General features: G+C 44.6%; 110 protein-coding genes and 4 pseudogenes (1 of these 114 running past the window's edge). 100 read left to right on the top strand and 14 right to left on the bottom strand.

The window, feature by feature from the left end; translation table 11 throughout:
* The 3 genes in view from KUG63_RS08225 to KUG63_RS08215 are tightly spaced (at most 24 nt apart) and all read left to right on the top strand, a layout consistent with a single transcriptional unit that may run on beyond the window.
* Window positions 1-948: the end of a cytochrome c biogenesis protein ResB gene (locus tag KUG63_RS08225; RefSeq protein ID WP_026362539.1), read on the top strand. 1,041 nt of this gene lie to the left of the window's left edge; only the last 948 of its 1,989 coding nucleotides appear in the window; the start codon falls outside the window, past its left edge; the stop codon is at window positions 946-948.
* Window positions 949-957: 9 nt separating this feature from the next.
* Window positions 958-2,133 (top strand): c-type cytochrome biogenesis protein CcsB, encoded by a 1,176-nt coding sequence (ccsB, locus tag KUG63_RS08220; protein WP_015005016.1) that lies wholly within the window; start codon window positions 958-960, stop codon window positions 2,131-2,133.
* A gap of 24 nt (window positions 2,134-2,157) precedes the next feature.
* Window positions 2,158-2,787, top strand: coding sequence for a thiol:disulfide interchange protein DsbA/DsbL (locus tag KUG63_RS08215; protein ID WP_277642294.1), 630 nt, complete (start codon window positions 2,158-2,160; stop codon window positions 2,785-2,787).
* A 17-nt stretch (window positions 2,788-2,804) separates the two neighbouring features.
* On the opposite strand, the gene KUG63_RS08210 is transcribed toward KUG63_RS08215, so the two are convergent.
* Complete coding sequence (locus KUG63_RS08210) at window positions 2,805-3,254, bottom strand: DUF4124 domain-containing protein (RefSeq protein WP_020933203.1); 450 nt, start codon at window positions 3,252-3,254, stop codon at window positions 2,805-2,807.
* 178 nt (window positions 3,255-3,432) lie between these two features.
* On the opposite strand from KUG63_RS08210, the gene KUG63_RS08205 reads away from it, so the two are divergent.
* The 8 genes from KUG63_RS08205 (at window position 3,433) to KUG63_RS08170 (ending at window position 11,829) form a co-directional block, all read left to right on the top strand.
* A complete protein-coding gene (locus tag KUG63_RS08205) occupies window positions 3,433-5,163 on the top strand; it encodes an acetolactate synthase 3 large subunit (RefSeq protein ID WP_287554767.1) in 1,731 nt (576 codons plus the stop codon).
* Window positions 5,160-5,654, top strand: coding sequence for an acetolactate synthase small subunit (gene ilvN / locus KUG63_RS08200; RefSeq protein ID WP_016390397.1), 495 nt, complete (start codon window positions 5,160-5,162; stop codon window positions 5,652-5,654). The genes KUG63_RS08205 and ilvN overlap by 4 nt, the downstream gene beginning before the upstream one ends.
* 63 nt (window positions 5,655-5,717) lie before the next feature.
* Window positions 5,718-6,734 carry a ketol-acid reductoisomerase gene (gene ilvC, locus KUG63_RS08195; protein WP_016390398.1) on the top strand — a complete coding sequence of 339 codons (1,017 nt, stop codon included), beginning with the start codon at window positions 5,718-5,720 and terminating at the stop codon, window positions 6,732-6,734.
* A gap of 111 nt (window positions 6,735-6,845) precedes the next feature.
* Window positions 6,846-7,580 (top strand): CDP-diacylglycerol--serine O-phosphatidyltransferase, encoded by a 735-nt coding sequence (pssA, locus tag KUG63_RS08190; RefSeq protein ID WP_015005022.1) that lies wholly within the window; start codon window positions 6,846-6,848, stop codon window positions 7,578-7,580.
* On the top strand, window positions 7,577-8,245 hold the full coding sequence (locus KUG63_RS08185; RefSeq protein ID WP_287554765.1) for a uracil-DNA glycosylase: 669 nt from the start codon (window positions 7,577-7,579) through the stop codon (window positions 8,243-8,245). Before pssA ends, KUG63_RS08185 begins: the two co-directional genes overlap by 4 nt.
* On the top strand, window positions 8,245-8,745 hold the full coding sequence (rimI, locus tag KUG63_RS08180) for a ribosomal protein S18-alanine N-acetyltransferase (protein ID WP_051184146.1): 501 nt from the start codon (window positions 8,245-8,247) through the stop codon (window positions 8,743-8,745). The genes KUG63_RS08185 and rimI overlap by 1 nt, the downstream gene beginning before the upstream one ends.
* A 735-nt stretch (window positions 8,746-9,480) precedes the next feature.
* On the top strand, window positions 9,481-9,669 hold the full coding sequence (locus tag KUG63_RS08175) for a helix-turn-helix transcriptional regulator (protein ID WP_000127615.1): 189 nt from the start codon (window positions 9,481-9,483) through the stop codon (window positions 9,667-9,669).
* Between the two features lie 141 nt (window positions 9,670-9,810).
* On the top strand, window positions 9,811-11,829 hold the full coding sequence (locus tag KUG63_RS08170) for an ATP-binding protein (protein ID WP_138558354.1): 2,019 nt from the start codon (window positions 9,811-9,813) through the stop codon (window positions 11,827-11,829).
* Window positions 11,830-11,964: 135 nt separating this feature from the next.
* Here the strand turns inward: KUG63_RS08170 and KUG63_RS08165 are convergent, their stop codons facing one another.
* From KUG63_RS08165 to KUG63_RS08155, 3 genes are read right to left on the bottom strand one after another with little or no spacing between them, the layout of a single operon-like run.
* Window positions 11,965-13,206: a tyrosine-type recombinase/integrase gene (locus KUG63_RS08165; RefSeq protein WP_025441390.1), complete on the bottom strand. Its 1,242-nt coding sequence runs from the start codon at window positions 13,204-13,206 to the stop codon at window positions 11,965-11,967.
* 1 nt (window position 13,207) lies between these two features.
* Window positions 13,208-13,477, bottom strand: coding sequence for a hypothetical protein (locus tag KUG63_RS08160; protein WP_287554821.1), 270 nt, complete (start codon window positions 13,475-13,477; stop codon window positions 13,208-13,210).
* 2 nt (window positions 13,478-13,479) lie between these two features.
* Complete coding sequence (locus KUG63_RS08155) at window positions 13,480-14,454, bottom strand: ParM/StbA family protein (protein ID WP_022609788.1); 975 nt, start codon at window positions 14,452-14,454, stop codon at window positions 13,480-13,482.
* Between the two features lie 464 nt (window positions 14,455-14,918).
* Between KUG63_RS08155 and mobI the strand changes: the two genes are divergently transcribed.
* Window positions 14,919-15,362 (top strand): conjugative transfer protein MobI(A/C), encoded by a 444-nt coding sequence (gene mobI, locus KUG63_RS08150; RefSeq protein ID WP_287554745.1) that lies wholly within the window; start codon window positions 14,919-14,921, stop codon window positions 15,360-15,362.
* A 10-nt stretch (window positions 15,363-15,372) separates the two neighbouring features.
* Here mobI and umuC read toward each other — a convergent pair whose 3' ends face one another.
* Window positions 15,373-16,641 carry a translesion error-prone DNA polymerase V subunit UmuC gene (gene umuC / locus KUG63_RS08145; RefSeq protein ID WP_287554743.1) on the bottom strand — a complete coding sequence of 423 codons (1,269 nt, stop codon included), beginning with the start codon at window positions 16,639-16,641 and terminating at the stop codon, window positions 15,373-15,375.
* A 7-nt stretch (window positions 16,642-16,648) separates the two neighbouring features.
* Complete coding sequence (gene umuD, locus KUG63_RS08140) at window positions 16,649-17,098, bottom strand: translesion error-prone DNA polymerase V autoproteolytic subunit (RefSeq protein WP_011788455.1); 450 nt, start codon at window positions 17,096-17,098, stop codon at window positions 16,649-16,651.
* Here umuD and KUG63_RS08135 point away from each other — a divergent pair.
* The 42 genes and pseudogenes from KUG63_RS08135 to traN all read left to right on the top strand — a co-directional run bounded on the left by KUG63_RS08135 (window position 17,097) and on the right by traN (window position 65,051).
* Complete coding sequence (locus KUG63_RS08135; RefSeq protein ID WP_287554740.1) at window positions 17,097-17,354, top strand: hypothetical protein; 258 nt, start codon at window positions 17,097-17,099, stop codon at window positions 17,352-17,354. The genes umuD and KUG63_RS08135 overlap by 2 nt on opposite strands.
* 383 nt (window positions 17,355-17,737) lie before the next feature.
* Complete coding sequence (locus KUG63_RS08130) at window positions 17,738-18,643, top strand: 3'-5' exonuclease (protein WP_287554738.1); 906 nt, start codon at window positions 17,738-17,740, stop codon at window positions 18,641-18,643.
* A 213-nt stretch (window positions 18,644-18,856) separates the two neighbouring features.
* The gene (locus KUG63_RS08125; protein ID WP_287554736.1) at window positions 18,857-19,156 is read left to right on the top strand and encodes a hypothetical protein; all 300 of its coding nucleotides are present in this window, start codon (window positions 18,857-18,859) and stop codon (window positions 19,154-19,156) included.
* Between the two features lie 317 nt (window positions 19,157-19,473).
* Window positions 19,474-20,397, top strand: coding sequence for a WYL domain-containing protein (locus KUG63_RS08120; RefSeq protein ID WP_287554734.1), 924 nt, complete (start codon window positions 19,474-19,476; stop codon window positions 20,395-20,397).
* 113 nt (window positions 20,398-20,510) lie between these two features.
* Window positions 20,511-22,955, top strand: coding sequence for a type I restriction-modification system subunit M (locus KUG63_RS08115; protein WP_287554733.1), 2,445 nt, complete (start codon window positions 20,511-20,513; stop codon window positions 22,953-22,955).
* Window positions 22,955-24,253: a restriction endonuclease subunit S gene (locus tag KUG63_RS08110; RefSeq protein WP_287554731.1), complete on the top strand. Its 1,299-nt coding sequence runs from the start codon at window positions 22,955-22,957 to the stop codon at window positions 24,251-24,253. The genes KUG63_RS08115 and KUG63_RS08110 overlap by 1 nt, the downstream gene beginning before the upstream one ends.
* 9 nt (window positions 24,254-24,262) lie before the next feature.
* Window positions 24,263-24,505, top strand: a pseudogene (locus KUG63_RS08105) (hypothetical protein); the annotation flags it as partial.
* A 47-nt stretch (window positions 24,506-24,552) separates the two neighbouring features.
* Window positions 24,553-25,257: a DUF3800 domain-containing protein gene (locus KUG63_RS08100; RefSeq protein WP_272998045.1), complete on the top strand. Its 705-nt coding sequence runs from the start codon at window positions 24,553-24,555 to the stop codon at window positions 25,255-25,257.
* Window positions 25,258-25,800, top strand: coding sequence for a hypothetical protein (locus tag KUG63_RS08095; protein ID WP_272998044.1), 543 nt, complete (start codon window positions 25,258-25,260; stop codon window positions 25,798-25,800).
* Window positions 25,801-25,970: 170 nt separating this feature from the next.
* Entirely contained in the window at window positions 25,971-28,997 is a 3,027-nt protein-coding gene (locus KUG63_RS08090) for a type I restriction endonuclease subunit R (RefSeq protein WP_272998043.1), read from the top strand.
* 18 nt (window positions 28,998-29,015) lie between these two features.
* On the top strand, window positions 29,016-30,101 hold the full coding sequence (locus tag KUG63_RS08085) for an ATP-binding protein (protein ID WP_272998042.1): 1,086 nt from the start codon (window positions 29,016-29,018) through the stop codon (window positions 30,099-30,101).
* A 109-nt stretch (window positions 30,102-30,210) separates the two neighbouring features.
* Window positions 30,211-30,675 carry a MarR family transcriptional regulator gene (locus tag KUG63_RS08080; RefSeq protein ID WP_287554729.1) on the top strand — a complete coding sequence of 155 codons (465 nt, stop codon included), beginning with the start codon at window positions 30,211-30,213 and terminating at the stop codon, window positions 30,673-30,675.
* 129 nt (window positions 30,676-30,804) lie between these two features.
* Entirely contained in the window at window positions 30,805-30,978 is a 174-nt protein-coding gene (locus KUG63_RS08075; RefSeq protein ID WP_000224748.1) for a hypothetical protein, read from the top strand.
* Window position 30,979: 1 nt separating this feature from the next.
* A complete protein-coding gene (locus KUG63_RS08070; RefSeq protein ID WP_129980165.1) occupies window positions 30,980-31,348 on the top strand; it encodes a metal-dependent hydrolase in 369 nt (122 codons plus the stop codon).
* A gap of 9 nt (window positions 31,349-31,357) precedes the next feature.
* Window positions 31,358-32,512 carry an SAVED domain-containing protein gene (locus KUG63_RS08065; protein WP_272998040.1) on the top strand — a complete coding sequence of 385 codons (1,155 nt, stop codon included), beginning with the start codon at window positions 31,358-31,360 and terminating at the stop codon, window positions 32,510-32,512.
* Window positions 32,505-33,695, top strand: a complete 1,191-nt coding sequence (locus KUG63_RS08060) for a nucleotidyltransferase (RefSeq protein WP_272998039.1) — start codon at window positions 32,505-32,507, stop codon at window positions 33,693-33,695. The genes KUG63_RS08065 and KUG63_RS08060 overlap by 8 nt, the downstream gene beginning before the upstream one ends.
* Window positions 33,696-34,409: a hypothetical protein gene (locus tag KUG63_RS08055; RefSeq protein WP_287554724.1), complete on the top strand. Its 714-nt coding sequence runs from the start codon at window positions 33,696-33,698 to the stop codon at window positions 34,407-34,409. It abuts the gene before it with no gap.
* 116 nt (window positions 34,410-34,525) lie between these two features.
* Window positions 34,526-36,676 carry a MobH family relaxase gene (gene mobH, locus KUG63_RS08050; protein ID WP_287554722.1) on the top strand — a complete coding sequence of 717 codons (2,151 nt, stop codon included), beginning with the start codon at window positions 34,526-34,528 and terminating at the stop codon, window positions 36,674-36,676.
* Window positions 36,677-36,723: 47 nt separating this feature from the next.
* A complete protein-coding gene (traD, locus tag KUG63_RS08045) occupies window positions 36,724-38,544 on the top strand; it encodes a conjugative transfer system coupling protein TraD (protein WP_287554720.1) in 1,821 nt (606 codons plus the stop codon).
* A gap of 9 nt (window positions 38,545-38,553) precedes the next feature.
* Window positions 38,554-39,114, top strand: a complete 561-nt coding sequence (locus KUG63_RS08040) for a conjugative transfer protein (RefSeq protein WP_287554718.1) — start codon at window positions 38,554-38,556, stop codon at window positions 39,112-39,114.
* Window positions 39,101-39,736, top strand: a pseudogene (locus KUG63_RS08035) (DUF4400 domain-containing protein). Before KUG63_RS08040 ends, KUG63_RS08035 begins: the two are co-directional and overlap by 14 nt.
* Window positions 39,737-39,807: 71 nt before the next feature.
* Entirely contained in the window at window positions 39,808-40,446 is a 639-nt protein-coding gene (locus tag KUG63_RS08030; RefSeq protein WP_087741059.1) for a hypothetical protein, read from the top strand.
* On the top strand, window positions 40,439-41,545 hold the full coding sequence (locus KUG63_RS08025) for a helix-turn-helix domain-containing protein (protein ID WP_031500457.1): 1,107 nt from the start codon (window positions 40,439-40,441) through the stop codon (window positions 41,543-41,545). Before KUG63_RS08030 ends, KUG63_RS08025 begins: the two co-directional genes overlap by 8 nt.
* A gap of 136 nt (window positions 41,546-41,681) precedes the next feature.
* Window positions 41,682-41,963 carry a type IV conjugative transfer system protein TraL gene (gene traL, locus KUG63_RS08020; protein WP_000433891.1) on the top strand — a complete coding sequence of 94 codons (282 nt, stop codon included), beginning with the start codon at window positions 41,682-41,684 and terminating at the stop codon, window positions 41,961-41,963.
* Window positions 41,960-42,586 carry a TraE/TraK family type IV conjugative transfer system protein gene (locus KUG63_RS08015; protein ID WP_000667170.1) on the top strand — a complete coding sequence of 209 codons (627 nt, stop codon included), beginning with the start codon at window positions 41,960-41,962 and terminating at the stop codon, window positions 42,584-42,586. Before traL ends, KUG63_RS08015 begins: the two co-directional genes overlap by 4 nt.
* Entirely contained in the window at window positions 42,567-43,466 is a 900-nt protein-coding gene (locus KUG63_RS08010; protein WP_413464113.1) for a type-F conjugative transfer system secretin TraK, read from the top strand. The genes KUG63_RS08015 and KUG63_RS08010 overlap by 20 nt, the downstream gene beginning before the upstream one ends.
* Before the next feature lie 2 nt (window positions 43,467-43,468).
* Window positions 43,469-44,758: a TraB/VirB10 family protein gene (locus KUG63_RS08005; RefSeq protein ID WP_008305516.1), complete on the top strand. Its 1,290-nt coding sequence runs from the start codon at window positions 43,469-43,471 to the stop codon at window positions 44,756-44,758.
* Between the two features lie 74 nt (window positions 44,759-44,832).
* A complete protein-coding gene (gene traV, locus KUG63_RS08000; protein ID WP_156520091.1) occupies window positions 44,833-45,405 on the top strand; it encodes a type IV conjugative transfer system lipoprotein TraV in 573 nt (190 codons plus the stop codon).
* Complete coding sequence (traA, locus tag KUG63_RS07995; protein ID WP_000180225.1) at window positions 45,402-45,788, top strand: TraA family conjugative transfer protein; 387 nt, start codon at window positions 45,402-45,404, stop codon at window positions 45,786-45,788. The genes traV and traA overlap by 4 nt, the downstream gene beginning before the upstream one ends.
* Window positions 45,789-46,007: 219 nt before the next feature.
* Window positions 46,008-46,784: a type IV toxin-antitoxin system AbiEi family antitoxin gene (locus KUG63_RS07990; RefSeq protein WP_170355935.1), complete on the top strand. Its 777-nt coding sequence runs from the start codon at window positions 46,008-46,010 to the stop codon at window positions 46,782-46,784.
* A gap of 7 nt (window positions 46,785-46,791) precedes the next feature.
* Window positions 46,792-47,730, top strand: coding sequence for a nucleotidyl transferase AbiEii/AbiGii toxin family protein (locus tag KUG63_RS07985; protein WP_287554697.1), 939 nt, complete (start codon window positions 46,792-46,794; stop codon window positions 47,728-47,730).
* A gap of 578 nt (window positions 47,731-48,308) precedes the next feature.
* Window positions 48,309-51,038, top strand: a complete 2,730-nt coding sequence (locus KUG63_RS07980; protein ID WP_287554695.1) for a DEAD/DEAH box helicase family protein — start codon at window positions 48,309-48,311, stop codon at window positions 51,036-51,038.
* Window positions 51,035-52,144, top strand: a complete 1,110-nt coding sequence (locus tag KUG63_RS07975; protein WP_287554693.1) for a hypothetical protein — start codon at window positions 51,035-51,037, stop codon at window positions 52,142-52,144. Before KUG63_RS07980 ends, KUG63_RS07975 begins: the two co-directional genes overlap by 4 nt.
* 12 nt (window positions 52,145-52,156) lie before the next feature.
* Window positions 52,157-53,689, top strand: a complete 1,533-nt coding sequence (locus KUG63_RS07970) for a phospholipase D-like domain-containing protein (protein ID WP_287554691.1) — start codon at window positions 52,157-52,159, stop codon at window positions 53,687-53,689.
* Window positions 53,690-53,691: 2 nt separating this feature from the next.
* Window positions 53,692-55,137 carry a sigma-54-dependent transcriptional regulator gene (locus KUG63_RS07965; protein ID WP_071192417.1) on the top strand — a complete coding sequence of 482 codons (1,446 nt, stop codon included), beginning with the start codon at window positions 53,692-53,694 and terminating at the stop codon, window positions 55,135-55,137.
* A 144-nt stretch (window positions 55,138-55,281) separates the two neighbouring features.
* Window positions 55,282-55,974, top strand: a complete 693-nt coding sequence (locus KUG63_RS07960; RefSeq protein WP_001228924.1) for a DsbC family protein — start codon at window positions 55,282-55,284, stop codon at window positions 55,972-55,974.
* Window positions 55,974-58,373: a type IV secretion system protein TraC gene (traC, locus tag KUG63_RS07955; protein ID WP_287554690.1), complete on the top strand. Its 2,400-nt coding sequence runs from the start codon at window positions 55,974-55,976 to the stop codon at window positions 58,371-58,373. The genes KUG63_RS07960 and traC overlap by 1 nt, the downstream gene beginning before the upstream one ends.
* On the top strand, window positions 58,366-58,713 hold the full coding sequence (locus KUG63_RS07950) for a hypothetical protein (protein WP_007105003.1): 348 nt from the start codon (window positions 58,366-58,368) through the stop codon (window positions 58,711-58,713). The genes traC and KUG63_RS07950 overlap by 8 nt, the downstream gene beginning before the upstream one ends.
* Complete coding sequence (locus KUG63_RS07945; protein ID WP_015066570.1) at window positions 58,697-59,209, top strand: S26 family signal peptidase; 513 nt, start codon at window positions 58,697-58,699, stop codon at window positions 59,207-59,209. Before KUG63_RS07950 ends, KUG63_RS07945 begins: the two co-directional genes overlap by 17 nt.
* Before the next feature lie 226 nt (window positions 59,210-59,435).
* Entirely contained in the window at window positions 59,436-60,344 is a 909-nt protein-coding gene (locus tag KUG63_RS07940; protein WP_287554689.1) for a TrbC family F-type conjugative pilus assembly protein, read from the top strand.
* Window positions 60,328-61,356: a TraU family protein gene (locus tag KUG63_RS07935; RefSeq protein ID WP_040514474.1), complete on the top strand. Its 1,029-nt coding sequence runs from the start codon at window positions 60,328-60,330 to the stop codon at window positions 61,354-61,356. Before KUG63_RS07940 ends, KUG63_RS07935 begins: the two co-directional genes overlap by 17 nt.
* Window positions 61,357-61,358: 2 nt before the next feature.
* Window positions 61,359-65,051, top strand: coding sequence for a conjugal transfer protein TraN (gene traN / locus KUG63_RS07930; RefSeq protein ID WP_287554688.1), 3,693 nt, complete (start codon window positions 61,359-61,361; stop codon window positions 65,049-65,051).
* A gap of 215 nt (window positions 65,052-65,266) precedes the next feature.
* On the opposite strand, the gene arsJ is transcribed toward traN, so the two are convergent.
* From arsJ to KUG63_RS07890, 8 genes are all read right to left on the bottom strand, one after another.
* Complete coding sequence (gene arsJ, locus KUG63_RS07925) at window positions 65,267-66,490, bottom strand: organoarsenical effux MFS transporter ArsJ (RefSeq protein ID WP_287554687.1); 1,224 nt, start codon at window positions 66,488-66,490, stop codon at window positions 65,267-65,269.
* A gap of 9 nt (window positions 66,491-66,499) precedes the next feature.
* A complete protein-coding gene (locus tag KUG63_RS07920) occupies window positions 66,500-67,510 on the bottom strand; it encodes an ArsJ-associated glyceraldehyde-3-phosphate dehydrogenase (RefSeq protein ID WP_287554686.1) in 1,011 nt (336 codons plus the stop codon).
* A 2-nt stretch (window positions 67,511-67,512) separates the two neighbouring features.
* Complete coding sequence (locus tag KUG63_RS07915) at window positions 67,513-68,013, bottom strand: dual specificity protein phosphatase family protein (RefSeq protein ID WP_287554685.1); 501 nt, start codon at window positions 68,011-68,013, stop codon at window positions 67,513-67,515.
* Window positions 68,010-68,255, bottom strand: coding sequence for a thioredoxin family protein (locus KUG63_RS07910; protein ID WP_287554684.1), 246 nt, complete (start codon window positions 68,253-68,255; stop codon window positions 68,010-68,012). The genes KUG63_RS07915 and KUG63_RS07910 overlap by 4 nt, the downstream gene beginning before the upstream one ends.
* Window positions 68,256-68,263: 8 nt before the next feature.
* Entirely contained in the window at window positions 68,264-69,259 is a 996-nt protein-coding gene (locus KUG63_RS07905) for a permease (RefSeq protein ID WP_287554683.1), read from the bottom strand.
* The gene (arsB, locus tag KUG63_RS07900; protein WP_287554682.1) at window positions 69,259-70,284 is read right to left on the bottom strand and encodes an ACR3 family arsenite efflux transporter; all 1,026 of its coding nucleotides are present in this window, start codon (window positions 70,282-70,284) and stop codon (window positions 69,259-69,261) included. Before arsB (KUG63_RS07900) ends, KUG63_RS07905 begins: the two co-directional genes overlap by 1 nt.
* Before the next feature lie 11 nt (window positions 70,285-70,295).
* Window positions 70,296-71,057, bottom strand: coding sequence for a metalloregulator ArsR/SmtB family transcription factor (locus KUG63_RS07895; protein ID WP_287554681.1), 762 nt, complete (start codon window positions 71,055-71,057; stop codon window positions 70,296-70,298).
* A 140-nt stretch (window positions 71,058-71,197) separates the two neighbouring features.
* On the bottom strand, window positions 71,198-71,800 hold the full coding sequence (locus KUG63_RS07890) for a hypothetical protein (RefSeq protein WP_015066579.1): 603 nt from the start codon (window positions 71,798-71,800) through the stop codon (window positions 71,198-71,200).
* Window positions 71,801-72,167: 367 nt separating this feature from the next.
* Between KUG63_RS07890 and KUG63_RS07885 the strand changes: the two genes are divergently transcribed.
* From KUG63_RS07885 to KUG63_RS07660, 46 genes and pseudogenes are all read left to right on the top strand, one after another.
* Window positions 72,168-72,494, top strand: coding sequence for a hypothetical protein (locus KUG63_RS07885; protein WP_000455722.1), 327 nt, complete (start codon window positions 72,168-72,170; stop codon window positions 72,492-72,494).
* A gap of 15 nt (window positions 72,495-72,509) precedes the next feature.
* The gene (locus KUG63_RS07880) at window positions 72,510-72,929 is read left to right on the top strand and encodes a single-stranded DNA-binding protein (RefSeq protein WP_000795986.1); all 420 of its coding nucleotides are present in this window, start codon (window positions 72,510-72,512) and stop codon (window positions 72,927-72,929) included.
* Window positions 72,930-73,008: 79 nt separating this feature from the next.
* Window positions 73,009-73,827 (top strand): phage recombination protein Bet, encoded by an 819-nt coding sequence (gene bet, locus KUG63_RS07875; protein WP_000414662.1) that lies wholly within the window; start codon window positions 73,009-73,011, stop codon window positions 73,825-73,827.
* Window positions 73,828-73,907: 80 nt separating this feature from the next.
* Window positions 73,908-74,051 (top strand): hypothetical protein, encoded by a 144-nt coding sequence (locus KUG63_RS07870; RefSeq protein WP_015066581.1) that lies wholly within the window; start codon window positions 73,908-73,910, stop codon window positions 74,049-74,051.
* 61 nt (window positions 74,052-74,112) lie between these two features.
* Window positions 74,113-75,129: a YqaJ viral recombinase family protein gene (locus KUG63_RS07865; RefSeq protein WP_177340608.1), complete on the top strand. Its 1,017-nt coding sequence runs from the start codon at window positions 74,113-74,115 to the stop codon at window positions 75,127-75,129.
* Between the two features lie 209 nt (window positions 75,130-75,338).
* Window positions 75,339-76,298, top strand: coding sequence for an AAA family ATPase (locus KUG63_RS07860; RefSeq protein WP_015066583.1), 960 nt, complete (start codon window positions 75,339-75,341; stop codon window positions 76,296-76,298).
* Entirely contained in the window at window positions 76,298-77,065 is a 768-nt protein-coding gene (locus KUG63_RS07855; protein ID WP_287554676.1) for a hypothetical protein, read from the top strand. Before KUG63_RS07860 ends, KUG63_RS07855 begins: the two co-directional genes overlap by 1 nt.
* Before the next feature lie 98 nt (window positions 77,066-77,163).
* On the top strand, window positions 77,164-78,117 hold the full coding sequence (locus KUG63_RS07850) for a DUF3150 domain-containing protein (RefSeq protein ID WP_032475126.1): 954 nt from the start codon (window positions 77,164-77,166) through the stop codon (window positions 78,115-78,117).
* Between the two features lie 61 nt (window positions 78,118-78,178).
* Window positions 78,179-78,619 (top strand): hypothetical protein, encoded by a 441-nt coding sequence (locus KUG63_RS07845; RefSeq protein WP_015066586.1) that lies wholly within the window; start codon window positions 78,179-78,181, stop codon window positions 78,617-78,619.
* A gap of 69 nt (window positions 78,620-78,688) precedes the next feature.
* Window positions 78,689-80,344, top strand: coding sequence for a VWA domain-containing protein (locus KUG63_RS07840; protein WP_287554673.1), 1,656 nt, complete (start codon window positions 78,689-78,691; stop codon window positions 80,342-80,344).
* An 85-nt stretch (window positions 80,345-80,429) separates the two neighbouring features.
* The gene (gene radC / locus KUG63_RS07835) at window positions 80,430-80,927 is read left to right on the top strand and encodes a RadC family protein (protein ID WP_000791199.1); all 498 of its coding nucleotides are present in this window, start codon (window positions 80,430-80,432) and stop codon (window positions 80,925-80,927) included.
* Entirely contained in the window at window positions 80,927-81,268 is a 342-nt protein-coding gene (locus KUG63_RS07830) for a hypothetical protein (RefSeq protein ID WP_001014426.1), read from the top strand. Before radC ends, KUG63_RS07830 begins: the two co-directional genes overlap by 1 nt.
* Window positions 81,269-81,359: 91 nt before the next feature.
* The gene (locus KUG63_RS07825; RefSeq protein ID WP_287554672.1) at window positions 81,360-82,433 is read left to right on the top strand and encodes a primase-helicase zinc-binding domain-containing protein; all 1,074 of its coding nucleotides are present in this window, start codon (window positions 81,360-81,362) and stop codon (window positions 82,431-82,433) included.
* Between the two features lie 89 nt (window positions 82,434-82,522).
* Window positions 82,523-83,230, top strand: a complete 708-nt coding sequence (locus tag KUG63_RS07820; protein ID WP_287554671.1) for a hypothetical protein — start codon at window positions 82,523-82,525, stop codon at window positions 83,228-83,230.
* A 173-nt stretch (window positions 83,231-83,403) separates the two neighbouring features.
* Window positions 83,404-83,754 carry an ArsR/SmtB family transcription factor gene (locus tag KUG63_RS07815; RefSeq protein WP_287554670.1) on the top strand — a complete coding sequence of 117 codons (351 nt, stop codon included), beginning with the start codon at window positions 83,404-83,406 and terminating at the stop codon, window positions 83,752-83,754.
* 10 nt (window positions 83,755-83,764) lie between these two features.
* Window positions 83,765-84,169 carry an arsenate reductase ArsC gene (locus KUG63_RS07810; protein WP_287554669.1) on the top strand — a complete coding sequence of 135 codons (405 nt, stop codon included), beginning with the start codon at window positions 83,765-83,767 and terminating at the stop codon, window positions 84,167-84,169.
* A 41-nt stretch (window positions 84,170-84,210) separates the two neighbouring features.
* The gene (gene arsB / locus KUG63_RS07805) at window positions 84,211-85,215 is read left to right on the top strand and encodes an ACR3 family arsenite efflux transporter (RefSeq protein WP_287554667.1); all 1,005 of its coding nucleotides are present in this window, start codon (window positions 84,211-84,213) and stop codon (window positions 85,213-85,215) included.
* A gap of 26 nt (window positions 85,216-85,241) precedes the next feature.
* Entirely contained in the window at window positions 85,242-85,730 is a 489-nt protein-coding gene (locus KUG63_RS07800) for a dual specificity protein phosphatase family protein (protein ID WP_287554665.1), read from the top strand.
* A gap of 70 nt (window positions 85,731-85,800) precedes the next feature.
* Window positions 85,801-86,217, top strand: a complete 417-nt coding sequence (locus tag KUG63_RS07795) for a low molecular weight phosphatase family protein (protein ID WP_287554663.1) — start codon at window positions 85,801-85,803, stop codon at window positions 86,215-86,217.
* Window positions 86,218-86,349: 132 nt separating this feature from the next.
* On the top strand, window positions 86,350-86,952 hold the full coding sequence (locus tag KUG63_RS07790; RefSeq protein ID WP_287554661.1) for a tyrosine-type recombinase/integrase: 603 nt from the start codon (window positions 86,350-86,352) through the stop codon (window positions 86,950-86,952).
* A gap of 247 nt (window positions 86,953-87,199) precedes the next feature.
* Window positions 87,200-88,374: pseudogene (locus KUG63_RS07785) on the top strand (IS4 family transposase).
* A gap of 117 nt (window positions 88,375-88,491) precedes the next feature.
* The gene (locus KUG63_RS07780; RefSeq protein ID WP_287554658.1) at window positions 88,492-88,872 is read left to right on the top strand and encodes a hypothetical protein; all 381 of its coding nucleotides are present in this window, start codon (window positions 88,492-88,494) and stop codon (window positions 88,870-88,872) included.
* Window positions 88,873-88,980: 108 nt separating this feature from the next.
* Window positions 88,981-89,478 (top strand): DUF411 domain-containing protein, encoded by a 498-nt coding sequence (locus KUG63_RS07775; protein ID WP_004589252.1) that lies wholly within the window; start codon window positions 88,981-88,983, stop codon window positions 89,476-89,478.
* Entirely contained in the window at window positions 89,478-90,905 is a 1,428-nt protein-coding gene (locus KUG63_RS07770) for a TolC family protein (RefSeq protein WP_287554655.1), read from the top strand. Before KUG63_RS07775 ends, KUG63_RS07770 begins: the two co-directional genes overlap by 1 nt.
* Window positions 90,905-92,662 carry an efflux RND transporter periplasmic adaptor subunit gene (locus KUG63_RS07765; protein ID WP_287554653.1) on the top strand — a complete coding sequence of 586 codons (1,758 nt, stop codon included), beginning with the start codon at window positions 90,905-90,907 and terminating at the stop codon, window positions 92,660-92,662. Before KUG63_RS07770 ends, KUG63_RS07765 begins: the two co-directional genes overlap by 1 nt.
* Before the next feature lie 15 nt (window positions 92,663-92,677).
* Window positions 92,678-95,842 carry an efflux RND transporter permease subunit gene (locus tag KUG63_RS07760; protein ID WP_287554651.1) on the top strand — a complete coding sequence of 1,055 codons (3,165 nt, stop codon included), beginning with the start codon at window positions 92,678-92,680 and terminating at the stop codon, window positions 95,840-95,842.
* A 53-nt stretch (window positions 95,843-95,895) separates the two neighbouring features.
* Complete coding sequence (locus tag KUG63_RS07755) at window positions 95,896-96,243, top strand: copper resistance protein CopC (RefSeq protein WP_010558032.1); 348 nt, start codon at window positions 95,896-95,898, stop codon at window positions 96,241-96,243.
* A gap of 19 nt (window positions 96,244-96,262) precedes the next feature.
* The gene (locus KUG63_RS07750) at window positions 96,263-97,150 is read left to right on the top strand and encodes a copper resistance D family protein (protein WP_024596191.1); all 888 of its coding nucleotides are present in this window, start codon (window positions 96,263-96,265) and stop codon (window positions 97,148-97,150) included.
* Between the two features lie 21 nt (window positions 97,151-97,171).
* Window positions 97,172-97,636 (top strand): YybH family protein, encoded by a 465-nt coding sequence (locus KUG63_RS07745; protein WP_004589260.1) that lies wholly within the window; start codon window positions 97,172-97,174, stop codon window positions 97,634-97,636.
* A gap of 27 nt (window positions 97,637-97,663) precedes the next feature.
* Window positions 97,664-99,487, top strand: coding sequence for a copper resistance system multicopper oxidase (locus tag KUG63_RS07740; protein WP_287554649.1), 1,824 nt, complete (start codon window positions 97,664-97,666; stop codon window positions 99,485-99,487).
* A complete protein-coding gene (locus KUG63_RS07735; RefSeq protein WP_287554647.1) occupies window positions 99,484-100,350 on the top strand; it encodes a copper resistance protein B in 867 nt (288 codons plus the stop codon). The genes KUG63_RS07740 and KUG63_RS07735 overlap by 4 nt, the downstream gene beginning before the upstream one ends.
* A 644-nt stretch (window positions 100,351-100,994) precedes the next feature.
* The gene (locus KUG63_RS07730) at window positions 100,995-101,453 is read left to right on the top strand and encodes a hypothetical protein (RefSeq protein WP_287554645.1); all 459 of its coding nucleotides are present in this window, start codon (window positions 100,995-100,997) and stop codon (window positions 101,451-101,453) included.
* A 297-nt stretch (window positions 101,454-101,750) separates the two neighbouring features.
* On the top strand, window positions 101,751-102,164 hold the full coding sequence (locus KUG63_RS07725) for a MerR family transcriptional regulator (protein ID WP_008467855.1): 414 nt from the start codon (window positions 101,751-101,753) through the stop codon (window positions 102,162-102,164).
* Between the two features lie 29 nt (window positions 102,165-102,193).
* Entirely contained in the window at window positions 102,194-104,509 is a 2,316-nt protein-coding gene (locus KUG63_RS07720) for a heavy metal translocating P-type ATPase (RefSeq protein ID WP_413464115.1), read from the top strand.
* A gap of 24 nt (window positions 104,510-104,533) precedes the next feature.
* Window positions 104,534-104,887 carry a cupredoxin domain-containing protein gene (locus tag KUG63_RS07715; protein ID WP_287554640.1) on the top strand — a complete coding sequence of 118 codons (354 nt, stop codon included), beginning with the start codon at window positions 104,534-104,536 and terminating at the stop codon, window positions 104,885-104,887.
* A gap of 9 nt (window positions 104,888-104,896) precedes the next feature.
* Window positions 104,897-105,232 carry a DUF2933 domain-containing protein gene (locus tag KUG63_RS07710; protein ID WP_287554638.1) on the top strand — a complete coding sequence of 112 codons (336 nt, stop codon included), beginning with the start codon at window positions 104,897-104,899 and terminating at the stop codon, window positions 105,230-105,232.
* Window positions 105,225-105,890 (top strand): methyltransferase family protein, encoded by a 666-nt coding sequence (locus KUG63_RS07705; protein ID WP_184424896.1) that lies wholly within the window; start codon window positions 105,225-105,227, stop codon window positions 105,888-105,890. The genes KUG63_RS07710 and KUG63_RS07705 overlap by 8 nt, the downstream gene beginning before the upstream one ends.
* On the top strand, window positions 105,874-106,296 hold the full coding sequence (locus KUG63_RS07700; protein WP_184424898.1) for a hypothetical protein: 423 nt from the start codon (window positions 105,874-105,876) through the stop codon (window positions 106,294-106,296). The genes KUG63_RS07705 and KUG63_RS07700 overlap by 17 nt, the downstream gene beginning before the upstream one ends.
* A gap of 10 nt (window positions 106,297-106,306) precedes the next feature.
* Window positions 106,307-106,678, top strand: coding sequence for a cation transporter (locus tag KUG63_RS07695; RefSeq protein ID WP_287554634.1), 372 nt, complete (start codon window positions 106,307-106,309; stop codon window positions 106,676-106,678).
* A 50-nt stretch (window positions 106,679-106,728) separates the two neighbouring features.
* Complete coding sequence (locus KUG63_RS07690) at window positions 106,729-107,079, top strand: hypothetical protein (protein WP_004589646.1); 351 nt, start codon at window positions 106,729-106,731, stop codon at window positions 107,077-107,079.
* 273 nt (window positions 107,080-107,352) lie between these two features.
* A pseudogene (locus KUG63_RS07685) lies at window positions 107,353-108,393 on the top strand (IS630 family transposase).
* A 313-nt stretch (window positions 108,394-108,706) separates the two neighbouring features.
* On the top strand, window positions 108,707-109,651 hold the full coding sequence (locus KUG63_RS07680) for a thioredoxin family protein (RefSeq protein WP_287554631.1): 945 nt from the start codon (window positions 108,707-108,709) through the stop codon (window positions 109,649-109,651).
* A 2-nt stretch (window positions 109,652-109,653) separates the two neighbouring features.
* Window positions 109,654-111,042: a conjugal transfer protein TraH gene (locus KUG63_RS07675; RefSeq protein ID WP_108716805.1), complete on the top strand. Its 1,389-nt coding sequence runs from the start codon at window positions 109,654-109,656 to the stop codon at window positions 111,040-111,042.
* A gap of 3 nt (window positions 111,043-111,045) precedes the next feature.
* Window positions 111,046-114,615 (top strand): conjugal transfer protein TraG N-terminal domain-containing protein, encoded by a 3,570-nt coding sequence (locus KUG63_RS07670; RefSeq protein ID WP_287554627.1) that lies wholly within the window; start codon window positions 111,046-111,048, stop codon window positions 114,613-114,615.
* Window positions 114,616-114,712: 97 nt separating this feature from the next.
* Window positions 114,713-115,102 (top strand): Hg(II)-responsive transcriptional regulator, encoded by a 390-nt coding sequence (gene merR / locus KUG63_RS07665; RefSeq protein WP_028867973.1) that lies wholly within the window; start codon window positions 114,713-114,715, stop codon window positions 115,100-115,102.
* Between the two features lie 84 nt (window positions 115,103-115,186).
* Window positions 115,187-115,343, top strand: a 157-nt coding sequence (locus tag KUG63_RS07660; RefSeq protein WP_287554817.1) for a mercuric transporter MerT family protein, incomplete at its 3' end; no start/stop codon positions are given.

Here is a 115,343-nt window from a genome sequence, read left to right as displayed (position 1 = left end):
GCGGAAGTACCAATAAATTTATCTGGTGAGAGGTGGATTCTAGAACCATCTGATTTTCGATTATTTAATATCAATCCATCGGCTGAGGCGGATAAAAAGTTTGAAAATGCAGGCCCTAGCGTACAGTTTAAAATGCGTGACAAAACGGGCGAAGCGAAAGAGTATTTAAACTATATGGTGCCAGTAGAAAAAGAAGGTGCATATTATTATTTAAGTGGGGTGCGTAGTTCACCGGCTGAGGAGTTTAGGTATTTGTATATTCCCGCAGACGATAAAGGCAGTATAAAACGGTTTATGAATTATCTGCATGCGCTTGGTAATGAAGAGTTGTTGCGTAGAATAGTAACAGAGCAAAATTTTGCCGGTTCGACCTTACCGTCTACTGATGCTGCGCAATTAAACGAAGCGATGATTAAATTGGTAGGGCTATTTATTGAAAATGGAATGGATGGCGTGATCGATAATGTTGAGAAAAATGTACCAGCTGATAAACGTGAAGAAGTCACCAAACTTTACGTTAGGGTGCTTCAACAAATGTTGGGCGCAGTATATGTTGATGTATTGTTGAATGAAGGCGTAGATGTCAGCTTAGGTATAGATGAAAAAAAGGCTGAGTTTTTTGATGCTGCCTCGGCTGCAATGAGTGCAATTGGCCGTTATGGCTCACCAGTCTATTTTCAACTTGCTAGCTTTGTCCATTTGCAAGCGAGTGGCTTGCAAATTGCGAAGGCACCAGGGAAGAACTTAGTTTACCCGGGCTGTGCGATGCTGATATTAGGGGTGTTCTTAATGTTTTATGCCCCTCAGCAGCGGTTATGGGCACGACTGGAAGAAAAAGATGGCGGGCTAAGGTTTGTTTTGGCCGGTCATGCGATTAGAAATAAATTAGACTTTTCGAAACAATATAAACAGATCCAAGCACAGTTTGATCGTGTTTTAACAGGTTAAGGTAACGATATGAACAGTACACATGCAGCGTTGCAACAAGAATTAGATCAGCAATCTTTTTGGAAAGGGCTCGGTATAGTTGATTGGGTGTGGGCGATTATGGTGTTGCTTGGCAGCGGATATGCCTATGCGAGCTATGCCTCGTTAATGGATGTATATGAGCAGGTTATTTTATTTTCAACCGGTATCAGTTTAGTTGCCTTAGGTTGGCATTGGAAAGAAATTAGGGGGCTGTCACTGGCAGTTTTTTTACTCAGTATTTTTGGCATTAGTCGCTACACAAACGGGCTGACTGATGTGGAGACGGATTTCTTTTTGCGGTTTTTGGTATCAAGTCAATCAGCCATTATGTGGATGAGCGCACTGTATGTGCTTGCAACGGTTACGTACTTTATTGCGTTTTTTGCACGTTCAGACTTTATAGGGAAAGTTGCCAGCGCGATGACCTGGTCGGCAACAACAATGGGTTTGGTTGGGTTAATGGTTCGTTGGAGAGAGTCATACCTTATCGGCTTAGATGTTGGGCATATCCCAGTGAGCAATTTGTATGAAGTGTTTATTTTATTTTCAATTATTACGGCCTTGTTGTATTTGTTTTACGAGCGTCGTTATCAGACACGCATGTTAGGCGGGTTTGTACTGCTAATTATTAGTGCAGCGGTTGCCTTTTTGCTTTGGTATGCGTTTGATAGAGATGCCGCCGATATTCAACCATTAGTGCCGGCCTTACAGAGCTATTGGATGAAAATTCATGTGCCAGCCAACTTCGTTGGTTATGGTGCGTTTGCCTTAGCTGCTATGGTAGCAACTGCCTATTTAATTCGTGTCAGAGCGGAACGACTTAACTCGAATAGTATTGCAATGGCCTTGCCAGCGTTAGATATTCTTGATGACCTTATGTATAAATCCATCGCTCTAGGGTTTGCATTTTTTACCTTGGCGACCATTTTAGGCGCGTTATGGGCGGCTGAAGCATGGGGTGGTTATTGGTCTTGGGACCCTAAAGAAACTTGGGCCTTAATTGTTTGGTTGAATTATGCAGCTTGGTTACATATGAGGTTAACAAAAGGTTGGCGTGGAAAACCGATGGCTGCATGGGCCATTGTTGGTTTGTTTGTTACCTTGTTTGCCTTTTTGGGTGTCAATATGTTCTTGTCTGGTTTGCATTCATACGGCGAACTTTAGCGTTATCAATTTTAGGAGAGAATAATGAATAAACTATTGGTCTTATTGAGTATTTTTTTTATATCGGCAGGTTCTTCTTTTGCCGCAGACGTTGAGTTTAAAGAAGGTGTTGATTATCAGCTGATTAAACCTGCTCAACCCACAGATGATTCAAGCCGCCTCGAAGTATTGGAAATCTTTTGGTATGGCTGTCCGCATTGTTACCACTTTGAGCCTACATTAGATCCTTGGGTAGCAAGCCTTCCTGCCGACGTAAATTTTGCTCGCTTGCCTGCGGTTTTTAATGAACAGTGGGAGCGGCATGCACGAGCCTACTTCGCAGCCGATATCTTAGGCGTATTAGATGAGTCACATGGTGCGTTATTTCATGCTATGCATGCAGAAAAGGCAGTCATAAATACGGTCAATCAACTGGCTAACTTTTATACGAAGTATGGGGTAGATGAGGCGTTATTTAAAAAGACCTACCATTCCTTTATTGTAAATACAAAAGTAGCAAGAGCGAAGGATATGGTTGACCGTTATGGCGTAACAGGCGTACCCGCTATAGTGGTTGAAGGTAAATACCTTATCACAGGGTCAATGGCGAAGAGTTACCAGAACATGTTGAAGATTATGGATTACCTGTTGGCTAAGGAAAGAAAAACAAAATAAACTCACAGTGCGGTGACTTAGCGACAGTTCTTGTTGATAAAGTCGTTAAGTTGTTCGCGCTGGTTGTTTCTATCTTCGTCAGTTAAGCGAGAATAGTTCCCCTCAGCGTCTTTGTATAGACGATTACCGCCGTAATCTAGCTCAGCAAGTTTCTTTTTACTGGCATCGCAGTTTTCATTACGGCGCCTGTTTTCATCAGCCTGTTGCTGTAGTTTGTCGCGGGCCGCTTTACGTTCAGCATTAGATTCAGCTATTTTGTTAGCACTGTCTTGAATTGATTGTTGTTGCTGAGTAGGGTCAACAGAACTGTTTGTTGATACAGCGATTTTTTGCACATTAATGGACTTATCCAGCGGGGGTTGTTGCCCGTAGTGCGTTTGGCCTTGGTGGTCAACCCAATAATAAATTGCAGTGTGGGCAAATTGGGTAAAAAGCAAGCAAAAACAAAACATCAAAGCGCGATACATAGGTAAGTCCTTATGATTATGTAGGATTAGTGTCTTTTGGTTAAGTATATAGCACTGTGTGACTAATGAAAGAGCTTGACCAAATGCACAAAAGTTAGTATTTTGTCCAGTTCGATTTCATGTTGTAATCGAATTTATTTTAGATCGAATCAAATCAGTTGAATTTTGGAGAATCATTGTGGAGCTAAGTGGCGGTGAAATCGTCATCCAATCCTTAAAAGATGAGGGTGTGGAATACGTGTTTGGGTACCCTGGTGGGTGCGTATTACATATATATGATGCTATTTTTAAGCAAGAAGATGTGAAACACGTGTTGGTCCGTCATGAGCAAGGTGCTACTCATGCGGCCGATGGTTATGCGCGCTCGTCAGGTAAGCCTGGTGTGGTACTTGTTACCTCTGGCCCCGGTGCGACAAATGCAGTAACCGGCATTGCTACAGCCTATATGGACTCAATTCCTCTGGTGGTGATCACTGGGCAAGTGCCTCGAGCAGTTATTGGTACCGATGCTTTTCAAGAAGTTGATACAGTCGGTATTACTCGCCCGTGCGTAAAACATAATTTCTTGGTAAAGGATGTTGCCGATATTGCTGAAACGATGAAAAAGGCGTTTTATTTGGCTATGTCAGGTCGCCCAGGCCCTGTTGTGGTTGATATCCCTAAAGATATAACAGACCCTGATATTAAGGTGCCTTACCAATATCCTGAAGAAGTAGTCATGCGTTCTTATAAACCAATAATTAGTGGCAATATTGGTCAAACAAGAAAAGCAATTGAACTGATTAAAGCAGCTAAACGCCCTGTAATATACAGTGGTGGTGGCGTTATTTTAGGTGAAGCTAGCGAAGAATTTAGACGGCTTTGTAAAACGTTGAATTTCCCTGTTACTCAGACCTTAATGGGCTTAGGGGCTTTTCCAGGCACAGACCCGCAGTCTATAGGAATGCTGGGTATGCATGGTACTTACGAAGCGAATATGGCAATGCATGATAGTGATTTAATTATTGCTATCGGCGCTCGGTTTGACGATCGGGTAACAGGTAAAATTGCCGAGTTTTGCCCAAATGCCAAAATCATTCATATTGATGTGGATCCGGCCTCTATTTCTAAAACCATTACGGTTGATGTGCCTATTGTTGGACAGGTAAAACCTGTTGTATTAGACATGCTTGCACAAATAGAGAGTTTAGGTGAAACCTTTGATCGTGAGCGTATTGCTGATTGGTGGCGACAAATAGACGAATGGCGTGCAGTAGATTGCATGGCATACGATAAGAACAGCGGCACTATCAAACCACAATATGTTATCGAGCAACTGTACAAGGTAACGAACGGTGAAGCCTTTGTAACATCGGACGTGGGCCAGCACCAAATGTTTGCCGCACAATTTTACCCGTTTGATAAACCTCGTCGTTGGATCAATTCTGGTGGCTTAGGAACAATGGGTTTTGGTTTGCCGGCGGCGATGGGTGTAAAGTTTGCTAACCCAGAGGCTGATGTTGCTTGTGTAACCGGCGAAGGAAGCATACAAATGTGCCTGCAAGAGTTATCGACTATGTTGCAATACGATACCCCCGTGAAAGTGATTAACTTAAACAATGGTTATCTAGGCATGGTGCGTCAATGGCAAGAGTTCACTTATAAAAGTCGTTATTCGCATTCTTACCTTGAGGCATTACCAGACTTTAAAAAGTTAGCAGAAGCGTATGGTCATGTGGGTATTCAAGTGACTATAAAAGAAGATGTAGAGCCGGCGCTAAGGGAAGCCTTTGCGATGAAAGATCGTACGGTTTTTCTAGACTTTTTAACAGATACAGAAGAAAACGTATATCCAATGATTGAGGCAGGTAAAGCTCATAACGATATGGTAATGGCGCCAAACTCAAAGTATAAAAGGATATTGGCATGAGTCGTCAGCATATTATTTCAGTCTTATTGGAAAATGAAGCCGGTGCCTTGTCGCGTGTTTCAGGCTTGTTTTCTGCTAGAGCTTACAACATTGAGTCCTTAACGGTTGCACCGACTCAAGACCCTACCTTGTCTCGACTAACATTGGTAACCGTTGGCAATGATGAGACAATTGAGCAAATTAAAAAGCAACTGAATAAATTAATTGATGTGGTGAAGTTAATTGATTTATCAGAGTCCTTTTCATTAGAACGCGAGCTAGTTTTGCTGAAGGTGAAAAAGAATGATGCCATGTTGCAAAAAATTGACAGTTTAGGCACCGATTCATCAGCCCGTATTACCGATGAAACGGATGGCTATTTGATTGTTGAATTATCAGGCGAAAAAGCTTGGTTGGATGATTTCTTGTCTTCATTGGAAAATGAAGTTATTGATGTTGTTCGGACCGGTGTCATCGGTTTGTCTCGTGGTGAGAGATCGTTAACGCTGTAACAAGTTAAGTGCGGCGTCTTGCGCAGGCAGGACGGTTAAATTTTAATAAAATTAAGGAAAAAGATGAATATTTACTACGATAAAGACGCGGACCTTTCAATCATTAAAGGAATGACAGTAGCTGTTATTGGTTATGGTTCACAAGGCCATGCGCATGCAAATAACCTAAAAGATTCTGGCGTTAATGTTGTTGTTGGTTTAAGAGCTAGCTCAAGTTCAGTGGCTAAAGCACAAGAAGCTGGCTTAGCGGTTAAAGAAGTGGCTGAAGCGGTAGCATCTGCTGACTTAGTAATGATTTTGACTCCGGACGAATTTCAATCTCAGTTATATAAAGAAGAAATTGAGCCAAATATTAAGCAAGGTGCTGCATTAGCATTTGCACACGGTTTTGCTATTCATTATAACCAAGTGGTACCACGTGCTGACTTAGATGTGATTATGATTGCACCTAAAGCGCCTGGACATACCGTACGTAACGAATTTAAAAACGGTGGTGGTATTCCCGATTTGATTGCTGTTTTCCAAGATGCATCTGGCAAAGCTAAAAATATCGCCTTGTCATACGCATCAGCAATTGGCGGCGGTCGTACAGGTATTATCGAAACAACCTTTAAAGATGAAACAGAAACTGACCTATTCGGTGAGCAAGCTGTTTTATGTGGTGGTACGGTTGAACTTGTTAAAATGGGTTTTGAAACATTGGTTGAAGCCGGCTATGCACCAGAAATGGCGTACTTTGAATGTTTGCATGAGTTAAAACTTATTGTGGATTTAATGTACGAAGGTGGCATTGCAAACATGAACTACTCGATCTCAAACAATGCTGAGTATGGTGAGTATGTAACCGGTAAGAAAGTGATCAATGACGAATCTCGTGAAGCAATGCGTGAAACGTTAAGAAACATTCAAAATGGTGAGTATGCTAAACAGTTTATTGTTGAAGGGGCGACTAACTACCCATCAATGACAGCAAACCGCAGAAATAATGCGGCACACCAAATTGAGCAAGTTGGCGGAAAATTACGTGAAATGATGCCATGGATTACTGCCAATGCTTTAGTTGATAAAACTAAAAACTAGGTCGTTTTTTTAAAGACTACAAAAGCGGCCGTTTTAACGGCCGCTTTTTTTTGTCATTATATAGATGATGCTAGGCTATACTAAAAATACAACCAACGGAGTTAGTACTTGATGAAACAAACACCCCCTCCATCCAAAGGGCTGTATTTACTGCCAAACCTATTTACAACCAGCGCCTTGTTTGCTGGCTTTTATGCGATTACAGGCGCAGTTAATGGCCATTTTGAAATAGCTGTTATTGCTATTTTTATTGCCATGGTGCTGGATGGCCTTGATGGCCGTGTTGCACGCATGACCAATACTCAAAGCGAGTTTGGTGCACAATACGATAGCTTGGCTGACTTGGTTTCATTTGGTGTGGCACCTGCAGCAGTTGCTTATTCGTGGGGGCTGTCGTCCTTAGGCAAGTTTGGTTGGATGGTAGCCTTTGTATATGCAACGTGTGGTGCATTACGTTTAGCACGCTTTAATGTTCAGCATAACATTGCTGATAAACGCTACTTTCAAGGGTTAGCCAGCCCAGCTGCCGCTGCCCTAGTGGCCGGCTATGTGTGGTTAATGGAAGACTACCAATTAACAGGCACCGCGGCGACGGCAGGCTTACTAACAGTCACCTTATGTGCGGGTTTATTAATGGTTAGTAACATTCGTTACCATAGTTTCAAAGAGCTTAATTTTACGGGCAAGGTGCCTTTTGTCGTTGCCGTGATTGTTATGCTGGTTTTAGCCTTAATCTATGCTGCGCCTCCGTTAATATTATTTATTATGTGTTTAGTGTATGCCTTATCTGGACTAGTACTAACGATGCGCTTATTGCGCCGAACACAACGCGATAAAACTGAATGACAACATCCAATAGGCAGCTAGCCTACTTGGATCTGATGGGCGTTCAAGTTTGGCAAGAGAGGAGCAGGCAAGAACAAGTAATCGCCGAAGAAGTCAGTGACGACGTTACAGCAAACACCCTTCAAGAGCTTTACGAAATAGCGTCAAACTGCCAACGTTGTGAGGCTTCAGCTGTTAGGAACCAGCTAGTGTTTAGCGATGGCCCAATGCACGCCGACTGGCTCATCGTTGGTGACTTTCCAACACAACAAGATGATAGAGAAGGGCGCCCATTAACCGGCGACGTGGCTCACTTATTATCAGAAATGTTATTGGCGGTCGGGGTTAAAAAATCGACAGTTCATTTAACAAACAGTGTTAAGTGTCGTTCAGCTAATGTTGAAGCGGAAAAGGTCGAGTTATTATCGTGCCGAGCTTACTTGATTCGTCAAATAGAATTGGTAAAACCACAGCTTGTCTTTGTATTGGGTGAAAAGGCAGCACAAAGCTTACTAAAATCAAACGAATCGTTAAGCCACCTAACAGGAACAGTGCATAAGGTTGATGGTGTGCCCACACCAATAGTGGTCAGTTGCCACCCACGCGATTTATTAAAAACACCTTTAGCCAAAAGGCAAGCTTGGGACGATATACAACTGGCAAGAACGCTGGTTAGCAAGGCTTGATGTTAACTAAATTAAAATCGTTGCTGAGTTTAACTGGCCCTCAAGTGGATTATTTACGCCCATTAAAAACACACGATATTCCCAAAGTTCTGACAATTGAGCGGCAAATGTATAGCTACCCTTGGAGTGAAGGCATCTTCAAAGACTGTTTAAAAATTGGCTATTCAAATTGGGCCTTTATTAAAGACGGTCAGTTCGTAGGCTATGTTATTTTATCAGTCGCAGTTGGCGAAGCGCATATCTTAAATATATGCTTGGACCCTGCCTACCAAGGCAAAGGATTAGGTCGACAATTTCTAAAAGAAGTGCTGATTATCGCGAAGAAAAAAAATGCAAACAGTGTTTTCTTAGAAGTAAGACCCTCCAATACAGCAGCCGTTCAACTCTATAAAACCGCCGGTTTTAAAAAAATTGGCAAACGTAAAAATTATTACCCAGCAGCCGATGGTAAAGAAGATGCTTTGGTCTTATCGTTGGATTTAACATCAGATTCTGCGTAAAAAGCTCCTTTGGCATTATTAGCTAACAATCGCTTGCCGTATAATGCCAAATCATTATTTTAAGTAGTTAATCAGCATGTCTAGCGAATTTAAAAAACGGCGAACGTTTGCCATTATCTCCCACCCTGATGCCGCCCAGCCTTTCAACGCTTAAAACCACCTTTCATTGCACACCACAATCACATCTCTACGTACTGAATTTAAAGGCTTTTTGTCTTTTTCTCGTTTCTTTGCTTTTCAATGATGTTCAAGCGTAACCTCGGAAAGTGTGTACAAACTTGAGTACAAATTCCGTTTTAGAGGCCTTTGGCGAAAATTCCATGACACAAATCTGGCTGTAGGCCTTGTGGTTATTGGGTTTGATGAAGAAAGTACCTCCTGCTTTTGGTACTTTGGTTTCGACATTACAAAAGCGGAATAAATGCGATCATCTCTAGTTTTTTGTATATAAGTTTATGAATTTAAAGGGTTCGTCATTGTAGTTTTTGGTGTGTCATCGTTGCGAGTGTACAAACAGTGTGTACAAATTTTTCTCGTTAGGCGTGTTGATTGCTATTCATGACACAAACCGCCTTGTAGCCCTTGTTATTCATAGGTTTGAGCTGAAAAGTACCTAATAGCAACATTTGTGTTTTGATAAGGCTGATCTTCTGAACAAATCATGCATCTTTCTGACCATCAACAAGTGATGAATCAGGCGATGATAGCTTTACATTGATTTTCAGGAGAAAGCAGATGACAGCAGTAGCGCACCAAGTAACCCCTTTTCTAACATCTTACGAAGTGATGGCTCGTTACCACATTAGCTATACGACGCTCTGGCGAAGAATAAAAGATGGCAGCTTGCCGCAACCTCGTATCAACCGAAATACACGAAACAAGCTTTGGCACATTGAAGACTTGGAAGAGTATGAGAAGAATTAGGAATTGATAGCGTAGCTTAGTTTTTCTGTTGGAACTTGGACTAACGCTTTGAAAGCTTGTGCTAACAATATAGTTAATATGTCCACCAACTTAGGCTAAGATAGCAGAATGGATTTTTTTATGGATTGGATGGATAGGTAAGTGGCGACTCCTCAAGAACGAACAACAGGTATTACAAATGCGTCGATAAAAAAACGTTTCGGCTCAATTCCCGCTTGGAAGATGTTGAGTGAATATATCTGGAACGGTTTGGATGCTGGTGCATCAGATATTGATGTCATTATTAATACCTGTGATCTCGGCGGAGTGGAGTCAATAGAGATCCATGATAATGGAGAAGGAATTGACTTTCATAACCTAGACCGAAATTTTGATAATTGGGATGACTCATCCAAAAAACAGGTTACCCAAAAAGGCAGCCAAGGCAGAGGGCGATATTCATTTCATAAATATGCTGCAACCGCAACCTGGCTTACGAGAAGAAAATCTGAGAATGCACGTATCATCATAGACTCGTCTCGTATTAAAACGTACAAAGTTGAGTTGATCGACGATAAAGAGCAGCATAGTAGTATTCTTTCAAATGGAAGTGGGACATCAGTATTTCTTACGGGTATAACGAGTGAAAAATCTCAAAAAATCCCTAATATTGAAAATATCATGGAGGAGCTTTCAAATGAATTTGGTTGGAAGCTAATAGTTTTTTCTAACATTAAAATATCAGTTAATAGAGTCCCACTGACTCCTCCTCAACATAGGTTGTTTCAAGAGCTTATAGAAGTTGATGGAAATAAATTTAATTCAAGTATCATTCAGTGGATTAAAAAACCATCTGGTGAAAAGTCATACAATTATTTTAGAGATTCAAAAGAACATCAGAAGCATAGAAACCTAACTGGTTTTAATTACAAAAACAATTTTTTCATAAGTGGATATATACAATCTGAGTGGTTCGATAATTTTCAAGATACCTCATCTCCAAATGCAGATCTCTTCATTAGTGAAAAGAGTGATGGGAATAAAGTTTTAGCTATGCTGCTAAAAGAACTGCGCAACAAAACAGCCGAGATTTATCAGGGGTTCCTTAGAGAAAGAGCTGTTCAGCTTGTCGATTCTTTCGAAGCAAAAGGATATTTTCCTGTTTACAATTGGGAGTCTGACGAAGATCGTTCCTTTAGAATTGCACATACGAAGAAATTAGTAACTAGTATCTGCGTTGCTGATCCAGCAGCTTTTAATGGGCTAAAGGCTAAGCAAACAAAAATTATAATCTGTTTGCTTGATAGGCTATCTACATCAAGTGAAAATGATAGTTTGATAGATATATTGGAAGGCGTTTTAGACTTAAATAAGGAGCAAATGGATGAATTTGCATCTCAAATAAGTAAATCTAAACTTGATTATATAATTAGCACGATTGGACACATTCATAAGCGAGATCTAGTCGTGCAGAAAATGAAGTACCTTTTTAAAGAGCACGCTAAAGAAGTTCTAGAAACACCAGACTTACAAGGTATTATTGAGGCTAATACATGGTTGTTCGGCCCTCAGTACACAACTATAGGTGCTGAAGAGGATGACTTTTCTAATACAGCTAGAAGTCTTCGGAATTCAGATATTGAAATATTGGATGGGGACAATATCAGTACCAGTGATCTTATTGAAGGCGCTACCATAGAGGGGGCAAAAGGCCAAGTAGATTTGTTTCTTGCACGCAAAATGGTCACAATAGATCATTCTACACAAGAAGAATTTATTAAATGTACGATCATTGAAATAAAAAGACCAAGTGTAGCATTGAATAAGAAACATTTAGCTCAAGCTGAACGGTATGCTGAGGTACTTGATAAGCATCCTGCCTTTAATGATGAGAGAATGAGATTTGATGTTGTTCTTGTTGGAACTAAAATCTCCCAGAATGATACTCAAATTACAAGGCGGTTGAAAGACCTTGCTGGTAAGGGCGGCGCGGGCCTTGTTTCCGGGGCGGATGAAAGAATTCGAGTATACGTTAAAAGTTGGTCTACAATTTTTAATGATTTCGAGGTGACTCATAGTGCTTTATTACAAAAGCTAAAAATTAAGAGAAGCGAGCTAGAGTATAAATCTAAGCAAACCCTTGTGGATGAATTGCAAATACCTCTCTCTGAGGCGTCTTGAAACTTATATTAATTATTCTATAAGTTGTTTTTTTGTAACTGGAAAAAAAACTAATCTAAACCGAGTCAAATGCACTTCTTGACTCGGTCATTGTAAGTTGTACTAGCTCAGTCTCTTCCTTAATTCAGCTACCCCTTATTGTCCGAAACGCCAGTTGAATGGAAAGCCTGTCGGCTCGATGATGGTTTCTAGTTGTTGATACCAAACGTCGTAAGCATGACGCATTTCATCCAGGTACTGATATTGGTTGTAGATAGCATCCAACCCTTTTTTGCTGTGGCCAATCATCAACTCGGCAACTTCTTGCGTCGTGATGGCCGACATTCGCGTTCGCATCGTTCTGCGAAGATCATGCATAGACCAATGTTCCATCTCAATACCAAGCGACCTGCGAGCCCAGATTTTCACATTGTTAGGAATAGTGGTATCAAAGCCATTTGTGGCAAGTTCTTCTTGTCCGTTAGCGGGAAACAAGTAAGTTGATTTACTCATTTGCATCGCCAGTTCAATCAGCTCGATAGCTGGTTTGATTAATGGCCGCATGATCGGCGCTCCAATTTTCTCACCTTGTTTGCGGATCTCTATGGGCACTGTCCACATTGCAGATTGCAAGTCAAAGTGATGCTTTTCAGCTTGAATGAGTTCACCCTTGCGACCGCCCAAAAGCAGAAGCAATTTTATGTAGATGCGGTTCTTCTCAGTGATTTTTGACTCATGCAAATAGCGCCAAAGTATCCTGATCTCGTTATCGTTTAGTACCCGAGTTCGTTTGCCTTTCTTGCCACCGACTTTCTTTGCTGTGATCCCTGCGGCAGCGTTAATTTCCAAAATTTGTTCATCAATCAGCCAGTCATAGAACTTGTGCAGCACAGACACCAGACGTTCTGTGTTTGAAGGGGACGATTCCGAAACCTCGCGAAGACAGTTTCGCAAGGACAATTCATTGATGTCAGTTAATGGGTACTTGCCAAGTCGGGGCAGCAAATATATTTCACTGCTGCGTTTTTGGTAGTGCCACGTTTTCTCCTTTAGCCCTTGCTTACCGGCAGAGTCTATCCAGTCTCGAAAAATCGATTCGAAGCTTTGATTGGCAGAATACTTGGCCCGTTCCTGCTGTAGGTAGAGCTTGGGGTTTCTGCCCTGGTCGAGTACCGCCCTTAACCTATCCAGCTCATTCCTGGCTTCAGCAAGCTTCATAAGTGGGTAAGTACCTATGTCTACCCGCTGTTGCTTGCCATCGAACCGATAACGAAACTGAAAGACAATTTTGCCCTTGGGCGATACCCTAGCACTTAGCCCATCTCGGTCGGCTTTTACTACGGTTTCTTTTGCTTCCTTATTTAACCTGGCATCGAGCCAGCTAACTGATAATGCCATGTTATAAGCCCAGCCCTAGTTTTGATTTTAAAGATTGTTTACGTGATTCTGCTTTGGGTTCTGGCTCTGTACTCATAGAAGTAACTTCACCATCTGGTGCATGGCCATCCACCGGTACAGATGTCGTGGATAGATTGGGTTGGCTCATTTGAATTAAGCCAAAGGTGGCCAGCATCCTCAGACGCTCAGCACGTTCCCGTGGCGGCGTCTTTTCCAATTCTTTGAGCAGTTCAGGGTGGCTCCCTGGGGGAATGTTGACTACGACTCTCATGATCACGCCCCATAAAACCAGAAGCCTCGGACGTTCGCCAAAACAGACTGTTCCGGCACGATGATCTTGCTTCGTGAAAAAATCTCCTTGGCCGCTTCCTTATAAGCCAAGGCTCCACCTCCGGCGATCAATACCAAGTCCGCATTGATGCTTTCGTCACGCATGGATTGGCGCATGGCTGTAAGCGCAACAGGCGCTACCTTTTTCATGGCAGCATTCAGATAAGGTGAAATATCGACTTTTTCTCCAAACAGCAGGACCTGCAAGTCGCCGGTTCTCATGGCTTTTTCAAGTCGATCCATACCTACTTTGGCACCGTGATCTTCTGAAATCAGCTTATCAATGGTTTCCAGTAGCACGGACATTGCCTGAAGGCTGGTTCCTGATGAGCTGTAGCGAATTTCTCCGGCCTCAAGAGCAACCCAGTCAACAGAAAAGAAGCCGGGATCGATGACGACGACGCGACCTTCTTCAATTAAGCCCAAATCACCACCTGTTTGAACCAGATCCATATAGGCACCGGCAGGCTGCGGCAGCACTTTGACGTCATGAACAGTGATGCTGCGTTTAGGCGTCACTTGATGGACACCTTTTAGACGCTTCACAAGGTCAGATTTACGTTGTGGTTCATGAAACTGGGAAACCGGTAATCCAGTGACAACCAAATCGATAGATTCTGTTTCAGCCATTAACAAGGCGGCATGAAAAAGCGCCTTATAGGTTTTTGTGGTGGGATATTCCGGGTGAAGCTCTCGTTCCCAGCCTTGAAGGCGTCCAGCAGGAACACCAGCGGCCCAACGCTCATTATCGACAGACACATACAAACAAGTGTCATCATCGCCTCCACCGATACGCTCCGGCATACGATCCGCAGGACCTGCACCCGCAGGCAGAATAATGGTTTTCGGTTCACTGCCTGATTGGCCAATTGCCAGCTTCAGGTTTGAGTAACCGATATCTACGCCTAGTACAAACATACTTATCTCCTGTGCACTCAAAGTGCTCTAACGGTTTTCAATAAACCGCTCAGGTCACGCTTGGGCATGTCCAAGTGCTCTGGCGGTTCACTCAAATGTCATTATCAGGATTCGGTGCACTGGCGGTGGGCAGAAAGGTGACAAATCCTTTCATCTATCTGCCTATTGCATTTTCGCAAAAGTATGAGAATAGGCTCTGTTTGGCGGCGGATGACTGAGCCAAAAAAATCGAGACGCCAAACGTCGTTTGCATTCTGGCCTGAACTCGCCAAACGGTTTGTATCTTCATGACGATACGTCTTTTCAGGCATTTTTATGTGAAATCAGCCTGTATCCCTTGTCGGGTATGGGATTGAGCGAGTCGATTTATATCGAGACGCCAAACAGTGATTGTGACGGCAGTTTTACGTTTGGCGTTTCGATCCAAAAGCCAAACGGATAGTGGTTTTGGCTTTTGGGGTTAATTGGATGGGGAAATTGGTTTGGTAGAAATCGTCAATGAACAATGGAAATCAGAAGTATCAAATTTATTGCAGCAAGAAACGGACAGGCTAAAAGCGCTGGCAAGAGCTGAAGTTGATGACTTTTGGGTTACCCATTACAAGGTTCGAGAGAATGAGTCCTTTAAAGACTGGGGCCTGCTTGGTGTCCGTATCAGAGACTTTAAGTATGGCTTTGGCATAGAGTGGTACATCAACAGCTTTCACGGTCAACGAGGCAAGCGCGTGGTCTTTAGTAAAGGACTGCGTATTTCAAAGACGAAGCTGAGATACTCATTTTTGGACTGCCAAGGTCTAGCCAAAGAATGGGAGTTAGCGCTGGCCATGGAGAAAGAAGAATTCTTCAGTGATATTCGACGCCAGGTTGATAAGCTCAACATGCTGCGTCGTAGAGTGAATGCCTATTGAGTCAACTACGCTACTTCACTCGCGGTAACTGGTCCCAGCGTGTTGTATAAGCGGGAGACAAATGCTCTCGCTTCATCGACCAATCTTTCTTCGTACCTTGTCCAGCAAAGAAAACCTTTCCGGCACCGCTTTGGTTAATGGTGTCCAATACTGACATTAACTGCTGGCTATTAGAGCGGGTCGATACGTCATCGAATAGTCCTGGTTGAAACATGCCTGGATCGTAAAAGTCAGACAGCATGACGCCCGCTTTGGCATAACGAAAACCATCCTTCCATATCCGCTTGAGCAAGTGACTGGCCAGCTCGATAAAATCCCTCGTATCACAACTGGGTATCAACAATTCGCCCGATGCGGAGTTGCTGTACTGCGGCTCGTTGTCCTTAAAGGGGCTGGTACGTATAAACACGGTCATCACTTTGGATTGCTGCTGTTCTTTGCGAAGCTTCTCAGTGGCGCGGGTTGCGTATTCACATACGGCCTCACGTAACAATTCAAATTGCGTTACTTTTGCGCCAAATGAACGGCTACAGACGATTTGTTTCTTAGTTGGCGGGATCTCTTCAAGTTCAATGCACGACTCACCATTGAGCTCTCTGACAGTTCTTTCTAAAACCACTGAGAACTGATTTCTGATGGCTCTAGGAGACGCATTGGCGAGATCTAAGGCTGTGGTGATACCCAACGCATTTAAACGCTTAGAAAGCCGTTTACCAACGCCCCAAACATCATCAACCGGAACTAATGCGAGCAATCGACGTTGCCGATCTAGATTGGTCAGGTCTACAACCCCCTGAGTGGCGGGGTATTTCTTGGCGGCATGGTTAGCCAGCTTGGCGAGTGTTTTTGTCGGTGCAATGCCTACACAAACGGTGATCCCAATCCAGTGGCCTATGCGCTCTCGCACTTGTTGTCCGAACTCGACAAGGGATAGGGCAGACTCAATACCGGTTAAATCCAAAAACGCTTCGTCAATGGAGTAGACCTCTACTCGTGGTGCCATCTCCTCCAAAGTGCGCATCACTCGACTGCTTAAATCTGCATACAGCGCATAGTTGGACGAAAAAGCCAAAATGCCATGACGCTGCATTTCAGCTTTGATCTGAAAGACGGGTACGCCCATTTTTATACCGAGTAACTTAGCTTCACGCGACCGTGCAACCACGCAGCCGTCATTGTTGGACAGCACCACAACCGGCGAATCCTTTAAATCAGGACGAAACAGCTTCTCACAACTGGCGTAAAAGTTGTTGCAGTCCACCAAGGCAAATACTGGCATGGGATAGTCACGACTTACGGCGCATGTTTCGCACCACATTGGTGACCACACCAAATATCTCTAACTCTGTCCCTTCAGGAATATGAATGGGCTCATACGCCTGGTTTCTTGGGATCAGCTTTACGCACGGCCTTAGTTGAAGTTCCTTTACCGTGAGTTCACCATGGATTCCCGCGATGACAATGTCACCGTGTTCTGCTTGGACAGAGCGATCAACCACCAAAATATCATCTGGGTGAATCCCAGCATCAATCATTGAATCACCTTCAACACGCACAAAGAATGTTGCAGCTGGTCGCTTGATGCACAGCTCATTAAGGTCGAGCGTTTGCTCAACATAATCCTGCGCTGGTGAGGGAAAACCAGCAGAAACACGTTCCATGAACAATGGAATACGAAGGCGCTTGGCTTTGATGAAGGCAAGTGCGCCGCTACGGCCTATCAGCGAGACACTCATGACGAACCTCGAAAAATTACAATTAGCACTGTTTGTTTATACAGTATCTAATGCTATGCTGATTTCTACAAGTAAAATTGTAGGTAAAACTGTGGTTGTTCGAGTAAGACGCTGTGTTGTCGGTGATTTCTTTTTTGTGTTGAAAAGCTTGAAGTGGGGATTGCTCGCCCTCGTCAAAGCCTGCAAGGCTTGGACAATACTGCTTCTGCCTACTGCTCTTGTTTCTGTTACTGATCCTGTTACTGCTACTGGTTAACGCATGGGTCAAGTAACCGTCAGGCAAGGCTTGTTGAACCCTTTGCAAAGGGTTTAAAAACAGTTAGTAAAATTCTGCTTCGTATTGAATTTACAGGCTTAAAGCGAAGTCAGGAGCATCTTTAAAGTGCTCAGTCGAACTCAGTTCAAGCCTTTTTCAACCGTTTGGCAAGGGGTTGGCTAAGCCATACGTAAAGGGTATCGGTAAGGGTTACCTAAACGGTTTAGCTAAGGCTTTCTGAAAGGCTTATCCAAAGCCTTCATACATGGGTTCACCCAGTAGAAAGATTAAAAAAACGCTGAGGTATCCAAGGTGCATTTTGTACAACCTGTGGCACAGTGAAATAACCCAAAGCGAACAATAGAATTGAAGAGGAACCATCAATGACAAGAGCCCCTGCGCCATTTCCGCTAGAGCGCCTCGCGGATATCCCAGAAAGACCAGAAGATTTTAGATTGCTGGAGCGTATTCCATTAACGCGTGAACCGCAGACTTGGCCACTTGAACTTTCTCCTATGGTCGGTGATGAACAGCCAATGGTGCTGCTCGATACAGAGACAACCGGACTGTCTGCCGATGAAGAGACCATTATTGAGCTTGGTATGGTTAAGGTGCTTTACAGCCCATCAGCTAAGCGGATTGTGTCGATTGTTGATGTGATCAGCCTGTATGAAGATCCCGGCAAGCCAATCCCCGAGCTGATTACCGAGTTAACCGGTATCACCGATGATATGGTGCAAGGCCAGCGCATTGATGATGCACTGGTTGCGAGTTGGTTATCCGATGATCCGTTGGTGGTTGCACACAATGCACAGTTTGATCGTCCTTTCTTTGAAAATCGGTTTGCTGCATTAGGACATCTATCTTGGGCCTGTTCAGCCAGTGGCATAGATTGGAAGGCGCTGGGTTTTGAAAGTCGAAAACTTGAGTATCTGCTGCTTCGCTTAGGTTGGTTCTATGAAGGACACCGAGCTGCAACCGATTGTTTGGCGATGGCCTGGTTGTTTCATTTGTTGCCCGATTCCGTTGCAAACTTGTTGTCAGAAGCAGACAGGCGAACTGTGTTAGTTCGTGCGTTTGGTGCGCCGTTTGACGTAAAGGACTATTTAAAAGAGCGCGGTTACCGCTGGCATGACGGTGTAAAAGGTGCCAACAAACATTGGTGGCGCGAAATCAGCGAAGACGAGTTGCCGCAGGAACAAACTTACCTAGATGATTTGTATCATCGTGGCTCAGAACATGCCCACTATGACTACAAAGATGCCCGCAATCGATTTAAAGCTTTGTAGCTCTCTACAAGGTAAGCCTTGCATATTTGAAAACCTCTGGAAAATGGAAAGTGAACTTACGTTATACCCAAACTGCTTGGTGTTGCAGCTAGGCGGCAAGTGAGCGAGTCCCCATGAGCATAGATCTTCTATGTGATTGGGGTGAGCGAATGCAGGTAACACCGCTGCGGCTGCAAGTAGGCAGGGTATATAACCAACAAGAGGAATCTTTCCATGTACCAAGACACCTACATTGAATACTGGGGCGAAATCTTCGTCTCTGCCCGCATCATTGAATTTGGCATCACGTTCGAGCGCTTTCTTAAAGATCCATGGAAGCATTTGATGTCCTGTGGCCAAGAATCTGCACCGGACGCGATTGCTGAAGGGATGCTGCCATTGCTACCAGCCCAGGCAGAAGTTGCCAGGCGCATTCGGGAGAGTGAGCAACGAGTCCTGATATCTACAGAGACGGACAAAGGGGTATCTCATCGCGGTAACATCGTGGTGCCATTGGTTCGGGTAGCGCATTAATAGCGGCTATCAGCATTGGCACAAAACAAGGTCTTCACGCTCATGACTCAGCGGCAATTGTAATCCAGATCATAAAGTTGCCGCTTAATCTTCCCTACAAAATAATTTGTGATAGGATGATACCTAATAAAATTAATTAGGTTGAAGCCTATTCAGTGTTTTATGGCAATCTGTCCAGCTTCAACCAATAGAGATTGATTAGTCATTGAGGATAAAGAGCAGCCATGTGCCATGCCGTTCAATGTGATTACGCGATGTCGGTCCTTACTTTATAAACAGAGTTTTAAGAATCTGGTTGAATTGGATAAACAAGACGCATGACAAATGATGGTCTGAAACAAACGGTAGTGGCGAAGCCAGATAGGCTTTCGCAGATAGCGCAGTTGCCACAAGCAACCAGGGATCGCATTGCCCACATCGATTTCACCTTATTGTTTAAGGGAGAGGCGGTACGGGCGGATTTAGTCGATCGCTTCAGTATAGCCGCCGCACAAGCAACGAAAGACTTCACAATGTACCGAGAGCTTGCACCAGGCAACATTGAGTATGACCAAAAGCTCAAGTTGCACAAGCGCGGTGAAGCATTTGAGCCCTTGTTCGACTACGACGTTGTGAGAACGCTGGCAACCATTAGCCAAGGGTACGGCGATGGCTTTACTGGAAAGGTAAAACCGCCGCTGGCTTGTGAAGCGCCTTATCACCTTAACAAACCGAATCTATCGATAGTGGCGAAAGTCACCGAGGCCATCCACAAAGGCAAAGCCTTGAGTATCACTTATGTGTCGTTATCGAGCGGTGAAACCACGCGTGAAATTGTTCCGCATACGCTGGTGGACAATGGCCTGCGTTGGCACGTTCGTGGTTATGACCGTAAACATAATGAGTTCCGTGACTTTGTACTGACCCGAATTAAAACAGCGGTCGTGCTTGAGGATTCCACTTTGTCTGAAACGGAGCTCGAAAACCAAGATCGGCAATGGAATCGCTTTGTAGAGCTGGAGTTAGTACCACACCCACGCATAGAGCACAGTGAAGCGATTGAACTTGATTATGGCATGACGGGTGGTGTTCTAAAGGTTGAGATTAGAGCAGCAACCGCTGGCTATTTGCTACGCCAATGGCATGTGGATTGTTCTACGGAACACTCATTAATGGGCTTTGAGTATCAGCTTTGGTTGCGTAACAGCCAAGCACTTTATGGTGTCACAAACTTAAGAATTGCGCCGGGCAGAACAAGTTAATCGAACGATGTAGCGGCCATTGAGGCGTTACAGAAAGAACAGAATTTTAAATTTATAGTGAAGCCGTTGCAGCAACCTAGTGGGATGCAACCAACACTGAACAGGAAAAGAAAATGGATCATAGTGTACATAACAAGCTCATCTCATTTATTTGGAACATTGCCGACGACTGTTTACGGGATGTGTACGTTCGCGGTAAGTACCGTGATGTGATTTTACCTATGGTGGTATTACGACGTTTAGATACGTTACTTGAACCCACCAAAGAAGCCGTGCTTGAAGAGGTAAAGTTCCAAAAAGAAGAGATGCAAGCCACAGAGCTTGATGATGAACCGTTGAAGGCGGCCAGTGGTTATGTCTTTTACAATACATCTAAATGGACTCTGAAATCCCTGTTCAACACCGCGACTAATAACCAACAGATATTACTTGCCAACTTCGAAGAGTACCTGCTTGGCTTTAGCGATAATGTTAAAGAAATCATTGAATGCTTTAACCTCAAGTCGCAAATTCGTCACATGGCCTCAAAGCAAGTCCTTCTTGATGTCGTCGAAAAGTTTGTTTCCCCTTACATCAACTTAACTCATGAAACGGTCGAAGACCCAGATGGTAACAAGATGCCAGCCCTTACTAACCTGGGTATGGGTTACGTGTTCGAAGAGTTGATCCGCAAGTTCAACGAAGAAAACAATGAAGAAGCAGGTGAACACTTTACGCCACGTGAAGTTATTGAATTGATGACGCACCTGGTGTTCGACCCAGTTAAAGACCAGTTACCGCTTACCATGACAGTGTATGACCCTGCGTGTGGCAGCGGTGGTATGCTCACTGAATCTCAAAACTTCATTGAAGAGAAATATCCAAACGACAGCCGAGATGTTTATCTTTACGGCAAAGAGATCAACGACGAGACCTACGCGATTTGTAAATCGGACATGATGATCAAAGGTAACAACCCTGAGAACATCAAAGTAGGCTCCACCTTGTCTACCGACGAGTTTGCGGCTTCACGCTTTGACTTTATGTTGTCTAACCCGCCATACGGTAAGAGTTGGGCGTCTGAACAGAAGCACATTAAAGACGGCAGTGATGTGATTGACCCACGTTTTAAGGTTAGCCTGAAAGACTATTGGGGAAATCTCGAAGTGGTGGATGCCACGCCACGTTCAAGTGATGGCCAGCTGCTCTTCTTAATGGAAATGGTCAACAAGATGAAAGATCCAAGCGTAAGCCCATTAGGCAGCCGGATTGCTTCTGTTCATAATGGCTCATCGCTGTTTACCGGTGATGCGGGCGGTGGCGAAAGTAACATTCGTCGCTTCATCATTGAAAACGACATGCTAGATGCCATCGTTCAGTTACCTAATAACCTGTTCTATAACACCGGCATTACCACTTACATTTGGGTGTTGAACAACAATAAACCCGAGGCACGTAAAGGTAAGGTGCAACTGATTGATGCCAGCTTGCTATACCGTAAGTTGCGTAAGAACTTAGGTAACAAAAACTGCGAATTTGCGCCTGCGCACATCACGGAAATTACCGATACTTACCTCGCGTGTGTGGGCGTTGAAAGAGCACTTGATGCAAACAATGATCCTGTTGGCATAGCCAGCAAAGTGTTTAGCAATGACGACTTTGGCTATTACAAAGTCACTATCGAGCGCCCAGACCGCCGAAGAGCCAAGTTCACTCAAGACGCAATAGCCCCACTGCGTTTTGATAAGCAGCTTAGTGAAGTGATGGAGTACGTGTACGCAGAGCACGGCGAACGTGTTTACGAAAAAACTGGCTATGGTACTGAAAAGAAAAAGAGCTTCTTGAAATCCATTGAGAAAGACATTCTTTCTTGGTGTGAAGATAACGACATCAGTCTCAATGCCAAAGCTAAAGCAAAACTGCTCGATGTGAAACATTGGCTGGCGCTTAAAGCATTGCTTGAAACGGCAGAAACGCTGATGGCTGACATCGGTAGCATTGAATTTGATGACTTCAATAGTTTTAAAACCCAAGTTGATAAATCGCTAAAAGCCCATGCTATTAAGCTTTCAGCACCTGAGAAAAATGCCATCCTGAACGCGGTGAGCTGGTATGACGAAACCGCCAAGAAAGTGGTGAAAAAGATCGTTAAATTAACGGGTGATAAATTAAACGACCTGCTGGAGCGCTATGAGTGTGAAGTCGCTGACCTGCCAGATTTTGGTTATTACCCCGTTCCTACAACAGAAGGCGGCAAAAAAGGCGAGTTCATTACTTACGAGACCAACTCAGACCTGCGTGACACAGAATCTGTTCCCCTACGTAAAGACGGAGAGCAGCAAAGCATTTACCAGTACTTCCTAGACGAAGTGAAGCCTCATGTTGATGAAGCATGGATAAACCTAGATACGGTGAAAATTGGTTATGAAATAAGCTTCAATAAGTATTTCTACCGTCATAAACCGCTGCGTAGTTTAGAAGAGGTCGCAACCGACATCATCAACCTAGAACAAAAAGCCGAAGGTCTTATTGCGCAGATATTGGGTGTGAACGTGGCGGAAGTTCAGGGAGAAGCGTAATGGAAAGTTTAGCGTTGATGCCGAGATATGAGGCTTATAAAGATTCAGGTGTTGAATGGCTAGGGGATATTCCGGCGTCTTGGAGCTTACTAGCTAATAAACACATCTTTCGTTTGAAGAAAAAGCAGGTTGGAAAACGCTCAAACGAATATGATTTGCTATCTCTTACTCTAAGAGGTGTGATTAAGCGTGATATGGAAAACCCGGAGGGAAAGTTCCCGGCAGAGTTCGACACTTATCAAGAAGTGCGGTGTGGAGATTTCATTTTTTGCTTGTTCGACGTGGAGGAAACCCCAAGAACTGTTGGATTGTCGCCATTTAATGGGATGATTACTGGTGCATATACCGTTTTTGAACCAAATGACAATTTTGACAATAGGTTTTTATACTATTTCTATCTGAACCTTGATGCAAAAAAGAGGCTTAAACCGCTTTATCGTGGATTGAGAAATACAATTCCTAAAGATTCATTTCTGAGTTTTAAGACGTTTGTTCCTCCCCATGAGCAACAAACCCTAATAGCCAACTTCCTAGACAAGAAAACCGCGCAAATCGACGACGCGATTGCGATCAAAGAGCAGCAAATTAGCCTGCTGAAAGAGCGTAAGCAGAACATAATCCAACAGGCGGTGACTCAAGGGCTTGATCCCAATGTGCCAATGAAAGACTCCGGTGTGGATTGGATTGGTAAGATTCCGCAGCACTGGAAATTAAAGCCTAATAAGTGCCTTTTCAAGTTAAAAAAATCATTGGTAGGAAAAAGATCTGGAGACTATGAGCTTCTATCTCTAACCCTAAAAGGGATAATTAAACGAGATATGGATAACCCAGAGGGGAAATTTCCAGCTGAGTTTAATACGTACCAAGAAGTTAGTATCGGTGACTTTGTATTCTGTTTATTCGATGTAGAGGAAACCCCTAGAACTGTTGGTCTTTCTAAATTTAAGGGAATGATTACTGGGGCCTATACGGTTTTTGAACTTGATGAGAGTGTTAGTAAGGAATTCCTTTATTATTTCTATTTGAATTTAGACTCAAGAAAAATGATGAGACCGTTGTATAAGGGACTAAGAAATACCATATCAAAAGAGACTTTTTTGAGCTTTAAGTCATTTATACCACCTTTGAAAGAGCAAGAAGAGATCGTTGATTTTATTGAATATGAGGTTAATAAGATAGATCTCACTATATATGGGATATCCGAACAAATTGATAAAATAAAGGAATACAAGTCTTGTCTAATAAATGGTTCGGTCACAGGTAAAATTAAAGTTACGTCAGAAATGGTTGAGCAATAGGACGCGTATATGTTCACGGTAAATCATCAAACCAACAGGATTAGTCCGGTTAAGACGAAGAGATTCACTGAGTTGGGCTTTACTGAGCGCAAGCATCTTCAGCTTTTTACCCGCTCAGGGCTGCGCTTGGCACACGAGCCTTCCGCACTGGGTGAAGAGCTACTGATTATTCAAAAGGAGTTTGATGGCTTTGTGCTTTTTCCTTTTGTGCTGGACGCAGGCCGTGAACGCTTAGATTTACTGGCGCTGGATAGCGCGGTAGAGGCGTTAAATAAAAAGAATTTTTATTAAGGTGGGGTATGACGGTTTATAAAATATTCTGTGATGAAAGCTGCCATCTGGAACATGATGGTGCCGACATTATGGTGCTAGGTGGAATACGTTGCAGTGAAGAGAAAGCTCTTGCTCTAAACAAACACATTAAATGGTTGCGTCACCGACACAATTACCATACGGAGCTAAAGTGGACGAAATTAGTTAATAAACAGTTTGATTTCTATGCCGCCTTGATAGATTTGATTGTTGACGACGTGGACGTGTGGTTCAAAGCGACGGTTGTACAGCACAAAGAACGCCTTGCACATTCTCATTTCAACGAGGGTTCACATAATATTTTCTATTACAAGATGTATTACTACACGCTTAAAGACTTTCTTGAAGCTGGGCACGAATACAGAATTTACTTGGACTATATGGATACCTTGGGCGGGGAAAAAACTAAAAAACTATGTGAGGTTTTAAGGACGGAAGGTCGTGAAGAATTAAATGTAAAACCCTACATTATTCAGTCGTATGAGTCGCAGTTAATTCAGGCATGTGATCTGATTATTGGCGCAATCAGCTATAAAAACCGAAGTGATATTGAAAAGAGCAGTCTCATCAAAACCAAGATTGTTGACTATCTTGAGAAGAAGTTAGGGCACGCGCTTGACTATGGCACCCCACCATGGGAGCGTAATTTCAATATATTTCGCTTTGCCCCAGCGAATGTTAGAGGTGGTTGAATGTTAAGCCGCCCAATAGATTTATCTTCATTTAGTGAACAGCAAGCTTTTGATCACCTTTACCCGCTCTTTCAACGCGATTTTATCACTCAAAGAACGTTACTTGCGACCAGTATTTACGTTGATCCCAATGGGCAAGGTATGAGAGATGGGCGAGAGGAAGTCTTTTGGCATGTAACGACAAGGGAAAGGAAAAAGCGAGTTAAACTGGGGAAAACTTATACTCAAATAGTCACTCGACCATTAGATCCTGATAGAGCAAGCCGAATTGAATGGATTCGTCCGATTCTCTTGAATCATGATCATGCTGATATTCGCAGGTTTTATCGAAAAGAGACCAAGGGCAAAAAGCCAATTCGCCTCTATTTATGGGCGTATAAGGAAGACTTTGTGGTTATAGTGCAGAAACTAGGGGCCTCGGATGCCTTTTTAGTGACAAGTTTTTATATAACGGAAGCTTACAAAAGAGCTAGCTACCAAAAATGGTTTAACGAATATAGCGCTGGTTCTATACCAGAGTTACACGCTTGTGAGTGGTTTTAGAAGAAAGGAATGGTCGCCTATTGTGGACCGGGCGATTAGCGGTCACCTCTATCTACGCATTGGTAGGTGAGCGATTGGAAGTTTGAACTAATTTAGGGTGTTCTGTCAATGGTAATGATAGACCTTTTTTCGTGTTACATGGGTTGCAACGGCAGGTTTAGGGAATAAGTATGGTTAGTCAAACTAATGAGCAAGCATTAGAGTCGGCGATTGAGAAGTGTTTAACGGGTACAACTCTGGAAGAGCTCAAAGCAGGCGTGAAAGAAATTGCACCTGATTTTCACAATAGGTTTTATCAGGTTGGTTTCGCATCAGACTTCAATATGCAATATGCCATTGATGAGCGTTTTTTCTGGCAATTTCTGCAAAAGACACAAGAAGTAGAGCTGGCCAAACTGCAAAAGAACAACCCCTCAGATTGGCAGCGTAAGTTACTCGAACGATTTGACCGACTGATTAAAAAGCATGGCATTCTGCATTTACTTAAGAAAGGGCTAAGCGTAGACGATGCTCACTTCAATTTGCTCTATCCAGCCCCTTTGGCAAGCAGTAGTGAGAAGGTAAAGCAAAACTTTGCAGACAACGTGTTTAGCTGTACTCGCCAAGTGCGCTATTCCATAGCAAATCCCCTACAAGAAATCGACATGGTATTGTTTATCAACGGAATACCCTTGATAACGCTGGAGTTGAAGAACGCATGGACGGGGCAAACAGCACGTTATCACGGCCAAAAGCAGTATCGAGATGATCGGGATGCAACTCAGCCATTACTGACCTTTGGTCGCTGCCTAGTGCATATGGCGGTCGATACCGACGAAGTGTATATGACCACCAAGTTATCAGGTGGCAGTACCTTCTTCTTGCCGTTCAATAAAGGTCACAATCTTGGACAAGGCAATCCACCGAACCCAACTGGCCATAAAACGGCATACCTATGGCAAGAAGTATTCACCAAAGAAAGCTTGGCGAATATTATTCAGCATTTTGTGCGTCTGGATGGGTCAAGCAAAGATCCATTACCAAAGCGAACCCTGTTCTTTCCTCGATACCACCAATTGGATGTGGTGAGAAAATTGGTGGACCATGCCGCCCAGCACGGTGTCGGTCAGACTTACTTAATTCAACACTCTGCCGGTTCAGGTAAGTCTAATTCTATTACCTGGGCTGCTTATCAGTTAATTGAAACCTATCCTGCTTCGTCTGATGTAGCTGGCGGAAAAAGCTTGGAGCAGCCGTTGTTTGACTCTGTGATTGTGGTCACCGATAGACGCCTATTGGACAAGCAGCTACGGGATAACATTAAAGAGTTTTCTGAAGTAAAGAACATTATTGCCCCGGCGAACAAATCATCTGAGCTCAAGCAGGCGCTCGAAAATGGCAAAAAGATCATCATAACGACGATTCAGAAATTTCCGTTCATTATTGATGGTATCGCCGATCTTAGTGACAAGCGCTTTGCGGTGATCATCGATGAAGCACACAGCTCACAGTCTGGTTCGGCGCATGACAATATGAACCGAGCGATGGGCAAGTCTGAAATCGAAGAGGCAGAGGATGCACAGGATAAAATCCTTCAGGCGATGAAATCGCGCAAGATGCGCGGGAATGCGTCGTACCTGGCATTTACAGCGACACCAAAAAACAGCACTTTGGAGAAATTTGGCCAGCGCCAAGAAGATGGCTCTTTCAAGCCGTTTCACTTGTATTCGATGAAACAAGCCATTGAAGAAGGTTTCATCTTGGATGTGCTGGCAAATTATACGACATACAAAAGTTATTATGAGATTGAGAAATCAATCGCTGATAACCCTGAGTTTGATACCAAAAAGGCGCAGAAAAAACTCAGAGCTTATGTAGAGCGAAGCCAGCAAACGATTGATACCAAAGCAGAGATTATGCTGGAACATTTTGTTCCACATGTTGTGAATGCGAAAAAGCTCAAAGGTAAAGGCAAAGGAATGGTGGTCACTCAAAATATTGATACGGCCATTCGATACTACAAAGCGATAAGGCGGATACTTGAGGAGCAAGGGAACCCCTTTAAAGTTGCCATTGCTTTCTCAGGAACCAAAGAAGTTGATGGTATTGAATATACCGAAGCAGATATTAATGGTTTTGCAGAGTCAGATACCAAAGATATGTTTGATACCGATGAGTATCGACTTTTAGTGGTTGCGAACAAGTATCTGACTGGCTTTGACCAGCCTAAGCTTTGCGCCATGTATGTAGATAAGAAGCTCGCCAGTGTATTGTGTGTTCAGGCGCTATCTAGGCTAAATCGCAGTGCACCTAAGCTAGGGAAGAAAACAGAAGACTTGTTTGTTTTAGACTTTTTCAACTCAACTGAAGATATTCAGTCAGCATTCGATCCTTTCTATACCGCAACGTCATTGTCCCAGGCTACAGATATAAACGTACTGCACGAGTTGAAAGATGAAATGGACGATGTCGGTGTGTACGAGTGGTTTGAAGTTGAAGACTTTGTGACGCGTTATTTTAACAATGAAGACGCCCAAACACTCAGCCCAATCATTGATGTTGCAGCAGCCCGGTTTGACCATGAGCTGGAGCTTGAAGCTGAAGCTAAAGTGGACTTTAAGATTAAAGCCAAACAGTTCGTTAAAATCTATGGGCAGATGGCTTCTATCATGCCTTATGAAATGGTCAGCTGGGAAAAACTGTTTTGGTTCCTTAAGTTTTTAATACCGAAATTGAAAGTGGAAGATCCCGATGCTGATGCTATTGATGAGCTTCTCGATTCTGTCGATCTTAGTTCATACGGTTTGCAACGTGTGAAGCTTAACCACAGCATTAAACTTAGCGACCAAGAAGCGGAGCTTGATCCTCAAAATCCAAACCCACGTGGGGCGCATGGCGGTGAAAAAGAAACTGACCCGCTGGATGAAATCATTCGCACATTTAATGAACGATGGTTCCAAGGCTGGAGTGCCACACCTGAAGAGCAAAAGGTTAAGTTTGTGAACATCGCTGAGAGTATCCGCAATCACCCAGATTTCGAATCTAAATACAAAAACAACCCAGATCCTCATAATCGAGATTTGGCCTTCGAAAAAATGCTCAAGGAAATTATGCTGCAACGCCGTAAAGATGAACTTGAGCTCTACAAGTTGTTCGCAGGAGATTCAGCATTTAAAGCGTCATGGACGCAAAGTATGCAGCGAATGGTAGGTATGTAGCTAGAAAGGAGTGATGGTTTGCTGAAGGCAATCTCAGAGTTATTAGATGGGTCACCAGGCCTGAAAGGACGTCAAATTGCCAAGGAGCTGGGGCTGGATAAGTCTCAAGTGAACTCGTTTCTTCACAAAAACCAGGATACGTTTGTGAAAAACTCAAATCATGAATGGTGCTTGATACGGGCTCAGCATGTGGAAATTGATTTCGGTACAGGTTGGATTGATGAGAAAGCCTTTGAAAGTGCTATCGGTAAGCTTGCGTACCAAAAAGATGCAACAAAGGTAACATTTAAATTTGGCATCGATTGTAAGTTTTTGCTGATAGCATTAGCCCGTTTCCTTGCTCTGGCGAATCAGCTTACTGCGAATGGGAAGGATGTGGTGATAGATACTACAGCATGTCCTAATACACACAGTTTTTTTAGCAGAAATGGCTTCTTTGATTATCTTAATCAAAGTGTAACTTGTTTCCCTGAAAGGCCCGCGATGTCAGCTGCTAAAACTTATCGGGATAATAGCGATACCTTGGTCGAACTAGGAGAGATTGCACAGCCAACCCAAAACAAAGAGCTTGTAATTCGTTTGGGCGACAGGTTTGTAGAGCATTCTTCAGCCAGCTATTTCTTAGCGGCTAAGACTGTTTTTTCAGAGCTTGTAGGCAACGTTACTGATCACAGTGAATCCAAAATACCTGGACTAGCAGGTCTGCAAGTGTATCGACCGTATAATAAACCAAAGCATATTCAAACAGTCATATCCGACTCTGGTTTAGGTATTGCCGCTACCTTGAGAACAACATTACAAAGTGAACATCCGAAGTTGTACGCACAGTTTTCAGCGGAAACTGTTGAGAATGACATTGCGCTTGTTCAAAAAGCATTTACATCTGGTGAGGTTAGTCGCTTTGGTAAAGGCCGGGGGCTAGGCTTTAAGAGTAGTCGAGAGCACGCTAGCAAAGAGAAAGTTATCATTGTAATTAGGCAGCTAACTTTCTCATTGGCTTTGGAATACTCGAAGGGTCAACTCATCAATGTTTCTGAAGATCGAGGGTTGGTCCCTATCACAGGAACCCATATCTGTTTTGACTTCTATGTTGACAATTTCTGATAAATAGTGTCAACTTAAGCAGATGAAACAGTTAACTCATAAAATTCTTCTTTCAGAAGTCGTAGGTTCTGACCATGCCTTTGGTAACGATGAAGGTAGTGAAGCCTATGTGAAGATTAAAAAGATCGTTGATGGTCACCCATCATGCGATATTTTTGCTATCAGCTTGGAAGGGATTCGATTCACTGATGCTTCATTTCCTCGTGAAAGTATAATCTCGTTGGCTAAAGCATTAAAAGGAGAAAAAGGTTTTTACCTTTCTAATGTACCGAGTCGTGACCTTCTGGACAATTGGTCTTATGGCGCTACAGCCAAGGATCAACCTCTTCTAGTCAAGAGCGATAGCGGTTACGAAGTGCTTGGTGTAAAACTCAGTGCGACCGTCAAAGAGCTTCTAGATTTTGTTATTGCAAAAAAGACAGTGACTTCGTCACATGTATCTAAGCACTTTGACATTTCAGCACAGAATGCCAGTGGTCGATTAAAGAAGCTTCATGCTACAGGTCTTGTGTTAGGGCAAAAAGAAGTGGCAGAGTCAGGTGGACTGGAATTTGTCTACCGATCAATTGTGTAGTTTTTTTTGGTTTTCTGGTTAATCTGCTTGCGTTAATCAGAATTGAAATTTATTATTTGATCAGATCCTTTGGATCTTTTTTATTAATATCTGATAAATGTGATTAAGTTAAGCAGAATAGGAGGTTTTATGGCTACAAATCCCCCATCAGGTGACGGACACAGAAACGGTGCCGTTAAAGGTAGATCTCAGACTCAGACGCCAAGCGGACATTGGGTAAAGCGAGATGCTGATACTGGTCGATTCATGGATGTAAAGACATCCGACAAAACACCTTTTAAAGGTGTCAGGAAGGAGAAATAGTTTGGCTAATGGTAAAACCCATTTGGCCGTCGGGGCTGCGGTTGGTTTAACCGTTGCCTTGGCGGACAACAAAAAACAAGCTGTCAGTCACCATCCTGTAACTGCCATTACGGTTGGCTCTCTATTTGGCAAGCTTCCAGATATTTTGGAACCCTCTTTGGGTAACCCTCACCATCGCCAGTTTTGCCACAGTCTATTGGTGTTAACTGCACTAGGTGTTGGTCTCAAACATTTGTATGAGTGGCAACCGGAAGAGGCAATTGATAAGTGTCTTCGCGGGCTGGGGCTAATAGCCGGATGTGCTTATGTGAGCCATTTGCTCTGTGATGCGACAACACCGCGCTCACTTCCGTTAATTGGCAAACTATAGGAGTTTTGAATGGTCGTTGAAGTCACGAGGCACATTAAACGCCCTGTTGAGCGAGAACTTTGGGCTCGTGCCGCTGCGCGTTGTCAGTTTAGCGGGTGTAATAAGTTGCTATACAAATCAGCGGTGACCCAGGAATCGGTCAATGTCTCTCAAAATGCTCATATTTACGCATTTTCTGAGAATGGGCCTCGTGGTTGGGGACTCTTTAAAACTAAGCCAACCAGCTTGAATGACGTCAGCAACCTCATGTTGATGTGCTATGACTGTCACAAAAAAATTGATCAGAAAGGCAGCGAGGATAGGTATCCAGCCGATCTCTTGATTAGTTGGAAAATGCAGCATGAGCAACGTATAGAAATACTCACAGGCATTGATCCTGATCGCAAATCAAATGTTGTTTTATATGGTTCCAATATTGGAACTGAAAGATCACCGATTAATTATCACGGTTGTGTTGAGGCAATGTTTCCGAATTGGTATCCGGCAACTGAAAAGCCAGTGACCCTATCCATGGTATCAGAGCTGAAGGATCACTCTGAACAATATTGGCAAGCAGAGTCGCAACACCTAACGAAGCGTTTTCAAAGTAAAATTTCATCGATTATCGAAGAGGATTCTTGTAAGCATTTTTCATTGTTCGCGTTAGCTCCTCAACCATTGTTAATAAAACTTGGCGCTTTGCTCACCGACAAAATTGACGTCGAGACTTATCAGCTGCATCGAGAGCCTAAAGGCTGGTTTTGGCAAGACTGTTCAGATGATTTTGAGTACATCATCAACAGACCTCAAAATATGGAGGGAAAGCCAGCCCTGGTGCTTTCTTTGAGTGACCATGTGTCGCATGAGCGAATTACTCGGGTTATAGGGCCAGATACATCGATTTGGGAAGTGACTATAAAGCAGCCTCATAATGATTTCATGCAGTCAAAGCAGCAGCTCTCCTTGTTCAGAAAGTGCATAAGAAAGCTGATTGTTGAAATCAAAAATACACACGGGGATGCGACGCCACTGCAAATTTTTCCTGTGATGCCAGTATCGTGTGCCGTCGAATTAGGACGGGCCAGAATGCCTAAGGCTGATATGCCATGGCTTATTTATGACCACGACATAAAAACACAACAATTTGTAATGGCAATCGAGCTTCGAGGAGATCTATATGAGTAATAGCAAAAGTAACGATGTTCTAAACACAATTCTCGAAAAAATTGAGCTACCTGACAGTGCTTATGAAAAGGCTGAAAAACGCTATAAGGATCTAGGCGATTGGTTACATCGCCCAGAGTCAACATGCGTGAATTTTGATCCCCACGTGTTTTCTCAAGGTTCCTTTCGTCTAGGTACGGCGATTAGGCCCGATTCAGAAGAACAGTATGACCTAGACATGGGGTGCAATCTTCGGCGTGGCCTGGATAAAACGTCTATCACTCAAAAGCAACTAAAGCACCTAGTCGGTCATGAATTAGAGCTTTATCGAAACGCCAGAGGCATTAAGGAAGAGCTAGCCGAGAAGAAACGCTGTTGGCGCTTAGAGTATGCCGATGGGCTTAGCTTTCACATGGACATAGTTCCGTGTGTGCCAGAGAGTGATACAGGAAGAGGCCTGTTGAAAAAGCGGATGGTCGAAAACTCTAAGTTTGATGAAAGCTTGGCTCAAAACGTGTCTCAGCTTGCAGTTTCGATTACCGATAACACAGATTTCACTTATGCAGTTGTGAATGAAAACTGGCGTATCAGCAATCCTGAAGGATATGCTCGATGGTTTGAAACGCGCATGAAGACGGCACGGTTAGTAATAAATGAACGTGAAATGCGATTTAAAGCCAGTATAGATAGTCTGCCATATTATCAATGGAAGACACCCTTACAGCAGGTTATCCAATTATTGAAGCGTCATCGTGACACTATGTTTAAAAACAATGAGGATAGTAAGCCAATATCGGTAATCATCACTACATTGGCTGCTAAATCATATAAAGGTGAAAGTGATTTGGCTTCAGCGTTGAATACGGTGCTCTCCGAGATGGATGACCATATTTCTGCACAAGCGCCAATGATTCCGAACCCAGTCAACCCAGCCGAAGATTTTGCAGACAAGTGGTATGACGAAAAATCTGCTCAATACCGATTACAAGAAAACTTTTATAAATGGCTGTATCAAGCTAGAGCTGATTTTAGTGCTCTTTGCTCAAGTGATGATACGCAACGAATAGTAAATGCGGCGCAAAATGGTTTGGATTTGAAGCTTGATTCAAGTTCGGTAGCACGTCTCTTGGGTATTCCTGCGGTGACAGCAAAACCAACTTTCGCAATTCAATCATCTGATCCAAAGCCATGGTTTAAGCAATAGATGAAGCACTGGAAGGCTGTAGGCCTAGAGGCTTTTCTCTCGGCCTATCCGAACATTAGATTAGTAGATGTCCATGCAGATAAGGTTGAGTTGCAGGGAGAGTATCAGTTAAAAGCACAGCTAGCTGGAAGTCGGTTTATAGAGCGAACATTTTCTCTAAGGATTGTATGCCCAAGTGATTATCCTAGGGCTTTACCAGTGGTGTTTGATACCCCTGGTTACTTTCCTCGTAATCAGGACTTCCATACTTACTCTGATGGATCATTTTGTCTTGGCTCAGTCCTGAAAATTAAGTCAATTTTGAAAACCGACTCGTCATTGACAACCTTTTTCGAAAAGATTGTTGTCAGGTTTCTTTATTCGGTGTCCCATAGGGTTGAATTTGGCAACTTTCCCTATGGCGAACTGGAGCATGGTGAGAAAGGCCTGATTGATGATTATTCTCAGTTGTTCAATGTTAATGGTAAAGCATCGGTTCTACGGGCACTGAAAGCGTTAGGTTTGCGCAAGCGTGAGGCAAATAAATTACCTTGTCCATGTGGCTGTGGTGATCGTCTTGGCTCGTGTGACTATCGGTTTGTCTTGAACGAGTTTCGTCAAGTTGAGCGCCGCCGATGGTTTCGCCATCACCTACAAGAAGCTTTTACACCGATTGAAAAACCCAAAAGGAGAGTTGGGAAAAAAACTAAAAGTCCAAGTAGAAATACGCCTTAGCTTAATAAGCTCCCTCGGGCATTTATGGCATATGTGTTAATACATATCGGATTTTTGAGTCTAATCAACCGGCAACGCCAGATTGAACCTTCACACTATCGTGTCGGAGGTTCACTATGTTCAAAAACCTATTTTTTCAAACAAAAGCACTACCAGAGCTGTCATCGCAACTGGATACGGAAATCCCACGCTACCCGCCATTCCTGAAGGGGTTGCCAGCTGCATCACCTGAAGATTTGCAGTCCACACAAGACGAGCTAATTGCCAAACTTCGCCAGGTACTTGGCTTTAACCAGCGTGAGTTTCAAAGGCTGATTCAGCCCTGCATTGATCATCTGGCTGCTTATGTTCATTTGTTGCCAGCTTCTGAGCATCATCATCACAGTGGTGCTGGTGGTTTATTACGTCACTCGTTGGAAGTTGCTTTCTGGGCGGCACAAGCTGCTGAGGGGATCATCTTTGTTGCCAGTGGCACCCCGGTTGAGAAAAAAGAGCTGGAACCAAGGTGGCGTGTTGCGGCGGCATTAGGCGGTTTGTTCCATGATATTGGTAAGCCAGTTTCAGATCTGTCCATCACAGACGAAGATGGACGCTATCAGTGGAACCCTTTTTTAGAAACCTTATCCCAGTGGACCACAAATAACAGCATTGAACGCTATTTCATTCGCTGGCGCGACGGACGGTGCAAGCGGCACGAGCAATTTTCAATTCTGGTTTTAAACCGGGTGATGACACCTGAGTTGCTCGCCTGGTTAACCCAGCCGGGCCCTGAGATTTTGCAGGCCATGCTGGAAGCGATTGGCAATACCGATCCCGAGCATGTCCTGTCTAAATTGGTTATTGAAGCTGACCAAACCAGTGTCCAGCGAGACCTGAAAGCGCAACGAATTTCCGTTGACGACAATGCCCTTGGTGTCCCAGTCGAACGCTATCTACTTGATGCCATGAGGCGATTGCTTGCCAGTTCCCAGTGGTTAGTCAATCAGCGAGACGCCAGAGTCTGGTTACGACAATCGAATCAATCAACCCATCTTTGCCTGGTTTGGAAAAGCGCGGCTAAGGACATCATTGAGCTATTGGCCAAAGACAAGATACCGGGCATCCCAAGAGATCCCGATACCCTTGCGGACATCCTCATTGAGCGAGGATTGGCCACTAAATCCGCCTCAAATGAGCGATATGAAAGCCTTGCCCCTGAAGTGCTGATCAAAGACGACAAGCCAATCTGGTTACCCATGCTGCATATTTCTGAGGCCGATTTATTGTTCAGCTCGAATGTACCAAGTGGTGTGACACTGTTTAGTAAACCTGAGTGGGAAGCAACACAGCAAACACAAGCAGAGCCTCAGAGTCGTTCCTGTGAGCAGCCAGGCTTGTCTGAAGCGTCATCATCAATCGATCATAGCAGTTCGGCTGAGTCGCCATCGACAAAATCGTCCGAACAAGATGATGAACTTCGTCATGCCAGTGATGTTAATAACCCCCAGGCAACTGAAAATGCTCCAGGTGATGAATGTGAAAAGCCTAACAATTCATATGATGGCGCTATCTCAAATAACGTAAACCAGCACGATACAGAAGCATTGAATCTCCCTGAATCTTTGGCGTGGCTCCCAGAGGCCAGCAGTGCGTTGGTTATGGTTGGTGAACAGATACTGATCCGCTATCCCGATGCCGTAAGACCTTGGTGTGCCCCCCGAAAACTGCTTGCTGAACTCAGTCGATTAGATTGGCTTGAACTAGATCCGGCAAACCCGACACGTAAGGCCAGAACTGTGACAACGAAAGATGGCGTTCAGGAGCAAGGGTTACTGCTTAAGGTATCGATTTCTAAAGGGCTAACTGCACTGATAGACCTCTCCAAACAAGGCGCAGAAGCGGCGGTAGCAATTCAGAACGAAGAGGCTGCACAGCGTCCGAGTCGAACTGAGACAACCAATGCCCAAGCAAAAGAGCCCGTCACAAAAGCGGAGCGTAAGCAAAAGCCGATTGCGGCCAATGCGAACTCAAGTACAGACCCCAAACACGCGCAGCGCCAACAGATGGTTAATTTTGTGAAAGATTTGCCCATCTTACTGACCGATGGCGATTACCCAGACGTGGATCATAGTGCCGATGGTATTCGCGTCACGATTCAAATCTTACGCCAAGTCGCCAATGAGCATGGCATTCCAGCCGGACAACTGCTTCGGGGGATCTCGGCCAGTGACGAATGCCAGTTTGATGAGGGGGAAACGGTTCTGTTTACCGCTCACGCTAAACGTTAATCCATTTGAAATTAAGCGGATTGCAAACGGTTATCTGCGGAGCATGAATGAAAGAAAACGCATATGAGATGCCTTGGCGCACGAATTATGAAGCCATGGCAGCAGCAGGTTGGCTGGTAGGGGCCACTGGGGCAATAGCCGCAGAAATGCTGACTGAGCTACCACCTGAGCCATTTTGGTGGATGACGGGGATTTCCTCGGGCATGGCGTTGTACCGCCTGCCCGAGGCTTACCGTCTTCATAAGTTACAGAAGGGACTAAAAGGCAAACCTTTGGCATTTATGGAGCTTTCGCATTTGCAAAAAGTGATGGCAAAACATCCTGATGAATTGTGGTTAGGTTATGGCTTTGAGTGGGACCAACGCCATGCCCAACGCGCTTATGAAATCTTAAAGCGGGATAAGCAAACCTTGCTTAACCAGGGTCACGGCAAGCGAATGGGCTCGACCTGGATTCATGGTGTCGAGCCCAAAGAAGAAGATGTGTACCAGCCAGTTGGTCATACTGAGGGGCACACCTTAATTGTCGGTACGACCGGTGCAGGGAAAACCCGATGCTTTGATGCGATGATCACCCAGGCCATTTTGCGCAATGAAGCCGTGATTATTATTGACCCCAAGGGAGACAAAGAGCTTAAGGATAATGCACAGCGAGCCTGTATTGCCGCCGGTAGTCCTGAGCGCTTTGTGTATTTTCATCCGGGTTTTCCAGAGCATTCAGTACGTCTTAATCCCCTGAGAAACTTTAACCGGGGCACTGAAATTGCCAGCCGTATTGCGGCACTAATCCCATCCGAAACCGGGGCTGATCCATTTAAAGCCTTTGGCCAAATGGCACTGAATAACATCGTTCAAGGTCTGCTGCTTACTTCACAACGTCCTGATCTGAAAACACTGAGACGATTCTTGGAAGGTGGCCCAGAAGGTTTGGTAGTAAAAGCCGTCACAGCCTGGGGGGAGCAGGTGTATCCGAACTTTAGTGTGGAGATTAAACGCTTTACTGAAAAGGCCAATACCTTGGCTAAACAAGCCATGGCGATGCTGCTTTTCTACTACGAACGCATTCAGCCCGTTGCCGCCAATACCGATTTAGAGGGGCTATTGAGTATGTTTGAGCATGACAGAACCCACTATTCCAAGATGGTGGCCTCACTGATGCCGGTACTCAATATGCTCACATCAAGTGAACTAGGTCCATTGCTATCACCGATTGCAAACGATGTGGATGACAGCCGGTTAATTACGGATTCTGGCCGTATTATCAACAATGCCCAAGTGGCCTATATCGGGTTGGATTCATTGACCGACGCCATGGTTGGCAGCGCCATTGGTTCGTTGCTTTTATCCGATCTCACCGCCGTGGCCGGTGACCGCTATAACTATGGTGTTGAAAATCGTCCCGTAAATATCTTCATCGATGAGGCGGCTGAAGTCGTCAACGATCCCTTCATTCAACTGCTCAACAAAGGCCGTGGCGCAAAAATGCGTTGTGTGATTGCTACTCAGACCTTTGCTGATTTTTCAGCTCGTACAGGCAGTGAAGCTAAAGCTCGCCAGGTGTTAGGTAACATCAACAACTTGATAGCCCTTCGGGTGATGGACGCCGAAACGCAGCAGTACATTACCGACAATCTGCCTAAGACTCGGTTGCAGTACATTATGCAAACTCAAGGTATGTCGTCCAACTCGGACAGCCCCGCATTGTTTACCGGCAATCATGGCGAACGCTTGATGGAGGAAGAAGGCGATATGTTTCCACCGCAGTTATTAGGCCACCTCCCCAACCTAGAGTACATCGCCAAGCTTTCAGGTGGCCGCGTGATCAAAGGTCGCATTCCTATTTTAACCAGCTCTACACAGGCAGCATAAGGAGTCTGTATGCATCATTCTGTCTGTCTGAAAATGACAACACTTACCAGTAAAGAAATGCTCGCTCAGTGGCAGCAACATAACCCCCAGTTCAAGGAAACCTTAAGACTGCTTGAAACCGACTGGCCTCATGCTTTGGCCTCGGTGCACTGTTTGGCGGACTATTTAACAGATGCGCTCACTTTAGATGGCCATTCCATCTTTGATTTGTGTCTCTGCAATGGATTGGGCAGTTATGAAGAAGTCAGTTGTGATGATGATAGTGTACGCCTTTGGCATTTCATTGAGGCGCTGACCTGGACTGCCGCCAGTGCTTTAACGGGGATTCGCCTGCGTGATCCTGACCATTTTGAGTGGGCCGCCGTGGATGGTGTGTATTTCTACACCTGGATTCGTAATCGTCCAAATCGGATGACGTATTTGGCTGAAGGACGCATCGAGGTGCGTTATGTCAGTGGCCATACATCGACAAAGCGGCTTCAACAAGTAATTAAAGCCCAGATTATGACGCCAACCGTTGCAGCCATGCTGGCGCGAGTTGAAGAGGATGTTTGGCATGAGCAAGCATAAGTCGGTTTGGCTGCTGTGTCTGGCACTGATGCTGGAGATTATTGCCATTGGCGTGTTAGTGCCCGGTGATTGGACTGGCCGGGTCATTAGTAAAGAAAAGCAGATGATCCAAAATCAATTGGGCGCACAAACAAGCTATTGGATTGGTCAAACTAGCCATCGCTGGTATTAGTCATGGATTGTGGATACGCAGATGGAGCAATCTGTGCGAGATTTTCTAATCCCAACTGAAGAGCAGCGACTTCGTTCTAAAGGGATGGAGAATATGGGAGGCTTTTGGTTTGTCTGGGTAGAAGACCGTATTCAAGCATTTTTTGATGTGTTGTACCAAGTGTTCACTCGATTTGCTTTACTGATGGTCTGGTTGCCCTTTGCGCTTATTCTCATGTTACCGGCGTTGTGGGACGGCTTGATGACCTGGAAGATCAAGAAGACAACCTTTGATTTTTCGAGCCCAATCATTCACCGCTACAGCATGATAATTCTGGGTTCAGGCGTCATCTTGCTGTTTATGGGATTGTTCGCCCCGCTGGCTATTCCACCGGTGGTGTTACCGTCGCTGATCATCGGTTTGGCATTGATGGCAGGGTTGGCGTTAAGTCACTTGCAGAAGAAGATTTAGTTTACATTTTAGCCTCGGGTTAACAAGTTGGTGGTAGGTTGACAAATTTTAAAATTAGCATATTATTGTCCATGGTATCTAATCCTATTGCTTTACTACCTGAGGTAACAAATTTGAACACACCGATGACACTAAACCCTAATTTTAAAGAAAGTCAGCTGATTGAAGTTGCTCAACTTTTAGCAGATGTTCGAGCAGATGTTGTAGATTTACACAACAGAGATTTGGGTGACACCAATAAATCATTGGGCATAAGGTCCTACGAGTGTTGTTGTACACATTTAGTAAGGAAGTCACTTGAAGTTGATTGGCTTAAGATACTAACCCCGAAAGGGAGGTTTACGTTTAGTATCGCTGACGTTCCAGTTCGTTTCTGGAAAGGTCAGCCTGACAAACTCCCATCAGGGAAACTGATACGTTCCCACGAAGCTATGATGCAAATGGAGTTATTTTCAACACAAGATAGTCCGTCAGAGATCATTTGGTTTTTTGTTCTGAGCACTGATCAAACTAAATGTGTAGATCGCGCCTTTTTCGTTGGTTATAGCGATGTTGGTGAAATTGTAGTCAACTGGGAAGTACCAATGAATTCTAAGGTTACGTTAATAACAGATACTGATGAGAATGTTTCTCATGGTGTTGAACTTGAATCGGCTGTTTCTAAAATCAAAATTAAGAAAAAGTCGAAAAATGCAGTAAATCATGAATAACGAATTTTTTGGTGAAAAACTAAGGCTGGCGAGATTGATGGCCGGAATTACTCAACAAGAACTTGGTGAGTTAGTTGCGGTCAGTCGTCAGTTTATACATCAGCTTGAAGCAGGTGTTAAACCACCTGCTGAAGACCTGCTTTTGGCATTGGCTGAAGTATTAAAAGTGAAAAGTGATTTCTTTTTTAAGAAACCACAAAATGATGTTAAGTATGAGCAATGCCACTTTCGCAAGCGCAAAACAACACCGGTTGGACTTGCAAATCGAGTATTGGCTCTCGGCACCATTTTTGAACTATTAGTTGAGATTATTGAAGATCATCTTGAGTTGCCTGTTGCCAATTTTATTGATTTTGAAGAATCAGATCTGAGTGCGGAGGCTATCGAAAGAGCAGCGGAGCAATGTCGTATTAACTGGGGTCTGGGTTTGGATGCACCAGTTACAAACATGGTAAGAGTACTGGAGAATAATGGCGCTGTAATCACTTGCTTTGATGGTGTTTCAGATAAAGTTGATGCGTTATCAATGAATCGAAAAAGACCCATCATAGTAAGAAATAATGCGAAGGAAAGCTGCTGTAGAATGCGCTTTGATTTGGCGCATGAATGTGGCCATTTGGTTTTGCACCAAGGTGTAGAAACTGGGTGTGCTAAAACAGAGAGAGAAGCTGATGCTTTTGCAAGTGCGTTTCTTTTTCCACGTAAGGCTTTTCTGAAAGAGTTTCCTCAATGTGTGGGACCTGTTCGAATTAGGTGGGAGAAAATCTTTGCATTGAAACTTAGATGGCGTGTTAGTGCGAGAGCAATAATTTATCGAGCTAATTATCTTGGGTTAATTTCGTCGCAACAGTACAGAACCGCCAATGTTTATTTGAATAAATCTGGTCAATCGAAAACAGAAGACTTAGATGATCAAATACCAATGGAACAGCCAGAGCTTTTATCAGCTGCAATAGATCAGCTTAACGAGCATTTGGGTATTTCGATTTTTGATATTGCAAACGATTTAGGTGTTTCAGAGCAGATAGTTGCTCAGTTAACCAGTTACGATTTGACTAAGCAAATCAATAAGTCAAATGTCAGAAATATCAATTTCTAAGACAACCACCTCCCTAAAACAGATGAACTAGCGCTCGGTAGTTCAAAACCTTCAAGAATTCGATATCTACCTGACCACAGCCCTGAGTTATTTCGGGGCATTCTTCACTTCTCAATTCAAACAACGAGGAGTGACTATGGAACCTGTGAGTATTCCGTCCTATATCGATGACCCGCCGCACTTCCTGCTTTGGAGTGCCGATGAGATGGCTCCCATTCTGTTGGGGCTAGTGATCGGAATTTTTACCGGTAATGCCTTGGTTTTATGTCTGTTGGGGTTGGTGACAACCAAGCTCTATCGGCGTTTTCGTGATGGTCGCCCAGATGGTTTTATTCTTCACGCCATCTACTGGGCCGGACTGTTGCCAACCAAAGCCAAGACGATTCCTAACCCATTTATCAGGAGCTATCTGCCGTGAAGTTCGACGTGTTTTTAAAATCATGGCAAGGCACGCAATTAGAGAACCGATGGCAACGGTTTCTGATTGCAGTGCTGGTGCTATCTAACTTGCTGCTTGCGGTTGCGGCATTTTCTCGCAATACCGTAGTGGCCATTCAACCACCAACCTTGTCTGAAACGGCTGAAGTGTCACGAAACCAAGCCACTCAACCTTACCTGGAGTCCTGGGGGCTCTACCTGGCTGAGCTTATGGGCAACGTGACGCCGGGTAATGTGTCTTTCATCCGGGTTGCCATTGAGCCGCTACTTTCTCCAGCGGTGTACCAGCAAGTGGTCGATGCACTGGAGATTCAGGCAAGACAAATCCGGGAAGACCGAGTCACGCTCAAATTCCAACCCAGACAAGTGGAGTATGAGTATGAAACCGGCCATGTCTTTGTGACCGGTTATTCCTTGGTCTCTGGACCATCTGGAGATGAACAGCGCCAAACTCGCACCTATGAGTTTGACATCGATATTGAGCAATACCGTCCAAAACTCAGCTGGATGGATACGTATGAGGGGCAAGCTAGAACGAAGCGAGTTCGTGAAAAGTTGACCCAAGAGCAAAACCGGAGGGTGAATGATGCGAACCAAAATTAGTCGATGGATGACACCAAGCTTAATCGCAATGAGCTTGAGTGGCGTCCTGTTATCTCAAGCGTCGTATGCAGACGTGGAATTGCCGATTGTGCCAGCTAGTGTGATGAAGCAGTCCGCTACAGCAAATCCACCGATTCAAACCAATACGGTTTCAACGGATGTGCCAACAACGCTACTGATGACACCGGGGGTTAATGAACTGATCCCTGTAGCACTTGGTCATCTGAATCGAATTGTGACGCCGTTTGAATCGCCTCAGGTGAGAACAACCAGTGATGCTCAGACGCAAATCAAGGGGAATGTTGTATATGTGGCCACGGACAAAGAATCACCGGTTTCACTTTACATCACACCGCCTGGTCAGGAAGCGCCCGCATTATCTGTCACCTTAGTACCTCGTCGTATTCCACCGCGTGAAATTACCTTAGCTATTGATGGTCAGCAGTGGCCTATTAAGGGCGTCGTGAACCGAAAAGCCGCCACTTGGGAAACGGCTCAGCCATACGTCGATAGCTTACGTGATTTACTCAGACGCCTTGCACTAAATGAGTTACCACAAGGCTATGACATCCGTTTAGCTGGCCAAACTGACACAAGCCCGAAATGTTTTCAGCCTGGCTTAAAGTTTGGTTTTAAGCAGGGGCAAATTGTGACGGGACATTACTTCACCGTCTATGTAGGACTGGTTGAAAGCTTTGCCGATGAACCGATAGAAGCCAGTGAAATAGCTTGTCATGCACCAGATATAGTGGCAAGCGCCTACTGGCCTCGCAATATCTTGTTGCCGGGTGAAAAGACTGAGTTGTATGTGGTTGTTCGCAATCATCGTGAAGAAGCGGTGGAAAGTCAGCGACCTTCGCTTCTTGTGGGAGGTAAGTAACGATGAAAGCACAATGGGAACAAATGAGTCCGAACATGAAGCGGGGCCTATCGGTTGCCGGTATTGCTGGTGGTCTCATCCTTATGGTGATGGTGTTTTCACCTAATCCTGATGATGGCTCAAGCAGTCGGAACCGACAGGAAACAATCCGGCACATTCTTACGGATACCAATACTCGTGATGTTGGGGTCGATAGTTTGGCTGCGAACGTAAAACTACTCAGTGAGCGCAATGAACAGTTACGTCGTGAAGTTGAGCGCTTGCGTCGTGACGTCGATTCAGGACGGCTAAGCCCAGGTTCGCCTTCTATACCAAGTGAGGTCAATGCGGAGTTGGCTCGCCTTCGAGCGGAACTTGATGATGTTCGCGCTGGAGGTGATGCAGCAGTTGAAGGCACAAATAGCCGTTTCGAAGTGCCTTTATCTGCCATGGAATTGCCTAAAGAAGAAAAGCCACTGTCGTCTAACCCAGACGACTATTTTGCCAATGCGCCGCTGCCTGATCGGCTCTATCAGCAGCCAGCCAATGGTCAAGGTACACGAGCACGAGATGTTCCATTGCCGCCAATCACGATTCGTATGATTGAGCCTGAAGTGGTTGTCGAACCAGAGGTTGTTGTGCAAGAAGCGCCTCCTTTGTATCTACCGGCGGGCAGCATCATCTCGGGTACTTTGATCACGGGTTTGGATGCTCCTACTCACGAGTCCGCAAGACGCGAACCTTTTCCTGCATTGCTGAGGATTCAAAAGGAGGCCATTTTACCCAACCGATTTAGAGCGGATATTAAAGAGTGTTTCTTGATCGCCGCAGGTTACGGTGATTTGAGCTCTGAGCGTGCTTATTTGAGAGGCGAGACCATTTCATGTGTGAGAGAAGATGGTGGCGTCATTGAAACACGACTGGATTCTTATGCCGTAGGTGAAGATGGCAAAGCCGGTATTCGTGGCCGATTAGTGTCGAAACAAGGCCAACTGGTGGCTAAATCGATGATGGCCGGATTCCTTCAGGGCTTGGCAGGCGCATTTGATGTGAATCCTGTACCAACGATTCAGACGGGTAATGCCGGTGATACTCAGCTGTACCAGCAAGTCATGAGCCAAGAAGCATTACAAGGCGCTGCGATTAAAGGCACCGGTAAAGCATTGGATAGAGTGGCCAAGTTCTATTTGGACATGGCTGAAAATATGTTCCCAGTCATAGAAGTAGACGCTGCGAGGAAAATTGAAGTCATAGTCACTCGTGGTGCCTCGTTGTCGTTGGCTACTTCGCAAGGGGGAGGTGCAAGAAGATGAAAAAATCCTGCATGTTGCTAACCGATCGAAGTCCGTTTCAGACAATAAGATGTGTATCCAGAGGAGAGTTAACCATGACGACATCAATGCAGAACAACCCAAAGCACCAGTCAAAACAGTGGTCTAAAGCTGGATTACTTTTATTGGCAGTCGGCTCAACCTTATTGTCTGGCTGTAGTTCATTGGGTCTTGGGAGTAGTGAATATGGATGCCCAGGTATGCCTGACGGTGTGCGCTGTTTATCCGCGCGTGAAGTCTATGAGCTTACCAGTAATGGCGCTGCACCCAAGACGATTGATGCTGTGGCGACTCGAATGGGTGCTCCCTCGGGGTATTCACAATCTGATTTAGAAACAGGACTGTTGAGCCATCCAGCATTACCTGAGACGCAGCAATCTGCACCTATTCGCATTCCTTCAAGGGTAATGCGAATTTGGATTGCGCCTTGGGAGGATGACCGTGGAGATCTGAATTTATCCAGCTACGTGTTTACCGAAATTGAACCGCGCCGGTGGGATATTGGGGTGTCAGCACCTCGAACGGTTTCGCCAGTGCTACGTCCACTTCAGACTCAAAGCGATTCAGCCTCAGCGGGAGCTGATGGTAAGCGCGATAACTTGAGTATCTACGGAGAAACTAACGAATGACAAATGCAGTTCGCACCATTCAAACTCAGCGCCTAATGACCATTGGTGCGCTTGGTTTAATGGCGTTAATGATTTCGGAGCCCTCATTTGCGGGCACCGGTGGTGATGCTTTCACTGATGTGTGGGATACCCTAAAAGATTGGACCCAAGGTACTTTGGGACGGATCGTAGCGGGAGCCATGGTTCTGGTGGGTATTGTGGGCGGTATCGCTCGCCAAAGCTTGATGGCTTTTGCCTTGGGCATTGGTGGCGGTATGGGTCTCTACAATACGCCAACCGTCGTTGAAAGTGTTATGTCTGCAACTTTACCTGTTGTTGCCAGCACTCAAGAAGTCATTGGCACAACAGTTCCAGCAATCAGCGCCGTCTTACTGGGCACCTGAATGTGAGCCACAGTAGGCAGTTCACTTAAGGTAATCAAACTAGGTCTACACAACATCGGGTTATTGGTGATGTTGTGTAGACCTTTTCATTTCAACAACACCGCATTAGCGGGCTTGGTTTACAGTACGTGGTATATTAATACCTAAAGTGTTAAAATCACTGTCACAATAAACTATATGGTTTATACTGTTCGTGATATTTATACTTTGGGTGTTAAAATGTCATCTAAGATAAACTGGCTTGTTGCTCATACTTCTCCTGGTGCGCTAGTACTTCAGCAATGGCTGACTGAAAACGGTGTGAGCTATTCCTTGGCTCAAAAGTACGCGCAGAACGGTTGGCTAAAGAAGCTATGTTCTGGCGTGTATTATCGTCCAGATGCGCAGGGCGATATAAAGCCAACTTGGGTTGATGCCATTCAAGCATTAGATGTGCAATTGGGCGTTTCAGTTCATTTGGCTGGATTGAGCAGCTTAACTCACCAAGGACTGAGTCACTATTTACAGCTGAACAAAGAGCAAGTTTGGATTTGCGTTAAAAATAAGTCGTCCTTACCAAAATGGTTTCGTGAATTCCCTTATCAGAATTGGTTTTACTGTGGAAACCATAAGCTTGAAGTGAATCCCGAGAAAGATTTGAAAAGGATCACGGTTAAAGAGAAAGAACTCACTGTCAGCTGTGCAGAACTTGCTGCCTATGAAGTGGTAGACGCGATTGGGAAGCTGATTTCATTTGAGCATGTCGCAGAATTATTTCAGGGTTTAGTCAATCTTAGCCCTAGAAAAGTACAAGATATTCTTGAGCGAAGCAGCTCTGTTCAGGCAAACCGAATATTTCTATTTCTGGGTCGATACTACGATCACCAGTGGGTCAATCGCATAGATGAAACAAGAATTAAATTGGGTGCAGGAAAGCGGCAGGTTGTCGAAAAAGGACGTTTTGATGAGCGATATCAAATCACAGTGCCAGAGATATTAAGCGTCAAAAGAGGTTAACAACATAATGGATAAATATAGCCCATATTACAAACAGGTTTCCTTGCTCATAAGAATGCTTCCTGTGGTAGCAACAGAGACGGTTTTTGCACTTAAAGGTGGCACCGCCATTAATTTATTTGTGAGAGATTTTCCTCGGCTATCTGTAGATATTGATCTTGCTTATCTTCCACTTGAACCAAGAGATGAGGCTTTGATTAATGTCAGGGCTGCATTGCAGCGCATTACAGACAGAATCAATACTCAACCAGATATCAGAGCGGCATTTCAGGATAATAAAGCTGATGAACTGAGAATCGTTGTATCAAGTCCGGTTGCGACGATCAAAATTGAAGTGTCGCCCGTCGCCAGAGGTACATTGCATAGTGCAGAAATAATGCCAGTTCAAGAGTCTGTTGAAGACGAGTTTGGTTATGCTGAGATTCAGGTAGTCAGTCTTCCCGATCTGTATGGTGGGAAATTGTGTGCTGCAATGGATCGCCAACATCCTCGCGACTTATTTGATGTGCGTATGTTACTTGGCAGTGAAGGGATTTCGAGAGAGATTTTGGTGGGTTTTTTAACCTATACATTAAGTCACCCTCGGCCTATTAATGAAGTCATGTCGCCAAACTGGCAGCCTCTGAATGAGAAATTTCAGGCAGAATTTGACGGAATGACTTTTGAAAAAGTTGAATGCGAAGACTTAGCCTCTGTTAGGCCCATGATGTTAATTGAACTGCAAAAACATTTCACAGTAAGGGATCATGCTTTCCTTATGTCATTCAAAAGAGGGCAACCTGACTGGGCATTGTTTGACTATCCTAATGCAGCAGACTTGCCAGCGATTCGTTGGAAGTTGCAGAACATTAACAAATTGGCAAAGAATCAAGCAAAACATCAAGAGCAATTAGATAAATTGAAGCAAGTGCTTGATGATTGGCTTGTTAACGCAAACGCCGAGTAATTCGTTTATAACAAACCTCAACGAGCTATAAGCCCCCTAGATAGATTGCGATTTCTTCAATCTATCTAACCGAGTCCACATAGGTGTAAAAAAACGGGCTCAGCTAAACCGGTTGGCTAGCAACGGCGCTTCTGTCATCGCTTGTAGGCGATAAAAGTGTTATGTCTGCAACCTTACCTATCGTTGCCAGCACTCAAGAAGTCATTGGCACAACCGTTCCAGCAATCAGCGCGGTTTTACTGGGCTCCTTATAACAACAAAAACGCCCAAGCGGCCAGATATCTGACGGCTTGGGCGTCATCCTACCCCGTACCCGTTTATCATGACGGCGTTTCAATTAGAAGTAGCCAAAGTAAAGTTGTTTGGGTTCTTTTCATTGTCTTGGCTTCATGAGAGTTATGTGATGTACAAAATGGTGCTTATGGGTTATAAATTTACCCAAAGGGTGTGAAAAATACCTTCCTATAAAAACCTTTATTTGTTCGGTGGTGCGCAATTAATAAGGCCTTTGAATCGAAGGTTGTTGGCACGATGCTTGATATTTAGGATGAACAACTTATTCGATCAAAGGACGAAACATGGCGTTATTAAGATACGCAAACTTAGGAATTCACAGGCCAGACATCCTGCTTAGTAAAGCAGTGAGTGGTCTTGGTGACTTTTATAAGTATTTAGACACCACTCGAAAATACCTGGAAAGTACGAAGGCTGTTAAAGCGATAGCTTGGGAAAAGCTGGACGATGCTCAAAGTGGAGTATGGATACAATTAGTTGAGCCTGCCGATAACTGCGGTGATTTCGAAAAGAACTTAAAGCTCTTTTTAGATGAAAGTACCGACACGGTATACGAAGCAAGCCCCGCTAGATGGAAAGCCGTGGGTAGTGCCGCTAGAGAATGCCCAAATTGTAGAAGTCACGGTAAACCTAAAATGGCTTATGCAACTGAGGAGCACGCGGACGAAATTGCGAGTGAATTAGGCAATGGGCTGTCGTCGTATGAGTGTCCAGACGGTTATGGTTGGCATTTGACTGGGAAATCACAAAGCAATGTTGGATTCAATAAATCCAACGCAATTTCAGTCCTGGATAGAAATGTAGAGAATGACAGCTTGTTATTGGATCGTTTACCTGACCACGACTATTTGGTTATTCGTCCAAACACATACCAGTTAAAGTGTCAGATTAATTCATTACAAAGCTTACAAGACACCCCTTCTATTCACCATCTTCCGCTATTGAGGCTGTTTGAAGGTAAGGATCATGCTAAGTGGCCGAATGTTCCTTATGATGAGCACTTATTTAACGATGACTACTACGTTCTTACCGATGGAGCAAGAGAGGGAACATCTCAGCAGCGTGAGTTTGTAAATATTGCACTCAATACACCAGACTTTGCCTTCCTTGAAGGCCCCCCAGGATCTGGCAAAACTACAGCCATTTGCGAACTGATTCTTCAATTAATAAAGCGAGGTAAGCGGATCTTACTTTGTGCATCAACACACGTTGCTGTTGACAATGTTCTTGAACGAATGATGTCTGAAGAAAATATTTATCGCGACATGGTGTTACCTGTACGGATTGGAGATAAATCAAGCGTTTCTCAAAAGGCAAAGCCATGGCAATTGGAAGAGTTTGTTAAAACTGAACGCACAAGATTGCTAAAACATCTTCAGCAACAACCGCACATTTCAGTTAGTCAGAAGTTACTTAAAAGTAAGGTCGGTGAAGGTAAACATATTGTTGAGCGTCTTGTTCTTGAAGCGGCGAATTTAGTTTGCGGGACAACTATTGGTTTGCTTCAGCATCCTGATATCAAAAATAAACAATCAACATCGCCAATCTTCGATGTGATGATTATTGATGAAGCATCAAAAACAACTTTTCAAGAGTTTTTGGTGCCAGCGGTACTTGCCAAGCGTTGGATCATGGTGGGAGACCCAAAACAGCTTTCACCTTATGTTGATGATGAAGCTACCGAAGTAAATTTGCAGCCATGTTTACAGGATAGTTATCAGCGAGAAGCATGCGCAGATATTTTCTCTGCTCGACAAATCAATATTCAGAAACGAGAAGTATCCTTGGTTTGCACTGACGATGAAAAGAAAATTGAATTTTATCATCAGCAAGCAAAGTCCAAAAATGTATTGGTTGCATCATCTAAAGGTCCGAAGACAGATCTCCCTTACGCATCAGTAGTCCTTGGTTCGTCAGCGTTCATCGCTCAGAATGCTAATCACCTACCCCTGGATTTGACGACCATAAGGGGGCTGCCTGCGTTACCGGAAAAGTTAGAAATGCGACTTGCAGCGCATTCGAGATTAACTCGTACAAAAATCAAGACCGAGTCCGATAGCTGGGAATCCCAGTTAGCGTGGCGACTGGCTCGTATGTACGAACAGCGCCTAAATACAGAATCTAACGGAAGTTCTAAAACTGTTAATAAGTTAGAGGAAGATATCAAAGCGCTACTACCATTTGACTCAGAAAAAGATACGTTCACTGCAATAGACAGGGTACGTAGGATCGCACTGCCTTCTATCCTTGAATCACTACAAGTTGGATTTGAACGAACAGAGTATCAGAAACAAGGCACCGCTCTGTCTGATGGACTTCCAGCCAGTGTTTTGGAACAACGACAAATACGGCTTAGTTACCAGCACAGAATGCATCCAGACATTGCCGAGTTTTCCCGAGTACATATATACCATGAAAAAGCACTGCAAAGTCCTGATGGCCAAGCTGAAAAGCGGGACTGGGGATACCGAAGCGGCTCACATCGTTGTATATGGCACGATGTTAAAGGTCGAAAAGGCAAAGAAGGTGAAATCACCGCTGAAGTAGAAGAAATATTAAAAGAATTAAGTCGCTTTGATTCTTGGGCAAAATCAAACCCAAATGTTGAGAAAAACCAACAAAAGCCTTGGGAAGTTGCTGTTTTGGCATTCTATCGGGCTCAAGAGCGAGCTATACGTCGAGCTTTACGAAAGTGGACGGGAAATCATCACGGAGTAAGGCATTTCTATCGAGGTGAAAAATCCTCACCGTATATTGATATTCAGATATGTACCGTAGACCGTTTTCAGGGGCATGAGGCTGATTTTGTCATGCTTAGTTTCGCAAATAACCATCCCACGAGTTTTCTTGAAAGCCCAAATCGCTTGAATGTGGCAATTACGAGGGCCAAGCATCAGCTCATTGTGTACGGAAACCGCCCTGCAATGCAAAAGGCATCGGGTGTGTTAGGTACTTTTGCCAGCAATTCTTACTGGTCTACAACAATCGAGACTGAATCACAGGAGGCACTATGAACCAGGACATCATACTAAAACGAGAAATTAAAACTGAAAGTTGGCTCATACAGGGTGAAATCGCGCTGGCAGATAGCCGTCCAGAAATTAACTGCGTGCTGCAATTCCTTCAAGATTATCCGAATGCGAGTTCTGCTGAGTGCTCCGAGCATTTATTTGGGGACAAAATCGGACGTCGTGTCGTTGCTGATAGGTTACTAAACATATGTCGATTATATGGGCTTGCTGAGTCTAATCGAGACCAATACAGGCTCACTGAATCAGGACTGATTGCTCTTGAGAAAGATCAAATCCTAGTGCCAGAAGATGGGTGTTGGAGCCTTTGCGTTTGTCATGAGCCTTTATTGCCTCATCCACTTCTTACTATTGATGCGCACACAGAGCCTAGTGCAGCGTCGATCGGACTTGGAAAAAACAGAAATGAGCTAAATGAAAGAGCAAAGCGACTCGTTGAGGTTCCTCAACTAGTCAAAGACGTTCGTGGCCTGAAGGTTGAACCAATAGGTGGAGGTTCGGAAGTACGCGTTGACAAAATTGAACTCAAAGGTGAGCGCATCTCACCGCAAGGAAAACCGTATTACATCGAGTGGAATGTGACTGAAGGCAATGTCGATGTGAAGCGCGGAAAGGATCTTATATTTTCACGTCGGGTTGAACCAATCAGTCGTCAGCAAGTTTTGAAAGTACTTCTGCATAGTGAGGGCTTGCTTGAACAATGGGATGAGCAAACTGAAATCTTGTCAGTGGTTTTCGAAAATACTACTGAATCTGAGCGAATCAATATGAAGCGCTCGGTAAGCGTAAAAAGACCATCTGTTCACAAGTTGGGCTCGTTTGATGCGATGAAGTTACACAATATTTCTATATCAGCATTGACTGAATTGGATGCTAAAAAGTGGGCTGAATGGAGATTAGAGAAAAATATCAATATGTATGCCACTAATAGCAAGTACCAAGTTTGGAGAGAAAAAGCACTCGAACCTTTTAAAAGTTGGAATTTCACACTACCTGATAGGGCTGAGTTGGCAAATCAGTTTTGGACTGAAGAAGACCAGCAAAATCAGCATACCTGGCATGTCATTGCAGCCCATGATTGGAACCTATAAGGAATAATAGTGATGAATTTAATTGAAAAGTTTACTAAGACTGAAACTAAGATTGTTGATCAATCAAATACCAAGTTGCCCCCTGTGCTTTTGCCTGTTTTACCTAAACAGGTATCTGATCCGCAACCTATTAATAGCTCTTTGTTCTGCAATGAGCTGCAATCAAGAGTTGTCGAATTAATCGATAATGCTGAGCACTCGGTTATTCTTAGTACGTTTTTACTTGCTGATGAGAATGTCGAATCTGCTGTCCTAAAAGCTGCAAAGCGCAAAGTTCGTGTGTACATACTATTGGCATGTGAGACTCGTCTTGATGGCGATGTGCCTGACGATGACTTTGGTAAGAAGTGTCTTGTGCAGCATAAGGAAATGTTAAACAAATTGTCTGGACATGTTCACTTTGCATCTGCGCCGCATTTCCACGCAAAAGCCGTTGTTATAGACGCATTACATGACACTGGTAATGCTAAAGGGTTGCTTTTAACGGCAAACCTTACAGAAGAAGCACTTTTACGAAATGAAGAGTTGGGGGTCGCGCTTTCACGCCATCAAATAGCTGAGATCGTGAATGTGTTCCGTTGGGCAATCTTCGAGAGTGCGCAGCACCATATGACAAGCCGTGGTGAATTCTCAGCATATAAGTCTCCAGGCAATGTCAGATACCCAAGGGAATTAACTGAAATACTGGTCACATCGAGTGAAGACGCTCGAATTAGGAAACACGCATTAGCGTTGATCAATCAAGCGGAAAATGAACTCATCATATCAAGTTTTGGATGGCAAGAGGACCATCAGCTTGTAAAAGCAATATGTGAACGTGCGAAGTCGGGGCTAAAAGTCACCATTCTATCTCGCCAAAGACCCGCAGCCATGCCAGCGTTGTTGGCTATGAAACAGGCTGGTGCATCGGTGATGTGTTTTAAATGGCTACACGCCAAAGCGATTGTAGTAGATGGAATGCATGGCATGGTGATGTCGGCCAATTTTCAAGCGCATGGTATGGATCAAGGCTTTGAGTTAGGCGTAAAACTCACCGGTATTCAGGTAAAAGAGCTGATGAACTGCTTAGATATGTTTTTAACTAATAGCCACAATGAATTGAGCATCGACATGAGTCTAGGGATGATTTCTGGTGGTTTTGAAGCTTGGGAAAATAATACATTCAAGAGGTACTCAGTCAGCGAAGTAGACATTGTTGAGTTATCACCTATAAAAGCAGATTGTTTGTCTGATATGGATAAGCACCCAAAAATACCCAATGCAAACTGGCGGGAAAAAACATCGCACAAGATTGAGTATAAATGGCGTATAGAGCCGCCAGTTATCACTAACGCCAGTCCAGAGTATTTCAAACCTTTAACGGCTAAGGATGAAACTTCTAAGAAGCAGGATTCAGGATCGCCTAGAGAGAGTTATGAGCCAAAGGTTGTTCGACTGACAAAAAAACAGTTAGCTATTACAGTTCGTCAAGAATACGAACTTGCCATGGCAAAAAGGCTGAAGCAAAGTGAATTGCCAAACGCCCGAATTGTATTGGAGGCGTAATTTTGGATAACAAAAACACACTGCTTTGTTGGCACTCAAAAAGAGCTGGGGTTGAGGTATTAGACGAAGCGTTAAAGCGGCTTAAGAATCGTAAAGTTTATGTTGGCAAAGTAATTGTTCTTACTCAGTCAGCTGGGGATAACAGTCTGTACAAAGAGCATGAATTTGGCGATATACAGATTACCTTTCGAACTGTAGCTATCGAGAACCCAGCTGATCATAACGAAATTTATCACGCAATAGAGTCTGAGATTATTCCAGAGCTAAAGCTTGAACAGAATCTTCATATCAATGTATCGCCGGGAACTCCGGCGATGCATGCGGTTTGGTTGATTCTTCATGCTCGGGGGCATTTTCCACGCGAAACAATCCTCTGGTCATCACAATATAACCCCGATACCAAAAGAACCAGCATTGCCAAAGTTGATTTCAGTGTAAATACGTATTTGGCAGAGATCTCTGCTATTTCAAGTTCAGAGGGCGGTTACGCCCTTTACGATTTAGACCCTAAATCAAAAGCAAGGCAGGATGCATTACAAACGTTAAAGCAGTTCTCTTGTGTTCCCAAAGCTCCGTTACTTGTACTGGGTGAACGTGGTACAGGGAAAACGAGGCTAATTGAAACCGTTGTCGGTAAGGTAAAGCAAAAGCAGGTTGTTACGCTTGCATGTGGAGGACTAGATTCTCAAGTGGTTGATAGTATGTTGTTTGGCCACGTAAAAGGTGCCTTCACTGGGGCGGAAAAGGATCGCAATGGACTTTTGAAAGAAGCAAATGGAAAAGTTTTGTTTTTGGATGAGATTCAAGATTTACCAACTTCGGTTCAGCGAAAGCTGGTTCGAGTGCTTCAAGATAACCATCACAGTTTTCGCCCTGTTGGAAGTGACACTGAGGAAGCATCTGACTTCGAGCTAGTTTGTGCGAGTAATAAATCACTTGAGCAATTGGCAACGATACTCGATGCTGATTTCTTTGATCGTGTATCCATGCTCACAATAACAATACCTCCACTTCGTGCATGCAGAGAAGATATTCTGTCGGATTGGCAAAGAATCTGGCAGGAAGTTAATGTTAACCCCAATCTGCCTGCGGAAGCTCCGGTGTCAAGTGAATTAATCCAGTTTTTTAACTCGGCATATTTACCAGGTAACTTACGTGACCTAAAAAAGCTGGCATACATGTCTTGTGCTTTTTTGAGCTCCCAAACTACAGAGTCGGCAATCTCTAGCTCATTAGCTGCGTTGGGCGAGCCTGTTATCCAGGAGGATAGTCCTGACACAAGGTTTGCATTTGGTGATTTATCCAAGACAACTAAGGATGAGTTAATGAAAGCGTTTCATAAGGAATTTGCAACAGCTGCCAAAAAGCAATTTGGTACATGGGTTAAAGCCGCAGAAGCATTGAAGGTAGATCAAAAAACTTTGCAAAAGTATATGAGAGACAATTGAGTTATTTTAGTGTGTGATTGTTTTCATTAAGATTTGGTGTTGGTGCTGCTTAGCAAGACGACAAATTCTTCAATCTATCTAACCGAGTCCACATAGGACAACTGCATAGACTGGAGCCTCGATATACATTAACGAGGACTCCTCATGCGAAAACTATCTCCAATCATTCTGGCGCTTGCGCTGTCTCCTTTGGTTCAAGCTGAACCTGTGTCTGAAGTGTCGCCCGTTGGCAAAATTGACGGCATGGTTTCTTTACCTGTCACGGGTATGAAAGCGGTCGAAAGCAATGGCCGTATTGTTTTCATGTCAGACAGTGGCCGGTTCGTCATTGATGGCACGCTCTATGATGCCTGGTCCAAAAAGCCGCTTACCAGCCTTGAAGAAATTCGTGAAGCGGGGAACACGCTGGACTTAAGTCGTCTTGGCTTAAAAATGGATGATTTGAACCCACTGACGCTGGGCGAAGGCAAAAAGAAAGTGGTGGTCTTTGTTGACCCACGATGCCCGCACTGCCATGAGCTTTTGAAACAAGCTTTACCGTTAACCAAAGAATACACCTTCCAAATACTCCCTGTGCCAGTGCTTGGTCCTGATTCAGAGCGTCAGGTTCGCCAGCTTGGCTGTGCGCGTGACAAAAAAGCGGCCACAGATGCATTGCTGAATGGCCGGATTGGTAACCTAGAACAGGATGATGCCTGCAACTTGGAGCCAATGCAGCGTACTTTGGTGACGGCTCAAATTCTGGGCATTCAAGGTGTACCTTTCATCGTCGCCAATGATGGTCGCATCAGCCGAGGCCGTCCTTATGATCTTTCTGCTTGGTTGGAGGGGCGTTAATGAAAGCCTCTCTGTATTCAGGGCAACGCGCTTCAGAGCTGTTGCCAGTATTGGCCTATTCAGACGATGAGCAACTGTTTTTCATGGAAGACCAGAGTGTTGGCTTTGGTTTTCTATGTGACCCATTGCCTGGTGGTGATGAGTCTGTTGCAGACAGGGTTAATGTTCTACTTAACAACGACTGGCCAAAAGACACTTTGCTGCAATTTGGCCTATACGCATCCCCTGATATTCAAACCGACCTTCAGCGCATGATGGGCTTACGGCATCGTCAATCCGATCCATTGCTTAGGGCGTCGATACGCAAACGTGCGGATTTCCTCGATGGGGGCACGGTTCAACCGATAGAAGAATCGACCCAGACTCAGGTGCGCAACTTTCAACTGATCGTCACCTGCAAATTGCCTTTGGAAAGTCCTATGCCGACTGAACGTGAATTGAGTCGAGCATCCGCGCTGCGGGCTTCTTTCTCGCAAGCGCTGTCAACGGTTGGTTTTCGCGTCACTGAGATGACTGACCGAAATTGGCTCGCGGCATTAAGTGCTCAGCTTAACTGGGGAAAAGATGCTTCTTGGCGCAATCCATCACCAATCCGCAGTGAGGCAGATAAACCACTTCGAGAGCAAGTGTTGGATTATGACCGAGCTATCAAGGTGGATAGCCAAGGGCTGATGCTGGGTGATTACCGAGTTAAAACCTTATCATTTAAGCGCTTGCCTGAGCGGATCTGGTTTGGTCATGCCGCAAGTTTTGCGGGCGATATGATGACGGGTAGTCGCGGTTTACGCGGAAGCTTTTTGCTGAATGTCACCATTCACTTTCCCTCAGCCGAGGCGATGCGATCTCGTCTAGAGACGAAGCGTCAATGGGCGGTCAATCAGGCCTATGGCCCGATGCTCAAGTTTGTGCCGGTGCTTGCAGCCAAGAAAAAGGGATTTGATGTTCTTTTTGAAGCCTTGCAAGAAGGTGATCGTCCTATTCGGGCAAATATGACCTTAACGCTGTTTTCACCAACGGAAGAAGCGTCCATCAGTTCTGTTTCAAATGCTCGAACCTATTTCAAAGAACTCGGATTTGAACTGATGGAAGACAAGTACTTCTGTTTGCCCATATTCCTGAATGCTTTGCCATTTGGTGCTGATCGCCAGGCGATGAACGACTTGTTTCGATTCAAGACCATGGCGACACGGCATGTGATCCCGCTATTGCCTTTGTTTGCAGATTGGAAAGGCACGGGCACGCCGGTGATTAACTTTGTTTCCCGCAATGGCCAGATCATGAGTGTGTCCCTTTATGACTCGGGCAGTAATTACAACTGTTGCATCGCGGCGCAATCAGGGTCGGGCAAGTCTTTCCTGGTGAACGAAATCATCTCTTCCTACTTATCTGAAGGCGGGCAATGCTGGGTGATTGATGTTGGCCGCTCTTATGAAAAGCTGTGTGAAGTCTATGACGGAGAGTTCTTACAGTTCGGGCGGGACAGTGGCATTTGCTTAAATCCGTTTGAAATCGTTGAGGACTATGACGAAGAAGCGGATGTACTGGTTGGGTTATTGGCCGCAATGGCCGCACCTACGCAGTCATTAACCGATTTTCAGATGGCCAATCTAAAGCGTCAGACACGTGAACTGTGGGAGAAAAAAGGTCGTGCCATGTTAGTTGATGATGTGGCAGAGGCTTTAAAAAATCATGAAGACCGTCGTGTGCAAGACGTGGGTGAGCAGCTCTATCCGTTTACGACAAAGGGCGAATATGGCCGCTTCTTTAATGGCCACAACAATATTCGCTTCAAAAACCGTTTCACCGTTTTGGAGTTAGAAGAACTCAAGGGGCGTAAGCATCTACAACAAGTGGTGTTGCTTCAGCTTATCTACCAAATCCAACAAGAGATGTACTTAGGTGAGCGGGATCGACGCAAGATTGTGTTCATTGACGAAGCTTGGGATCTGCTGACTCAAGGTGATGTCGGTAAGTTCATCGAGACGGGTTACCGTCGATTTCGAAAATATGGCGGCAGTGCTGTAACGGTAACGCAGTCGGTCAACGATTTGTATGACAGCCCAACAGGTAAAGCCATCGCTGAAAACTCGGCCAATATGTACCTGCTTGGCCAAAAAGCTGAAACCATCAACGCACTCAAAAAAGAAGGTCGCTTGCCACTAGGTGAAGGCGGCTACGAATACCTGAAAACCGTTCATACCGTCACGGGTGTCTATTCCGAAATTTTCTTTATTACCGAAATGGGCACCGGGATTGGCCGCCTTATCGTCGATCCGTTTCACAAGCTGTTGTACTCGTCCCGTGCAGAAGATGTAAACGCGATTAAGCAGTTAACGCGCAAAGGCCTTTCTGTTGCTGATGCCATCTCTCAGTTGTTGAAGGAGCGAGGCTATGAATAAGTCCACGCTTTGGCCATTTATGGCCTCTATTACTTTGTCTATTGCTGGTAGCGGTTTAATGACCAGCTGGCTCTTAATGAAAACACTCGAACCCATCCACAGCCAGTTGGCGTTAAGTACGCCCATTGCAGTCGTGGATTTTGGGGATGCGGTGTTGTCACTGGGTCCTAATGCCAGCGAACAAGACATCGAATCCAGGTTGCTTCAGACCAATCAGCAAATTGAAAAGTTAAAAGCAGCCGGTTTTATCGTGCTGGATGCCCAAGCGGTGGTTGGCGCTGATGATTCTGTTTTCGTGCCAGTAGGCTCAAAGGAGGTGTCTCATGCAGATACTCCGTAAAAGAATGCCTTGGCGGCCATATCTCATTCGGTTGACCGTTCTTGCGTTAATCATGGCCTTGGTAGGCACCTACGCCATGATGCGCTACCGAATAGGTATTGATACCCAGCAAGAGCGCTGTCTGCCTGATACCACGGTGTATCTGATTGACTTATGGAATAAAGAGCCCGTTAAGGATGGTTTGTATGCCTTCCATTCAAAAGGACTCGCTCCGTTATATAACGACGGTACTCGGATGCTGAAACGCCTAACAGGGATGCCAGGGGATGAAGTCAAGGTGACGCCTGAGCATGTGCTGGTGAACGGTGCTGAAGTCTCTACCGGCATGGCATTAGCCCAGCGTCTTGGTGTGGCTGAAACAGAATTTAGCCGCTCATTGACGCTGCAAGAAAACGAGTATTGGTTTTCTGGTGAGGCCGCAACGAGTTTCGACTCCCGTTATTGGAATGCCGTTAAGCGCGAGCAGATTGTCGGTCGCGCTTGGCCGCTTTGGTAGGAGGTGGATGATGAGAAGACTATGCCTCTTATTTTTGTTGGTTGCTCCATTGGCTTGGGTGCAAGTGTCCTGGGCACAAGAGCCTTATCCGTTGTCTGACGAGGACAAAAAGATCGTCGAAATGAGCCGCAGCATTTTACAAAGTGCTGTGGATGGTTCATCTGAATTTATCGAGCCTTTTTCACCGATTGAACAACCTGCGTCGCTCAAACACGACGATGAATGGTTGATATTTGCGTCGTCCTCACTGGGAGATTCCTCACTGAAGCAGCTATTTAAAGAGGCCAGTGCTACCGGCGCTATTGTGTTGTTTCGGGGAATTCCTGAAGGAAAGACCTTGGGGGCAGCTATCCGTGATTGGCATACCCTGATGACGGGGCTTGATCCTGTTCCTCAGGTTCGAATCGACCCGAAAGCCTTTGTACACTGGCGGGTGACTAGCGTGCCTGCCATTTTCCGCATAGAAGATGACAAGGTGACTGCAAGTGCACTAGGGGTTTACAGCAAGGACTGGTTGCAGCGTCAAATTGAAACAGGCAATACCGGTTCATTGGGTCAACGCGGTCCTATTCATTCGATTTTAGAACCGGATTTGATGCAAGTAGCGATGCAGCGTTTACAGTCGATTGACTTGGGAGCGTTAAAGAAAAAAGCCATTGAGCGTTTCTGGTCTCGCCAAACATTTACTGAGTTACCCAAAGCCACGCAGTATCGGATAAGAACGGTTGATCCAACCATCGTCATGCAGCGGCCACTATTGGATGCCAATGGCCGAACATTGATCCCAGCGGGAACGCGTATTAACCCGCTAAAAGCCTTGCCATTTACTCAGCAGCTCGTGGTGTTTAATGCGTCGAACGCTGAAGAAGTGGACGCAGTAGCGCATTGGCTTGAGGGCCAAGATAGGACGCTGCGCCGCATTACGCTTATCACCACGCAGCTCGACCGTGCTCAAGGTTGGAATAGCCTCAATGCGCTCGAAAAGACATTGGACAGTCCGGTTTATCTTCTCAATGCCTCGCTAAAGCAGCGCTTTGATTTGCAAGTCACCCCATCGTTTGTTCAAGCAAAGGGACTCGCGTTTGAAATAGAAGAAATTCCAGCAAAGGAGCTTGTTCATGCAAAAGCTCAATAATACGTATCGCCTGATGCGGACTCTCGTTGTCATGTTTGCCCTAAGCGCATCTATTCCTGCAAAAGCCGAATTGACTTGCCCAGACTCGGGGTTATTGTCCGGCAAGTTGCTGACGGATGTTTGCTGGTCATGCATTTTTCCTATCCGGGTTGCCGGTCTTCCTCTTGGCTCTGGCAATGTCCCAAGCGGCGCATCAAATAAGTCATTTTGCTTATGTGAAGACAACTTAGGCGTGCCAAGGCCAGGTATTGTTACCAGTATGTGGGAGCCAGCGCGTTTAATTGAACTGGTCAGAACGCCAGGTTGTTCACCTTCACTGGGAGGGATTCGCTTACCGTTAGGTGATAGGCGATTGCAAGGTGGTCACGGTGAGGGTGAATACGATACCGGTGATCTTGCTTTCTACCATTACCATTATTATGCCTTTCCGCTTTTGGTCATGCTCGATTTGTTCATGGATGGCAATTGCAATGCCGATGGTTACATGGACTTTGACTTGATGTATTTGTCGGAATTGGACCCAACATGGCTGAACGATGAACTGGCCTTTTTTACTCAGCCTGAAGCGGCTGCCGTTGCCAATCCATTGGCTATATCAGCTTGTACCGCTGACGCTGCTTCATCAACGCTTGGTAAACCCATCGACCAGTTGTTTTGGTGTGCTGGCAGTTGGGGCCATCTCTACCCGTTATCTGGCCACACCTTAGCCTTTGGCTCATTAGCTGAAAATACCAGCCATTTAGCGGCGCGTGCAATCGCGGCTCAACACAGGCGTGGTCTTGCTAGGCGAACAATGGGGAACAGTGCGCTATGCCGACCTGTTATCGAACCCATGCTACCGAAATCCCAATACAAGATGAGTATGTTCTTCCCTGTACCGGAAACTGAAAGTGCGCATGTCATCGGTGAAAGCACCATGAAATGGGGAGAGTGGCGAACGATCCCCGGTGCCGGTGAAGATGCGCTCTACATTTTGTGGCGCTGGCAAGACTGCTGTAACTCGGGAGGTTAACCATGAAACCAACACTTTTTACCCGAGTTTTAGCGGGTGTTTTATCAATCACTATGGCGTGCTTGCCCTTACATGGTGTGGCCGCTGATGTGCAGCGCCAAGCCGGCCTAAGCGGACAACAAGAAGGTAAGCAATTGCTGCAAAACTGGACGATGCCCGCACTCAATGGCAATACATTGTCGGTGCCGAATGGCAGTGGTAATGAGTCCATTAACTTGCAAGAGCTTTTCCCTGGTATGGATCAGGGCTCATTGGATGTCTTAACGGGCGTTTATGGCTCTGATGCCAGCATGAATCAATTGGGGACGCAGCGCCAAGAGAGCATGGCATCCGAAAATGGCGCTACGGGTGAGGCGTTTCGCTCGCTCCAGCAAATCAAAGACAGGTCTCGGCCAGATATGGTCAATGATCCGCTTTGGGCATTAACTGATGCGGTTCAAACTGACCCCAATCTATTAACCCAAAGCTTCCCCGGCTGTGAGTCTCAAGGTGAAGGCAGCCCAAATTACCAGCAATGCGACAGGCTCAATACAGCGGTTAACAGCTGCACTATTACTCACGATTACACGGCTGGCATCATTGAGCATGTTTCAGGACCAATGAACCTTCGCTCTTGTGGTGAGGGATGTCTTGAAGTTTGGATTGGACGAATTGGCGACAACTACTGGAGTGGCCGTTGTAAAGTGTTTGAACAGGCCATCACACTCAAAGTCGTGAACCCCGATGCGATTACCTCAGCCGTTCTTGAGTACGCCAAATGGGATGACTACATGCAAGTGTGGCTTGGCGATCAGAAAGTCTGGTCTGGGCCGAACAATAACTTTCCACCAGAAACGGCTGGCCGCTGCGAGCTCAGTACCAGTTGGGAGCGCAATCCAAATACCGATCTCACTGCCAAGCTAAAAGCGGTAGAGCCCGGTTTAGAAGTGCCGGTAAAAATTCGCGTATCGGTTACGGGTAGTGGTGAGGGGTATGCACGCATCAAGGTGCGCTTTGATCCAACCAAGGTGGTGATGAATGATAGTTGGTCGCCACAATCCTGTATTGAACAAGCAGCGGATATCCCGGCTAAGTTTTCTGACTACAGCATTCAATGTACGGATCAGCCGTCTTCAACCAACGGATGTACGGTGGTCAATGGTGTTTCAGTTTGTGAATCCTACTTTGCTCCAAGCCCTGTGGCTGGCATATCGCCTTTGTGTCGGCGTGTACAAGTCAGTGTGGATGATGAAAGCTATAAGGGGATTGAAAATCAGGCCTGCCAAGTGCTTGAAGCGAATCCTTCCTGTGGATTCATGTCGTCAGAATGTGCCGAAACCAATGATAAAGGTGAATGCATTCGTTTTACCGATACCTATGACTGTGGATTGCAAACCAGCGATCCAAAGTGTGTGGTATCCAACCTTATGCCAAGTAGTTTTGAGGCCTGTGAGCCTACCCAGACGATTACGCCATTTACTGAAACCAAGCATGTACCGGATTACCAGGTGTGCGAGAAGATCAGCACGCTTACTCAGTGTCAGTTAGAGCGACGTGTATCCGCCGAAACACATCAACAAAGCTTGTCCATTGAGCGCGGTTGCTTTAGCTCTGAAACGCTCAGCTTTGTTCCACAGCACAGCAGTACTATGCAAACTGGAAACGCGACACTGAGGATTTTTGATAATCAAAATACTGAGATAAAAATCACCGAGTCGCCGTCAAAGGCAAATGGTTGGAAAACGACACTCTCATTGACGGGCAATAAGGAGACGGTGACTGAGACGAAACCGTCCATTAAGTACCCTGAAATGACCTGTCCAAAAGGAACCTTGGTTGGCTCATTGTGCAAGGTCGTTAATGGGTCGATTATTTCGTGGCATGAACCTCAGGAAGTCACTCGTTCCAGATGTGAAACCGGCTGGAACAAAGTCGATTTCGATACTTGCAGCCGAGAAGTTCAGAAGTGCTTGGCTCCTGCGAAACTGAGCGCTTCCATGACCTTCTCTGGCAAATACTTAAAGCAAGACGTTGTTCATCAATCAAGTGATCCGGGCATAGACCAATGCTTGATGCAAACGGATCAGTTTACTGCGGTGCAGTGGCAGTGTTTGGATACGGGCATAAAACGAATCGACGGGTTAACAGTTGGTAGTGGCGAGTTGGCCAATCTTGGAAGCCTTTATCCGACGGTTGTTTCGTCTCCTGCTCATTTAACCAGTCGTGGCAGCTCTGATGGACTGGGGCTCTCATGCTGGAGGGCAAGAGCGACCTACAATGCTTCGACTGTTCACCCAGAGTTCAACATGGGCAGCTCAGATAGCTGGGTAGATGCCAATGGTAATACACAAACCATCGTCAATAACGGACAAAACACGACCACCAATACGTGTGCCGCGCTAGAGCAAAACCCGGCCTGCCAGTACGTCAGAACCGAATGCACTGAAGGCGGGGCTGGTCATGAAGGCTTCTGCTATATCCAAAGTTTGGTGTATGACTGCGGACAAAGCGTCGAAGTGCAAAATGCACGAATGGAAACTCAATACAACTGTGAGGGGCCAGTTCGCTGTATGGGCACAGATTGTTTAGAGCCAGAGTCAATCAAGCAGGCTAACTTTGCAGAAGCCGCTGCAATGCTTAATGCGGCGCAGTTTATGACCAATGATATGTCATGCACGGGCGCTGATGGCCAAGACAACGTTGAGTGTACGGTTTTTAAAGGTAATGCTGGCCAATGCAAAAAAGCCGTTGGCGGTATAGTGGATTGCTGTGAAAAGCCAAGTGGCGTGTCGCTATCGGACTACATCACGATGATAGTGGCGGTCAACAAGCTTGATACGGCAGTCATGGCTATGAATCCGTCTTCGGCAATCTATGGTTCCTGGAATACGCTCAGGGAACCAATCACCAGTACTTGGAGTGCGGTCAAAGAGCCCTTTGTGTCTGCATGGGACTCTCTCATGGGGGCTGGGCCATCAACGGCTGCTGGCGCGGGAGCGGAGCAAGCTGCGACTGGCTTCATGCAGGTGTTGACCAACAAAACGGCTGAATGGGTAGGTACGACCTTTGGTTCGGGGGCGCAATCGGCACTGTTTAGCAACGTTGGTGGCGCGGTTGGAGCCGATGGTGTTGTTTCGGGTGGTAACTTTGCCCTAGGGGGCGCTGCGGGCGCGGTTCTGAGTACGGTTATGACGGCCTACATGATTTACTCAGTCACCATGATCCTCATTCAGCTTATCTGGAAATGTGAGCAGAGTGAGTTTGAGATGAACGCTAAGCGGGTATTGAAGAGTTGCCACTATGTGGGCTCTTACTGCAAGTCTAAGTTCTTAGGTGCCTGTGTTGAGAAACGGCAATCATATTGCTGCTTTACTTCGCCGCTTTCACGGATCATTCAAGAGCAAGTGCGTCCGCAATTGGGCCTTGGCTGGGGCAGTGCGAAATCTCCCAACTGTGAAGGATTGACCGCGAGTCAGTTAAACCAGGTGGATTGGAGCCAAGTTAATCTGGATGAATGGATAGGTATCTTGTCGATCACGGGCAACCTACCCGAAGTACCGTCACTGGATCTGGAAAGACTCACAGGCTCAGGAAGTACGCTAAACGTGGATGGAAATCGTCAGAGTGCCGCAGAAAGAGCTATTGAAAGGCTAAACGGAATGGATACCCAGAAACTGCGTCAGGAGGCGACGGAAGAAATTTCGGGGAATAATTGAGCGTCCTGTCAGAACGCTTGAGAGGAAAAGTTCAGTACAGATGACTTTCGTCATAATGTTCTATATTGGTTACTTTAATAATGATTTACAGCATTAAAGTAACCAAATTGGCACTCTGTATTACCTGCGACTTCAGTTCCATGAGTTCATGAAGTGTAACCTGATTGCTGTAGAACAGAACTATCTGAAACTCATGCCTTGTTAAGGTAAATGCGCTAAGGGCGGTATCGAGGGACTATATTTGGCAATTTAGCGGAAATAAGAGCAGCTAAACTAATAAAAGCAAAGGAGATGGCTAGGCAAGCTGCTAATCCGTATAGCTGGAAAACCCAGCCAGATAATACTGTGCCAATCAAACGGCCCATCGCATTTGCCATATAGTAAAAGCCAACATCAAGGGAAACACCATCGGCATCTGCCATGCTTACAATTAAATAACTGTGTAGCGATGAGTTAATGGCGAACAGTACACCAAATATCATTAAGCCGGTAATGAGTACCGTTTTAACTTCCCAGCTAAAATATAATGATAAGGCGATACCTAATGTCACTAATGCCAACAAGCTTGCCCATTTTACGGTTTCGGTTGCCGGAGATAAGTTGTCTTTGAAGTTGATTAACTTAGGAGCCATTGATTGCACAATGCCGTAACCAATCACCCAAAGCGCAAGGAAGCCACCTACAGTCCAATGGTCCCAATCAAATGCTTGCGATAAAAATACAGGCAGTGCGACGACAAACCAGACGTCACGTGCACCAAATAAGAATAATCGTGCAGCCGACAAAATGTTAATTGAGCGACTCTTTGAAAAAATATCGGTAAACTTAGGCTTGTTCTTTGCTTTTCCTAAGTCACTTTTTAAGGCGTAAAGGCTGTAACACCATACAAGTGTTAATACACCTGCCATTAGCAACATTGCGCCCTTGAAGGATAGCAAGGTTAACAACAAGCCACCTAAGAAAAAGCCAACGCCTTTTAGGGCATTTTTGGAGCCTGTTAATACGGCAACCCATTTAAACAGCGTGCCTTCTTGTCCTGCGGCAACCAATGCCTTAATCGAGCTTTTAGCGCTCATTTTGTTTAAGTCTTTGGCAATGCCTGAAAGCGCTTGTGCAATCATCACATACACAACGGTTAACCATTCAGCCGGAATAGCTAGCATGAGTAAGGCAATAACCTGAATGGCTAAGCCAATGTTCATGGTTTTATTGAGCCCTAAACGAGCACCTAAGAAGCCGCCAACCAAGTTGGTGACAACGCCAAAGATTTCATAAAACAAGAACAACATCGCAATGCTAAGCGGACTATAGCCTAACGCATGGAAATGAAGCACGACTAACATGCGAAGTGCGCCATCTGTTAAGGTAAATGCCCAGTAGTTACCTGTTACAACGAGGTACTGCTTTATATCGTCTGATAATGATGCCAAGCGCTTCATATTATTACATTATCCTTTAATTGATAGGCCAACTTTACGAGCAAGCTCAGCCGTTCTGTTCGCGTATCCCCATTCGTTGTCATACCATGTATACAGCTTCACTTGAGTGCCGTTGACCACCATTGTTGATAACGCATCGACGATGCTAGAGCGTGGATCGGTTTTATAGTCGATTGACACAAGTGGCTTTTCTTCATAGCCCAAAATGTCTTTTAACTCGCCCTCAGCCGCTTCTTTCATCCAAGCGTTAATTTCAGCTTCCGTTGTAGGACGCTCAACTTCAAATACACAATCAGTAAGCGATGCATTCGCCAATGGTACGCGTACTGCATGACCGTTCAGCTTGCCTTTCAACTCAGGGAAAATATGGGTGATCGCTGTTGCAGAGCCAGTGGTGGTTGGAATAAGGCTCATGCCACAGGCTCGCGCTCTACGTAAATCTTTATGCGGTGCATCCAAAATGGTTTGAGTATTGGTAATATCGTGGATGGTTGTCATCGAGCCATGTTTGATGCCGATTTTATCCTGTAAAACCTTCACGACTGGAGCTAAGCAGTTGGTGGTGCAAGACGCTGCCGTAACGATGGCGTGTTGCTTAACATCGTACAGGTGGTCGTTAACACCCATAACCACATTGAGCACGCCTTCTTCTTTGACTGGTGCAGTGACCACTACTTTCTTAACACCTTGATCTAAATAGGCTTGCAGTAACTCGGTTTTCTTCATCTTGCCTGATGCTTCAATGACCAAATCACATTCAGGCCAATCGGTATCGCTAATCGCTTTGTTTTGCGTTACACGAATAGCTTGACCGTCGATTTTCACATTATTTTCATCATGAGTTACATCATGTGACCAGGTGCCATGTACAGAATCATACTTTAACAAATGAGCTAGTGTTTCTGCGTTGCCAGCAGGGTCGTTGATTTGGACAAATTCTACGTCTTGCCAGCCAAAAGCGGCTCTAAGTGTTAATCGTCCCATGCGGCCAAACCCGTTAATACCAATTTTAATTGCCATTTTTAAGCCCCTACTTTTTGAAACGCATTGAAAAAAGAAAGTTGAACTGGATGTGAAAGCGCCTTAGGGCGTACTTTCTGTACTTGGTTAATAATCTCTGTTTTGTCGTAGCCTAGTTCATACATGAGTAGTCCAATAACTAAGCCCGTGCGACCAGAGCCGCCTTTGCAATGGACCGCAACCGTGCCTTGATTGCGCAAAATAGATAGCAAGTCATCAAGGTGACATTTGAAAGCCGTTGCAAAATCTTCATTCGGTGCATCGTCATCTAAAATAGGTAACTGAAACCATTTTATGCCTTGTTCGTTACACGCATGGGGAAGTGTTTCTGCTTCGTTTTTCTTCATTTCTGCGTCATACATCAGAGTAACAATCGCTTGTGCACCTGCATTTTTTAATTGCTTTACAGACGTTGTTAAATCAACGTCCTTTGTTCCGGGACATGGTGTAAAGATAAAGCTAGCGCCATTATCAAGTTTGAGCAGATCAAAAGGATGAGTCATGAAGATTGCTCCTGTAGCCATTCTTTGATTTGTGCTGAGTGCGGCATAGAGCCTGAATGGACTAATTGCTCATCAATCACAACTGCGGGTGTGCTCATAACGCCATAGGACATGATTATCTCGGGCGATGTTTCTTTTGACACATTGACAGAGACATTGATTTCACTGGCTATTTTTTCAATCAGTTCTGCGGTTTTTACACATTTAGTGCAGCCGCTACCGAGTACTTTTATTTGTTTCATAAATCACCTCATAAAAAAGAAGAAAATGCGTTAAATAACCACCCAACAAGGGTAAATGACACTAACAACATGGCAAATACCGTCGCCAGTAAACGCCATTGCATTACTTGTTTGAGCAAAATAAATTCAGGGAAACTGGCTGCTACCGTACTCATACAGAATGCGAGGGTCGTGCCAATGGGTAAGCCATTGACGATCAGGCTTTCCATCACCGGAATGACGCCGGTGGCATTTGAATACAGTGGAATGCCTACTAGTACAGCCACTGGAACCGACCACCATTGACCGTCACCTAAATGCTGTTCAATCCACCCGTCGGGCAAAAATCCATGTAATGCGGCCCCTAAGCCAACGCCGATAATGACCCATTTCCAGACACGGCCAAATATTTCTAATGTTTCTGCTTTTGCAAAATCATGACGTTCGACAAAGGTCATTTTTATTGTGTCGGGATTGGTTGAAGTGTTTTTTTGCTGTGCCTGGCCTTTTGCCAGTGCCTTTGCCGCAAAGGATTGCAACCAGCGCTCGGCTTTAATGGTGTCTAAAAATAAGCCCCCTAAAATACCCACTGCCATGCCAATCACCACATAAAGTAAGGTGAACTTCCAGCCCAGTAAGCTCATTAACAGCAGAACGGCAACTTCATTAATGAGGGGCGATGTGAGCAGAAATGCCATGGTTATGCCAACGGGAATGCCTGCGGAGGTAAATCCTAAAAACACCGGGATACTGGAGCATGAACAAAAAGGGGTGATCGCACCAAAGCTGGAGCCTAAGAGGTAACCGATTCCACGATTTTTACCTGCAAGATAATCCCTAACACGTTCGACATTAAGCGATGCACGCAGCAAGGCAATGATATAAATCAAGACGAGTAGCAGTGCGAATATCTTGCTGACATCTTCGATAAAAAAGTGTGTCGCATCACCTAATTTCGTATCTGCTGAAAGTGCGAGTAAGGAAAAAGTGACCCAATCGGCAAACAGAGTAAAAATCTCAAACATTAGACTTCTCCAAACCAATGCCGAGTGCGGTTGACAAACCAAACCAAACTTAACATAACCGGAACCTCAACAAGTACGCCAACGACTGTAGCCAGTGCTGCGCCTGAATTGAGGCCAAAAAGAGAGATAGCTACAGCGACTGCCAACTCAAAGAAATTTGATGTGCCAATTAAGCACGATGGTCCTGCAATGTTGTGTTTAAGCTTGAGTTTTACCGCAATAAAATAGGCAATAATGAAAATGCCATAAGTTTGAATAACCAGCGGAATCGCGATTAACAAGATATTGAGTGGTTGATCTAAAATGGTGTTCGCTTGAAAGCCGAAAAGTAGTACTACTGTCGCTAACAAGCCAATGACTGAAAAAGGTTTTAGCTTTTCTAATAATGAGATAATTGCAGTTTCATCACGACCTGAGCGGTTTAAACTTCTTCTGGTGAGTACGCCTGCGATTAAGGGTAGCAATACGTATAAGACGACAGAAATAAACAAAGTTCCCCAAGGCACATGAATATCGGTCACTCCCAGCAATAACCCTGCAATTGGAGCGAACGCAAAAATCATGATGATATCGTTAACCGAAACTTGAACTAACGTGTAGTTTGCATCACCTTTAGTCAGTTGTGACCAGACAAATACCATTGCCGTACACGGTGCTACGCCAAGTAAAATCATTCCTGCGATATATTCTTGCGCGGTTTCCGGTGAAACAAAATCGGCAAATAGTCCTTCAAAAAACAACCAACCTAATGCCGCCATTGAAAACGGTTTGATAAGCCAGTTAATCACTAAGGTTAATACAAGCCCTTGCGGGTTTTTGCCAACTTCTTTAATTGTTGTGAAATCTATTTGAACCATCATGGGGTAGATCATTACCCAAATGAAGACGGCAACGACTATATTGACATGTGCGACTTCCAGCTTTGCTATCGCTTCAAAAATCGGAGGATAGATAACGCCCAATGTCACACCTGCGGCAATAGATATCGCTACCCAAACAGATAAGTAGCGTTCAAAAATACCCATATTTAATCTCCTTATTCGCAGCAGCTAGCCACTCGGGTCGGTCGATCACCCATCGTATTTAATCGAGCTAACTCTTGTTCGATGAAAATCGGCTCATTAACGACTGTTGATGTGATAATTTGTTTCATCCAGGCAGGTAATGTTGGATTAATTGAATAAAATACCCATTGCTGGTGTTTTCTGTCAGATAGAATGCCTGACTTTCTGAGTTGTGCGAGGTGACGAGAAACCTTAGGTTGGCTTTCTTCATCCAGTGCAATCATTAATTCACAAACACACACTTCTTTTTCCACTGCAATAATTAATAGTGTTTTTAAGCGAATATCATCAGCCAGAGCTTTGTAAAAAGTAGTAGGTGTTATAGGCGAGGGTTTTTGCTTTTGTTGTATAAGCAAAAACATTTTTATGCGTTCATTGAGCTCTTGTAGCGTTTTTTCAAATGGATTGGCTCCTTTGCGTGACCGAGGCTCAGGAAAATCCCAAGCAAGGCAATTAGTGCCTTTTACTCGGTTGTCGCATTCTATTGCGGCCTTATCACATAGTGTAATGACGAAATCGAAATGGATACTGGAAACTTCATCGAGGTGCTTAGAGCGTAAGCCATCGGTACTTAATCCAAAGTGTTCAATAGCGGACAGAGTTCGATTATCAACACTATGTGGCTCAGTCCCAGCGCTGTAGACTTCGTAGTCACCTTTACCATGATGTTTTAACAATGCTTCGGCCATAATGGATCTAGCCGAATTTTCAGTACATAAGAAGAGTACCTTCATAACATGCTCCATAACAAATTTATTATATAATAAATTTGTTATGTTATTTGTGCAACATTAATCCCAGGAAAAGATGATTTCTTTGGGTCGGTAGGTACTTAGCCCCTTCGAGAGGGGCTGGTTGATGGGAGCCTAGTTGGCTAGTTGGCGGGGTTATCTGTTTCCTCTTCAGTGATATCGTCATCGGTTGAAGGCACCGCTTGCTCAACTTCTGCTTCTTTACCCTTAGCTTGAGCTGATTTTCGTGCTCGAATTTCGATATCAATAATGCGTCGTGCAAGTTTGATAATGCGCTGTTGCCATGCGTAGTTGCCATCAACGCGTTGCTTGTTGCTAAGCACGCTAGATAACCAAAGTGTGTCCATTGAGATCATCAACGCATCGAGTTTGCGAACTAAGCCAACAAACTGGCCAACTTGGGGCGAGCTGATTTTGGCGTTGAAGGTAATCGGATCGGTGTAGTCAGGTACTTCATCGATACCGTTGGACTCCATCAGTTTGTCCAAACGAGCTTGTTCGTTGTCTACCGCCATAGCGCAATCCTCGATCAGCTGGCTAATGATCTGTTCCACTTCATCAATTTCGTTCTCATCGCCAATGATGCGTAGGATGACATCGATTCCGTAGAGCGCACTGACCGTGCGCCTAAAAACACGGTCAACGACACGTTGCGCCTGTAAGCTGTTAATTGTGAATGATTGTTCAAAGATGGGTTTTGAGTAATTGGGTTTTGCTTGGGCCATAAGTTTGCTCCTGATATGACAATAATCAGTCCCTAGACTAATCCTCTGTGAGGTAATGGCCTTTCAGCTAGGTGGAAGAATTGAGCATCTTTCTAACTATCCTGTCTGGATAAGACGGTTACACTGACTATCAAATATTGCTGATCTGTTTCAGTGATATCTGCGCCTGAGAGCATGAGCTCAAAGGAAGCCCGCCGCTGAGTTTTCTCAGTGGTACTAAGAGGTAGCTAGCCTCCTTAAACAAATAGCCTGCATGTTTTTACATGCTCAACCATGCGTTCCTTACGGTTCGCCTTTTCACCACCCAGCTGGGGGAGTTTTCCCCAGTTGGGGGTGACTCCTTCAAAACCAACATAAGGAGTCACCAATGGAATATATCTTCGGATTTATTATCCAAATCGCAGGCATTATGTTGCTTGCAAAACTGAGCTGGTCGCTTTTGCGATTGCTTGCTCGTCAAAGCGTGCGCCCGTTTCGATTTGTACTTACTCAAATCAAGCGATTGCTCACACCAACACCAAAACGTCGTCCAATGGCAGTGCCTAAAGCTCCTGGTATGCCCCGTTTGACATCTGCGTTTTACAAAGAGCCACATCAGTACGACATGGCTTTACTCGAAATACCAACCTATCTGCGTCGTCAGTCTTCTTTGCCCAGCCGGGTAGAAGCGACTGTGTGCACAGAGTTCAACTAAGACGAGGAGAACATCATGAAAAACCAAGTAACACTCATAGGCTACGTTGGCTCTGAGCCAGAGACGCGAGCCTATCCATCAGGTGATTTGGTGACCAGCATTTCGCTGGCCACTTCTGAGAAATGGCGCGACCGTCAATCCAATGAGCTCAAAGAGCATACGGAATGGCATCGGGTCGTTTTTCGAGATCGTGGTGGATTTAAGTTAGGGCTCAGGGCAAAAGATTTAATCCAAAAAGGAGCAAAGCTTTTTGTTCAAGGGCCTCAGCGCACGCGCTCATGGGAGAAAGATGGCATTAAACATCGATTGACCGAAGTGGACGCGGACGAGTTTCTGCTTCTTGATAGTGTGAACAAAGCATCTGAGCCATCACCGGCGGATGATGCGGGCTCCCAAACTAATTGGGCACAAACTTATCCTGAACCAGATTTTTAACCGAGCGAAAACGCTTTAACCCAGCCGGGAGTACTTTCCCGTCAGGGGCAGACTCCCACTTTGATTGTCGGAGTCCACAATGGAAAAACCAAAGCTAATCCAACGCTTTGCTGAGCGCTTTAGTGTCGATCCAAACAAACTGTTCGATACCCTAAAAGCAACAGCATTCAAGCAACGTGACGGTAGTGCACCGACCAATGAGCAGATGATGGCGCTCTTGGTGGTTGCAGATCAGTACGGCTTGAACCCTTTCACCAAAGAGATTTTTGCGTTCCCTGATAAGCAAGCTGGAATTATTCCAGTGGTAGGTGTCGATGGATGGTCTCGCATCATCAATCAACACGACCAGTTTGATGGCATGGAGTTTAAGACTTCAGAAAACAAAGTCTCACTGGATGGCGCGAAAGAATGCCCTGAATGGATGGAATGCATTATCTACCGGCGCGACCGTTCGCACCCAGTCAAAATCACTGAGTATCTGGATGAAGTCTATCGACCACCTTTTGAAGGTAACGGCAAAAATGGCCCTTACCGGGTAGATGGTCCATGGCAGACGCACACTAAGCGAATGCTAAGGCATAAATCCATGATCCAGTGTTCCCGCATTGCGTTTGGCTTTGTGGGAATTTTCGATCAAGACGAAGCGGAGCGAATTATCGAAGGCCAAGCAACACACGTTGTTGAGCCATCGGTGATTCCACCCGAGCAAGTTGATGATCGAACCCGAGGGCTTGTTTACAAGCTTATCGAGCGGGCGGAAGCTTCAAACGCTTGGAATAGTGCATTGGAATATGCCAATGAACATTTTCAAGGTGTTGAGCTGACGTTTGCGAAACAAGAAATCTTTAATGCACAGCAACAAGCAGCCAAAGCGCTCACACAGCCTTTAGCTTCTTAGCGCCACGCATTCATTTTACTAACCCTGGCGGGATTATTCTCCCATCAGGGGGAAGGTCTCGTCTTTTTTGGAGATCTTCCATGACTAAATCAGCCTCACTTTTTCGCTTGGTATTGGTTGTTGCCCTTGTCTTAGGTTCGATTCAAGCCGGTAAAGCGGCAATTGATTCGGTTCAAGCAAGTGTTGTTCAGCACCAAACAGCGTTAGCACAAGCAGCAAAGTAACCACTTAACCCTGAAGGGGAGTTCTCTCCTTCGGGGGAGTCTCCCCCTCAAAGGAGGCAATATGAAGGTTATCGACCTATCACAACGTACTCCTGCATGGCACCAGTGGCGCATTGCAGGGGTTACGGCATCTGAAGCCCCAATTATTATGGGGCGTTCACCCTACAAAACACCTTGGCGATTATGGGCAGAAAAAACTGGATTCGTATTACCGGAAGACCTGTCGAATAATCCAAATGTGCTTCGCGGTATAAGGTTGGAGCCTCAAGCAAGGCGAGCATTTGAGAATGCGCATAATGACTTTCTTCTGCCGTTATGTGCAGAAGCCGATCATAACGCAATCTTTCGAGCCAGCTTTGATGGCATCAACGATGCGGGCGAACCCGTTGAACTGAAATGTCCTTGCCAGTCAGTTTTTGAGGATGTGCAAGCTCACCGAGAACAAAGCGAGGCGTACCAGTTGTATTGGGTACAAGTACAGCATCAAATACTGGTCGCCAATAGCACGCGTGGTTGGTTGGTATTCTATTTTGAGGATCAACTGATTGAGTTTGAAATACAACGAGACGCGGCGTTCTTAACTGAGTTGCAAGAAACGGCGCTTCAGTTTTGGGAGTTAGTTCAAACTAAAAAAGAACCGCCAAAATGCCCTGAGCAAGATTGTTTTGTTCCCAAGGGTGAAGCCCAATACCGTTGGACATCGCTGTCTCGACAGTATTGCTCAGCACACGCCGAAGTGGTCCGACTGGAAAACCACATTAAATCTTTGAAAGAGGAAATGCGAGATGCTCAGTCGAAATTGGTCGCTATGATGGGTAACTACGCTCATGCCGACTATGCTGGGGTCAAACTCAGCCGCTACATGATGGCGGGCACGGTGGACTATAAGCAATTGGCCACCGATAAGTTAGGCGAGCTGGATGAACAGGTTTTAGCCGCTTACCGAAAAGCGCCACAAGAGCGGTTGCGTATCAGCACCAATAAGCCAGATCAGCCCGTTGAAACACCAATCAAAATCAGCCTTGAGCAAGAGAACTTGGTTCTGCCAGGTGACTCGCCGAGCTCATTTTATTTTTAACGTTCACTTGGAGCCGATTTCGGCTCCTTTCTCATGCGCTTACATCGAGTGCATCAGAAAGCAGTTTCACTCGTAGCCAATGCTGGGTACGAATGATAGAGCGAGCTGAACTCTTACATACACAGCCATACCACAATCAACACACCACCCGACGGGGACTTCATTCCCTGCTGGGGCATGGAGCCTCGTCAAAACTGATGAGGTTTACCATGACTGAACAATCCCCATTTTTGGTTCAAGTGAATCAAGCGTTTAATGTCCCGGCTCCTGATGCTTTCGTTCTGGAAGGATTTGGTGCCGACACTACCCATCCAAACATTCCCGTTCGCAAGGACGAGTATGTTTTTAGAAAAGAAGACTTACGTGACGTATTGGCGTTTTTGTCTAACCCAGACGGTGACGGTTTGTATATTACAGGCCCCACTGGATGCGGTAAGACCTCGCTAATTTGCCAAGTTGCTTCTCGATTGAATTGGCCTGTTCAGCAAATTACTGCGCACGGTCGATTGGAGTTGTCCGATCTTATCGGTCACCACACGCTGGTTAATGGCAACATGACCTTTGTGTATGGACCGCTGGCAATGGCTGTCAAGCATGGCCATTTGCTGATCATTAATGAAATGGATCTTGCTGAGCCTGCTGAACTGGCTGGGCTCAATGACATTTTGGAAGGTGCCCCGTTGGTCATCGCACAAAATGGCGGTGAGATCATCATGCCACATAACAAGTTTCGTTTTATCGCAACCGGCAACAGTGCGGGCAGCGGTGATCAAACGGGCTTGTATCAAGGTGTGCTTCAACAGAATTTGGCTTTTCTTGATCGCTTTAGAATCATCGAAGCGACCTATGCAGAGCCTTCTGTAGAGGAAGCCATTCTGGAGAACGTTGCGCCGGGCTTGCCAGAAGTCTTTCGCCAAAAAATGGTGAAGGTGGCTGGTGACATTCGTCGTCTTTTTATTGGGGGCGCGGATGGCGGTGCTGAGCTTAGTATCACCATGTCCACTCGGACCTTGGTGCGCTGGGCAAAGTTAACACTTGCTTTTAAAGGTGCTCCTAACGCAGTGGAGTATGCACTGGTTCGGTCTTTGACGGCTCGTGCTGAGTTGGAGCAACGTGAAGCCATTCACCGTATTGCCGCTGATGTCTTCGGTGACCATTGGGAGGATTGATGATGGAAAAGTGCTTTGCTCTTTACCGTTACAGTCATTCTGATGGGACAGCCAAAGAATGGGCCATTTATGTTGGATCAGATAACCAGGAGATTGAAGTTCGGTTTGGAAAAGCCGGTCAATTGTCGCAGCAGCGATTGATTGATTCGACTGATCCTAACGCAGAAGCAGACCGAAGAATCAATGAGAAAATCAACAAGGGTTATCGATTGGTTGGACAAGTCGGCATTGATCATCAAGGGCGGCCATTTGAACTCTCAAATGCGCTTGATAGTGTCGCGTGCGCCAATAACGTCAGTTGGGAGTTTCGTACTCGCAAGGACGTCAATGGCCAAATATCGCTGGCGCAAAAAGCGTTGTTCGATATGGCAAAGCTGCTTGAAGCCTATGGCTTGGCTGTTATTGATGATAACCGGGTCAGGATTGGAGAATGGTCATTAGGATTTTGCAAAAGCGGATTACCTAGTACCAATCAAATCAGCATGGTGTCAGGTGAAGGCGCTGGCATTGTTAACACTGATGATGGCCCATGGCCATTGTTGCTGTTACTGGCCTTTAAGCGTCAATTACCACCACTGTGTTCGCTCACAGTAGCGAGTCCTGATGGGATAGAAGTATCTGACCAACTGAAGTTGGAAAAAGATGTATTGAGGCTTTTAGGCAGTGATTTAGAGCGGGTTCGCCCGATAGCTGAAGCACTGGACTTAATGCCTGCGAAAATCGATCTCAACCAATCGTCGCCTGATTCGCAAAATTACTATTTCTGATAGTGATGTTGCCATTAGCGCGTCAACTACTACCACCCAAATGGGGGCCATTGCTCCTGTTGGGAGTGGTGCGTCCCCATCTCGCATGAGGATGCACTATGAGTATTCAAACCCTCGACAAACTTTTGATTTGTCACATCGACTGTTCCATCTGGAGCGGTAGAAAAAAACTAAGGCCTGAAGATTTCAGATTAGCCAATGGTAGCCAACTTCCACCGAAGGATGTTGCCAGCTTAGGGAGTAAAAAAATTTGCGACCCTGAGGCATTGGCGAACTTTGAAAGGCTTAAGAAAGAAGCGCAGCGCTTGTGTGAGCAAGTCGGTGTGCGGTTTTTAGGTGGCTATGCCGTCCCTGAGGACCGAATTGATCAGATTGTTCCAGAGCTTGACCGGATCGGTCAGGAGTTTGCGCAGTGCAAGCAGTTGTTCTTGGACAACTATGATCAGGTGACGTTTGACTGGGTTGCAAAACACCCGGAATTTGCAGATGCAATCCGGCGTGCGCTGTCACCCATCGAAGACGTGGAACAACGGCTTCAGTTCGATTATGCCATCTATCGAATGCAACCGGCTGAACAAGCTGGTGGCTTAGATGACAAGGTCAATGGTATGGGACACACCCTCTTTAGGGAGGTGGCTCGTGATGCCAATGAACTGTTTGAGCGTTCCGTTGCAGGTAAGAATCAAATCAGCCAGCGAGCCCTTAATCCTCTCAAGCGATTAAGAGACAAGTTGGATGGTTTGTCATTCCTGGATCATCGAGTTCAGCCGATGGTTGAAGCGATGGACAATTTATTTGTTCGTCTGCCGAAGACCGGCCCTGTGACAGACAATCTCTATCACGAACTGATGGCGACCATTTTAATTTTGTCTGATCCAGACAAGATGAGAATGCACGGTGAAGGTCAATTGGATATCAGACAACTGATGCCCAAACCTGAACCTAAACCCGCACAGCCAGTATCTACTCAGGCAGATAACTTACGTGCAATACCACAACCAACCGTCAGACCAAACCTTGGTTCGACTGTACCAAACTCATTTTATTTCTAACGTCCTTGAGGGCATGTTGCCCTGAAGGGCGCATGTCCTCTGAACTATGTAAGAGGAAATTATGCAATCAACCATCCATAACCCCAGCCAACTGAACCAGTTTGAACCGCATTTTCGTGGTGTGACTGATGCGGTTGAAAGTGAATCGATACCAGAAGTGGCGTGTTGTCGAGCGTTAGTACAACGGTCGTACTCAACACATAGTGTCGTGATCCCTAAGAACCCTGTGCTGATCGCAGATGCGGACGCACAAGGTGTTTGGTTATCAGCCATGGTATTTGTTCCAAACATGGCATTGCAGCAAGCCGCTTTTGAGCGGGACTGGCTGCAATATCAACACGAGGTGTCTACTCAGTTACAGGACCAGTACGGTCTGACATTGGATGACATCCTGAGTTTAGACCAGCTTAAAACGTCATTTGAACAGCACGAGAGTCCAGCTCAATTGGTGGCTTGGTTAGGTCAAAAATACGACCTGGATAAGCTAAAAGCACAGGTTTAAAAACTCACATTCCCAGCGGGGAAACGCTCCCGCTGAGGGAGTATTCCCCCTAATGATTAGGAGACTCCCATGAATCATCCATTAAAAAACGCACTGCCAATCGTTGCCGCCGCTTATGGCGAAAAGTTTGGTGTGAAGGTGCTTATTCAAGGACAAGATGCGTTTACCGATGGTGAGCGGATTGTGATCCCAACAGCAAACCCAGACGACCCACACTATCAACAGATAGCTTGGGGTTATCTGGCTCATGAAGCGGCGCATATTCGGCATACCAATTTTGACATGGTGCAGAAGGCGTCGTCCAAGCCGATCCGTAAGGCACTTCTCAATATTATTGAGGATGTTCGCATTGAAAACGAATTGGCAAAGGACTACCCCGGAACCCGGCGCAGTATTTCGCAAGTGATTGAGTACATGGTGGACACACAGCAAATGTGTGTACCTGAACAGCTTGAGCCTGCATCTAACTTGCAAGCCTGGTTGTTGTTTCGCTTGAGATGCCATTTTCTGGGCCAGAAAGCGCTGACGCCTTTGTATCAAGCAGTCGATGAAAGCGTGAGACAACTCTTTCCTGCCGCAGCGATGAGCCGGTTAAGCGCCATGCTGACAGCAGTGCCTAGCCTGGCGTCTACAGGTGAAGTGCTAAAACTTGTCGATGCCATCGTTGCCATGTTGGAAGAAGAATCTCGTCCACCACAGGATGAGTCGGATGCTGATAGCGGTAATGACATTGGACAAGATGCGAGTAATGACAGCAATAACAGTAGTGACAGTCAAATCCCTGAAACAGACTCGTCTGCAACGGGGGATGTTGCTGAAACGGGGGATTCAGATAACTCTGATCAAGCTGACAATTTGCGACAAGCCTTAGAGGCCAGTGCCGCTCAGTTTGAACCCGATACCTTTGCCCAAGTGGCAGAAGTGTTGTCGGAACAAGCTGAAGGACATCAGGGCGTCACACCTCTCAGTTTGCCCCAAGCAGAGCAAGCTATGTTGGGTGATGAGGCCATCTTGACCTTATCGGCGTCTGAGTCGGCTCAAATTCGAGCCCGACTTAGGGGCATGGTTCAGTCCAGTCAGGATAATCGGAATCATGCCAAACGGCACGGTCTTCGAGTTGCAACTCATCGTCTTGCCGCTTCACAAGCAGGTGAGTCGAGATTGTTTATTCAAAGGCAACCTCGCATTGCGCCCAATGCTGCTGTGCACTTGCTTGTCGATATATCGGGCTCAATGGGTAAGCCCATTGGCGAAGGTAATCGAAAGTACTTTCATGTTGCTAATGAAGCCGCTTTGGCTTTGGCCATGGCACTGGAAGGCATACCGGGTGTTGTACCTGCGGTCAGTTATTTTCCTGGTATTCATCAGGAAGTTTCTATCGCGTTATTGCCCAAGCAATCGGTTCGACATCGGGCCGCCTGTTTTGACCAAAAACCACGAGGTTGTACGCCTATGGCACAAGCGATGTGGTTTGCGGCAAACAGTTTGTTAGCGCAAAAACAGAAGCGAAAGCTAATGATAGTGCTAACGGATGGTGACCCAGATGATTGGGCTGCCACGCATGACATTGTTGACCGGTGCAGACGAAGTGGCTTTGAGCTGCTGGGAATAGGGATTCAAACACGCAGTGTTGAGAAATTCTTTCCTCGAAGCATTGTGATTAATGACGTCAAAGATCTAAAGCGTGAGTTATTCGAAGTAACACAACAACTGTTAATTCAGTAACCACATCAACTTTACCACCCTGCGGGGACGATTCCGTCCCCTTCAGGGCATGGGGTCGTCTCCGCTTTTTTTTGGGGAGACTCCTATGAAAAACAAAAAGTTCTTAGCTGGCGAAGAAGCCGGTACTTATATCGTTCCTGAGCAAGTGACTGAAGCGGATATCTTAGATATGGCGCTCAAGCTTGCCCGTGGTCGATTGAGTAAAGGTCGAAAAATTGAACAGCCATCGTCGGCGTTCTCATACCTGCAAACACTGATGCACGAGTATGAGCACGAAGTCTTTGGCGTGCTGTTTCTTGATACAAAGCATCGTGTCATTCGATTTGAAGAGCTGTTCAAAGGCACTTTAGATGCGGCGAGCGTGTATCCAAGGGAAGTAACAAAACGAGCGCTAGAACTTAATGCGGCAGCAGTGATATTGGTTCATAACCATCCATCGGGTGATCCTGAGCCAAGTGAAGCTGATAAACGCATTACTCATCGACTCCGTGACGCCTTGTCACTTGTTGATATTCGAACGCTTGACCATGTTGTGGTCGCATCCGAGGGCTGCGTTTCGCTTGCCGAACGCGGTTATCTTTAATGAATGGGCGCATTGCCCATTCTCCTACATCACAAAAGCATTCCCATCAGCACACATCAGCACAGCTCGAATTTCTATTTGAGTTTGATGATGCCCCTATCACTTGGTCTGACACGGAAATCTGGCAGTTACGCGAAGGCATTCTATTGGATGCGATCCGTGTATTGCTAGACGGTCGTGTCAGTACTCGATTGCGAAAGGATGTGTTGTCGTGGATTCAAAATGACGAATTAACGCCATTTTGCTTTCGTGTTTGCGCAATGGCTGCGGTTGTCGATCCTGATGTGCTTCGTGATTCCATCATGTGGCTATTAAGACGACATGGTATCCAGCTTGACTAACGTTCCTGCATTAACCAAACGGCTCAATGCAGGCCCAGAGCTGACTTTTATCACTTGTGGTAGGAGTCGGCTTTTTACTTAAGGAGGTTATATGGCGTTACCTTTACAAATTGAAACTGTAAGGCCATATCTTAATGGCCAATGGCTTCAAATACTGGCGGCGTTGGTGCCAGAACTTGATGCCGCTATTGCTCGAAAAGGCCGTCATGTGGCTTGTCCTGTTCATGGCGGTTGTGATGGCTTTAGGCTGTTCAAAGATGCTGAATATACCGGAGGTGGCGTTTGTAACACCTGCGGGATCTTTCATGATGGTTTTGAGCTGTTGTCTTGGATTAATGGATGGAACTTTGCTCAGTCTGTTGAAGCAATCGGCCAGGTTCTTGGTATTCAACCCGGACAAATACAAGCGCCTATTCGGCCAATACCGAGTAACGCGGTTGATTGGAAGACTAGAAAGCAGGACGAGGACAAAGCGATTATCCATCGCTTGAATCAAACCTGGGGAGAAACGTTATCTCTTGCAGATACTCGTGCGCAACCGGTTTGGAACTACTTGCATCGTCGTGGCATTGTTACGCGGCTTCGTCCTGAATGGGATTCGGTGCTGAGGTTTCATCCAAACTTGCCTTACCATGATGAAGATGGTCTGTTTATCGATAGCTACCCAGCGCTGCTAGGTAAAATCGTCACGCAGCAACGGCGTTCGGCCACGTTCCATCGGATCTACCTAAGTGAAGATGGATTCAAAGCGCCGGTCGAAAAGCCTAAAAAGATGATGCCGATACCAAGTGACAGAACAATCACTGGTGGTGCCATTCCGATTGGTGAGCCTGGTGAGGTACTAGGTGTTTCTGAAGGCATCGAAACAGCTTTAGCGGTTACCAGGGTTACGGGACAGACATGTTGGTCGGTTGTGAATGCAACGCTACTGGCTAGGTTTGAACCACCAAGTAATGTGAAAATGCTGTACATCTGGGCAGACCACGATCTCTCTGAGACTGGCCTGAATGCAGCGAATGAACTCAAGAAAAAAGCCTGGCAGAAAGGCGTTCTGACACAAGTCCTAATCCCTCCGATACCAACGTCACTCGGCGTGAAAAGTTGGGATTGGAATGATGTTCTGAATGTTTACGGTGCCATAGGCTTTCCGAAAGTTCATATCTGATCCAAGGGGCTTCGGCCCCTTTTTTTGCGCCTTGCATATTTGAAAAAACATGGAGAATGAAAAACAGATAACCAATTGGAGAAACAAACATGATGGTATTAACTCTGTTAACAAAGCAGGTTGATGGTGAGTTTACGGTTTACTGGAAGACCGGCCTTCGAAGAGGTGGTGAACTAAAGGTCGATTTAGGTGAGCAATACGACAAGCTACCTGAGCAGCAAAAGCCAATTGCAGCTGAGCTCTATGCGATTCATCACCTACTGTCAGTGAAAGAGGTGATGGGGAGTAACCGAAGCGGTAATGGGCTTCAAATCCGGGTCAGTAAAGGAGCTATCAAAAAGTTACAGAAACAACGCTCAACTCAGCATTCACTTTACAGCCTGACTAGGTTTTTGCTCACTCGATACCAGGAAGCACAGATATCGGTAGAGAAACGGGAAGATTGGCTCTCATATTCCTTCGAAGAATACAGCGTCGATAATGCTACCGTGAGAGAAATCGATGAGGTCATCAACGTTCCGAACATTGGACCTGTCGTGGTGACTCGTCATGCACTAGAAAGATTCGTGGAAAGGCTTTCAGACGGTGTACCTAAGCATCCTTGGAAGGCTTTGTGCACAAAGCTGTTATGTTCTGCGCTAACTAAAGCCGAGTTACCAGAAAGCGTCGCTACTAAAAAAGCAAAAAAATATGCACAAGAGGCCGAATTCTGGCAGCACGTGGAGAGCAAGATGTACTTTGTTATGATTACGGGTGACTCAATGAAGACATTGGTTACGGTTTTTGCAGTAAAGTAAGCTAATGTAGTATTCGCACTTTATGAATATTACTTATGTGCCAATAGCAGTCATTCGTTGCTCCAGTTTGTCATGCTTCCACTTGATAGACTAACTCTCATGTTGCTTTGAACTTGACTAGTGTTTAACGGTTCTTTATATTCGTTTATCGTCGAATAACGATATTGATATCTATGAGCACTCTTAATTCAGTCTCCAATGATCAACTGGCCGCTATCGCCAAAGCGATTGCACATCCTGCCCGCATACAAATTATCCGTCTGCTGCTGAGCAAGCCTTCCTGTATTGGTGGTGAAATCACCAGTGAAGTTGGTCTTGCACAATCAACCGTGTCGGAGCACTTACGCATATTAAAAGCGGCAGAAATCGTTACCGGTGAAATAGAGCATCCTCGGGTGTGTTACAGCCTCAACCCTGAACAACTATTACCGCTACTGGATTTGCTACAACAAATTGCCAGCAGTCAGGTTACTAATGATGAAACGTGCTGTGTTTCAACAAACGACAAAATGGTGTGTAAGTAACGGTGTAACCATGAAGAACATTCTCTTTTTGTGCGTGGCAAACTCGGCCCGTAGTCAGATGGCCGAAGGATTAGCCAGACACTATCTGCCAGCGGATATCGTCGTGCAAAGTGCTGGCTCTGAACCCTCGGCACTTAACCCCTATGCGGTTAAGGCAATGGCTGAGCTGGGTATTGATATCAGCACGCATTATTCAAAAGCGGTTGAGGATATCGACAGCCGTGCCGTGGATGCGGTTATCACTTTGTGTGCAGAAGAAGTGTGTCCGGTATTTCTGGGCAAAGTGCAGCGGTTACACTGGCCGATAAATGAGCCTTCCGCAGGCCGGGAAACACCAGAGCAGTTATTGCAGGGGTTTCGCATTGCCAGAGATGAGATTAGGCAGCATGTCTTATCGCTCTCCGCATTGCTGTAAGTTCTTCGAACACGGTTTGTACTAAAGGGGATGAGTGAAATATGGGGATTTTTGAGCGGTATTTATCAGTGTGGGTGGCGCTATGTATTACCGCAGGTGTTGTGCTTGGCAATCTAATGCCCAGTGTGTTTCATGCGATAGCGGCGATTGAATACGGGCAAATTAACTTAGTAGTGGCACTGCTGATTTGGTTAATGATTTATCCCATGATGGTACAGATAGACTTCGGCGCAATTAAGGACGTAGGCAAAAAGCCAAAAGGTATCATGCTTACACTGGTGATGAACTGGTTGGTTAAACCTTTTACGATGGCCGCACTGGGCTGGTTGTTTTTTAAGGTGTTCTTCGCAGGGTGGGTTGACCCACAAAGTGCCAATGAATATATCGCCGGTATGATTTTACTCGGTGTTGCGCCCTGTACGGCTATGGTGTTTGTCTGGAGCCAGCTGACCAAAGGCGATGCCAATTACACCTTGGTACAGGTGTCGGTAAACGACATCATTATGATTTTTGCCTTTGCCCCCATCGCTGCATTGCTATTGGGCGTCAGCGATATTGTTATTCCGTGGCAAACACTTTTCTTGTCTGTGCTGTTGCCACTTATTGCCGGTGTTATTACGCGCAGACAGCTTAATAAAAGCGGCGCAGAGCAGCGCATCACGGCGTTTTTAACACAGGCGAAACCGTGGTCGGTTATTGGTCTGTTGGCGACAGTTGTGTTGCTGTTTGGCTTTCAGGCGCAAACTATTGTCGCCAAACCGCTGGTTATTTTGCTTATTGCTATTCCGCTGTTGCTGCAAACCTACGGCATTTTCGCCATTACCTATGCCATTGCCAAAAAAATGCGCTTGCCACACAACGTTGCTGCACCGGCTTGCATGATTAGCACCTCTAACTTTTTTGAACTGGCTGTCGCAGTTGCTATAGCGCTGTTTGGTTTAAACAGCGGTGCAGCACTGGCAACCGTGGTGGGTGTGCTTGTTGAAGTGCCGGTGATGTTGTCACTGGTGTGGTTTGCCAATCGAACCCGGCACTGGTTTAACTGACGCTTATTACTGACTAGGGAACTACTATGCAACACCCATTTGATTATCTGGAACTCAATACTGGCACGCTGATGTTCACGCCTTGTCCGGGCACCAAAGGCGTCAGTCTGTCTGACAGCATTGGTCAGCTTAAAGCAGCAGGCGCGGCTGCCATCATTACACTGATGCCAACACATGAACTAGAGCAAAATGATGTAGCGCAGATTGGTGTTATTTGCGAAGAGCTTGGCTTGGAATGGTATCAGTTACCGATAGAGGATGACTGTGCGCCAGAGCAGGCATTTGATGCGGCATTTACCGACTATAAGGCGTCGATACTTGCTTTGCTGCAAGCAGGTAAGAAAGTGGCTATTCACTGTAAAGGTGGCTCTGGGCGAACCGGACTCATGGCGGCAATATTAATGACTCAGCTTGGTTACGGCAAAACCGAAGCGCAAGCCATAGTGCAGCAGCTTAGACCCAAAGCGTTGTGCCATCCGGTACATCAAAGCTATTTCGCAAAGTTTACCGGTTGATTATTCAACCAGTACCTAACCCAAACCGCACCAGCAATACACTGGGTGCATAGCTAAACGGAGTATCGTGATGAATAAGCCAAACTTAGTTTTTGTATGTACCGAGAATTCTGCACGCTCACTGATGGCAGAGGCCATTGCCCGTCAAAAGTATAGCGACCGCTTTAACGTATTCAGTGTCGGCACTGCACCGACAGTGCCTGATGAACGTGCGATAAAGGCGCTACAACAACATGGCTTTACAACAGAAGGTCTAAACTCAAAGTCTTTTGCCGCACTAGAAAATGCTGAAATCGATTACGCCATCATCTTGTGTGATAAAGCTAAACAGGAATGCGCTCAGGGCTTAACTGCCAAGCATATATTAAGTTGGGATTTTCCTGATCCGAAAACCGGCAAGACAAGCAAAGCGTTTGATACAACTATCCATGAATTGGCAGACAGGCTGAAAATGTTTGTTTTGCTCTTTGATAAAGAGTCTAAATGAATAGAGCAAAGTGGCCTAATTTCATCAACGTTTAGTAGCAGAATAAGGCTATAAACCCAAGTCTGCTACTTGCGCTACTACCTCATCGATGCCAACCATAATTATTTCTCCTTAATATACGGGAGAACTGCTATGACGCATTCACCATGGAATAAAGATCGTTTAGTTGGACAGAAAAGACCACTTCAGATATCACATATCTGGGGCATTCGAATAAGGCTGGAGCTAGAAGGAAAGACTCGAGATCTGGCGCTTTTTAACTTAGCGCTTGATAGTAAACTTCGGGGTTGTGACCTAGTAAAGCTCAAAGTATCGGATATCACTTGCGGGCGCTCAATTCTGAGCAGAGCACATGTAGTACAGCAAAAAACCGGGACTCCGGTACAATTTGAGATTACGAGCGGTACTAGAGCAGCTGTGGCGGATTGGATAAGAAAGGCCAATTTACGTAGCAGCGATTACCTTTTCAAATCGCGTGTACTTTCATCTCAACATATCTCGACGAGGCAATATAATCGTATTTTTCATGGTTGGATAAGTAAATTAGCGCTGGACGACTCTCTTTACAGTACCCACTCGATGAGAAGAACCAAGCCATATCTTATCTACAAAAAGACAAAGAACCTCAGGGTAATCCAGCTTCTGCTCGGTCATAAGAAGTTGGAAAGTACAGTCCGTTATCTCGGTATTGAAGTTGACGATGCTTTAGAGATTTCTGAGTCAATTGAAGTTTGAGCGGGACAGGGCTGTAACAGTAGCCCTGTGCCAAAAGCGGACACTTCTAGTCAATGGTGAGCAACGAATTTATAGCTTGCACAAATATCAGATGTACCTAAAAGTATTTGTAAGTTTAATTAAAGCAATATAGCTGACGAATCCCCACGAATGGCGTAGATAAAACAAATAGTTAGAGGCGAAGGGAACATTCATGGCAGTTCCCGATCTGATCTTTCGCCAAAAACACCTAACCATGAATGCTGCTATGAATGTAAAAACAATGCTCGCCGATTTCCTCTCATTTGTCACCCCCAAATGTATGCACAAAGCCCGATTTTTAGCTGTGGGGGCGGCAGTACAAAGCTTGATGCAGAATGGCCAATGCACGGTAACGGCTATCGGCCGTAATTTTGACAGTGAAACGTCAGAAAAACACGGCATCAAACGAGCTGACCGTTTGCTAAGAAATGAAGCGCTTCAAGCAGAGGCGCCGCTTATTTATGGCGAAATGACCCGCTTGCTACGTCAGGGCAAACAGCCGCTGATTTTAGTGGACTGGAGCAATGCCGACACCGAAAAGCGCCATTTTATCCTGCGTGCCAGCCTGGCGCTGGAAGGTCGCCCACTGACGTTACATCAAGTTGTTGTGCCGATGGACGAGTATACGTGCCCACACGTACACAGGGCGTTTTTATACCGGTTAAAGCAGGTACTGCCGGCAGACTTTAAGCCGGTGATTATTACCGATGCGGGTTTTAAAGTGCCGTGGTTTAAGCAAATACGTAAGCTCGGCTGGCATTACATTGCCAGAGTTCGTGGCAACCAGACACTGCAACTACCCGGCCAGGATGCCTATATCACGGTTGCCAAAGCCTACAAAAAAGCACGCCCTACGCCCCAAGTCTTGGGTGAGGTTAAGCTGACCAAAGCCCAGCAATATCGCACTCAAGCCGTGCTGGTGGGCACCGGTTGGAAGCTGCGAAAATCCGACAAACACAAGCAATATAAAGAGCCGTGGTTGTTGGTCTCATCCTTGCCCAATTGCTTAGATTACGCGACGAAGATTGCCAAATGCTACGGCAAACGCATGCAAATAGAAGAGAGCTTCCGCGACAGAAAAGCCAGACCTATGGCTTAGGTAGCGAAGCCCACCGTACTTATAAACGTGAACGATTGGAAGTGCTGTTGCTATTGGCGGCACTGGCAAATTGGTTGCATTACATGATAGGGCTGGCGGCAGAGCTGGCCGGGAAGCACTTGCAGTTTCAGGCTAACAGCATCAAACATCGGCGAGTACTCTCATTTAACTACCTGGGAATGCGATTATCAAAGGCCGCCCAGCTGGGCTTAACTGAAGAAGAGATACAAGCGGCAAGACGGCAAGTCATGCTCTGGGCCGCAGAGTTTGACTGGGGTGTCATCAAACTGGAAAAGAGCTGATACTATGGTCAAATTCGAGGGGATCCCTCAGCAAATATTCATAAATGTTTTGATGATATCAATTTACTTATTTGAAAATTTGTATTAGCATAGACCATGTATATTTATGAGAATTTTATGTCTAAAGCATTTTCAAAAGTCTTAGTAATAACGCTTATGCTGGTTGCCTTTGTAGGGCAAGCATTTGCATATTCTGCTATGTCTTGCGAAATGTCATTAGGTTCTCACGAATCACACATGAACATGGAACATTCCAAGATGAGTCATCATGAAGGAATGGAGCATGGTGATATGAATAAAAGCAGTAACGGTCAATCAGAAGATTGTTGTGGTGTTGAATGTGTTTGTCCTACAAATGCTTGCTCATTTACGGCAGTCCTAAATTCCAGTATTGATTCGACAGATATTCAAATATTCAGTGAATCTGTAGCTGCTCTGCAATCTAAACAACCTCATTCAATTTCCACTTCCCTTTATCGTCCACCAATTTTTACCTAATACAGGATTAGTGCGTCCAAATTTCGCGCACATGTAATTAATTTTTCTGTTAGTCAATATAGCGTCGTAGCGCTATAGATATTTTCCAGCGATGTCTGGGGGGCAAAAATGATCAATAAGTATTTAAAAATAGCAGTAGTAATGCTGCTTTCACCTGCGTTTGCAAACGCCAACGAACATAACCATGCACACAATAACGACGTAACACCTTTGGAGTTAATCGTTTATAAAACCCCTACTTGTGGGTGTTGTAAAAAATGGATAACTCATATTGAAGACAAAGGGATCGTTGCGCATTCCAAAGATTTCCGAAACATCGGCAACATCAAAACTAAGTATGGTATCAAACCTAATTACCGTTCATGCCACACGGCAGTGAGTAGAAATGGATTTGCCTTTGAAGGTCATATACCTGCTAAATTTATTCAGCAGTTCTTATCAGAAGAACATCCCAATGCGATTGGGCTTTCAGTTCCAGCAATGCCAGTTGGCTCTCCCGGTATGGAAGTCGATGACCGCTTTATGCCATACAACGTGTTAATTCTATTTAAAGATGGAACGAGCAAAGTCTATGCAAAAGTTAAGACATACGAGGAGCAATTCTAATGAAATTGAACTCTTCAAACCTTACTTCACTTTCAACTGCATTAATACTCGGCTTATCTGTATTCTCAGCTCAAGCTGAGAAAGTAGTGTCGCTTGAACAAGCTATCACCTTAGCTCAGCAAAATGATCCTTGGCTTCATGGTAGCCGATTGAAACAAAGTGCAGTTGAAAATAGAAGTATTGCTTCAGGTACTTTGCCTGATCCGAAAGTATCGCTAGGGATAATGAATTTACCAACAGATACTTGGGATTTAGATCAGGAAGGAATGACTCAGCTAAAGGTTGGCGTCTCTCAAATGTTTCCGAGAGGCGACAGTCTAGAGATCAAGAAAGACCAGTTACAAATTGAGTCCACGAAATTTCCACTGTTACGAGAGGATCGTAAAGCTAAGTTGAAAAGCCAAGTTTCACAACTTTGGTTAGATGCTTACTTAGCCCAACAAACTATTAAATTGATTGAAGATGATTGGTCTCTCTTTGAGCAGATGGCGGAAGTGGCTAAAGCTAGCTATTCAAACGTTGTTGGTAAAACTAGACAGCAAGATGTTATTCGTGCTCAGTTGGAAATCGTGCAGTTAGATGACAGATTAACTTCGCAAAAGCAGAAACTAGAAACGACAATCGCTCGTCTCAATGAGTGGCTTCATATTTACGATGCGGATCGTTTGAATGAATCATTCAACTTTGACGCGCAACCATTAGAGTTTAGGGTTTCTAAAAAGTTACCTGCAATTACTCTGAATAATCCAACAGTCCTAAAAGCATCTAATTACTCAAGAAATCTATTGGCTCAGGAGCTTTCGAATCACCCAGCCATACTTGCAATTGATATAAAACGCAAAGCTTCAGAAAAAGGAATTGAGTTAGCCAAACAGCAATATGAGCCGCAATGGGGTGTTAATGCTAGTTATGCCTATCGCGACAATATGCCCTCTGGTGATAGCCGAGCTGATTTATTTTCTGTTGGGGTAACGTTTGATTTACCCTTGTTTACCGAGAACAGACAAGATAAGCAAGTTGCAGCTTCTATTGCAGATTCAGAGACTATTAAAACCGAGAAACTATTACTGACAAAGCAAATGATCAGTGTTTTAGAAAAAGAACTAAGACAGCTTAAACGCTTATCAGATAGACAATCTATCTATCAAGAACAACTCCTTAAACAAACTCATGACCAAGCAGAAGCGTCATTGACAGCCTACACAAATGATGATGGCGATTTTGCCGAAGTTGTTCGAGCAAGAATCGCAGAATTAAATGCCAGAATATCAGCCTTAAGAATTGATGTTGACGCACTTAAAACAGTTGCTCGTATCAACTATTTCTTTGCGCATTCTCAATCTAACTCAAATGCTGAACATAAGTCGATGCACACTTCGCACAAAACTAATCAGCACTTATCCAGTCAGCAATTTGGAGAAAAATAATGTCAACGAATACAAAAACAATTATTGCCATCATCATTGGGGCAGCACTTGGTGTTGGAGCATTGAGTTTATATCAAGGTACTGGCTCAAACAGTAATAGTAATGAAGCAACATCAGGAGAAAAAAAGCCTCTGTATTGGGTTGCACCGATGGATTCTAATTACCGCCGGGACAAGCCCGGTAAGTCGCCTATGGGGATGGATTTAATTCCTGTGTATGAGGAAGGATCATCTGGTGATGACTTTGGCCCCGGAGCAGTAAAAATTGCGCCTCATGTAGTGAATAACCTTGGGGTTCGCACTGCACCTGTTGAACTGAAAAATATGCATACTGAAATCTCAACGGTAGGTTATGTTCAATATGATGAAGATAAGCTAATTCATATCCACCCACGGGTTGATGGCTGGATTGAAAAACTTTACATCAAAGCAGCAGGTAACCCTGTAGAGAAAGGGCAGCCTCTTTATACACTATATTCTCCTCAGTTAGTTAATGCTCAGGAAGAGCTGTTAATAGCGTTAAAGCGCAACAATAGTTCTTTAATTTCAGCAGCCAAAGATCGCCTAAAAGCGTTACAGCTTTCAGCAGACTTTGTTCAAAAGCTAGAAAAGACAAGAAAGGTTCAGCAAACAATTACCTTTTATTCACCACAAGCAGGTGTTGTCGATGGTTTGAAGGTTAGAGAAGGTTTTTATGTAAAGCCGGGAAACACCTTATTAAGCATTGGCCAGCTAGATCAAGTTTGGGTTGAAGCAGAAGTGTTTGAACGTGACGCAGCCTTAATTAAAAAAGGACTTCCTGTATCAATGACACTGGATTATTTACCCGGTGAGGACTGGGCTGGTGTCGTTGATTATGTTTATCCAACATTGAACAGTAAAACACGCACACTCCGAGTGAGATTGAAATTTGATAACACAGACTATCAATTAAAACCAAATATGTTTGCACAAGTCTCTATTCACGCTAATCAAGCTGATAGCACCATCCTCGTGCCTAAAGAAGCCGTTATTAGAACAGGTAAACAGGACAGAGTAGTACTTGCGTTAGGTGATGGGCAATTTAAATCTATTGAAGTGACTATTGGCCGGGTTGATATCGACAGCATCGAAATATTAGACGGCTTAAATGAAGATGACGTTGTGGTGACATCTGCCCAATTCTTGATTGATTCTGAATCAAGTAAAAGCTCTGACTTTAAACGAATGACTCATGATGAAGTGCCTAACTCTGTTTGGATGCAAGGGGATGTTAATAGTGTTATGGCAGGGCACCGCATGGTTAATATTTCACATGGCCCTGCTGAAGCTTGGGATTGGCCTGAAATGGTTATGGATTTTACTGTGGCTGAAAAAGTCGATATTGACTCATTAAAGTCAGGTCAATCTCTGCACTTTGAAGTGAGTAAAACCGAAGACGGTGGATATGAAATTACTGGAATTCATATCATGAGTGAGCCTGGTGATATGAGTGAAGAAGTATCTTTTGCAACAGTATCAGGTCTAATTAATTCTATTAATGTTGATACGCGTGTTCTAAATATTAGCCGAGGTCCAATAGATAAATGGGATAGACCTGCTGCGACGATGGATTTTATCGTCGCGGACAATATAGAAATAGTTGATTTCACTGTTGGTGATAACGTCATTTTCACCTTTGAGGTAAGAGATGACTTAGTTATCACTGACATTTCTCTTGAATCAGATGAACAACACGGCAAGGAAAATAAGCCAGTCGTTGATCACTCGAATCATTAAGTTGGGAGAAAAATAATGATTGAATCAATTATTAGATGGTCTATCGGCAATCGTTTCTTTGTTATCTTAGCTACCTTAATTTTGATTGGTGGTGGGCTATTTTCAATAAAGAATACGCCTGTTGATGCACTACCAGATTTATCTGACGTTCAAGTAATAATTAAAACGAATTACCCCGGTCAGGCACCGCAAGTTGTCCAAGATCAGGTTACTTATCCACTGACAACTGCAATGTTGTCTGTTCCCGGCGCTGTTACTGTTCGTGGCTATTCATTTTTTGGTGACTCATTTGTTTACGTCATCTTTGACGAAGACACTGACTTATATTGGGCAAGGAGCAGAGTACTTGAATATTTAAGTCAAGTAGCCCCTTCACTACCCGCTAGTGCGCGTCCACAACTAGGGCCAGATGCGACAGGTGTTGGCTGGGTTTACCTATATTCTCTTGTAGATAAAACGGGCAACTTGGATATTAGCCAATTGCGTAGTATTCAAGATTGGTTCTTAAAATATGAATTGCAAACTGTCCCCGGAGTGTCAGAGGTTGCTGCCGTTGGTGGAATGGTTAAACAATATCAAATACAAGTCGATCCCGATAAGTTAAGAGCCTACGGTATACCACTTAGTCACATTCAAATGGCCCTTAAGCGTGGTAACCAAGAAACAGGTGCCTCTGTTGTTGAAATGGCTGAAGCAGAGTACATGGTTACCGCTACTGGCTATATCAAAAGTATTTCAGATATAGAGTTGATCCCTCTCGGTGTGAACGAACAAGGAACGCCGCTTACTATTGGCGATGTGGCAGAAGTTAACTTAGGTCCACAAATGAGACGGGGCATCGCTGAACTTAATGGTGAAGGAGAAGTTGTTGGTGGTGTGGTTGTTATGCGCTTTGGTGAAAACGCACAAAAAACCATTGATGGAGTAAAAGCCAAATTAGAAGAGTTAAAAAAAGGTTTACCCGAAGGAGTTGAAATAGTTACGGTTTATGATCGCTCTGGCTTAATAGGAGAGGCGGTAGAAAACCTATGGAGTAAATTGCTCGAAGAGCTTGCTGTCGTCGCGATTGTATGTGTTGCATTTCTGTTTCATTTTCGATCTTCGATTGTTGCAGTTGTCACTCTACCTATTGGCATCTTAGCTTCATTTATCATCATGCATATGCAAGGTATCAATGCGAATATTATGTCATTAGGTGGTATCGCTATTGCAATTGGTGCGATGACAGATGGCGCAATAGTGATGATTGAAAATATGCATAAACATATGGAAAAGACACCGCTAACAGATGAAAATCGTTGGCAAATAGTCTCAAAGGCGGCAAGTGAAGTCGGTCCTGCATTATTCTTTAGTTTGCTCATCATTACAGTCTCATTCTTGCCTGTATTTATTTTGGAAGCGCAAGAAGGAAGAATGTTCTCTCCTCTTGCTTACACAAAAACATATGCAATGGCTGCATCAGCAGGCTTAGCGATAACATTGGTGCCTGTATTAATGGGGTACTTTATTCGAGGCAAAATTGTTTCAGAAAAGAAAAATCCGTTAAACCGATTGCTAATTGCTATTTACATGCCTGTTTTAAAGCAAGTAATGAAGTTTCCAAAATCGACAATTGTAGCAGCAATATTAGTGACTATCGTCGGTTTTTGGCCTGTTGATAAGATTGGTAGCGAGTTTATTCCTCCTCTAGATGAAGGAGATTTAATGTACATGCCGACTACATATCCGGGGATCTCTATTGGTAAGGCAAGAGAGATTCTACAGCAAACCGACAAGCTAATTAAAACAGTGCCTGAAGTTGAAACTGTATTTGGTAAGGTCGGAAGAGCTGAATCTGCAACTGACCCTGCACCGTTAACTATGATTGAAACCTTCATTCAGTTGAAGCCTCAAGAAGAGTGGCGTGAGGGAGTGACAACAGAATCGTTAAAAGCTGAGTTTGATAAATTGGTTAAGTTTCCGGGCTTAACTAACGCTTGGGTTATGCCAATCAAAACTCGTATTGACATGTTAGCAACGGGTATCAAAACGCCAGTAGGGATTAAAGTAGCAGGATCTGATTTAAATACGATTCAAGAGATTGGACAACAAATAGAGCAATTGTTACCTGAGGTGACCGGGACCGCTTCAGTTTATTCTGAACGAGTTGCAGGTGGACGATATATAAAAGTTGATATTTCTCGTGAGAAAGCAAGTCGTTTTGGATTAAACATCGATGACGTACAACAAGTAGTTTCAACTGCTATTGGTGGCATGAATGTCACTCAAACAGTAGAAGGTCAAGAGCGTTATCCTGTCAACTTGCGATACCCACAAGATTATCGTGACTCTCCAGAGCAGTTGTCGCGCTTGCCTGTTGTCACTCCAAATGGACAACGCATCGCACTAGGTGACGTAGCTGAAATAAAAGTAGAAGTAGGCCCTCCGGGGATCAAGAGTGAAAATGCACGTATTAATGGTTGGACGTTCATTGATATAGAGGGCGTTGACGTAGGTACTTATGTTCAAAGTGCAAAAGAGCATTTAGCTAAAAATCTTATATTACCAGCAGGTTATTCGATTACTTGGGCTGGTCAATACGAATATATGGAAAGAGCCAAAGCCAAGCTTACTTACGTTGTTCCTTTAACACTCGCCATTATTGTTATTCTACTTTACTTAAACTTCAGAGCGTTTAGTGAGGTGGCTATCATTATCGTTACCTTGCCGATGGCGATGATTGGTGGCTTATGGTTGATGTATCTGGAAGGGTTTAACTTCTCTGTGGCTGTTGGCGTGGGCTTTATTGCTCTAGCTGGGGTAGCGGTTGAGATTGGTGTGATAATGTTGGTCTATCTCAATCAGGCACTTGCTGAGCTTAAGGAAAAAGCTGAAGAGCGAGCTGAACCTATCTCTGATGATGCATATCAAGATGCATTATTGCACGGTGCAGGCTTACGAGTTCGTCCAGTAATGATGACAGTTGCAACAATCATTATCGGCTTGATGCCCATTTTATATGGTACAGGAACAGGTTCGGAGATTATGAGTCGTATTGCTGCACCTATGGTAGGCGGAATGACAAGTGCTGTGCTACTCACTCTTATTGTGCTCCCAGTAATTTACTCAATCGTTAAAAAGCCAGAATTAAACGCCTTTAACAAGGAACTTTCTAAGGCGGAGCTAAAAAGTAATGCTTAGCGAAGTTAAGAAACCATAAATAGCAATTTCAATAAACTAAAATAGAGGTAAATATGAAAAAACTAATTAAATTTTTAACCGTAATCAGTGTCGTTTTTAGTAGTGCGGTATTTGCGCATGTGCATCTTGAAAAAAGTGTGCCTGCTGATAATGCAATGCTAATGAATCCTCCAGAAGAGTTAACTTTGGTGTTCACCAAAGAGGTACGGGTTGTAAAAGTTTCATTGGCCAATAAACAAGGCGAAGAATTTAAATTTGGATTCGAGCCTTCTAAAGTCGCTACTAGCAAATTTACATGGAAACTACCTAAATTAGCTCCTGCAAACTATGCTGTGGATGTAACCTTCTTAGGTAACGATGGTCATAAAATGAAACATAGCTTCGGCTTTATGGTTCACTAAAATAGGCGGTGTGATTGATATGGAAATGTATATCTGGAATACAGTCATTGTACTGTCAAAAATTGTATTTTACGTCGGCTTTGCCTGTATTGCAGGTTATACATTTTTCAGGCAAATATTTGAGAATAATGAATCTCATACTAATGCTGTAATAGCGAATTTAACGTGGACAAGAACTTATATAGTTATGGCTTTGATCGCTAATATTACTTGGTTCTTTGCCAGTACTGGTGCAATGGCAGAAGAGGGAATTCAGGGGGCGATAGACGCTGATATATTGGCTATTATGTGGGACTCCTCTGTCGGCACTGGAGCTTTGCTTCGAGCGCTTGGGCTAGTTACCGCAATAATCGCTTTAGCTTTAAGGTTCAAACTCGCTGTGAACTCGTACTTAAAACAAAGCGCTTTAATGTTGAGTTTATTAATCCTTGCATACTCATTCACGTTACTGGGTCATATTTCTGAGTTAGGCACAATTGAAAAAGGCTTGCTTATTTTGCATGTGCTCGTTATGGCATGGTGGTTTGGGGCGTTATTGCCACTAAAACAGGCTTGCCATCAGCTAAGTTATGCAGAACTTCATTTGCTGATGGAAAGCTTTGGCAAACAAGCAAGTTTTACATTGAGCCTATTGTTGGTAGCAGGCCTCTGGCTCGTGATTCAATTGGTCGGAAGTCTTGATGCACTAATAAGCTCAAGTTACGGACAAACACTGTTGTTTAAATTGGCCCTTGTAGTGTCTATTTTGGCACTTGCTGCTAAACATAAACTAATACTCGTTCCACAACTTAAAAATAGTCAAGGCAGAGAGGCTTTATCTAAATCTATCTCGATAGAAATGGTAGTAGCTTTTGCCATTTTATCTGTAACGGCTGGGCTTACTAGTGTTGTTGGCCCTGCAAATTAAAACCTAAAAGAGAGAATGAAAATGAAAACAATAAATATATTACTCGTTTTATTAATGACGTTTAGTTTCGCAGCAAACGCTCATGGTGATAAGAACAAAGACAAAGGTTTGTTTAAAGGTATAGATACCCCTGCCGCAAAAGTTGTTTTGGCATTTCATCAAGCACTTGAAACTGGCAATCAAAAACAGGCTAGAGCGCAGTTAGCGGATGATGTCACCATTTTCGAGGGAGGCCGCGTTGAAAGGAGCGCTGATGAATATGCTCATCATCATATGTTGTCGGATATGAAGTATTTAGCAGCGATGAAGAGCGACACACTTGAACATCAAGTGACGATACTTGGAAATACCGCTATCTCTGCGTCGCGTAGTCAAACTACAGGTACTCATAAAGGTGTTGAACGCGATTATCAAGGCATGGAAACGATGGTGCTGGAAAAACAAAATGGTGAATGGAAGATTAAGCACATTCATTGGTCACATTAATTTATTGGTTAAATAACGGAGTACAAAATGAGAATTAAAAGTCCATTACATCAAGTTTCTACGCCACGTAGACGCTTTGTACAAGGTGTAATTGCTGGCGGTGTATTAGCTGCTTTTCCAAGTGTTCTTCATGCAGCTTCATCTTTGATTGCTGGAACTTCAACAGGTACTGCGCCCGAACTAAGTGGAGAAGTAATAGATTTAGTGATAGATGAGTCACCCGTAAACTTCACAGGTGTTGTAAGAATGGCTACAACAATCAATGGCTCAATACCAGCTCCTACCTTGCGCCTCAGAGAAGGTGATGACGTTACTATCAGGGTAACTAATAAATTATCAGTGCCGAGTTCAATTCATTGGCATGGGATCATTCTTCCGTATCAAATGGATGGCGTACCGGGTATTAGCTTTAAAGGTATAATGCCGGGTGAAACCTTTGTTTATAAATTTAAGCTGCAACAAAGCGGCACATATTGGTATCACTCACACAGTGGCTTTCAAGAAATGACAGGTATGTACGGCGCATTAATTATTGAGCCAAGAGAAAAGGATATTATTAGTGCTGACAATGAGCATGTCATCCAATTGTCTGATTGGACTGATGATGACCCAATGGATTTTTTTCGCAAGTTAAAAGTACAGAGCGATGTATTTAACTTTAATCAACCTACTGTTCCAGAGTTTTTTGATGACATTTCAAATAGCAGCGTTTCAAATGCGCTACAACGCCGGGAAATGTGGAATAAAATGAGAATGAACCCTACAGATCTTGCAGACTTATCAGCATCTGCAATGACTTTTTTAATGAATGGTTGTGCGCCTTTGACAAACTGGCGTGGAATGTTTAAAGCTGGCGAAAAGGTTAGGCTTAGATTTATTAACGGTTCTAGCAATACGTTTTTTGATGTAAGAATACCTGAGCTGAAGTTAACAGTTGTACAAGCTGATGGACAAAATGTTGAACCTGTGACAGTAGATGAATTTAGATTTGGTCCCGGTGAAACTTATGATGTACTTGTCGAGCCAAAAAATGATGCATATACGATTTTTGCACAAAGCATGGATCGCTCAGGTTATGCTAAAGGTACTTTATCAATGGCACCTAACGTTGATGCACCAGTACCTTCTTTAGACCCCGTTGAGTGGTTAACGATGACAGATATGATGGGCAATATGACCCATGATAGTGTGCATTCTACAATGGCTGATACGGCAGGTATGTCGGGCATGAATTCTAATAAAATGGATCATAGTGCAATGGGTCATGGAGCGATGGCAATGGATCATAGTAAACATGGAATGACTAAAAACCCATTAGCTGTTGCTAGCACTAAAGTGCGTCATGCAAAAACAGAGTATGGAGCTTCTGTTGATATGCGTGTTGATATGCCTAGAACAAACCTTGATGATCCCGGTATAGGTTTACGTAAAAATGGACGCCGTGTTTTAACACTTGCAGATTTACATTCTCTTGAGGGAATTACAAACCAGCAAGAGCCAGAGGCTGAAATTGAATTACATTTAACTGGAAACATGGAGCGTTATAGCTGGTCATTTGATGGCTTGGAATTTGGAAAAAGCACGCCAGTTCACATGAAGCATAATCAACGTTTAAGAGTTATTTTACAAAACGATACAATGATGACACATCCCATGCACCTGCATGGTATGTGGAGCGATTTGGAGAATGAAAAAGGTGATGTACAGGTTCGTCGCCATACTATCCCTGTACAACCAGCGCAAAGAATTAGTTTTTTAACAACACCTCATGACGTAGGTCGCTGGGCATGGCATTGCCATTTATTATTCCACATGGATGCAGGTATGTTTAGAGAGGTAGTTGTATCATGAAAAAATTAATACTAACCAATACGTTAAGACTATTATTAATAGGTTTGCCTCTTATAAGTGTATCTGTATCTGTATCTGCAAAAGATGAGATGACTGAGATGGGTGATTCTAAAATGCAAGCACAAGGTGGAGATGCACCTAAAGATGCTAGAGACCCCCATGCTTATGCAGCAGGTACAACTTTGACTGAAGGCCCTTATGCACTCAGTAGCGACAAACGACTGACTTTGGCAGATGAGCATTCATTTTACGCGCTACTAGGGAATCGTCTTGAATATAATGAGCAAACAAACGCAGGTGTTTTTGACTTTCAGGCATGGTATGGCACTACTTTTGATAGATTAGTCATCAAAACTGAAGGAGATTTTAGCGAAGGTAATTTAGAGGAGAACCAAACAGATTTTCTATGGGGCCACGCAATATCTGCTTATTGGGATACACAAGTCGGTATTCGACTTGATTACAATAACGAAGGTGAAAACCGCAAATGGCTAGCTTTTGGTTTACAAGGTCTAGCCCCCTACTGGTTTGAAATTGATATGACTGCGTATTTAGGAGAGCAAGGTAATAGTGCATTTTCGATCGAAGCTGAGTATGAGCTATTACTTACTCAAAAGTTAATTGTTCAACCACGAGCAGAGTTGACGCTTTACGGTAAGGATGACGTCCAAAATAACCTTGGTAGTGGCTTGTCTAGCAGTGCTATTGGTTTTCGGGTTCGTTATGAGTTTACCCGCCAGTTTGCTCCCTATGTTGGCGTTGAGTGGACAAATAAATTTGGTAATACAGCCGACTTTGCGAAGTTAAATGGGCAAAGTACTCGTGATACTGCTTTTGTTGCAGGTATCAAGTTCTGGCTCTGATATGAAGAAATACTATATTGACTTGATGAGAGCTACCGCAACTATATTGATGGTAGCTTTCGTTTTTTGGGATTTAAACCATTTTAGTTATGTTAGGAAAGGCCTAGCTAATAGTTTTTTTGGAAAGAACTAAGAGCAGTAATAGTAAGCTACTTCTTGTTTTCAGTCGGTGCCAGTCTGGTGTATACCTATCAAGGTGGAATATCAGCTAAGAAGTAAAGTTGGCGAATGGTTAAGGTTAAAGAGTCAAGGCAAAAAACATCGCCATTGAAAGACGTACAATAGGCCATTTTATCACTTTTGATGAACGGGAATTGGATGTGCCCGGGATAGAACCGATTGTTGCAAAGTACTGCGCTTAAAGCTGAACAATTGGAAAAATGATCCATTACTCAATACCTAATTATGAGCGTAGGGTTTTTATTTCTTTTAATGGTGCTCATGCTTGGCTTCAATCTCATGAGTATAAATTAGACACCCCTTTTATACTTGTGAAGTTTAAGCTGTTTAAAAAAGTAAAAAGTAAAAAGTAAAAAGTAAAAAGTAAAAAGTAAAAAGTAAAAAGTAAAAAGTAAAAAGTAAAAAGTAAAAAGTTTAGGTTTTAGTTCAAAGGTTGATCAAGATCATAAAATTATTTTTATAAAGTGGCTAATATTGTAGGTGCTAAAGAAGGAATGATAATGTTTGGACTTTTCAGGTGGTTTAAAATAGTAATAATAACTGTGTTGCTTACGCAGCATAGTTTTGCTACAGCTAAGCCAATGAATTGTGAAGAACATCAAAATGGATCTTCCGACACGCATATTATGCAACGAAGCAAAAATATTCACCATCAATCAATGAATGACAATAGTCACTATCACACTGTAAACTCGCAAGATTCTAAACACCGTCATGGTGATGAAGTCTGTGAAAAATGCAAAGCTAGTGATTGTGTTTGTTGTGAAGGCGGTTTTTGTACAAGCTTTCATTTAAATGCCTATCTTGTGGAAGCGCAAGACGAAGGTATTTGCAATATTCATTCTGAGCTAATTCTACAGCGTACACCCCTACCAAAATCTGGTATCCATCTCTTACTTTATCGTCCACCAATTATTGGCTAATCACGGGAACAGTGCGTCTTTTTTTCGCCACTCCCATCAAAATAGAATGATTTTTTCATTGGTTTAAATAACCAATTGTTTTGAACGATTAGTACGATATTTGGAAAGGCATTATGAAAATGCTCAAACTATTGCTATTTACAGTACTTAATGCTGTCGATTTTGACCGAGATTTCTCTTTTACCAAAAAATTAGTTTTTAGCTTATTCACTAGAATTAGTACTTGACCTGTGTCTTAGACACAGGTCTAAGCTGAAGATGAGAGTACAAACTTAGCTAAAAAACTGAGGAGTGAATATGAAAGTTGCGGAGCTGGCAAAAAGCCTTGGAACGACTGCTGATACGGTGCGCTATTACACCAGATTAGGATTGTTAAAACCTGCTAAGTCAGTGAACGGCTACAAGTCATACTCGAATAAAGAAGTATCGAGACTTAAATTCATTTTAAGTGCCAGAAACCTTGGTTTTTCCGTTGCAGATATCAAGGAAATTATTAATGAATCTGAAGATGGTAAAAGTGCGTGCCCATTAGTCAGAAGCCTGATCAAAGAGCGGCTTGAAGAAACAGAAAAGCAGTTTCAAGCAATGTTGGCACTTCGAGGAAAAATGTCTTCTGCGCTTTCTCGATGGGAAGAAATGGAAGACAAAGCACCGACTGCAAACATGGTTTGTCATCTCATCGAAAACTTTGAGCAAATTAAAAAAGCATAGGAGGAAAAAGGGTGGCTACTAACACAAATATAAAAACTGAATCAAGCTGTTGCTGTCAGTCAAAAGCTCAATCCTCTTCGTGTAAAAGTAAGGAGAATACGTTGGAGAAAGTATCACATAACCAACAGCTCATCATTGAAGGAGCTGGGTGTGCTAGCTGTGTAGGCAAAATTGAAGGGGCGTTAAAGGCAACTTTTGGTGTAGTCAGTGCGGAAATGAATTTTGCTGATAGGACTGTAATAGTTTCTGGGACAGCAAAAACAGAAGAATTGATCAAAGCTGTTGAGTCTGTGGGGTATAACGCGAAGCCAATTGATGATAGCTCTGCAACAGATGCGCTTGACGAGAAAGAAGCGGCTGATTGGGCATATTATAAAAAGCTAATGCGCGATACATTTATTGCCCTTTCACTCGGTGTTCCTTTGATGATCTACAGTATTGTAGTTGGAGAAATGACGGTTGAAACCAACCTTGAACGCATGTCTTGGCTGCTTGTAGGCATTTTAACTTTTGGTGTTATGTATTTTTCAGGTAAGCACTTTTATGTTGGCGCTTGGAAAAGCTTTAAAAATCACTCCGCTAATATGGACACTCTAATAGCTTTAGGAACAGGTACAGCTTGGGTGTATTCGATGGTTGTCGTGTTTGCACCTGACGCCGTTCCATTGATGGCACGGCATGTTTATTTTGAAGCTACCGCCATGATCATCGGCTTAATTGATCTAGGTCTAGCATTAGAAATCAAAGCCAGAGGAAAAACCTCTGAAGCCATCAAGCGCCTTATCGGCTTGCAGGCTAAAACTGCAACAGTAGTTCGTGATAACAAAGAGGTTCAGATTGGTATTGAGCAGGTTTTGCTGAATGATGTTGTGAAAGTTAAGCCCGGTGAAAAAATCCCCGTCGATGGTGTGGTATTGGAAGGACACACGTCTATTGACGAGTCCATGCTTACGGGCGAACCCATGCCTGTTGAAAAAGCCGAAGAAGATGAGGTTGTTGCTGGTACTTTGAACAAATCAGGTATGATTTTGTTTAAAGCGACACGCGTCGGCAAAGACACCGCACTTGCGCAAATCATCAATATGGTCAAACGAGCGCAAAATTCAAAACCGCCGATTGGGCGCTTGGCCGATGTTATTTCAGCTTATTTCGTTCCTGTTGTCATGATCATCTCTGTGTTAAGTGCGCTAGCATGGCTTAACTTTGGACCTGAGCCTGCAATTGCTTTTGCCATCGTTTCAGCAACTACCGTACTCATTATTGCCTGTCCGTGTGCTTTGGGCTTGGCAACGCCTATGTCTGTTATGGTCGGAGTAGGAAAAGCAGCAGAAGCAGGAGTGCTAATTCGAAACGGTGAAGCACTGCAAACCGCCTCTAAAATCACTGCCATGATTTTAGATAAAACGGGCACTATTACTGAAGGGGCACCTAAGGTAACCGATATTGTTTTAGCAAAAGCTACTGACGAAAAAGACGTACTACAGCTTGCAGCAAGTTTAGAAAGCGGCTCAGAGCACCCTTTAGCGCAAGCGATTGTTGAAAGTGCATTAGATAAGGATATTGAGTTACTAAAAATTGAAGCCTTTAACGCCATCACGGGTTTTGGTGTAGAAGCAAACTGCAACAATAAAGCCCTGCTTTTCGGTAACGATAAACTAATGAAGTTAAAAGGCATAGACCTCACTGGCTTTGTTGGAAAAGCCCAGTCTTTAGCAAAAGAAGCTAAAACACCTATGTATTTTGCTGTTGATGGTGAGCTTGCCGCAATAATTGCTGTTGCAGATCCAATCAAGTCTGACTCAATCTCTGCTATCCAACGTCTTCAGGCCAATGGTATACGCGTCATCATGCTAACGGGGGATAACAAGGAAACCGCTGCCGCTGTTGCCAAAAAAGCGGGCATTAGCGAGTTTTTTGCTGAAGTGCTGCCAGAAGACAAAGCCAACAAGGTGAAAGAGCTACAAGGCAGTGGCGAAATCGTTGGTATGACAGGTGATGGCATCAACGATGCTCCGGCGCTAGCGTTAGCTGATGTTGGTTTTGCTATAGGCACAGGTACAGACGTTGCGATTGAAAGCGCGGATATTACCCTGATGCGTGGTTCACTTCATGGCCTTGCTGATGCCATCGCGGTAAGCAAAGCGACTTTACGAAATATCAAACAAAACTTGTTTGGCGCGTTTGTCTATAACGTAGCCGGGATTCCTTTTGCTGCGGGGGTTCTATACCCCTTCTTTGGCATTCTGCTTAGCCCTGTAATTGCTGGTGCTGCAATGGCGTTTTCGTCATTGACCGTAGTGTCAAATGCAAATCGACTTCGCTTTTTTAAAGCCCAAAACTCATAGAAAGTAAGCGTTAGGAGAATCACAATGATGATAATTAACTTATTAGGCTTAGTGTTAATTGCAATGATTGTTTGGTGGTTTTGGCTATACAAACCCAATAAAACAATTGTTCAAGATAGTGAAGTACTCATTGAAGTGAGGGATGGCGTGTATTCACCATCCTCAATTCAAGTGTCTGCTAGCCAGCCTGTCACTCTGAAGTTTATGCGCAAAGATCAATCACCCTGCGCTGAAACAATGCTTATTCCATCATTGGAGATAAGTGAGCAGCTTAAATTAAATGAAATTACTCAAATTACCTTATCGAACTTATCACCGGGAGAGCATGAGTTTCACTGTCAGATGCAAATGTATCGCGGTGTCTTAAAAGTCGTTTAGGAGGGCAATATGAAAAATCAACACCCTAAATTTTGGTTTACACCCACAGGTTGGGCTGCATTGGTGCTTATTGCCGCAGCCACCTATTTTTTAATCTTTGAACATGGACAACATGTTCTGCAATTTCTTCCCTATTTAATTTTGCTGTTATGTCCTTTGATGCATGTATTTATGCATGGCAGTCACGGCAAACATGGTCACGATCATTCACATGCGCCTGATGACAAAAAGGAAGAGAGTTTTCAAGAACTCACGGATAAAAATGAAGCCTATCGCGATGGCTACATACAAGGGTTAGAAGAAGGACGCAAGGAATTGCATAAGAAGGAGAACAGTGATGAATGAGACATATGATTATGGCTTATGGTCAATGGTGATACTGAATTCAGCAATTTTTATCTTTTTTGCCTTTAGTTTTGTAAAACCAAAAACATCAACTGATTGGCGAAGCCTAGGAGCGTTCTCCGCCTTTATTGTCGCCCTATTTACTGAAATGTATGGCTTTCCTTTAACTATCTATTTTTTGTCTGGATGGTTAACTGAAAATTACCCAGAAGTTAACTTCTTTGCGCATGAAAATGGGCACTTATTACATACTTTCTTTGGTTTGGAAGGTGATGCCCATTGGGACCCATTTCATATAGCGAGTATGGTGTTTATTGTGGCAGGTTTCTTTATGTTGTCTTCAGCATGGAACGTATTGCATCACGCGCAAAAACACCATCAATTGGCTACTACAGGATGGTACGCGAGGTGTCGTCACCCACAGTACGTAGCTTTCATTCTAATCATGTTCGGCTTTTTATTGCAGTGGCCGACCATCCCAACACTTGCGATGTTTCCAATCTTAGTCGTTGTTTACGTCAAGCTAGCGAAACGCGAAGAGACACAAGCTATTGCCGAGTTTGGTTCGGAGTACCATAGCTATATGGAATCGACACCAAGTTGGATTCCAAATTTTAATAAGAACATAGAAGGTAAAAATCATGAAAATGTTAGGTAAATCAATTTTATTTGTCAGCTCACTATTGGCGGCCACAAGCTTATTTGCTCAAAACAATGAGAATAAACATGAAGGTGCGAACAAATCGGATATGCATCAAGGCATGGCAATGTCGCATGAAAACATGGGAAAAATGCATTCAAAAATGATGGAAATGAAAAAGGAAGTCCATGCCATTAAAGCTGAAAAAGATCCTGAAAAGCAAAAGCAGATGATGGCTGAACATCACCGCTCAATGATGAAGATGATGCAATCCATGCACAAAAACATGGAAGCAATGCCAATGCATAAGCAAATCAAGATGGCTGAACATCATCTGGAAATGATGGAAAACATGATGCCACAAATGAAATACAAAATGGCAGAAATGAAAGACAAAAAACAACAACACTCGCACTCACATTAGGAGATAAATTATGAGCGATTTAGATCATAGAGTTGGCGTTAGAGAGCAGAATTTAGTTGTTCGAAATTTAAGACTAAGTAATGTCACAGAAGAAAACTGTGACGAGTTAGTAAAATCAATTGATCAGCTTTTTGGTATAGATGAAGTCAGTTACAACATCAAAGAAGGTGAAATACACCTAGCATATGATGCGGCAAATATAAACCTTGATGGGATTGAGGAAGTTATTCGCAAACATGGTGCCGATGTTCATGATGATTGGTGGACGCACACTAAAGAAAGTTACTACAAATTTGTTGATCAGAACATCAAAGATAACTCTGTTCATAAGCCTTGGAGTTGTCATCAAGCACCTTCGGGGGCTGGCCGGAAAAACAAATGAATTCATAAAAAAGTGTATAGATAATTAGTTAGTCAAATGAGGTAACAGTGATGAAAACACCCTATATAAAAGCTCTTTTATTGCTTACATTCGGTTTATATTTAGTGGGTTGTTCCAATACCACTTTTTATCATAAATACATGATGAGAGGTCAGGTAGTAGAAAGTTCTGATAATCGAACTCTAATCTGTATTGGTGCTAAGCATGGCGCAGAGGTTGGGCAAAAATACAGTGTTATTAGATTCCATGAAAGAATAGTATTGAGTGAAGGTGAAGATCCCTACACTATCGAAAAGGTAGGAACGGTACAAATTACTAAAATTGTGAATGATCATTTCGCAACTGTAAAGCTAGTGTCTGGTGACATTGCAGCGAAAGATATGGTGGAACTTGAAAACTAATAAAGTGGTGGCGAAAGCCACCACAAGAGCATAACAATAAAACTTAATGAAAAAACTTTAGTGTTATTTTGTACAACCTTTGAGATTGTTTGCTCAGTTCTGGTTATCTTGATGCCAGTACGACAGAAAAAATGTTACATATGAATTAGAAAGGTGTGGGCTGGCATCCTAAATAGCTGTTCCAAATAGTAGATCACCCGAGGAAGGGAACTCAATGTGGTTTGCGCGATCAGATCAGTCGCCAAACATAACCAATCAACAACCGCATTGAGTATGAACAAAATAGCATTTTTATACGGCGCAGAAACCCGCCGCTTGAAGAAAATTGTACATAAAACCCGAGATAAAGACCTGTGCCGCCGGGCAAATGCGGTGTTATTGGTGCTAAAAGGTGAAACCAAGTCGCAAGTAGCCCGTGTTTTGCAAGCAGGCCGTTCATCAGTAAACCGGTGGGTAACCTAGTATGAAGCAGCAGGTATAGATGGCCTTAAAACCAAGGGTGCTGGGCGACCACCAAGTCAGCCCAAAGGCTTTATCTGCGGTGTTTTAAAACTGTTGGTGAACCATGTACCCAGGACACTGGGTTATCAGCGGTCGCGTTGGAGTAGTGAATTATTCGCACTGCTACTGCATAAGCTTTACCGTATCGTTATTCATAGCTCAACTCTCAGGCGGTGGTTGCCACAAGTCGGCATCGTCTGGCGTCGTGCGGCACCGACGCTGTATATCCAAGACCCAGATAAAGAAGCTAAGTTAGCAGCCATGCGGGAGGCACTTGAAAATTGCTGCGTGGACCATCCGGTGTTTTATCAGGATGAGGTGGATATCCACCTGAATCCGAAGATTGGTGCCGACTGGGGCTTTAAAGGTAAACAGCGTAAGGTAGCTACACCCGGCCAGAATAAGAAACACTATCTGGCGGGGGCACTGCACAGCCAGACAGGACAAATCAGTTATGTTGGTGGTGAGCGCAAGACCAGTGATTTGTTTATTGCGCTGTTGGAGCAACTGAAAGGGCAATACCGGCGAGCGAAAAGTATCACGCTAATTGTGGATAATTACATCATCCATAAGAGCAAAAAAACGCAGAAATGGCTGAATGAGAACCCAAAGTTCAAGCTCTTGTTTTTACCGGTATACAGCCCGTGGCACAACAAAATTGAAAAGCTATGGCATGCGTTGCATGAAACGATAACCCGTAACCATCAGTGTAAGAACATGGATGACTTACTGGAGCAGGTATACCACTTTATGGACACAGCGGCTCCGTTCCTAGGTGGCAAGCATGGCTTGAAGCAGGTGTATCACAATTAGGATCAGTTATTTAGTCAGCAGTAAATCCCTAGCATGGACTTGCATCTGGCACCAAACTCTACGCAGTTCTTTTCCATGTGCCGCGCAAAAACTTTAGCTCAAAACCGTTCAGTATTCGGTAATGCTGAAGTGAACGTTGATGTCCGCTATTCGCTCAAAGCGGTCCAATCATAAATTTGGCTCGTTAAAATTAGCTGTTGTTACTGGTCACAACAGCTAGTCAGAAAAACACACGATTCATTCATCTATCTGGCCAATCGCTCTTACCGGGATCATTAGCATGTTAGCTCTATGAAATTTTCTGGAGCTGACAATGAGAACCCCTTTGTTACCTTGGTTTATCCTATGGGTGACCATCCCAATCATTATTTTCTTGCTATTCATCTTGCCCGCCCATGCCAGTGATGGACCATTCTATCAGCGTGGTCAGGAAGGCTGGTTTTGGTATCAGGTTATTCCTGAACCTGAGCAGCCTGATGAGCTGATAGAGCCGGAAACTGGTGTCGTGGAGTCCAGTCAGAGCGAACTAAAGCCCTTCAGTGCCGCATGGTTCCGAGAGCATATGCAATCGTTCATGGACAAGGCAATTGATGAGCCGACGAATGAGAACGTCAGGGCTTATCTGTATCTTCAGCGCGTCATGATGGATAAGGGTTCACAGTTTGCTGATGTTAGTCAGCAGGTGGTCATGGGCGATCCTGTTTTGGATGAAATCAGTCGCAGACCCTTGGCGACCTATGCTGCCAATCGGATGGATCGAGAAGCTGGCGCTCAACGCGATGTAGCTTTAGGTGAAGTAGCAAAACGGGCTGGCTTGTTCTTCTTCTATCGTTCGGATTGCCCTTACTGCCACGCTCAAGCGCCTATCATCGAATCCATGGCTTTGAACTACGGTTTCGAGGTGTTTGCTATTGCTGTCGATGGCATGCCTTTACCGGGTGGAGAGTTTCCCAATTACAAAGTCGATTCAGGACAAGCACAATCCTTGTCCGTTACGACTGTCCCTGCCGTGTTCTTAGTTGATCCGCCTAATGTCATCACTCCGATTGGGCAAGGCGCAATGAGCCTTGATGAGCTCAATAATCGAATCATTCTTGCAGCCCATCAAGCCGGTTGGATTGACGATCAAACTTACTATGCCACTAGACCTGTTCAGCCCGGCGTGTCACTCGCGATGTCAGCCCAAGAGCTTAACGAGAAGATATTGCAGGACCCTGAGTTCCTTGTTCGCTATCTGCGTGCACAAGGAGGGTTATAACGATGAAAAAAGTATTACGAGTATCGCTAATCGCCTTTGCGATTGGTTTTTCGTCTATGAGCCAAGCAAGCTTGCAACAGGAGATGAACCAGTTGTTTGGTTCAATGACCAACACCACTGCGCCTGGTGTATTCGAGAGTCAGCGGCGTGGCGTTATATCTGGTGGAAGCGTTGTTGTCCGTAACAGGATCATGAACGAGAACCTCGTCTCTATGGTGCCACCGTCATTCCAAGCCGGTTGTGGCGGCATTGATATGTTCGCTGGAAGTTTGTCATTTGTTAATGCAGATCAGTTTGTTCAATTACTTCGCTCTGTAGCGGCAAATGCCAAGGGATACGCATTCCAATTGGCGCTCAGTGCTATGTGTGAGAAATGCTCCCAGCACATGGAGACACTGCAAAAGAAAATCCAGCAGTTGAACGAATATTTTGGCAATTCCTGTCAAATGGCTCAGGGAGTCGTGAACGATACCCTGGCCGCCTTTGGTAAGAAGGGGCAAACAGAGGCCAGCATGTTGAGCTCACTTAAAGGGGCTGGAGACATTTTTACCAGTTGGAGTGAGTCCAACGGTAAGAACCCTTATGAGAATGCTTCAAGTGTCGCGGCATCTGATGTGAACAAAACGATCAAAGGTAACTTGGTCTGGCGAGCACTGAAACGTCACTCGGCATCAAGCTGGTTTGCATCGGGGGATGACCGTTTTCTTGAAGCGGTTATGTCCGTGACGGGCTCGATCATCGTTGGTGATTTAGCGAATGCGGCTGATGGTCAAGGTAAAGCCCCAAAACTGACCAGACTGAATGGCAATAAAGTGACTATTGAGCATCTAATTCATGGCGGTAACGTCGCTATGTACCGATGTGACACAGTGACACAAGACGGATGTCTGAATCCAACAATCACTAACGTGACCCTAACCGGGTTATCAACTCAGGTCGAAAATTTACTTCTTGGTACAGGTTCTAGTAACGGCATTATTTTTAAGTTTGCTCGAAATACTGGGGCAGCTAGCACCACCGAAAAGGCTTTTATGACCTCGGCTCCTGCAAGCATTGGCGGCATGATTCGAACACTTTCTGCTTTAAATGAAGGGGCTGCTAGGTCGTTTGCTTCAAGAGCTGCACCATTTATTGCTGTTGAGATGGCCCGGGCATTGGTTGAAGACATGCTCAATGCAGCTAGAAGCACCTCTGGTGTAGAAGATCATGCCTATGCGAAGTTGTTAACTGAAGACCTTGAACGTGCACGTCGCCAAATCAATGAGGAGTACGCCGCGTTACAGCGAAGATACGGCTCAGAGCAAGAGTTGCTGGCGCATTTTAATCAGGTGATTCAGACCATTCGCAAGCAGCGTTATTACACCGTTAAATCTACGGCGCTGGGGGAATAGATAATGTGGGAAATCTATTCTATCGGGGATTCGGCATTTTTAGAACAGGTCTTGAACGCTGTCGCGATGATCACTGGTACAGGCGACTTTACTTCAATGGTTCGGATTGGCTTGCTCATTGGGGTATTGATGGTCTCTGTTCAGGCCTTAATGCAAGGCGGTCGTGGGATTAACTTTCAACACGTTTTAGTCTCATGGCTAGTCTTTGCAACCATGTTTGGGCCCAGTATCCGAGTGAGCATTGAGGATGCGTACACGGGACAAGTTCGAGTGGTTGATAATGTGCCCATCGGTGTTGCTGCCGCAGGTAGTACGATTTCGACTGTTGGCTTTCAAATCACGCGATTGTTTGAAACGGCGTTCTCAACTCCCGCCATGACGGAATACGGCTTTGCATCCAGTTTACAGTCACTGATTAAAGTGAGAAAACAGGTGATGGATCGCTCTGGGTTGGGTGATGCAAATCGTGTCGGTGGCTCAGATATCGAACAATCGTGGTTTAACTACATCAAAGAGTGCACCTTGATTGGTATCGACATCGGCCAAAAGAACCTCGATCTGGTGCTGAGTGATCCTAACCCGATGACTGCGATTAGGTTTGATTCGCGCATTTATGGCACGCGCATCATGCTTAGTGGTAGCAGTAGCGATCTGGACTGCACCGATGCCTATAGCCAACTAAAACTCATGACAGAATCAACCTTCATTCCAAGGCTTAAACAGGTTCTGTCAGCCTCATTGGGGACTTCGTCAGCAACGGACACTGATGACGTGATCCGAAATGCACTGAATAATCTTGGTTTGGCTTCGGTTAACACCCAAGAGTACATGACCGCGTCAGTGCTTTTGCCTATTTATGAGCAAAGCGTGACGGGCAAGTATATGGATGATCAAGCTTTCACTGCAGCCGTTATGGTTAACCAAGCGATTGAACAGCGCAATACACAATGGGCGGCGGAGCAGACCCTGTTCCAAAGTATCGTTCGTCCGATGATGACGTTTTTTGAGGGTTTCATTTACGCCATCACCCCTTTGATGGCCTTTGTGATAGCCCTTGGCCAAATCGGGATGCGAATGGCTGGGAAGTACTTGTTAATCCTGCTTTGGATTCAACTTTGGATGCCTGTCATGGCTATCATTAACCTGTATATTCATTTAACCGTTGCAGGGAAAATGTCGGCTCTTGATGCCTTTGCAGGTACAGAAGTGCCATCTTTTGCTGGGATGATGCAGATGGATTCAGTGCTGCAAACCTGGATAGCTACTGGCGGCATGTTGGCGTCGAGTGTTCCGGCAATTTCGCTCATGCTCGTGTATGGCTCAGCAATAACTGCAACCCACTTGGCTGGACGTCTTCAAAACGGTGATGCCATTGATGAAAAGATGGCAAGTCCAGATGTCGCGAAAAATGCCCCGGTGATGCAATCACAGTCAATGTTCCAAAATTCAGCCCTTACGGGTTCTGCTATGACCGGCGCGTCAAACCTACTTAGCAGTTTCTCTGTCGGAAATGCGGTGGGTTCAATGGTCGGCTCTGCAAAAGAATCCATGACTCAGGCAACTCAAGCCTTTAGCCGTCAGGTTGGCAATACCATGAGTCGAACCTTTGGTGAAAAGCTAAGTTACGACAACCTGTCTTCAGTTGGACGTCAGATCGGTTCTTCTAATTCCGCATCTAGCGCCGTTGTTAATCAGGTTACTGATGACCTGCAAACACGGTATGGTTTCGGAGACGATAAAAAAGACGCTGTACGTGGCTTGGTATCGGGCGTGTTATCGGGAGGCCTAAGGGTCGGTGGAGATGGAACCATTACAAATACCGGTGATAAAGAAGTAGCAGATAAAGGCTTCTTGGGAAGATTACTTGGTACAGGGGGGAATGACTCCCCACAAGGTAACTTGCCTGGAGTCGATAAGCCCGAATCCTCAAGAGTGCCAAAAATATCACGGTTACGAGCAGGCTTGGATTTAGGTGGAAACTTTAGTGGCCAAGTTGAGTCGTCAGAAGGCAGTTCTCGATCAACGACCGCAAATACACTCACTGGGGAAATGCAAAGCTTGGCATCGAGTGATTCACGACGTGCTGAGTATCGCGATGCAATGGTTAAGGACCTTTCAGATTCAAGACGTTCTGGCGTTGAAATGTCGTTGTCTAACCAAGACTATCAGTCACTTCAGAGTTCAGCACAAGACGTTATCACGGCATCAAACCGCTTTAGTGAGCTTGATCAGGCCAGCTACAGTCTATCAGGACAAAGGAACACGGATGGTGCGACGTTAACTCGATTAGCAGCGGATAATCCTGAAGTCATGGATTATTTAGGTCGCTATATGAACCAGCATGTTGAAGCAGGTAACCGATTACGTGAAAACCTTCCAATGTATCAGCGCTTGCTACCTGATGATAATCAGGCGTATGTGGCCGCAGCTATGGAGTCTTTAACCTATAGCAACTCCTCGACGCCCGCTGAACGAGACAATGACTATCAAGCAGCAATGACTGTTATGGCCATGGCTACCGGAGCCGATTTACGATCTATTCAGCCACGCTCTAATGAAGGCTTGTCATCAACTGCACCTACTTTTGGTGGCACTCAAAGCCAAGTTGAATCCGGTGTTCTGGGAGGCTATGAGGATGCTGCAACAGTTCAAACGCAGTTCAATTCGGCTCAATCCGCTTACCAAACCAATCTTTCTGGTGTAGATGGACAGCTGAATGCGCATCAGCAACAAGCCCAGCAGGCCGTAGCTTCTGACACAAGTACCTATCAATCTGGACTCAACAGTGAAGCTGGCTCTCAGTGGCGATCTCGCATTATGGCTGATGATAGCGGAGTCTCAGGTGCTGAAATGTTCTTCAACAGCGCCAGTGCTATCGGTGATTTCAGTGGCAAGCATACTGATGCAGCTCTGCATACACTGAATCACTTTGGCGAAGACTATGAGAGTTACAAAGAACAAGCGCTTGAAGATCCTGGCTCACGAGGTTTCTTGCACAACGCTACTGTGGCCAGCAAATCAACCTGGGATGGCTTAAAAGCCGCCGTTGATGCAGGAACCTCTTTGGAAAACCCATTGACGGCGTTTAATGATGCATACAGTGGATCGAGTTCGCAGTATGCCTCCGAAGTAAACTGGGGCACTAAGTCTGAAGCCATGTTGGCGGGGGCATTCGGTGCGGCAGTTAACAATCGATATGGTGAGTTTCTAGAGCAGTATGCTGATGATTTTAAACAGGAAGCATACAGCGAAGGGCAGAGAATGGGATTGACCCCGATTCAAAGTCAAGTTTTCGCTCAAGCTTTCAATGAAGGTTTGGCGGGGCGCGTTTTCAATTCTGAAGACTCATCGAGTTGGTCGCCTGAAATGCTTGGTCTAAGGGAGCAAATGCTAAATGAGTATCGTCAAAAGGATGAGAGTGGCGCTTACATCTCTGACAGTGTGTCTGATGAAGATAAAGCATTTGTGGATAAGCAGATTGCAGTGATCTCAAATGCATCCCTTGCGGGAGATTATGCTCAGAACAACTTGATCGATATTAGGGCATATAACCAGGCATCAGGAAATAAATAAAACAAGGAGTAGAAGCTCAAGGCTAACGAAGTTTTATGGCTTAATTACGTAGATAGGGATATATTTCTCCGTACTTAGATACGGAGAAATATATCACATGTACACAATTGGAAAATTAGCCGAACAAGCTAGTATCAATGTTGAGACTGTTCGTTATTACGAACGACGTGGTCTTATAGAAAAACCTGAAAAACCGCATCTAGGCTACCGACTTTATCCTTTGGCAACATTAAACCGAATAAAATTCATTAAACGTTCCCAAGATCTTGGGTTCACTTTGGAAGAAATCTCCAATTTACTCAGCCTTAATGACACTCCCTGTATAGAAGTGCAAGAAATGACTTTACACAAGCTTGCAAGTGTGAAAGCCAAAATAGCAGGTCTTCGCCGCTTAGAAACCGTTCTCACAGAATTATTGAATGAGTGTAATTCTAATACTAACCAATCCCACTGTCCCATTATTGATTCCCTACTTCCTGAAGATTAATAATGATTCAAATTTTATCTTGACTCCGTAGTTGGGTACGGGGTTTAAGCTTGTTTTACTAAAGTACGATAAGTAGAGTGAGTTATGTCAAAAAGTAATCCCAACTTTCCAATCATCGGCGGTGTTATTGCCGCTATTGGCGCTGGTCTTTGCTGCGCTGGTCCTTTCGTCTTGTTGCTGCTAGGCGTGAGTGGCTCCTGGATTGGTAATTTAACCTTGTTAGAACCTTATCGTCCCATTT

The organism is Cycloclasticus sp., from assembly GCF_019090545.1.
Classification (GTDB): Bacteria; Pseudomonadota; Gammaproteobacteria; order Methylococcales; family Cycloclasticaceae; genus Cycloclasticus; species Cycloclasticus pugetii.
Note: the sequence above shows the minus strand (reverse complement) of the source record. Positions and strands in the feature narration are given on the sequence as shown.

Bases quoted from the DNA above. Each gene is read 5' to 3' on its own strand.
- ccsB (WP_015005016.1), top strand. From the start codon at position 958: ATGAACAGTACACATGCAGCGTTGCAACAAGAATTAGATCAGCAATCT.
- KUG63_RS08215 (WP_277642294.1), top strand. From the start codon at position 2,158: ATGAATAAACTATTGGTCTTATTGAGTATTTTTTTTATATCGGCAGGT.
- KUG63_RS08210 (WP_020933203.1), bottom strand. From the start codon at position 3,254: ATGTATCGCGCTTTGATGTTTTGTTTTTGCTTGCTTTTTACCCAATTT.
- ilvN (WP_016390397.1), top strand. From the start codon at position 5,160: ATGAGTCGTCAGCATATTATTTCAGTCTTATTGGAAAATGAAGCCGGT.
- ilvC (WP_016390398.1), top strand. From the start codon at position 5,718: ATGAATATTTACTACGATAAAGACGCGGACCTTTCAATCATTAAAGGA.
- pssA (WP_015005022.1), top strand. From the start codon at position 6,846: ATGAAACAAACACCCCCTCCATCCAAAGGGCTGTATTTACTGCCAAAC.
- KUG63_RS08185 (WP_287554765.1), top strand. From the start codon at position 7,577: ATGACAACATCCAATAGGCAGCTAGCCTACTTGGATCTGATGGGCGTT.
- rimI (WP_051184146.1), top strand. From the start codon at position 8,245: ATGTTAACTAAATTAAAATCGTTGCTGAGTTTAACTGGCCCTCAAGTG.
- KUG63_RS08175 (WP_000127615.1), top strand. From the start codon at position 9,481: ATGACAGCAGTAGCGCACCAAGTAACCCCTTTTCTAACATCTTACGAA.
- KUG63_RS08165 (WP_025441390.1), bottom strand. From the start codon at position 13,206: ATGGCATTATCAGTTAGCTGGCTCGATGCCAGGTTAAATAAGGAAGCA.
- KUG63_RS08160 (WP_287554821.1), bottom strand. From the start codon at position 13,477: ATGAGAGTCGTAGTCAACATTCCCCCAGGGAGCCACCCTGAACTGCTC.
- KUG63_RS08155 (WP_022609788.1), bottom strand. From the start codon at position 14,454: ATGTTTGTACTAGGCGTAGATATCGGTTACTCAAACCTGAAGCTGGCA.
- umuC (WP_287554743.1), bottom strand. From the start codon at position 16,641: ATGCCAGTATTTGCCTTGGTGGACTGCAACAACTTTTACGCCAGTTGT.
- KUG63_RS08135 (WP_287554740.1), top strand. From the start codon at position 17,097: ATGACGAACCTCGAAAAATTACAATTAGCACTGTTTGTTTATACAGTA.
- umuD (WP_011788455.1), bottom strand. From the start codon at position 17,098: ATGAGTGTCTCGCTGATAGGCCGTAGCGGCGCACTTGCCTTCATCAAA.
- KUG63_RS08130 (WP_287554738.1), top strand. From the start codon at position 17,738: ATGACAAGAGCCCCTGCGCCATTTCCGCTAGAGCGCCTCGCGGATATC.
- KUG63_RS08125 (WP_287554736.1), top strand. From the start codon at position 18,857: ATGTACCAAGACACCTACATTGAATACTGGGGCGAAATCTTCGTCTCT.
- KUG63_RS08120 (WP_287554734.1), top strand. From the start codon at position 19,474: ATGACAAATGATGGTCTGAAACAAACGGTAGTGGCGAAGCCAGATAGG.
- KUG63_RS08115 (WP_287554733.1), top strand. From the start codon at position 20,511: ATGGATCATAGTGTACATAACAAGCTCATCTCATTTATTTGGAACATT.
- KUG63_RS08110 (WP_287554731.1), top strand. From the start codon at position 22,955: ATGGAAAGTTTAGCGTTGATGCCGAGATATGAGGCTTATAAAGATTCA.
- KUG63_RS08100 (WP_272998045.1), top strand. From the start codon at position 24,553: ATGACGGTTTATAAAATATTCTGTGATGAAAGCTGCCATCTGGAACAT.
- KUG63_RS08095 (WP_272998044.1), top strand. From the start codon at position 25,258: ATGTTAAGCCGCCCAATAGATTTATCTTCATTTAGTGAACAGCAAGCT.
- KUG63_RS08090 (WP_272998043.1), top strand. From the start codon at position 25,971: ATGGTTAGTCAAACTAATGAGCAAGCATTAGAGTCGGCGATTGAGAAG.
- KUG63_RS08075 (WP_000224748.1), top strand. From the start codon at position 30,805: ATGGCTACAAATCCCCCATCAGGTGACGGACACAGAAACGGTGCCGTT.
- KUG63_RS08065 (WP_272998040.1), top strand. From the start codon at position 31,358: ATGGTCGTTGAAGTCACGAGGCACATTAAACGCCCTGTTGAGCGAGAA.
- KUG63_RS08060 (WP_272998039.1), top strand. From the start codon at position 32,505: ATGAGTAATAGCAAAAGTAACGATGTTCTAAACACAATTCTCGAAAAA.
- KUG63_RS08055 (WP_287554724.1), top strand. From the start codon at position 33,696: ATGAAGCACTGGAAGGCTGTAGGCCTAGAGGCTTTTCTCTCGGCCTAT.
- mobH (WP_287554722.1), top strand. From the start codon at position 34,526: ATGTTCAAAAACCTATTTTTTCAAACAAAAGCACTACCAGAGCTGTCA.
- traD (WP_287554720.1), top strand. From the start codon at position 36,724: ATGAAAGAAAACGCATATGAGATGCCTTGGCGCACGAATTATGAAGCC.
- KUG63_RS08040 (WP_287554718.1), top strand. From the start codon at position 38,554: ATGCATCATTCTGTCTGTCTGAAAATGACAACACTTACCAGTAAAGAA.
- KUG63_RS08030 (WP_087741059.1), top strand. From the start codon at position 39,808: ATGGTATCTAATCCTATTGCTTTACTACCTGAGGTAACAAATTTGAAC.
- KUG63_RS08025 (WP_031500457.1), top strand. From the start codon at position 40,439: ATGAATAACGAATTTTTTGGTGAAAAACTAAGGCTGGCGAGATTGATG.
- traL (WP_000433891.1), top strand. From the start codon at position 41,682: ATGGAACCTGTGAGTATTCCGTCCTATATCGATGACCCGCCGCACTTC.
- KUG63_RS08010 (WP_413464113.1), top strand. From the start codon at position 42,567: ATGATGCGAACCAAAATTAGTCGATGGATGACACCAAGCTTAATCGCA.
- KUG63_RS08005 (WP_008305516.1), top strand. From the start codon at position 43,469: ATGAAAGCACAATGGGAACAAATGAGTCCGAACATGAAGCGGGGCCTA.
- traV (WP_156520091.1), top strand. From the start codon at position 44,833: ATGACGACATCAATGCAGAACAACCCAAAGCACCAGTCAAAACAGTGG.
- traA (WP_000180225.1), top strand. From the start codon at position 45,402: ATGACAAATGCAGTTCGCACCATTCAAACTCAGCGCCTAATGACCATT.
- KUG63_RS07990 (WP_170355935.1), top strand. From the start codon at position 46,008: ATGTCATCTAAGATAAACTGGCTTGTTGCTCATACTTCTCCTGGTGCG.
- KUG63_RS07985 (WP_287554697.1), top strand. From the start codon at position 46,792: ATGGATAAATATAGCCCATATTACAAACAGGTTTCCTTGCTCATAAGA.
- KUG63_RS07980 (WP_287554695.1), top strand. From the start codon at position 48,309: ATGGCGTTATTAAGATACGCAAACTTAGGAATTCACAGGCCAGACATC.
- KUG63_RS07975 (WP_287554693.1), top strand. From the start codon at position 51,035: ATGAACCAGGACATCATACTAAAACGAGAAATTAAAACTGAAAGTTGG.
- KUG63_RS07970 (WP_287554691.1), top strand. From the start codon at position 52,157: ATGAATTTAATTGAAAAGTTTACTAAGACTGAAACTAAGATTGTTGAT.
- KUG63_RS07960 (WP_001228924.1), top strand. From the start codon at position 55,282: ATGCGAAAACTATCTCCAATCATTCTGGCGCTTGCGCTGTCTCCTTTG.
- traC (WP_287554690.1), top strand. From the start codon at position 55,974: ATGAAAGCCTCTCTGTATTCAGGGCAACGCGCTTCAGAGCTGTTGCCA.
- KUG63_RS07950 (WP_007105003.1), top strand. From the start codon at position 58,366: ATGAATAAGTCCACGCTTTGGCCATTTATGGCCTCTATTACTTTGTCT.
- KUG63_RS07945 (WP_015066570.1), top strand. From the start codon at position 58,697: ATGCAGATACTCCGTAAAAGAATGCCTTGGCGGCCATATCTCATTCGG.
- KUG63_RS07935 (WP_040514474.1), top strand. From the start codon at position 60,328: ATGCAAAAGCTCAATAATACGTATCGCCTGATGCGGACTCTCGTTGTC.
- traN (WP_287554688.1), top strand. From the start codon at position 61,359: ATGAAACCAACACTTTTTACCCGAGTTTTAGCGGGTGTTTTATCAATC.
- arsJ (WP_287554687.1), bottom strand. From the start codon at position 66,490: ATGAAGCGCTTGGCATCATTATCAGACGATATAAAGCAGTACCTCGTT.
- KUG63_RS07920 (WP_287554686.1), bottom strand. From the start codon at position 67,510: ATGGCAATTAAAATTGGTATTAACGGGTTTGGCCGCATGGGACGATTA.
- KUG63_RS07915 (WP_287554685.1), bottom strand. From the start codon at position 68,013: ATGACTCATCCTTTTGATCTGCTCAAACTTGATAATGGCGCTAGCTTT.
- KUG63_RS07910 (WP_287554684.1), bottom strand. From the start codon at position 68,255: ATGAAACAAATAAAAGTACTCGGTAGCGGCTGCACTAAATGTGTAAAA.
- KUG63_RS07905 (WP_287554683.1), bottom strand. From the start codon at position 69,259: ATGTTTGAGATTTTTACTCTGTTTGCCGATTGGGTCACTTTTTCCTTA.
- arsB (WP_287554682.1), bottom strand. From the start codon at position 70,284: ATGGGTATTTTTGAACGCTACTTATCTGTTTGGGTAGCGATATCTATT.
- KUG63_RS07895 (WP_287554681.1), bottom strand. From the start codon at position 71,057: ATGAAGGTACTCTTCTTATGTACTGAAAATTCGGCTAGATCCATTATG.
- KUG63_RS07890 (WP_015066579.1), bottom strand. From the start codon at position 71,800: ATGGCCCAAGCAAAACCCAATTACTCAAAACCCATCTTTGAACAATCA.
- KUG63_RS07885 (WP_000455722.1), top strand. From the start codon at position 72,168: ATGGAATATATCTTCGGATTTATTATCCAAATCGCAGGCATTATGTTG.
- KUG63_RS07880 (WP_000795986.1), top strand. From the start codon at position 72,510: ATGAAAAACCAAGTAACACTCATAGGCTACGTTGGCTCTGAGCCAGAG.
- bet (WP_000414662.1), top strand. From the start codon at position 73,009: ATGGAAAAACCAAAGCTAATCCAACGCTTTGCTGAGCGCTTTAGTGTC.
- KUG63_RS07870 (WP_015066581.1), top strand. From the start codon at position 73,908: ATGACTAAATCAGCCTCACTTTTTCGCTTGGTATTGGTTGTTGCCCTT.
- KUG63_RS07865 (WP_177340608.1), top strand. From the start codon at position 74,113: ATGAAGGTTATCGACCTATCACAACGTACTCCTGCATGGCACCAGTGG.
- KUG63_RS07860 (WP_015066583.1), top strand. From the start codon at position 75,339: ATGACTGAACAATCCCCATTTTTGGTTCAAGTGAATCAAGCGTTTAAT.
- KUG63_RS07855 (WP_287554676.1), top strand. From the start codon at position 76,298: ATGATGGAAAAGTGCTTTGCTCTTTACCGTTACAGTCATTCTGATGGG.
- KUG63_RS07850 (WP_032475126.1), top strand. From the start codon at position 77,164: ATGAGTATTCAAACCCTCGACAAACTTTTGATTTGTCACATCGACTGT.
- KUG63_RS07845 (WP_015066586.1), top strand. From the start codon at position 78,179: ATGCAATCAACCATCCATAACCCCAGCCAACTGAACCAGTTTGAACCG.
- KUG63_RS07840 (WP_287554673.1), top strand. From the start codon at position 78,689: ATGAATCATCCATTAAAAAACGCACTGCCAATCGTTGCCGCCGCTTAT.
- radC (WP_000791199.1), top strand. From the start codon at position 80,430: ATGAAAAACAAAAAGTTCTTAGCTGGCGAAGAAGCCGGTACTTATATC.
- KUG63_RS07830 (WP_001014426.1), top strand. From the start codon at position 80,927: ATGAATGGGCGCATTGCCCATTCTCCTACATCACAAAAGCATTCCCAT.
- KUG63_RS07825 (WP_287554672.1), top strand. From the start codon at position 81,360: ATGGCGTTACCTTTACAAATTGAAACTGTAAGGCCATATCTTAATGGC.
- KUG63_RS07820 (WP_287554671.1), top strand. From the start codon at position 82,523: ATGATGGTATTAACTCTGTTAACAAAGCAGGTTGATGGTGAGTTTACG.
- KUG63_RS07815 (WP_287554670.1), top strand. From the start codon at position 83,404: ATGAGCACTCTTAATTCAGTCTCCAATGATCAACTGGCCGCTATCGCC.
- KUG63_RS07810 (WP_287554669.1), top strand. From the start codon at position 83,765: ATGAAGAACATTCTCTTTTTGTGCGTGGCAAACTCGGCCCGTAGTCAG.
- arsB (WP_287554667.1), top strand. From the start codon at position 84,211: ATGGGGATTTTTGAGCGGTATTTATCAGTGTGGGTGGCGCTATGTATT.
- KUG63_RS07800 (WP_287554665.1), top strand. From the start codon at position 85,242: ATGCAACACCCATTTGATTATCTGGAACTCAATACTGGCACGCTGATG.
- KUG63_RS07795 (WP_287554663.1), top strand. From the start codon at position 85,801: ATGAATAAGCCAAACTTAGTTTTTGTATGTACCGAGAATTCTGCACGC.
- KUG63_RS07790 (WP_287554661.1), top strand. From the start codon at position 86,350: ATGACGCATTCACCATGGAATAAAGATCGTTTAGTTGGACAGAAAAGA.
- KUG63_RS07780 (WP_287554658.1), top strand. From the start codon at position 88,492: ATGTCTAAAGCATTTTCAAAAGTCTTAGTAATAACGCTTATGCTGGTT.
- KUG63_RS07775 (WP_004589252.1), top strand. From the start codon at position 88,981: ATGATCAATAAGTATTTAAAAATAGCAGTAGTAATGCTGCTTTCACCT.
- KUG63_RS07770 (WP_287554655.1), top strand. From the start codon at position 89,478: ATGAAATTGAACTCTTCAAACCTTACTTCACTTTCAACTGCATTAATA.
- KUG63_RS07765 (WP_287554653.1), top strand. From the start codon at position 90,905: ATGTCAACGAATACAAAAACAATTATTGCCATCATCATTGGGGCAGCA.
- KUG63_RS07760 (WP_287554651.1), top strand. From the start codon at position 92,678: ATGATTGAATCAATTATTAGATGGTCTATCGGCAATCGTTTCTTTGTT.
- KUG63_RS07755 (WP_010558032.1), top strand. From the start codon at position 95,896: ATGAAAAAACTAATTAAATTTTTAACCGTAATCAGTGTCGTTTTTAGT.
- KUG63_RS07750 (WP_024596191.1), top strand. From the start codon at position 96,263: ATGGAAATGTATATCTGGAATACAGTCATTGTACTGTCAAAAATTGTA.
- KUG63_RS07745 (WP_004589260.1), top strand. From the start codon at position 97,172: ATGAAAACAATAAATATATTACTCGTTTTATTAATGACGTTTAGTTTC.
- KUG63_RS07740 (WP_287554649.1), top strand. From the start codon at position 97,664: ATGAGAATTAAAAGTCCATTACATCAAGTTTCTACGCCACGTAGACGC.
- KUG63_RS07735 (WP_287554647.1), top strand. From the start codon at position 99,484: ATGAAAAAATTAATACTAACCAATACGTTAAGACTATTATTAATAGGT.
- KUG63_RS07725 (WP_008467855.1), top strand. From the start codon at position 101,751: ATGAAAGTTGCGGAGCTGGCAAAAAGCCTTGGAACGACTGCTGATACG.
- KUG63_RS07715 (WP_287554640.1), top strand. From the start codon at position 104,534: ATGATGATAATTAACTTATTAGGCTTAGTGTTAATTGCAATGATTGTT.
- KUG63_RS07710 (WP_287554638.1), top strand. From the start codon at position 104,897: ATGAAAAATCAACACCCTAAATTTTGGTTTACACCCACAGGTTGGGCT.
- KUG63_RS07705 (WP_184424896.1), top strand. From the start codon at position 105,225: ATGAATGAGACATATGATTATGGCTTATGGTCAATGGTGATACTGAAT.
- KUG63_RS07700 (WP_184424898.1), top strand. From the start codon at position 105,874: ATGAAAATGTTAGGTAAATCAATTTTATTTGTCAGCTCACTATTGGCG.
- KUG63_RS07695 (WP_287554634.1), top strand. From the start codon at position 106,307: ATGAGCGATTTAGATCATAGAGTTGGCGTTAGAGAGCAGAATTTAGTT.
- KUG63_RS07690 (WP_004589646.1), top strand. From the start codon at position 106,729: ATGAAAACACCCTATATAAAAGCTCTTTTATTGCTTACATTCGGTTTA.
- KUG63_RS07680 (WP_287554631.1), top strand. From the start codon at position 108,707: ATGAGAACCCCTTTGTTACCTTGGTTTATCCTATGGGTGACCATCCCA.
- KUG63_RS07675 (WP_108716805.1), top strand. From the start codon at position 109,654: ATGAAAAAAGTATTACGAGTATCGCTAATCGCCTTTGCGATTGGTTTT.
- KUG63_RS07670 (WP_287554627.1), top strand. From the start codon at position 111,046: ATGTGGGAAATCTATTCTATCGGGGATTCGGCATTTTTAGAACAGGTC.
- merR (WP_028867973.1), top strand. From the start codon at position 114,713: ATGTACACAATTGGAAAATTAGCCGAACAAGCTAGTATCAATGTTGAG.